This window comes from Amycolatopsis sp. WAC 01416, assembly GCF_003947485.1.
In the GTDB taxonomy this organism is placed as follows: Bacteria; Actinomycetota; Actinomycetes; order Mycobacteriales; family Pseudonocardiaceae; genus Amycolatopsis.
This window is the reverse complement of the sequence record NZ_QHHX01000013.1, coordinates 1-115,343: the sequence shown is the minus strand read 5'-3', so window position 1 is coordinate 115,343 and position 115,343 is coordinate 1. Positions and strand designations below refer to the sequence as shown.

The window sequence follows — 115,343 nt, the reverse complement described above, 5'->3', positions numbered from 1 at the left end:
GCAAGCGACGATCTCTCCGTCCGTCTCGTGCACGAAGTACGTGCCGTCCTCGAGCAACCGCGGATCGAGGCGTGCGACGTGCTCGGCCGCGCTCGCCGTCTCCCGCTCGTTGTAGAACCGGGGGAACAACTCCAGCACCGAGGCCCGCATCAGCGCCGCGATGGCGGGCGCGTCGGCGAGGGTGGCCGTCCGCTGGGGCGGCGTGTCCGTCGTCATGTCGCGGAAGATAACTAACGACGGCGGCTCCGCCTATCGGATAATCCCGTGGTGATCACCGATGACGGCATTGAGCTGTGGACCTCGGCGACCGGCCGGGGCGAACCGATCCTGTGCTGCCACGGCGGCCCCGGCCTGTGGGACATGTTCGGCACACTCGATCTCGGTCCGCGATTCCGGCTGATCCGCTGGGATCAGCGCGGCGCCGGGCGCTCGGAGCCGCGTGGCCCGTACACACTCGAACGGATGGTCGCCGACGTCGACGCCGTCCGCGAGTGGCACGGCCTCGACCGGGTCCCGGTGCTCGGTCATTCATGGGGCGCGCATCTCGGTCTCCTCTACGCGCTCGCGCATCCGGAGCGGGTGAGCGCGCTCGTTTACGTGTCGGGCGTCGGCCTCGGCCACGAATGGCACGCGGAGTTCCAGCGGGTGGCGGGAAAAGCGCCGCCCGGGGAGGGCAGGGAACGCGCGGTGCGGCAATGGACGGCCGATTTCGTGACCGACGGCGAGCGCCATGCCGAAGCGATGGCGACTCCCTGGTTCCCGGTCAACTACGAGGCGAACGCGACGCTGAGCGAGGAGATGCGGACGGTGCCGGAAGCGGAGCTCGTCTCGGCCTGCCGGTCGCTGCGGGTGCCGGCACTGATCGTGGACGGGATGGCGGACAACCGGCCCCGCTGGGCCGTCGACTCGCTGGAAGAGGCCCTGCCGTCGGTGACACGGGTGCGGTTCGAGGGGGTCGGGCACGTGCCGTGGCTGGAGGCGCCGGACGAGTTCCGTTCTGCCGTGCTCGGCTTCCTTGGCGACCGTGGCGGGTCGTGAGTGGCGATTCGGGTTCTGTTGAGGGGTAAGGCAAAGGTGTCGCGGGTGGCGGGGATTCGCTCGCGGCCGTGGGGCACCCAGGTGTCGCGAAAGCCACTTTCGGGACCTTCAACGTTGCGAAAGCCACTTTCGCAACGTTGAAGGTTGCCAAAGTGGCTTTCGCAACCCGCCACCTTTGTCATACCCCTGGTGCAACCCGACCGCCACTCACGATCACGTGAGCGTCAGGCCTTGGTGATCGGCTGCTGCAACTCGGTGACCCACTTGTCCCCGTCGGCCGGGCACTCGAGATAGAACTCCCGTACCGGGCCGCTCGTGCGGTAGCCGTGCGCGTCGACCCACTTCGCCAATGCCTGGTAGCTGGAGAGCACAGTCTCCATCGAGCCACGGTGCAGGATCGTTGCCGCGCTTTCCACTTCGGCGAGGCTTACCGTCGAGAACCCTTCGGTGCCGTCGGTTTCGGCCGAGATGGGGACGGCGGCGTGGATCAGCACGCGTTCGCCGTCTGCGTCGTCCTCGTAGTAGGCGATGAGCGGTCCCGACTGCGTGATCGGGCCGAGCGCTCCGAACAGCTCCTTGTACAATCGCTCGACGGCGGGGCCGATCTCTTCGTTCACGTATCCGCTCGCCGTCCCGGTCAGCTCGGCGACGCGCACCGCGGGAAGGCCTTTGACGACGACGTCTTCGGAAGACATGGTTCCCTCGCTTTCGATCGACCGGAGCCGCGCTTCGATGGCCTTGAGCCGTGCCTCGTCCGCCTCGATGGCCGCTTCGAGTTCGGCGCGGCGCAGCCGCAGCATCCCCCGCAATTCGTCCGCGCCGATCTCCGCGTCGAGGATTTCCTGCACCTTGGTGAGGGTGAAGCCGAGATCCTTGAGCGCGATCACCCGGTTGAGCCGGGTCAGCTGGTCGCCGGTGTAGGACCGGTAGCCGCTGAACGGGTCGACGTGGGCGGGGCGCAGCAGCCCGATGGCGTCGTAGTGACGCAGCATCCGGACAGTCACCCGGCCGTGCTTGGCGAAGTCTCCGATACTGAACATGGCGCCTCCCACCAGAGAGCCTGACACGGTGTCAGAGTCAATCGGTCACCGCACGAGCCGGAAGAACGAGCGCACCTCGTCGGTGAACACGCCGGGTTGTTCGAAGGCCGCGAAGTGGCCTCCGCGATCGAGTTCGTTCCAGTACCGGATGTCGGTGAATCGGCGTTCCGCCCAGCGACGGGACGGGCGCGGGGTCTCGCGCGGGAAGATCGAACAGCCCGTCGGCACGGTGATCGTGTCCACAGTGGACTCCGCGAACCAGCTCGACACCTCGGCGAAACTCTCCCAGTACAGCCGGGCGGACGAAGCGCCGGTGCCGGTGAGCCAGTAGAGCGTGATGTCGTCGAGCATCGCGTCCCGGGTCAGCGCGTTCTCCGGATGGCCGCCGCAGTCCGTCCACGCCTGGAACTTCTCGACGATCCACGCACACAGCGCGACCGGCGAGTCCGCCAGCGCGTAGCCGATCGTCTGCGGCCTCGTCGCCTGCTGGATCGCGTAACCCGAACCGTCCGCCTTGGCCCTTTCGAGATCGGCGAGCGATTTCCGCTCGGACTCGGTCAGGTCGTCGAACGTCGCCGGGTCCGGCGCCGCCAGCGGTGGGTTGAGGTGGATCCCGGCCAGCCGCGCGGGAGCGGTCCGCCCCATGAGCGTGGTGATACTGGTGCCCCAATCGCCGCCTTGCGCGCCGTAACGCTCGTAGCCGAGGCCGTCCATGAGGCGGATCCACGCGTCGGCGATGCGCTGGATCGACCAGCCTGCCCGCGCGGGTTTGTCGCTGAAGCCGTACCCGGGCAAGGAAGGGACGACGACGTGGAAGGCGTCCGCCGCGTCACCGCCGTGGGCGACCGGATCGGTGAGGGGACCGAGTACGTCGAGGAACTCGAAGACCGAACCGGGCCAGCCATGGGTGAGGATCAGCGGCAGCGCCCCGGGATGGGGGGAGCGGGCGTGCAGGTAGTGGATGCCGAGTCCGTCGATCTCGGTCCGGAACTGGGGGACCGCGTTGAGCCGGGACTCGGCGGCACGCCAGTCGTAGTGCTCGGCCCAGTACGAGCACAGTTCGCGCAGGTAGTCGGCGGGAACGCCTTGTGACCAGTCGTCGACGGTCTCGTCGTCGGGCCAGCGGGCACGGCGGAGCCGATCCCGGAGGTATTCGAGATCGGCCTCCGGGATCCGCGCTTGGAACGGCGTGCTGTCCATGTCGGCTGACGCTAACGAGGGGGCCCGACAATTCGTGGACTTCCGGCAGCCCGAGTGCTATAACCAAACTACATACTGTATACAATCTGCCGTGAGCGGGGTGGGACCCATGCCCGATCCTCGAATCCTGCGAGACCACTACGGCCGCCGGTATCGCGTCGGCGAGAGCGACGTGGACCTGATCGGCAGGCCCCGGTCGTGGATGCTGTGGCTGAGCTGGACCGCGATGTTCGCCGCCGGGATCCAGCAATACGGCTTCGGCGTCGTCGCACCGGTTCTGATGGACACCTACGGCTGGACGTTCCCCGAAGTGATCGCCTCCTTCGCGCTCTGGACTGTGTGCCAGGCGTGCGTGGTGTACCCGGTGGCCCGGCTGCGCGAGCGCGGGATGTTCCCGCCCGCGGTCGCCGTGATCGCCGGCGGGGTGCTCTGTGCCACCGGGATGTTCACCTTGGGGCACGCGAACAACCTGACCGCGATGTTCGTCGGCTACTCGGTACTCGGCGGGATCGGGACGGGCGTCGTCTACGCGACCTGCGTCGGCACGGTGATGAACTGGTTCCCCGATCGCGTCCCGGCGCGGGTGGGTGCGGTCAGCGGAGCTTTCGCGTACGGCAGCGTGCTTTTCGTGCTGGGGGCCGGGTTCTGGCTCTCGGAGGGCAATCGCCGCCCGCTCTTGGACGCGGTCGCGGTGGCCGTGCTCATGATGATCGCCGGCACTGCGGTCCTCCTGCGCGATCCGCCGCCCCGCTGGTGGCCGGAACGGCCGGATCCGCGTACGTGGGCGGCCGACAAGGTGCGCAACCGCGGGGTCGCGGTGAACCGGCCCGCCCTGCGCGAGTATCGGCCGGGGGAGGTGCTCCGCTGTCCGACCGCGGTGGCGATGTACCTCATCGTCGTACTGGCCGCCGCGGTCCTGCTCTTCGATGTCGCCTATCTCGCGACTTTCGTGGCCGCGCAAGGAGGCGGTCCGGAACTCGCCGCCGTCGCGCTCGCGGTGCTCGCCGGGGTGACCGGTGCCGGGCGAGTCCTGCTCGGCGGACTGTCCGACCGGCTCGGCAGGCGCCGGATCCTGCGACTGGCGCTGGCCACGGGCGGGATCGCCCAGTTCGTGCTGCTCTACTCGGGCAATCACGCGGTGGGGCTCGTCGTGGGTGCCGCGCTCGCCGGGCTCGGGAATGGGAGTTGCTACTCGCTGCTGGTGTCACTGGTCCGCGACTACTTCGGCGAGGAATCGGCACTGCCGAACTTCGGGGTGCTGTACAGCGCCAAGGCGGTCGGGGCGTTGCTCGGAGTCGGTTTGGCCGCGTTCGTCGTGTCCACGCACGGATATCTCGGAGCGTTCGCGGTGGCGGGCGCGCTCAGCGTTCTCGGGGCGCTGCTCGGCGGACGACTTTCCCAGCCGGGACGGCCGAAGTCATTGTTGCCGGCGGTCCGCTGATGGGCCGGGTGACGAGCAGACGGCGGGTGATCCGCGTCGTCGAAGGCGTGCCGGGTGCCCGCCCGGACACGCTGACCGTCGAAGAGCCGTTGGAGATCCGCGTCGGCGGGAAGCCGTTGACGATCACGATGCGCACCCCCGGGCACGACTTCGACCTCGCCGCCGGATTCCTCGTCGGCGAAGGGGTTTCACGGTCCGCGAAGGACATCCACTCGATCCGTTACTGCGCGGGCGCGACCACCGGCGGCTCCAACACCTACAACGTGCTGGACGTCGTCCTCGCGGAAGGCGTCGCCCCGCCCGATGCCTCCCTGGAACGGAACTTCTACACCACGTCGTCGTGCGGGTTGTGCGGGAAGGCGAGCCTCGACGCCGTGCGGACCACCGCGACCTGGCCGGTGGACGGCGACGATCTGACGATCACACCGTCCACAGTGACCGAACTGCCGGATCGGCTCCGGACGGCGCAGCTGGTCTTCGACCGCACCGGCGGGCTCCACGCGGCCGGGCTGTTCAGCGCCGACGGCGACCTGTTGTGCCTGCGGGAGGACGTCGGCAGGCACAACGCCGTCGACAAGGTGGTCGGCTGGGCGGCGCGTGAGGGGAGAGTGCCGCTGTCCGGAACGGTGCTGATGGTCAGCGGACGGGCGTCGTTCGAACTGGTGCAGAAGGCGGTGATGGCCGGGATCCCGCTGCTGGCCGCGGTTTCCGCGCCGTCGTCGCTGGCGGTGGACCTGGCCGCGGAGATGGGCCTGACCCTGGTGGGGTTCCTGCGGGGCACTTCCATGAACGTCTACACCCGCCCGGACCGCCTCGGCCTGTCCTGACCCGGGTTACGAGACTTCGGCGAGCTTCCCGGTCCGCTCGTCGTACACGAAACCCCGAACCGAGGCGGTGTACAGCAGGAACGGTGACGTCCGCAGCCGCGCGATGCACTGCCTGACGTCCTGCGCCGAGTCGGTGAACGTCTCCGCGGCCCACGGCGGCCGGATTCCCGTGCTCGCCTCGATCTGGCGGGCGAAGTCGGTGTCGGTGAACATTCGCATCCCGCAGTCGTGATGGTGGATGAGCACGATCTCGCGGGTGCCGAGCAGCCGCTGGCTCACCGTCAGCGACCGGATCGCGTCCTCGGTCACCGCGCCGCCGGCGTTCCGGATGACGTGCGCCTCGCCCTCGCGGAGCCCGAGCAGCCGGTACACGCTGATCCGCGCGTCCATGCACGCCACCACCGCGATCCGCCGTCGCGGTCGTCGCGGCGCCGTGCCCATGACCTCCTTGTAGCCGCGCGCGTTCGCCAGCAGTGCGTCGATCTCGCTCACCGGACGAGGACCCCGCCTTCGGCCGAGGCCATCACGAGGCCTGTTCCGGGTTCGAAAGGTCCACGCGAAGTCCTTTCTCGAGGGGCAGAGGAAACCTGCTTGCGGCTCTGGACACCGGAGCGTTCGAAGAGTAACTATATGCCTACCTCATACGGTATGCAATCTACAGTCTGCCGCGACCAGGGCTTCGAGCAGAGGACGGGCGGACGGAGCAGATCCGGAAACGAGCGCACGGATCAGAGAGGTCCGGCGTGCGAGAAAGAGGAGTTGAACGATGGCGCCAACGACCGGCCGGGTGGACCCAGCGGACACCGCGACGAAGGCCACCACCAACGGTTCCGAACCCGCCCCGGACCTGATCTCCGGCGGCCACCTGGTGGCCAAGGCGCTCAAGGCGGAGGGCGTCGACACGATCTTCACGTTGTGCGGCGGGCATATCATCGACATCTACGACGGCTGCGTCGACGAGGGCATCGCGGTCATCGACGTCCGGCACGAGCAGGTCGCGGCGCACGCGGCCGACGGCTACGCGCGGATCACCGGCCGTCCCGGCTGCGCGGTCGTCACTGCGGGACCGGGCACGACGGATGCCGTCACCGGGGTCGCGAACGCGCTACGCGCGGAGAGCCCGATGCTGCTGATCGGCGGGCAAGGAGCGTTGACCCAGCACAAGATGGGCTCACTGCAGGATCTGCCGCACGTCGACATGATGGCGCCGATCACCAAGTTCTCCGCCACCGTCCCGGACACCGCGCGGGTGGCGGACCTGGTCTCGATGGCCTTCCGCGAGTGCTACCACGGCGCGCCCGGACCGTCCTTTTTGGAGATCCCCCGCGACGTCCTCGACGCGAAGGTTCCGGTGGACAAGGCGCGGGTTCCCTCGGCGGGCCGGTACCGGGCGTCCACCCGCAACGCCGGCGACCCGGCCGACATCGAGAAACTCGCGGACCTCCTCGTCCACTCGAAGAAGCCCGCCATCCTGCTGGGCAGCCAGGTGTGGACGACCCGCGCCACCGGGCCGGCGGCCGAACTGGTGCGCGGGCTGAACATCCCGGCGTACATGAACGGTGCGGGCCGCGGCACACTGCCGCCCGGCGACCCGCACCACTTCCAGCTCTCGCGCCGGTACGCGTTCGACAACGCCGACGTGATCGTCATCGTCGGCACCCCGTTCGACTTCCGCATGGGCTACGGCAAACGGCTCTCGCCGGACGCGACCGTCGTGCAGATCGACCTCGACTACCGCACCGTCGGGAAGAACCGGGACGTCGACCTAGGCATCGTCGGCGACGCGGGCCAGGTGCTCGCCGCGGTCGCGGAGGCGGCCACCGGCCGGGTCGACAACGGTGCCGTCGCGCGCAAGGTGTGGCTCGAGGAACTGCAGGACGTCGAGACCAAGGCGAAGCAGAAACGCTTGCCGTTCCAGCATTCCGACGCGAGCCCCATCCACCCGTACCGGCTGGTGCACGAGATCAACGAGTTCCTCACCGAGGATTCGCTCTACATCGGCGACGGCGGCGACATCGTGACCTTCTCCGGTCAGGTCGTCCAGCCGAAGGCGCCGGGGCACTGGATGGACCCCGGCCCGCTCGGCACGCTCGGTGTCGGGATCCCGTTCGTCCTCGCCGCGAAGCACGCGCGGCCGGAGAAAGAGGTCGTCGCGCTCTTCGGCGACGGCGCGTTCAGCCTGACCGGCTGGGACTTCGAGACCCTGGTGCGCTTCAACCTGCCGTTCGTCGGGATCGTCGGCAACAACTCCTCGATGAACCAGATCCGCTACGGCCAAGCGGCGAAGTACGGCCTCGGCCGGGAACGCGTCGGCAACACGCTCGGCGACGTCCCCTACGACGAATTCGCCCGGATGCTCGGCGGGCACGGTGAGGCGGTGCGCGACCCCGCGGACATCGGCCCGGCGCTGCTGCGCGCCCGCGAGTCCGGAAAGCCTTCGCTGATCAACGTTTGGATCGACCCGGACGTCTACGCGCCCGGAACCATGAACCAGACCATGTACAAGTAGCCGGGAGGGATCACCGATGGGAAAGGCACTCGACGGCGTCCGCGTCCTCGACATGACGCATGTCCAATCAGGACCTTCGTCCACGCAGATCCTGGCCTGGCTGGGCGCGGACGTGATCAAACTGGAGACACCCGGCCGCGGCGACATCACCCGCGGCCAGCTCCGGGACCTCCCCGGGGTGGACAGTCTCTACTTCACCATGCTCAACGCCAACAAACGCAGCATCACCCTGAACATGAAGAGCGAGCAGGGCAAACAGGTCTTCGAGCAGCTCGTGTCCAGTGTGGACGTCCTGGTCGAGAACTTCGGACCCGGAGTGGTCGACCGTTTCGGTTATCCCTGGGAACGGCTGGCGGAGCTGAACCCGAAGCTGATCTACGCCTCCATCAAGGGTTTCGGCCCTGGGCGGTACGCGGATTTCAAGGCATACGAGGTCATCGCACAGGCGATGGGCGGTGCGATGAGCACCACCGGTTTCGAGGACGGCCCGCCCACCGCGACCGGCGCGCAGATCGGGGACTCGGGCACCGGGATCCACCTGGTCGCCGCGATCCTGGCCGCGCTGTACCAGCGGACGAACACCGGTCGGGGGCAGCGGGTCCAGGTCGCGATGCAGGACGCCGTGCTGAACCTGTGCCGCGTCAAGCTCCGCGACCAGCAACGCCTGGCGCACGGCTCGCTCGACGAGTACCCGAACGACATCTTCGGCGACGAGGTCCCGCGTTCGGGCAACGCGTCCGGGGGCGGACAACCGGGCTGGGCGGTGAAATGCGCGCCCGGCGGGGCGAACGACTACATCTACGTGATCATCCAGCCGGTCGGCTGGGCGCCGATCACCCGGCTGATCGGGAAGCCCGAACTCGCCGAGGACCCGGACTGGTCCACTCCGGAAGCCAGGCTGTCCAAATTGGACAAGGCCTTCGGGATGATCGAGGAGTGGACCGAGAAGCACACCAAATGGGAGGTGATGGAGGCGCTCAACGCCCACAACATCCCCTGCGGTCCGATCCTGTCCACCAGGGAGCTCGCGGAGGACGCCACACTGGCCGAGCTGGGCTCCGTCGTCGAAGTCGAGCATCCCGAACGAGGTGCCTTCAAAACCGTGGGCTGTCCGCTGAAGCTGTCGGATTCGCCGGTCGAGGTCGAACGCTCGCCCCTGCTCGGTGAGCACAACGCCGAGGTCTTCGGCGAACTCGGCTACGGCGAGGACGACCTGGACCGGCTGCGCGCGGCCGGCGTGATCTGAGGGAGAACTTCATGGCAGACAAAGAGATCGTCGAGAAGATCCTCGAGAAGGTCGCCGCCGAGGGACGGGCTTCGCTCACCGCGCCGGAAGGGCGCCAGGTGTGCGAGGCGTACGGGATCCCCACCCCGGAGGAACGGCTGGCGGCCACCGCCGAGGAAGCCGTCGCGCAGGCGCAGGAGATCGGCCTCCCGGTGGTGCTGAAGATCGTTTCGCCGGACATCCTGCACAAGACCGAGGCCGGCGGCGTACTGGTCGGCCTGACGACCGCGGACGCGGTGGCGGACGGCTTCCGGTCCATCGTCGCCAACGCCAAGGCGTACGACGCCGACGCCGAGATCACCGGTGTCCAGGTGCAGCAGATGCTCAGCCGCGGCCAAGAGGTGATCATCGGCGCCACCACGGACGCCACGTTCGGCAAGATCGTCGCGTTCGGACTCGGCGGCGTGCTGGTCGAGGTGCTCAAGGACGTCACGTTCCGGCTCGCCCCGCTCGACCGTGACCAGGCGTTCTCGATGATCGACGGCATCGCGGCCGCCGAGATCCTGCGCGGGGTCCGCGGTGCGGAGCCGGTGAGCAGGGACGCGCTGGCCGACGTGCTCACCCGCGTCGGCACGCTGGTCACCGATTTTCCGCAACTGGCCGAGGTCGACCTCAACCCGGTGCTGGCCACTCCTGGTGACGCCATCGCCGTCGACGTCCGGATCCTGGTGGATCCCGAAGCGGCGCGCGAGCCAGTGCGGTTCAGCCAGGAGGAGATCCTGGCGTCGATGACCCGGATCATGAAACCGGCTTCGATCGCCGTCATCGGCGCGTCGGCCGAGGCGGGCAAGATCGGCAACTCGGTGATGAAGAACCTCGTCAACGGCGGATTCGCGGGGGAGATCCATCCCATCAACCCCAAGGCCGCCGAGATTCTCGACCGCAAGGCCTATGCGAGCATCTCCGACGTGCCGGGCGACGTCGACGTCGCGGTGTTCGCCATTCCCGCCAAGTTCGTGCCCGCCGCGCTGGAGGAAGTGGGCCGGAAAGGCGTGGCCGGGGCGATCCTGATCCCGTCCGGCTTCGGCGAGACGGGGAACATCGAACTGCAGGACCAGGTCGTCGCGATCGCGCGGAAACACGGCGTCCGGATCCTCGGCCCCAACATCTACGGCTACTACTACACGCCGGAGAATCTGTCGGCGACGTTCTGTACGCCGTACGACGTCAAGGGCGGGGTCGCGCTTTCGTCGCAGAGCGGCGGCATCGGGATGGCCATCCTCGGGTTCAGCCGGTCGGCGAAAATGGGTGTCTCCTCGATCGTCGGGGTCGGCAACAAGGCCGATATCGACGAGGACGATCTGCTCACTTTCTTCGAACAAGATGAAAACACCGAGCTCATCGCGATGCATCTCGAGGATCTCAAAGACGGCCGATCCTTCGCGGAAACGGCGAAACGGGTTTCGGCGCGGAAACCGGTCGTCGTGCTCAAAGCGGGCCGCACCTCCCAAGGCGCGAAAGCGGCGAGCTCGCATACCGGCGCACTCGCCGGCGACGACAAGGTCTACGACGACATCCTCCGCCAGAGCGGGGTCATCCGGGCGCCCGGGCTGAACGATCTGCTCGAGTACGCGCGCGGCATCCCGTTGCTCCCGACGCCCAAGGGCGAGAACGTCGTCATCATCACCGGCGCGGGTGGTTCCGGTGTCCTGCTTTCCGACGCCTGCGTGGACAACGGGCTGAACCTGATGGAGATCCCGCCCGATCTCGACGCGTCGTTCCGGGAATTCATCCCGCCGTTCGGCGCGGCGGGCAATCCGGTGGACATAACCGGCGGCGAACCACCTGCCACCTACCGGAACACGATCGCGCTCGGTTTGGCGGACGAGCGAATCCATGCCTTGATTCTCGGCTATTGGCATACTATCGTCACCCCGCCGATGATCTTCGCGGAACTCGTTTCGGAAGTCGTATCCGAATATCGCGCGAAAGGGATCCACAAGCCCGTCGTCGCCTCGCTGGCAGGCGATGTCGAGGTCGAAGAGGCCAGCAGTTTTCTGTACGAGCACGGCGTCGTGGCCTATCCGTACACGACGGAGAAACCGGTGGCTGTGCTCGGCGCTAAGTATCGCTGGGCCCGCTCAGCGGGACTGCTCGGCTGATTTCCGGCCCAAAACCGACCCAAGGAGAATGACAATGACGTCATCGACCGCGGCTCAACCCCCCGGAGCGTACAAGGAAGTAGTCGATTCGAACGGCCGGATCTATCGCATCGGCGAAACCGATCGAGACATCATGGGCCGTCCACGATGGACGATGGTGATCCTGCCCTGGGTCGCCATGATGGCCATCAGTTCCTCGGAATACGCGTTCACCTCAGCGGAGGAAACGCTGGCGGGCGCGCACGGCTGGCACGGGGCGACCATCTTCTGGTTGCTCGGGGTCTGGGTGTTCTTCCAGGCGATCGTCGCCTTCCCCGCCGGGAAGATGCGGGAGAACGGGACGCTGTCCGCCAAAGCGGCGATGCTGCTGGGCGCGACGGGCACCCTCTTGTCCTATCTGGCCCTCGCCTACGCGCCCAGTGAGATCTGGGCGTACCTGGGCTTCGGGTTCTTCGGCGGTGGCGGGGCCGGTCTGGTCTACGCGACCTGCGTGAACATGGTGGGGAAGTGGTATCCGGAGCGCAGGGGCGGGAAGACCGGGTTCGTCAACGGCGGCTTCGCCTACGGTTCGGTGCCCTTCATCTTCATTTTCACGTCCTATATGGACCTTTCCAACTTTTCGGGCGTCCTGCTCGTGGTCGGCCTCTTCCTGGCGGCGGTCGTCGCGGTCAGCGGTTTCTTCTTCCAGGACCCGCCGAAGAACTGGTGGCCGTCGCAGGTGGACCCGTTGAAGGTGTCCGACGATCCGCGTATCCGCCGTTCCCTGCGGAAGAACCCTCCGGCGGTCCGGCAGTACACGCCGAAGGAGGCGCTCAGGACCGGGATGCTGCCGCTGATGTGGTTCTGCCTGCTGTGCACGGCCGGGGTGAACATCTTCGGTATCGCGATGCAGGTGCCGTTCGGCAACGAGATGGGCTTCGCGGGCGGGATCGTCGCGCTGGCGATGAGCCTGAAAGCGATCATCAACGGCACCGGCCGCGGCGTGATCGGCTGGATCTCCGACCGCTACGGGCGACGGCAGACGTTGTTCATGGTCTGCGTGGTGCTCGGCCTCGCGCAGTTCGCGGTGTACCTGTCCGGCTCGATCGGCAGCATGCCGCTGTTCCTGCTCGCCTCGATGATCTCCGGTTTCGGCGGCGGCGCGATCTTCCCGCTGTTCGCGGCGATGACGGCTGACTTCTACGGCGAGAACAACAACGCCAGCAACTACGGCCTGGTGTACAGCTCGAAGCTGATCTCGGGCCTGGTCGGCTCCGGCGTCGGGGCGATGGTCGTGGTCGCTTGGGGTTACGGCGGCGCGTTCTTCCTCGCGGGCGCGACGAGTCTGTTCGCGGCCGCGCTCAGTCTTCTGCTGCGTCAGCCCGGGCGTTCGCGCACGCGTACTCCGCGGCGTGAGCAGGAGCTGAACCCGGTCGTCCGGTGAGTCGTACCCGGCTGGGCGTGTCGTCCGTCTGATCACACGTGTCGTCCGTGCGATCACGCGTGTCGTCCGCCGGCGACCATCAGAACGACAAAGCCACGGGACAGGTTCGCGGGCACTCTGCGGTAAGTGCTCGACACGCGTGATCAGATGGACGACACGTTCATCGAACGGGTTCCGGCCTAGTCCTCCTTCGGCCGTTCGTGGAAGGCCTGCCGGGTGCGCTCGGTGTGCTGGTTCATGATCTTTTCGGCGGCGACGGCGTCACCGGCGGCGATGGCCTTGATCAGTTCCTCGTGTTCCTGCCAGGCGTCGTGGCTGCGAGGACGGGCGATCGGCGTGTAGTACCAGCGGACCCGGCGATCGACCATGCCGATCATCTCGGCAAGGACGGTGTTGCCGGACAGTTCGGTGATGAACGCGTGGAGCGCGGCGTTGGCCGCGACGAGGCCTTCGGTGTCGTCTGCGGCCAACGCCTCCAGCCCGGTCTTCTGCAGTTCCCACAAGCGCTCGACGTCCTCGTCGCCTGCCCTGTCGGCGGCGAGACGGGCGGAGTGCGCCTCCAGTACGGTGCGCACGCTGAGCAGTTGATCGGCTTCCTCGTCGGTGGGCATGTGCACGAAGGCGCCCTGTGCGGGACGGAGGTCTACCCAGCCTTCGCTCTGCAGACGCTGCAATGCCTCACGGACCGGCTGCCTGCTGACGCCCAGGTACTCGGCGAGGTCCGCCTCGACCAGGTGCTGGCCGGGTTCGAGGGTCCGGTTGATGATCAGCTCCGCGAGCGCGTCGTAGACGACCTGACGCAGGGGAGCCGGCCGCTCGACGCGTTTGGCCGTCGCCGGGTTGAGCGTGCCCTTCGTCCGGCGGCCGGTGGGGCCGCGGTCGGGAAGGGGTGAAACGGGCTGACTCACAGGACCTCCGGATGACTCGTCTGGTCCAGGATACAGGTTTTGGTATGCAAAATCCCGACAATCTCCCCATGATCACGCATTTCGTCCTCTAAGTGCGGTCGTCGCAAGGCGCGATTGGCGTGTCCACGCGAGTTGCGGCTGGGTGCACGCGTAGCCGGGCGCATTTGAAGGACGAAATGCAGGAGGCCTTGGCGCGGAGACCATCTACAGGATACTGTATGCAATCTGGTCCTCGGGTGAGCAGGAGGCACGTCATGAAGGTCGCTGTTCTGGGCGCGGGGGCCATCGGCGCGTACGCCGGGGCCGCGCTGCACCGAGGCGGGGCGGAGGTCCACCTCATCGCGAGACGGGCGCACGGCGACGCGATGCGCGCGCACGGCGTGCGGGTGCTCAGCCCGCGCGGGAACTTCACCGCCCGGCCCCACGTCACCGACGATCCGGCGCAAGTCGGTCCCGTCGACTTCGTCTTCCTCGGCCTGAAGGCGAATTCGTACGCTTCCTGCGGACCGCTGATCGCGCCGTTGCTCGGCGAGGACACCGCGATCGTGGCCGCGCAGAACGGGATCCCGTGGTGGTACTTCCACGGTCTCACCGGACATCGGCTGGAGGACCGTCGTATCGAGACGGTCGATCCCGGTGGCGCGGTGAGCGAGGTCCTCGAACTGCGCCGCGCGATCGGCTGCGTCGTCTACTGCTCGACGGTGATCGAAGAGCCCGGCGTGATCCGGCATCTCGAAGGGACCCGCTTCGCTTTGGGCGAGCCGAAAGGCGGCGTTTCGTCCCGGTGCGCGGCGCTCGCCGACGCGATGATCGCGGGCGGGCTGAAGGCGCCGGTCGAACTCGACCTGCGCGACGAGATCTGGGTCAAGCTCATGGGCAACGTCGCCTTCAACCCGCTCAGCGCGCTGACCAGGGCGACCATGGTCCAGATCTGCGAGCATCCGAATGCCCGCGAGCTCGTCGCCGCGATGATGAACGAGACCCTCGCGATCGCCCGTGCCGCCGGCAGCGACCCGAAGGTGTCGGTCGAGAAACGTATCGACGGTGCCTGGCGCGTCGGCCACCACAAGACGTCGATGCTGCAGGACCTCGAAGCGGGCAAGCCGCTGGAGATCGACGCGATCATCGGCGCCGTCGTCGAGCTCTCGGAGCTGACCGGCGTGCCTGCCCCGGCGCTGCGGCACGTCCACGCCGCGATCGGGCTGCTCGACCAGACCGCGAACGCCGTTCCCGTCGGAGCGCACTGAATCGGAGGGACCCGATGAAGCGCAAGAACACCGAACCGTACATCCGCCTCACTCAGCCACTGGTCCGTGACTCGGGTGAGCTGCGCCCGGCGAGCTGGGAAGAGGCGCTGGAGCGCGCGGCCGCCGGGTTCCGGCGCACGCTCGAAACCAAGGGACCCGAGGCCTTCGGCATGTTCTCCTGTGCCAGGGCGACCAACGAGATGAACTACGTGGCGCAGAAGTTCACGCGCTCGGTGATCGGCACGAACAACGTCGACTCGTGCAACCGCACCTGTCACGCGCCGAGCGTCGCCGGGCTGGCGCGGGTGTTCGACAGCGGCGGCGGGACGTCGTCGTACCAGGAGATCGAGGACGCCGACGTCATCGTCGTCTGGGGTGGCAATCCGCGGGAGGCGCACCCGATCTTCTTCCAGCACGTGCTCAAGGCCGTCCATCGCGGCGCCAAACTGTTCGTCATCGACCCACGCCGGACCAGCACCGCGAGCTGGGCGCACCGGCAGCTTCAGCTGCACGTCGGCACGGACATCCCGCTGGCGCACGCGGTCGCCCGCGAGATCATCCACTCCGGACTGGCCAACACCGGCTTCATCGAACGTGCCACCGAGGGGTTCGCCGAGTTCGCGGCCTCGGTCGAGCCTTGGACACTCGAGGTCGCGGAGGAGGTCACCGGTGTCCCGGCCGAGCTGATCCGCGAACTCGCGCACACCTACGCCCGCGCGGATCGAGGTCAGCTGTCGTGGACGCTCGGGATCACCGAGCACCACAACGGCACGGACAACGTGCTGTCCCTGATCAATCTCGCGCTGCTGGCCGGTCACGTCGGCCGGTACGGGGCCGGGTTGAACCCCTTGCGCGGGCAGAACAACGTCCAGGGTGGCGGGGACATGGGCGCGATCCCGGACCGGCTGCCCGGCTTCCAGAACCTCCTCGACGCGGACGTACGGGCGAAGTTCGACGCGGCGTGGGGCTCGGACATCCCACCGCGCAAGGGGCTCAACCTCACGCAGATGCTCGACGCGATGGAGCGCGGCGAGCTGACCTGCGTCTACATCATCGGGGAGAACCCGGTGCAGTCGGAGGCGGACTGCGAGCACACGATCAAGCGTCTGTCCACTGTGGATCTCCTGGTGGTGCAGGACATCTTCCTCACCAAGACCGCTCAGCTGGCCGACGTCGTGCTGCCGGCTTCGGCGGCCTGGTGCGAATCCGACGGCACCTTCACCAACAGTGAACGCCGGGTGCAGCGCGTCCGCAAGGCACTCGAACCGCCGGAGGGTGCTCGCGACGACATCCAGTTGCTGTGCGAACTGGCCCGGCGGCTGGGCCACGACTGGAACTACCAGGGTGGCGAGGACGTCTGGAACGAGCTCCGGACGCTGTCGCCGATGCACGCCGGCATGAGTTACGCGCGGCTGGAGGAGCTCGGCGGCATCCAGTGGCCCTGCTATCGCGAGGACGAACTCGAACCGACCTTCCTGCACGGGCGCCTCTGGGAGGAGGACCCGGCGAAACGCGGCCGTCCGGCGCCGTTCACCGTGATCGCGCACAGCCCGCCGGTGGATCTGCTCACCGAGGACTTCCCGATCCGGCTGACCACCGGCAGGCGGCTGGATTCCTACAACACCGGTGTCCAGTCCGGCGGGTTCCCCTCGCCGCTGCGTCGTGGGGAGACACTCGACCTGTGCTTGGCCGACGCCGTCGAACTCGGCGTCGTCGAGGACGAGGTCGTGCGGATCTCCTCCCGCCGTGGCGAGATCGAGGCGCCGGTCCGGATCGACGAGGGACTGCGTCCGGGCCTGGCGTTCATGACCTTCCACTTCCCGGACGAGATCGACGTCAACGTCATCACCATCGAGGCGACCTGTCCGGTCGCGGGCACGGCCGAGTACAAGGCCGCCGCGATCCGGGTCGAGAAGCTGCCCGCCACCGTGTGAGGAGTCCGGAATGGACCTGCGCTTCCTGAACGCCGAACCGACGGACGCCGAGCGGGTGGCGGTCGACGCGCTCGGAGCCGGAGGCCGCGATCAGCTGCTTCCCGCGTTGCACGCCGTGAACGACCGGATCGGCTGGATCAGCCAGGGAGCGCTGAACCACATTTGCCGTCGGCTGAACGTCCCTCCGGCCGAGGCATACGGTGTCGCCAGCTTCTACGCACTGTTCTCGCTCAAGGAACGGCCGCCGCGTGTCGTCCACGTGTGCACGGACCTGGCGTGCCGGGTCAACGGCGCGGAAGCGCTGGCCGACGCGCTGACCGGGACCGCAGGCGCCGCGGGGTTCACCTGGCACCGCAGTCCGTGCCTCGGTGTCTGCGAACGCGCCCCCGCGGCGCTGGCCTTCGAGGCGGGCGATCCCGCCGAAGAACGGCTGCTCGCCCCGGCGACCGCGGGTGAGGTCGTTCGCGCCGCGGCCGGTGAGTCCGAAGTGGACGAAGCGCCGGTTTCCGTACCTCAGCAAGGAGAGCCGGAGCTACGGCTGTTGCGCCGAGTAGGCGTCGTCGATCCGGAGAGCTTGGACGCCTATCGAGCGTCCGGTGGCTACGCGGCATTGAGGAACGCGCTTCTGCTCGGACCGGCCGGCGTCATCCGCGAAGTGACCGATTCGGGGCTGATGGGCCGTGGCGGGGCGGCGTTCCCGACCGGCCGGAAGTGGGACGCCACGGCGAGGCAACCGGTGCGAACCCGGTACCTCGTCTGCAACGCTGACGAGAGCGAACCGGGCACGTTCAAGGATCGCGTGCTGATCGAGGGGGACCCGTTCGCGCTCGTCGAGGCGATGACGATCGCCGCTTTCGCCATCGGGGCGCAGAAGGGATACGTCTACCTCCGCGGTGAGTACCCGCGCGCGCTGAAGGTGCTGCGCAACGCCATCGATGTCGCCCGCGAACGAGGGTTCCTTGGCGAGGACATCATGGGGCGTCGAGGTTTCTCGTTCGACATCGAGATCAGGCGGGGAGCGGGCGCGTACATCTGCGGTGAGGAAACGGCGATCTTCAACTCGATCGAAGGCTTCCGCGGCGAGCCGAGGACCAAACCGCCGTTCCCGGTGGAGAAGGGTCTGTTCGGCAAGCCGACGGTGGTGAACAACGTCGAGACCCTGGTCAACGTCCCGCTGATCCTCACCGAGGGCGGCGAGGCCTACCGCCGCATCGGGACCGGGCGCTCGTCCGGGCCGAAGCTGTTCTGCCTGTCCGGCAACGTCCGGCGTCCCGGCGTGTACGAGGTGCCGTTCGGAACGACGCTGGCCGAACTGCTCGACCTGGCCGGGGGAGTGCCGGAGGGCCGGGAACTCCGGGCGATCCTGCTGGGCGGCGCGGCGGGTGGTTTCGTGCGCCCGGACGAGACGGGCTTGCCGTTGACCATGGAAGACGCCCGCGCGGCAGGCACCACCCTCGGTTCGGGTGTCGTGCTGATGCTGGACGATCAGGCCGACCTCGGCGGCTTCCTGCTGCGGATCGCGGCGTTCTTCCGGGACGAGTCGTGCGGGCAGTGTGTGCCGTGCCGGATCGGGACCGTGCGGCAGGAAGAGACGCTGCACCGGATCGTCGGCGGTCGCGGCCTGAGTACCGGCGGGGACGATCTCGTGCTCCTGCGCGAAGTCGGCCAGGTGATGCGGGATTCGTCCATCTGCGGACTGGGCCAGACCGCCTGGAACGCCATCGAGTCGGCGATCGACCGGCTGGGCGCCTTGGAGGATCGGTCATGACCATCGTCGAAATAGGACTTCCGCGACGGCTCGTCGAGTTCACTGTGGACGGTGAGGCCGTCTGTGTTCCCGAAGGATCGACGATTCTTGACGCCTGTGCCGCGGTGGGCAAGAACGTCCCGGCGCTCTGTTACGGCGACACCCTCGAACCGGCGAACGCCTGCCGGGTCTGCATGGTGGAGGTCGAGGGTTCGCGCACACTCGTGCCGTCGTGCTCCCGCAAGGCGGAACCGGGCATGGTGGTGCGGACCGAGACCGATCGGACGCGGCTCAGCCGCAAGGTGGTGCTCGAACTCCTCGCTTCGGCGACGGATCTGTCCACCACACCCGACGTCGCGGGCTGGATGGCCGAAAGCGGTGCGGAGCCCGAGCGTTTCGGGCCGCCCGCACCGCCTGCGGACGACCGAGACGAGCGGCGCCCGGGAGAACACGAGATCCCGGACGGGATGACGGCGGCGACGGTGCGCCAACCGATCAAAGTGGACAACGAGCTCTACGTCCGCGACTACGGGAAATGCATTCAGTGCTACAAGTGCGTCGACGCGTGCGGGGAGCAGTGGCAGAACACCTTCGCGATCACCATGGCGGGGAGGGGCTTCGATGCGCGGATCTCGACGGAGTTCGCGAACCCGCTGCCGGACAGTGCGTGTGTCTACTGTGGAAACTGTATCGAGGTCTGCCCGACCGGTGCGCTGAGCTTCAAACGCGAGCACGACAAACGCGAGGACGGCACCTGGGACGAGTCCCGGCAGACCGCGACGACCACCGTCTGCACCTTCTGCGGCGTCGGCTGCAACCTCACCCTGCATGTCCAGGACAACGAGATCGTCAAGGTCACCTCTCCGCACGAGAGTTCGGTGACCCACGGCAACCTCTGCATCAAGGGCCGCTTCGGCTGGCAACACGTCCAGAACCGCTGAAGGGTACCTACTGGATTGTGGCCTTCCCCAAGTACGTGAAGGCCCCCTTCACTGCGCTAGGCGCAAGGAAGGACCCCTTCACGTACTTCAACCGACCAAGGCGCCAGAAAGCGTTGGTCGGCGTGGTCGTGAGTGTCGTTTCGGGTTCTTGAGGGGTAGGGCAAGCGTGGCGTATGGGTCGCGGCGCTCTCCGGTCCATGAAGGCCTCCTTGCCTACTCTGAGGGTAGTGAAGGGGCCCTTCAGTGCCCGCCGGTGTGGTCCCTGGTGACAGTGGGACGGCTGTGACGCCAGGCGTCGCGAAAGTGGCTTTCGCGACACGCCACCTTTGCCTTACCCCTCGATAGAACCCGAAACGCCACTCACGACCGCCCGCGCCGGATGGCCACTGGAGTCCCCCTTGTGCTCCCTGCCGCCCGTTGACCGAGGACAGGTCAGCGGGCTATTCTCGATATACGAAAGAAAGTTTCCGCATAGCGAAATTGCAGAGGTTTCGATGGCTGATCTTGCCGGTTCGCGTCATGCGCTGCCGTACGTGCTGAACCTGTCGCTGGTCTTCGCCGAGTTGCCGCTGCTCGACCGTGCGGAGGCGGCGCGCGCGGCGGGCTTCACCGCGGTCGAGTACTGGTGGCCCTTCGAGACGGCGGTGCCGGACGCCGCCGAGGTCGACGCGTTCGTGGCGTCGGTCGAGCGAGCGGGCGTCGTGGTGACCGGGCTGAACTTCTTCCCGGGCGACATGGCGGGCGGTGATCGCGGCCTGGTCACCTGGACCGGGCGCGAAGACGAGTTCGCGCACAGTGTCGCGTCCGCGATCGATCTCGGTGAGCGGCTCGGCTGCCGCCGGTTCAACGCGCTCTACGGCAACCGGATCGACGGCGCGGACCCGGCCGGGCAGGACAAGCTCGGCCTGTCGAATCTGGCGCTCGCGTCGGACGCGGCCGCGCGGATCGACGCGGAAATCGTCCTGGAGCCGTTGTCGGGCGCGGAAAAGTATCCACTGAAGACCGCGGACGACGTGCTGAAGGTGCTCGACGAACTCGGGCGGGACAACGTGAAGCTGCTGGCCGACCTGTACCACCTGGCGGTCAACGGTGACGACCTCGACACGGTCACGACCGTCCACACCGGACGGATCGGCCATGTGCAGATCGCCGATGCCCCAGGGCGGCACCAGCCGGGGACCGGAACGCTGGACATCGAGGGATACCTGGAAAAGCTGCAGACGGCGGGCTACCGCGGGCAGGTCGGCGTGGAGTACAAACCCGACGGGCCGAGCGCGGATTCGCTGTCGTGGCTGCCTTTCGAACGAAGGGGACTGGCATGACCAAGCTGGGATTCATCGGCCTGGGGATCATGGGCGGGCCGATGGCGGGACATCTCGTCGCCGCCGGGCACGAGGTGAGTGGATTCGACACGAACGCCGACGCGCTCGCGAGGCTGGAAGCCGCGGGCGGCCGGGCCGCGAACGGGGTGACGGACGCCGTGTCCGGCGCGGAAGTCGTCATCACCATGCTGCCGAACCATCCGCAGGTCGAGGCTGTCGCGCTGGCGGCGGGAGGGGTGCTGGAATCGGCGAAGCCGGGCACCTTGCTGATCGACATGAGCACGATCCGGCCGGAGACCTCCATCGAGGTGGCCGAGCAGGCGGGCGAACGGGAGATCCGCGTGCTGGACGCACCCGTTTCCGGCGGCCAGGCCGGTGCCGAACAGGCGGCACTGTCCATTATGGTCGGTGGCGACGAAGCGGACTTCGCCGCCGCGCTCCCGATCCTGGAGTCGGTCGGCAAGACGATCGTCCATGTCGGACCGCACGGCGCAGGCCAGGTCGTCAAGGCGGCGAACCAGCTTGTGGTCGGCGGGACGTACGGACTGATCGCCGAAGCCATCGTGCTGCTCGAGGCCTCGGGTGTGGACGCCGGCGTCGGGCTGGACGTCCTCGCGGGCGGCCTGGCGGGCAGCCGGATCCTCGAACTCAAGCGGAAGTCGATGGTGGCGCGGGAATTCGCGCCGGGCTTCCGGATCGACCTGCACCACAAGGACATGGGCATCGCGCTCGCCGCCGCCAGGCAGGCCGAGGTCGCGTTGCCGCTCACCGGGCTGGTCGCCCAGCTCGTCGCCGCCGGACGGGCGATGGGTCACGGCTCGCTCGATCACTCCGCCCTGCTCAAGGTCGTCGAAACGCTGTCCGGCGCGGAAAACAAGGAGTGACGCATGCCAAGAATCCCCGCCATGCAGGCCGTCGTCGACGTCCTGGTCAGTGAAGGCGTCGATACCGCGTTCGGTTGCCCCGGCGCCGCGATCCTCCCGCTGTACCACGCGATGCAGGACAGCGGCATCGAGCATCTGATCGTGCGCCACGAAGAGGGCGCGACCCATATGGCCGACGGCTGGGCGCGGACCACCGGCAACGTCGGCGTCGCGATCGGCACTTCGGGCCCGGCCGGGACGAACATGATCACCGGGCTCTACACCGCGCAGGCCGACTCGATCCCGATCCTGTGCATCACCGGGCAGGCCGACTCGCGGAAGCTGCACACCGAGGCGTTCCAGGCCGTCGATATCGTCGAGATCGCCAAACCGGTGACGAAGTGGGCCGTTCAGGTCAAGGAAGCGGCTCAGCTGCCGTGGGTGTTCCGCGAGGCGTTCCGGATCGCGCGGTCCGGCCGTCCCGGGCCGGTGCTGATCGACCTGCCGATCGACATCCAGCGGCAGGAGATCGAATGGGACTCGAGCATCGATTCGCCGCTGCCGGTCACGAAGGCGACACCGTCACCGGCCAGGGTCGAGCGAGCGCTGGACCTCCTGCTGGCCGCCGAACGGCCGCTGATCCTCGCGGGCGGCGGCGTGCTGGTCGGCGACGCGAGCGACCGGCTGCGGACCGCGGCCGAACTGCTCGGCGTCCCGGTCGGCGTGACGTTGATGGGCAAGGGGACCTTCCCCGAGGACCACGAACTGTTCGCCGGCATGGCGGGCATCCAGACCTCGCAGCGGTGGGCGAACGCGGCCTTCCTCGAAGCGGACCTGGTGCTGGCGCTGGGAGCGCGGTTCGGCGACCGGCACACCGGTGACCTCGACGTGTACCGGGGCGACCGGAAGTTCATCCACGTCGACATCGAGCCGACGCAGCTGGGCAAGGTGTTCGGGCCGGACCTCGGCATCGTGTCGGATACGGGTGCTTTCCTGGACGCGCTGATCGAGGCGGCGTCGAAACGTGCTCCGGCGCGGGATCGGGCGTGGCCGCGACGGATCGGCGAACTCAAGGAGAGCCTGCCGCGCCGTGAGGACTTCGAGGACACGCCGATCAAGGCGCCCCGGGTGTTCAAGGAGATCAACGAGTTCTACGGCGAGGACGCCTACTTCGTCACCGCGATCGGGCTGTACCAGATCTGGTCCGGTCAGTTCCAGCGCGCGCACAAGCCGCGGCACTACCAGGTGTGCGGCCAGGCCGGTCCGCTCGGCTGGGAGATCCCGGCGGCGATCGGGGTCAAGAAGGCGAAACCGGAGGCGGAGGTCGTCGGCGTCGTCGGGGACTACTCGTTCCAGTTCCTCGTGGAGGAGCTGGCGGTGGCCGCGCAGTACGACGTCGGGTTCGTGCTGATCATGCTGAACAACGAGTATCTCGGGCTCATCCGGCAGGCCGAGACCGGCTACGAGATGAACTTCGAGGTCGACATCCACTACGACAAGATCGGCACGGACAACGTGAAGGTCATGGAGGCCTACGGCTGCTCCGGCACCCGCGTCACCGAGCCGGGCGAGATCCGGACGTCGCTGGAGTGGGCGCGCAAGGAGGCCGAGCGGACGTCGCGGCCGGTGCTGGTGGAGATCATGATCGAACGCGAAGGGAACGCCGCGATGGGCAAGGCGCTCGACAGCGTCGTCGAGTTCGAGCCGATCGCGGGCTGAACGACGGTGTCCCGGCACGCCTGAAGCTGCCGGGACACCGTCTCGCGATCAGGCCTTGCCCTGATCATTGCTCAGCCACTTCTCCGGCCGGACGCGGACCAGCACGGAGTTGTCGCTGAGCGCGCCGTCGACGTACTTCGTGCCCTCTTCGCCGGGCAGGTAGCGCTGCGCGATCTTCAGCGCCTGCTCCCTGGTCGGCGGCGTGTCGTTCGCGATGACCGGACCCTCGGCCGTCACGTACTTGTACGGCAGCGTCTCCGACTGGGCGACCAGGCTGAGCCTGCCCGCCTTCTTGATCGTCTTGTCCTTGACCGAACCGCCGTCCATCCAGATGAGGAGTTCCCCGCCGGGCTCGTAGTCGTACCAGACCGGTACGGCCAGCGGCGCCCGTCCTTCCCGCTCCACGGCCAAGACCCCGATGTGGACCTCGCTCAGGAAGGCTTCCCGTTCCTCGGCGGTCATGACGAAAGACGACATCCGTGTCTCGCTTCTCTCGGTTGATGATCTACGAGAAGCGACAACGCGTGCGGGCGTCAGGACATTCCGGGCACCCCGCCCCTGCAATTCGTCACCTACTTGCGTCCTGGCAAGTAGGTGACGAATTGCGGATGGGTCACGGGGCCGGGGAAGTGGTGGTGCTGGTCGGGCTCGTCTCGCCGGTGTCGCCGGCCGGGGTCGAGGAGGGCGGCGGAGTGGTCGTGGTGCTGGACGGCGGAGGCGTCGAGGACGGGGGCGTCGAAGACGGAGGGGTGCTCGAAGGCGGTGTCGACGAGGGAGGCGTCGACGAAGGCGGCGTGCTGCTCGGCTTCGAGGGCGAACTGCTGCTCGGCGGCGTGGTGCTGCTCGGCGGCAGTGACGTGCCGGGCAGCGGGGTCGGCGGCGTGGTCGTACCGGGCGCGGGAGTGCCGGGCAGGGTCGGCACCGGGACCTGGCCGCCCGGCGTACCGGCGGCGACGTCCTGGGAATCGGGGGCGCCGACGGGGACCTGGCTGTCCGGCATCGTCGCGACGCCACCGCGGTAGGCCACCGCCCAGCGGATCACGGTGTCCACATAGGACAGTGAGTGGTTGTAGCGGTACACGGCCACGCGCTGGGTCTGCTCGGACGTCAGGTCGACGCCGCCGGAGCAGAGGTAGCGGCCCGAGCCCAGCGTCGCGTCGTAGATGTTGTTCGGGTTGGACTCGCCGTCGCCGTTGCCGTCGGAGGCGTAGCCCTTCCACGTCGACGGGATGAACTGCGTCGGCCCGACGGCGCGGTCCCACACCGCGTCACCGTCGTACTTGCCACCGTCGGTGTCGGGGATCGCGGCGAAGGGTCCGGCGCCGTTGAGCTGCGGGCCTCGAATGGGTTCGAGGGTGTCGCCCTTGGCGTCGACGTAGCCGCCGCGCGCGTGGTTCGATTCGATGCGGCCGATGCTGGCGATCAGCGCCCAGTCGATGTGGCAGCCGGGCAGTTCCTTCGCGAGGATGTCGGCCGCGTTCTTGTACGCCTTCATCATGCTGGCGGGGATGCCGAGCGCTCCCGACGGCGCGAACGAGCCGCCGACGTTGCCGGTGCCGCCGGGGACGATCAGCGGATCCGGGTTGGGCGGCTCGGGGAGGCTGCCGTCGACGGCGATCTCCGGGACCGTGCCCGCCGGCGGCTGCCAGGCCGCGGCCTGGTTCTGCGGTGCCGACGGTTTCGTCGCGGCGATCGGGGTGTCGGGACCGGCCGACGCGGTGACCGCGGGCAGGACGGCGAGTGCGCCACCGGCGAGCGCGAAGGCCGTCCGGTGCCGGGCGGACAACCTGTCCGTCTGTCGAGGGCGGTGCTTCGGCATGTTCTCTCCCGCTAGGTCGACTCCGGGCAAAACTATCCGATACAACCGAATTTCGGGGACGACGCAACGAAAAACCCGCGAACCTGTCGAGTTTTCGTCCGCCCGGCACAAGACCTTCGTAGTGAAGTTGTCAATTTCACGCTGAGTTCACCGAAACGTCAGCAGAATCATCGGTCGCTTCGAGGGCGTAGTCTGAACCGCGTGCAAAGAAGCCTTTGCACAATCTCCTTTGCACGGCTACCTTGGTGTCATGACCGGTCCGCCGCCCCCCGAAGAGATCGCCGACGCCGCCGTGCTGAAGGCGGTGATGCACCCGTTGCGCCGCCGCATCATGGAGGCGTTGGGCCGCGGGCCCGCGACGGCGACGAAGCTGGCCAAGGAACTGGGGGAGAGTTCGGGCGCGACCAGCTATCACCTGCGGGAACTGGCGAAGTACGACTTCGTCGAGGAGGCGCCGGAACTCGCGCACGGCAAGGAGCGCTGGTGGCGTGCCCGGCAACGTGACATCCGCTGGCCCCGGCACAGCGAACAGAACGACGAGATGCGCGCGGTGTTCGACGAGGCGCAGCGCGCCGCGTTCACCGAGGACCTCGAGCAGATGGCGCGTTTCCTCGATCGTCGCGGTGAGCTGGGCGAATGGGGTGACGCGCTGGTGTTCTCGCGCGGCGCGGTCCACGTGAACCTCGAAGAGCTCAAGCAGTTCTGGGAGGAGTACCTGGACCTGCTGCGCCGCTATTGGCGGCCGGAACCGGGCCCTGGCGCGCGGAAGGTGTTCGTGCGCTGGACGGCGTTCCCGGATCCCGACGGGGAGGTGCAGGAAGGGAAGTGAAAACCGGTGGGAGAGCGGCCACTCGACCACCGGTAACGCGTCACCACGCCGGACGGCGTGTCTTCACGAACGACTCCACATGCGAAGGGGGAGCAGCATGCTGCTCTGGAAAAGAATCGCGGCCGTCGGCGCCGCGGCGAGTCTGCTCGCGGCGGGGACCGCGACGGCCGCGCAACCGCCGGACGGGGTATCCCGGGCGGACGCCACCATCCGCTACACCGAGTACGGCATTCCGCATATCGTCGCGAACGACTGGGCGAACCTGGGCTTCGGACAGGGGTACGCCGCGGCCAAGGACAACCTCTGCGCGATCGCGGACGTCGCGATCACCACACGGGCGGAGCGTTCCCGCTGGCTCGGCCCGGACGCGCCGCCGACGAGCGGGGTGAGCCAGGCGAGTTCGAACCTCGCGAGCGACCTGTACTTCCAAGGTCTGAACGAAAGCGGCGTGCTCGAGCGGCTGCTGTCGGAGCCCGCGCCCCGAGGGCCGTACCGCGAGGTCCGCGAGCTGATCCGCGGTTACGCCGAGGGGGTCAACAAGTACCTGCGCACCGGCGAGATCACCGACCCGGCCTGCCGGGGTGCCGGCTGGCTGAAGCCGGTCACCGAACTGGACGTGTACCGGCACAGCCACGCGGTCGGCATGATCTTCGGACAGGGCGGGGTCGCGGATTCGATCACCGCGTCGCTGCCTGGTGCACCGCCGACGGGCGCCGGTACCGAGCAGATGCTCGGGGAGACCGGGATCGGCAGCAATGCGATCGCGATCGGCTCGGCCGCGTCGGCGAACGGCCGCGGTGTCTCGCTGGCCAACCCGCATCTGCCATGGCAGCTGAGCGGGACCAGGCTGTGGCAGTCGCAGCTGAGCCTGCCGGGCAAACTCAACGTCAGCGGCGCCGGAATCCCCGGTATCCCGATGATGTGGCTGGGACACAACGAAACCGCCGCCTGGAGCGGCACGGCCACCGACACGACCCGCACGTACACGCTGTTCGAACTGAAGCTCGTACCCGGATCGCCGACGACCTACCTGGTCGACGGGAAACCCGAGAAGATGCGGCGCGCCGACGTGAGTGTCCTGTCCCGTAAGACGGACGGGACCTTGGAGCGCGTCGTACGTCCACAGTGGACGACGAGGTACGGTCCGGTGACGAGCCGGCTCGGGCAGCGGGAACTGCCGTGGACGGCGTCGAACGCTTTCGCGATCGCGGACGCCAACGCGGGGAACCTCGGCATGACGAACTCGATGTTCGCGATCGCCCGCGGCCGGACGGCGGGGGAGATGATCGGCGCGGTCCGCGAGACGCAAGGGCTGCCGTGGATGAACATCCTCGCCACCGACGATCGCGGCCGGGTGGAGTACAGCCAGATCCACGGTGTCCCGCACGTCACCGATGAGAAGGCGGCGCGCTGCAACACCCCGCTGGGCAAGGAACTGTTCGACGCCGACGGTGTCGCGGTGCTCGACGGCTCCAGGACGGCCTGCGCGTGGGGCCGCGACCGTGACGCGCTGAGGCCGGGCGTCTTCGGACCGTCCAGCCTGCCGCACCTGAGCCGCGCCGACTACCTGGCGAACTCGAACGACAGTTACTGGCTGTTCAACCCCGCCGAGCCGAAGACCGGCTTCCCCAGGATCGTGGGACCGGTTCGCAACGAACAGAACATGCGGACGCGGGGCGGCTTCGTCGAGATCGCCGATCAGCTGAAGAAAGGCGGCTTCACGGGGCAGGCGATGCGGGACCTGATGTTCTCGCACCGGGATCACGCCGCCGAACTCGTGCGGGCCGACGTCGTCGCGATGTGCGCCGCGATGCCGGGAACGGACGCCGCGTGCGCCGCGCTGGCGGGCTGGGACGGTCGTTCCGACGCGGACAGCCGGGGCGCGCTGCTGTTCGACCGGTTCTGGTCCACTGTGGATCGTCTGGGGCCGTCGATCTGGAAGGTCCCGTTCGACGTCAAGGATCCGGTCCACACGCCGAACACCCTCGACACGGCGAACGCCGCGATCCGCAAAGCACTCACCGACGCCGTCGCGGAACTGAACGCGGCGAAGATCCCGCTCGACGCGCGGTATGGCGACAACCACTACGTCGTCCGCGAAGGCCGGAAGATCCCGCTGGGCGGCGGAACCGCCGGACGTGGCGTGTACGACTCCCTCGGCGGGCCATGGGATCCGGCCCGCGGGTACACCGAGTTCACGCACGGCGGGACGTACCTGCACGTCGTGGCGTTCAACGGCACCGGTTGCCCGGACACGACGACGCTGCTGACCTACTCGCAGTCCGCGAACCCGAAGTCCGCGCACCACAGCGACCAGACGGAGCTGTACTCGCGCAAGCAGTGGGTCACCGAACGGTACTGCGAGAAGGACATTCTCGCGTCGCCGTCGCTCGACGTGGTCCGGGTGAGCAGGCGATGATCGGCGCGCTGCTCGCGGCCGCCGTCGTGGTGGTCTCCTCACCGGTGCCCGCCGCCGCTCCGGACGACGACGTCACGTTCACCAGTCACGGCGTCACCTTGCACGGGACGGTGGTCGCTCCGGAGGGCGAAGGCCCGGCGCCGGGCATCGTCATGGTGCACGGCTCCGGCGAACACGACCGGGACGACTACCGCACCGAGGCGGAAGCCTTCGCCAAGGCGGGGATCGCGACCCTGATCTACGACAAGCGGACCGAAGGTTACTCGCTGTTCGAGAGGGACTACTCGGTCCTCGCCGACGACGCGCTCGCCGCGGTGCAGGCGCTGCGCTCGCGCCCGGGCGTGGATCCCGCCCGTGTCGGGGTGTGGGGTTTGAGCGAGGGTGGCTGGGTCGCACCGTTGGCGGCGTCGAAGTCGAAGGACGTCGCTTTCGCGGTCACTGTCGGTGCCAACGGGGTTTCGCCCGATCGTCAGCAGTCATGGGCCTTCGAGACCTATCTGCGGCGCGGCGGGGTCACCGGCTCGATGGTGGACATGGTGGCGTCGACGAACATGCGGACCCTCGCGGGCGCCGGGGTGTTCCCCGAGGCCGGATACGACCCGGTGCCGGTGCTCGAGAAGGTGCGGCAGCCGGTCCTCGGCCTGTGGGGCGAACTGGATCGGCTCACCCCGCCCGGCGAGGCCGTCCGGATCTTCCGGGAGACGCTGGAACGGGCGGGGAACCGGCAGTACACGCTGAAGGTGTTCCCGCACGCCCAGCACGGGCTCCGGCGGACCACGGACGGTTTCGACAAGCTCGACGGTTTCGCCCCCGGCTACCTCGACCTCGTCGGGGCCTGGGTGAACGGAGTGAGGAACGAGCCGTCCGCCGATCCGCCGCCACCGCAGGCGAGCCAGAGTGTCGCGCTGGCACCGCTCGCCTGGTACGAGGCGCCGTGGTTGCAGATCGCGGTGTGGGCACTGGCGTTGCTGGCGTTCGCCGCGTACCCGGTGACGGCGTTGGTCCGTCGTCGCAAGGAAGTTCCGCTCGTCAGGCCCGCACGCTGGCTGGCGTCGACCGGCTTGCTCGCCACGGCGGGTTTCCTCGCCTACTACATCGCGCTGACGACGGGCGCCGCGATGGCGCCCGGTCCGGTCCTTTTCGGACGGACGTTGCCCTGGCTCGTCTTGCAGCTGGCCGCGATCGGTGTCGTCATCGCCGGTGTGGTGACGGCGGTTTCGTGGTGGCGGAAGAAGGAACGCGGGGGAGTCCGGGTCGGCCTGCTGGTGGCCGGAGCGGTGCTGTTCGTCCCGTGGGCGGTCCACTGGGGACTGCTGGTGCCGTGAGACGAAAACGGCCGTGATCGCCGCGGTTCCGGCGGAAGTACATGATGGCCCCCTTCCTGAACCTAGGCGCAAGGAAGGGGGCCATCATGTGCCGGAGGAGGTCCTTCACGCGCGGTCTCCCGGCGTGGGCGGTCGCGAAAGTGGCTTTCGCAGCCTCGCCTCGGAACTGGCCGAGAGCCTGGGTGCCGGGCGGCCACCCGGCACCCAGGCGAACGGAAGCCGCGTCACCACGCCCGAGGGCGTGTCTTCACGAACGGACCTCCGGGTCAGAAGATACTCAGGACTTCGGGGTGACGGCGAACCGGCGCAGCTCCAGTGCCGGGTTCTTGGCGCGTACCTCGGAGATCCGGTCGGCGGAGAGTTCCCCGGTCGCGGTTCCCGTGCGCTCGCCGAGCGAGGCGAGGACGACGCCCATCGGGTCGACGATCATGCTGTGCCCCGAGCCGGTGGGTGCGGCCTGTCCCGCCGCGACGAGGTAGATCGTGTTTTCGATCGCCCGCGCCCGGACCAGCGTGGTCCAGTGGTCCTCCTTGAGCGGGCCGGGCATCCACTCCGCGGGCAGCAGCACCGCGTCCGCGGCGGCGTCGACCAGACGGCGGGTGACTTCCGGGAACCTCAGGTCGTAGCACGTCTGGAGGCCGAACGTGATCCCGTCGACCTCGAACGTCTCCGGTGCTTCGATGTCACCGGGCCGGACGAGTTCCGATTCGCGGAAGCCGAAGGCGTCGTACAGATGGATCTTGCGGTAGAGCGCGGCGATCGCTCCGTCGGGACCGGCCGCGACCAGCGTGTTCGAGATCCGCTCGCCATCGGGGAGTGCTTCGTTGATACCCGCGACGACGGTGATCTGCCGGTCTTTCGCGAGACCGCGCAGCTCGGTGACGAACGGTCCGTCGAGTTCTTCGGCCGAGGTCACGAATTCGCGGCTCATCGTCGGTACGGTGAACAGCGAGTACTCGGGCAGCACGATCACCCGCGCGCCGCGGTCGGCCGCTTCGCCGACGAGGGAGGAGACGCGCGCGAGGTTGGCTTCTTTGTCGTTGCCGGGCGCGAACTGCGCCACCGCGACGTGCACCATGGGACCCCTTCCAATAAGTGGAACTCTTGTATACATGATGGATACTTGACTGGTCCAGGTGTAGGCTCAGTCGCGGAAAGTAACGGCATAGAGGGGAAACGAGATGACTGTGACCGCCGAAGGGGGCGGCCCGGCGCGCGAGCGGGTCTACACGTGGCTGCGCGACGGAATCATCTCGGGCGAGTTGGAAGGCGGCCGTTTCCTCGACGAAATGTGGGTTTCCGGTGTCGTCGGCGTGTCAAGGACGCCGGTGCGCGAGGCGTTCCACCGGCTGGCGGCCGAGCGGTTCATCAGTCTCCTGCCGCGCAAGGGCGCTCAGGTGCGCACGGTCACCGCCAGGGAACTGGAAGAGGTCTACCAGAGCAGGCGGCTGATCGAAGGGCACGCCATCGCGGCACTCTGCGCGAACCGGGCGGGCGCTCCCGCCGAACTGCCCGAACTCATCGAAGCGATGGCGAGCGCCGGTGCCGAACGCGACTGGTTCGCCGTTTCGGGATTCGACCGCCGATTTCACCGAGCCATCGTGAACGCGGCGGGCAACACCGTCCTGACCGAGCTCTACGACACCCTGCGTTCGCGGCAGCAGCGGGTCACGGTCCGCGCGCTGGAGGCACGCCCGGAACGGCTGGCGGTGATCAACGAGGAACACCGGGCGCTGGTCGCCGCTCTGGACGACCACGACATTAAAGAGGCGTCACGGTTGCTGGAGGAGCATTTGCGGCCGGTCTCCGAAGTGATGTCGGTGCTGCCTCAGGAAGGTTGACCCGGCTGATCATGCGTCGCGCAGTGGATCCCGCCGCCTTGTCTCGCCGCGGACGTCCGCGAACTCGGCGAGCGCCGGCTTTCTGGTTCGATGGAGCTGGACAGGGCGCGGGGTCTCCTGCGGGACGCGGTCGCGCTGGAACTGGACAGGGTGGGGGTCTGATGGGACTCGAGAAGGTCGTCGGCGTCATGCGTGACAACCTCACCGTCCGGCGCGTCTACGGCGAGCCTGTGGAGAACGACGGCGTCGTGATCATCCCGGTCGCGAACGTCGTCGGCGGCGGAGGCGGCGGGCACGGGGCCGAACAGGGCAAGGAAGGCGAGGGCGGCGGTTTCGTACTCGCCGCGCGACCGGTCGGGGCGTATGTGCTCAAAGGCGGTGACGTGCGCTGGGTCCCGGCGGTGGACGTGACCTTCCTCGGCGCGGTGTTCGCCGTCATGGTCGCGACGATCCACCGGGCTCGGCGCCGGTGATACCGGTGAGGATGAGATCGATCCCGGTGAGGAACTGCTCCCGATCGTCGTGCTCACGCACCTCGTCGGCGATCGACCGCAAGAACGGGAATTCGGCGGGATCGAGCTCTCCCCACGCGTTCGCCGCGGCGCGGAGGAATTCCGCGCGGTCCACACCGGGCCCGAGCACCTTGGAGTTCGCGATGTTCTGACCCGCGGCGCCGAAGATGTAGTGCACCAGCGCCGAGGTCGCCGTGAACCAGGTGGCTTCGGGGGAGCCCAGCGCGCTGACCCGCCGCCCGATGCCTTCGAAGATCCGCGGCGTCACCGAGCCCCAAGGGCTGCGCGAGAGCTGGGCGGTGAGTTGCGCGGGCAGCCAAGGATGCCGATCGATCGCGTCGAACAGGCCGAGCGCGATCGCGCGGATCTCCCGCAGGGGTGATCCTGTGGCCTCGATGGTCAGAGCGGCGCCGACGACGGACGCGGTCGCGGCGTCGAGCAGCGCGCCCTTGTTCGGCACATGCCAGTAGATCGCTCCCGGGCCGGTGGAGAGGCGTTCGGTCAGCGTCCGGAAGGTCAGCCCGCGCTCGCCCGCCGCGTCGAGCAGTTCGACGGCGGCCTCGACGATGCGCTCGCGGGACAGTGCCTCCGTGCGTGTCCGTGCCATGCCGTCATCCTGGCAGAGCGCCGTTCCGGATCGAGCGGACGCGGATGCGGTGAGTGTGGCCCGCCAAGGAACCGAGCGCGCTGGTGTGAGCCGTAGGGTGGGGGAGCCGGTATCGCGGGTCCGTGAAGGACTCCTTGAGGGACCCAGGGTCCCGAGGAAACTCGACCTTCACACCTTCCCCAGGTACGTGAACTCCAGTCAGGCGCTCACGTGAGTGGTCGCTGTCGTGGGACATAAGAGCTCGGCGCCGGGCTCACGAACCCCGGGCCGAAATGCCGGCGAAGAAGCGTCATCGGAGGCTCAGTCACCTGATACTTGCCCTGCTCACGACCCCTTACTACCAGTCGAGGTGATGAGGCGCGGGCAGGCGGCTTTCGGGTTAGTTTGCCTGTATGGCGAAAAGCTCGGCGGTGGAGATCGAGGTCGGCGACCGGACGGTGCGCGTCTCCAACCCGGATCGCGTCTACTTCCCGGCGCGGGGCGAGACGAAGCTCGACCTCGTCCGGTACTACCTCGCGGTCGGTGACGGGATCGTACGGGCGCTGCGGGAACGGCCGTGCATGCTGCATCGGTTCCCGTCCGGGGTTTCGGGGGAGAAGGTCCACCAGAAACGGGTCCCGAACGGTGCCCCGGACTGGCTCCAGACCGTCCGCGTCGACTTCCCCTCCGGCAGGCACGCCTACGAACTGTGCGTCACGCATCCCGCCGACGTCATCTGGGCGGTGCAGATGTCGACCGTCGAGTTCCATCCGTGGAATTCCCGCCGCGCCGACACCGAACGCCCGGACGAGTGGCGGATCGACCTCGATCCGATGCCCGACTGCCCGTTCTCGACCGTGCGGAAGGTCGCCCACACCGTCCGCGAGATCCTGGACGAACTCGGCATCACCGGCTGGCCGAAGACCTCCGGCGGACACGGCCTGCACGTCTACGTCCGGATCGAACCGCGGTGGGGTTTCCGGGAGGTCCGGCGGGCGGCGCTCGCCTTCGCGCGCGAGGTCGAGCGCCGGATGCCCGGCGAGGTCACCACCACCTGGTGGCGAAAGGACCGGGACCCGGCGAAGCTGTTCGTGGACTACAACCAGAACGCCAGGGACCACACCATCGCGAGCGCCTACTCGGTCCGCGGCGTGCCCGAAGCCGTCGTCTCGACCCCGATCAGGTGGGACGAGATCGACGACGTCGAGCCGCGCGAGTTCACCATCGCCACCGTGCCCGCGCGCTTCGCCGAACTCGGCGACCTGCACGCGGGCATCGACGACACGGCATACTCGCTCGACACCCTGCTCGAGTGGGCCGACCGCGACGGGCTCGAAGCCGAGGATTAGCGCCCTGAGCCGTTACTCCGCACTCGCGTGATCAGAGGCGTAACTCACGTGATCAGGGGCGTAACTCGCGTGATCAGGCGCGTCACTTGCCGACGTACTCCGCCAGGTGCTCGCCGGTGAGCGTCGAAGCGGCCGCGACGAGATCGGACGGCGTGCCCTCGAAGACGATCTTGCCGCCGTCGTGGCCGGCACCCGGGCCGAGGTCGATGATCCAGTCGGCGTGCGCCATCACCGCCTGGTGGTGCTCGATCACGATCACCGATTTGCCCGCGTCGACGAGCCGGTCGAGCAGGCTGAGCAGGTTCTCGACGTCGGCGAGGTGCAGGCCGGTGGTCGGCTCGTCGAGGACGTAGACGCCGCCCTTGTCGCCCATATGCGTCGCGAGCTTCAGCCGCTGCCGTTCACCGCCGGAGAGCGTGGTGAGCGGCTGGCCGAGGCTGAGGTAGCCGAGTCCGACGTCGTCGAGCCTGCTGAGGATCGCGTGTGCGGCAGGGATCCGCCCTTCGCCCTCGCCGAAGAACTTCACGGCCTCGGACACCGGCATTTCGAGTGCCTCGCTGATGTTCTTGCCGCCGAAGGTGTACTCCAGCACCGACGCCTGGAACCGCTTGCCCTCGCACTCCTCGCAAGTGGTCGCGGTACCGGCCATGATGCCGAGGTCGGTGTAGATGACGCCCGCGCCGTTGCAGGTCGGGCAGGCGCCCTCGGAGTTGGCGCTGAACAGCGCCGGCTTCACGCCGTTGGCCTTGGCGAAGGCCTTGCGGATCGGTTCCAGCAGGCCGGTGTAGGTGGCCGGGTTGCTCCGCCGCGAGCCGCGGATCGGCGTCTGGTCGACCGAGACCACGCCTTCGGCGGCGGGGATCGAGCCGTGGATCAGCGAACTCTTGCCGGAGCCCGCGACACCGGTGACGACACAGAGGACGCCGAGCGGCACGTCGACGTCCACGTTCCGGAGGTTGTGCCGGTCGGCGCCGCGGATCTCCAGTTTGCCGGTGGGTTTGCGAACGCTGTCCTTGAGCGCAGCCCGGTCGTCGAGGTGCCTTCCGGTGATGGTGTCGCTGGCGCGCAGGCCGTCGACGGTGCCCTCGAAGCAGATCGTCCCGCCCGCGGTGCCCGCGCCGGGGCCGAGGTCGACGACGTGGTCGGCGATGGCGATCGTCTCCGGCTTGTGCTCGACGACCAGCACCGTGTTTCCCTTGTCGCGCAGCTGCTGGAGCAGGTTGTTCATCCGCTGGATGTCGTGCGGGTGCAGCCCGATGGTGGGTTCGTCGAAGACGTAGGTGACGTCGGTGAGCGACGATCCGAGGTGCCGGATCATCTTCGTGCGCTGCGCCTCACCACCCGAAAGCGTGCCGGACGGCCGGTCGAGGGAGAGGTAGCCGAGACCGATGTCGACGAAGGAGTCGAGGGTGTGCTGAAGCTTCTCCAGCAGCGGCGCGACCGACGGTTCCTTGAGCCCGCGGACCCAGTCGGCGAGGTCGCTGATCTGCATCTTGCAGGCGTCGGCGATGTTGATCCGCTTGATCTTCGAAGACCGCGCGAGCTCGCTGAGACGGCTCCCGTCGCATTCTGGGCAGACGGCGAACGTGACCGCCCGGTCCACGAACGTGCGGATATGCGGCTGCATCGCCTCGCGGTCCTTGGCCAGGAACGACTTCTGGATCGTGGGGATCAGCCCCGAGTAGGTCAGGTTGATGCCCTCGATCTTGAGCTTGACCGGCTCCTTGTAGAGCAGATCGTCCAGCTGCCTCTTGGTGTACTTCTTGATCGGCTTGTCCGGGTCGAAGAAGCCGCAGCCGCGGAGGATACGGCCGTACCAGCCGTCCATGGAGAACCCGGGGATCGTCAGCGCGTTCTCGTTGAGGGATTTGGTGTCGTCGTACAGGGCGGTGAGGTCGATGTCGTTGACCTTGCCCCGGCCCTCGCAGCGGGCGCACATCCCGCCGGTGATGCTGAACTCGCGGCGTTCCTTCGTGGTCCGTCCGGCCTTCTCGACGGTCACGGCGCCCGCGCCGGAGATCGAGGCGACGTTGAAGGAGAACGCCTGCGGCGAGCCGATATGCGGTTTGCCGATCCGGCTGAAGAGGATGCGCAGCATCGCGTAGGCGTCGGTGGCGGTGCCGACCGTGGAGCGGGGGTCGGAGCCCATCCGCTGCTGGTCGACGATGATCGCGGTGGTCAGGCCGTCGAGCACGTCGACCTCGGGCCTGGCCAGCGTCGGCATGAAGCCCTGCACGAAGGTGCTGTACGTCTCGTTGATCAGCCGCTGCGACTCGGCCGCGATCGTGTCGAAGACCAGTGAGCTCTTGCCGGACCCGGAGACACCGGTGAACACCGTCAGTCGTCGCTTCGGCAGCTCGACGGCGACGTTCTTGAGGTTGTTCTCGTTCGCGCCGAGTACACGGATCAGGTCGTGGCTGTCGGCGGGGTGTTCCTCGGGCGGCTGCGGCTTGGTGGTCTTGCGCATCGTCTCTCCATCCTCGTGTGGGCCGCGTGTACGTTCCGTCAGCCTCACCGGGCTCGATCTAACCAGCTTCGAGCCGTTCGTCCTCACTGGTGATCACGCTAGGTGAACGCGGCCCGCCGCCGCTTCTCGATTCCTGATCGGTCTCCACCGCCTGTTCAGACGCTCCAGCCCTCGCTCTTGGTCGCCTTCAGGTAGTCCTCGACCGGCGGGCCGACCGGCCTGCCCTCGTACTGCGTCGAGAGCACCACCGACGACCGGATCTCGCCGTGTTTGCCCAGCCGTTCGAAGAGACCTTCGAGATGTTCGAGCGACACGGCCCGCACCTTCAGCATGGTGCAGCGGTCGCCGCTGAGCCGGTGCAGTTCGACCACCTCGGGGTAGTCGTCGGATTTGCTGGTGCGCAGCAGGCAGCTGCCGAGCGAGCAGCGCATTTCGACGAACGCCTGGAGGTCGTACCCGGCACGGCGCGCGTCGACCTGGGCGCGGTACCCGGTGATGACACCCGCCTCCTCCAGCCGCCGGACCCGTTCGGCGACCGCCGGGGCGGAGAGGTTCACGCGGCGGCCCAGTTCCTTGAACGAGAGCCGCCCGTCGCTCTGGAGCGTTTCGACGAGCCGCCAGTCGAGGTCGTCCAGTGCTCTTTCCGATCGTAAGGTCATCGCGCCCGGATTCCTTTCATGATGCGCCTTGCACCCCCGCGAGGCCTTCGACAGCCTATTCGCCGAGGCGCCCGGAATCCCTAGATTCGAATCATGAAACCGATGTTCGCGCTCTTCATGGGCGTCGCCTGTCTCAGCACCGCGGTCGTCGGCCTGTCCACCACGGCGGCGTTGATCGTGGTCGAGCACGCCGGTGCCGCCTGGAGCGGGTTGCCGAACGCGGTGCTGGTGCTCGGTTCCGCCGCGGGTTCGCTGTCTTCGGGGTCCCTGGCCGCTCGCTACGGCAGGCGCTTCGTCCTGGTGCTGATGTACGGGTCCGCGGTGGCGGGAGCGCTGATCTCGTTCGCCGGCGTGCTCGGCGGATCCGTGCTCGCGCTGGTGGCCGGGATGCCCTTGATCGGCTTCGGCAACAGCGGGGCCCAGCTCTCGCGGTACACGGCCGCGGATCTGTCGCCCGAGCATCGCAAGGGGTTCGCACTGTCCACAATGGTCTGGGCGGGGACCGTCGGCGCGGTGGCGGGGCCCGCCTTGATCGCGCCGGCCGCGGCGAAGGCCGAAGCCGCCGAACTGCCCGCGCTGTCCGGTCCGATCGCGGCCGGGGCGCTGGTCGTGGCCATCGCGGTGCTGGCCGTCGCCACCCTGCCGCGCGGCCTCGCCGCCCCGGAGGAGGGCGTGCCGAGGCGGGAGCGGATGTCCGTGCGGAATCCGGTGATCCTCGGGCCGCTCGTGGCGATGGTCGGCGCGCAGCTGGCCATGGTGGCGGTGATGACGATGACCCCGGTCCAGCTGCACCAGCACGGTCAGGGGCTCGACGTCGTCGGCTGGGTGCTGAGCGCCCATCTGGTCGGGATGTTCGCGTTGGCACCGTTGTCCGGCTGGATCGCCGACCGGTGGGGCGGCCGCACGGCCATCTTCGGCGGGATCGGCACGCTCACCGTCGCGGCGGTCACCGCGATCGGCGCCCCCGATTCGCATCACGTGGGAATCCCGTTCGCGATGTTCCTGCTGGGCTACGGCTGGAACCTGGTGTTCGTCGGCGGCAGCAGCATGCTCAGCCGCGATCTCCCGCCCGCGCAGCGGACGAGGGCGCAGGGCACGGTCGACGCCTTCGTCTGGGGGACGTCCGCGGCGGCGAGTCTGCTCGCCGGGCAGCTGTTCGGCCTGGGCGGATACGTTCTGGTCGCCGTCGCGGGCGGCCTGTGCGCGCTCGCCCCGCTCGCGGTGATCGGCCGCCGGGCGACCGCGCCGGAACCCGTTGAAAAAGCCGAACTCAGCTGATCTGCGAAACCCGGGGCCTGCCGTCATACTGCTTCACTCCGACACGAACGAACCCGTGATGACGCAGATCACGTGGGTGACCGATTCGGAGGGTCCTAGGGTGAAAGCAGACAAGGTGCGGGAGATCGGGGGTGCACGATGAGCGAGTTCGCGGTGAATCTGCGGGACCGGGTACGGCAGGCGAGGGAAGACGTCCAGATCGCCAAGCAGGCCTCGGACGAGGACAGGGCTTCGGCCGTCGGTGCCGACCTGGCCAACCTGGAGCGACTGGCCGCCGAGCACGGGGTGGAACTGCCTGAGCAGACCTCGGGTGACATCCGGGCGTGACCCCGGGTTCCGTACCGGTGATCGGCCTTTGACACCCTGGGGCGTGTGACCGAAAGCCTGAACCGGATCCGTGCCTTCCTGGCAGATCGCGAGCCGCCGACACCGTGCCTGGTGGTGGACACCGACCTGGTCGCGGAGCGGGCGGCCGCGGTCTCGGCGGCCTTCCCGGACGCGCTGATCCGGTACGCGGTCAAGGCGAATCCCACGCCAGGGGTCCTGGACGCGGTGCTGTCGGCCGGTGCGGGATTCGACGTGGCCGGGACGGCGGAGATCGAGCTGTGCCTGTCCCGTGGTGCGCGAGCGGCGGACCTGGCCTACGGCAACACGATCAAGAAGCCGGCGGACGTCGCCTTCGCGTACGAACGCGGAGTCCGTGAATTCACCACGGACTCCGCCGGCGATCTGGCGAATCTGGCCGAGCACGCGCCCGGTTCGCTGGTCTCGGTCCGTTTGCTGACCGGCGGCCCGGATTCGGTGACGCCGTTCGGCCACAAGTTCGGCTGTGAACCGGAGGTGGCCGCCACCCTGCTCCGCCAGGCCGTGGAAGCCGGGCTGCGGCCGGGAATCGCGTTCCACGTGGGTTCGCAGCAGCCGGATCCGGCTGCATGGGAGATCGGGATCGCGACCGCGGCCAAGGTCGCCGCCGACGCCGGCGTCGGCTTGGAGCGGCTCAATATCGGCGGCGGGTTCGCCACCGAGCACCGGGAACCCGTGCCGTCGCTGACGGACTACGCGGGCGTGATCCACGCCGCCCTCGAAGCGCATCTGCCGGAGCCGGAGCTGCTGCTGGAGCCGGGCCGCGTGATCGTCGCCGACGCCGGGCTCATCAGGACCGAAGTCGTGCTGGTGACCACCCGGGCCGCCGCCGACGAACGCCGCTGGGTCTACCTCGACGTCGGCAGGTACAACGGAATGGCAGAGTGTGAGAACGAAGCTGTCGCGTATCGGCTGGAGCCCGTCGGCGTTAAGGGTCCGGAAGGGCCGGTGGTCCTCGCGGGGCCGACCTGCGATGGTGACGATGTGCTGTACCAGCGGACGCCGTGCGCGCTGCCGAGGTCGTTGAAGGCGGGTGACCGGTTGGACATCCCGGGCACCGGGGCGTACACCGCCAGCTACTCGTCCGTCGCCTTCAACGGAATCGAGCCGTTGCGCACCTATTGTGTGGGGAGGTTCGCCGATGCCGGGTGAAGTACCACTCGTCGGCCGGTTCGCCGGCCGCCACGTACTCGCGGAGTTCGAGGGGATCGAGCCGTCGCTGCTCGACGATGCCTCGCTCCTGAAGAAGACCCTCGCCGAGGCGGTGACCGAGGCAGGGGCGACGGTCTGCGAAGTCGTGTCGCATTCCTTCGCCCCGCAAGGGGTCACCGTGCTCGCGCTGCTGGCCGAATCGCACGCCTCCGTGCACACCTACCCGGAGATCGGTTCGGTGTTCGTGGACGTGTTCACCTGCGGGGACCGGGCGGATCCGGAACGCGCGGTCGCGCTGCTGGCGAAGCTGCTCGGCGCCGGCACCGTCCGGATGTCCACTGTGGAACGAGGAGAGAACTGATGGCACAACGAGTGATCGTCGAGCCGATGGGCGCGGGGCTCACCCGGAACTGGGACGTCGACGAGGTCCTGTTCGAAGGCCGTACCGCGTTCCAGAACGTCCTCATCGGACGGACCGCGCAGGGGATCTCCCTCTTCTGCGACGACGAACGGCAGAGCACCGAACTGAGCCAGCTCGTCTACCACGAGGCGCTGATGGTCCCGTCGCTGCTGCTCGCCGAACGCGTCGAGCGGGTGCTGATCATCGGCTCCAGTGAAGGGGTCGCCTCCCAGCTCGCCGTCGCCGCCGGCGCCGAGGTGGTCGATCACGTCGACATCGACGCCGAAGCGGTGCGGGTTTGCGCCGAGCACCTTCCCTACGGTTACACCCTCGACGAGCTCGCCCGTGCCGAGCGCGGGGACGGGACGGTCCGCGTCCACTACCGCGACGGGTGGGAGTTCCTCGCCGAAGCTCAGGAGCGTGGGGACACCTACGACGTCGTCGTGATCGATCTGCCGGACGAGAACGACGATCCGGAGGCGCAGCACAACCGGCTGTACGGTGCCGACTTCCTGGCCCGGTGCACGGCACTGCTCTCCGACGGAGGAGTGGTCGGCTGCCAGGCGGGCTGCCCGACGCTGTGGCGCAATCAGACGCTGATCGCGTCGTGGCGCCGGTTCACCGAGTCGTTCGGGACCGTTCTCTACTACGGTTCGGACGAGCACGAGTGGGCCTTCCTGAGCGGCAGGGCCGACGTGCTCGACGAACCCGGCGCCCTCGTCGCGGAGCGGATCGGCAAGGCGGGGGTCGGGGAGTCCACTATGGACGAAGACGCGCTGAGGGCGAACACGGTGCCGCCGTTCTCCCTGCGGCGTCACTGAGACCTCTCGCCGGGACGTAAGGCGAACGAAGTGACGGGCGACCGCTGGTAGGGCCGTTGGTCACCGGAACCGGGGACTTGTCCGCCGCGATGCGCGACCGTGCGGCCCTAGGGTGCGAGGGCGTCATCGGAAAGGCTTCACGCACAGGAAAGGGTGCGGTGAGGTCATGGCGCGTTTGGGAAGCCTTCTCGGGAAGAGCCGGTCGGTGCGGCCGAGCCTGCTTCCGTTGCTGGACTTGAGGTCCGCGGCGTTGACGTTGCGGTCCGGGCACGGGCTGGCCCCGACGGGGTCGGGCAGTGTCTGCTTCGTCGCGGAAGGCCGTCCGGGGCCGGGGACGGACGCGGAGATCGTCGCCGGTCTCGCCGGGGACACCGTCCGCCGCAACGTGGTCATCCACGACGCGCACGGACGGACGATCGTGCGCTGCTGGCGGGAGAACGGCGATCTCGGCTGGCTGCTCGACGACCTCGCCGACGTCAACGAGAGCCTGGCCCAGGCCGGGTTCGCGTCCTGGTTGCTGCATACGACGGTCGACTTCGCCGAGTTGCGGGACATGCGGCATCCGAGGCTGACCATGGTCTACCGCCGCGAGCGCGGCACCTTCTACCCGTACGCCCCGCGTGGGACCCGCGGCCGGGACAGGGCGACGGAACTGAAGATCCGCTCGTCGCTGACCCGGATCGTGCCGATGGAGCCGGACATCGGCCGGTGGCACCCGGTGTGACGGGTGCCGGTCAGCCGGGCGCGCCGCCGAGCCAGCCGCGCAGTCGTTGGACGCGCCGGTCCCGTGGGTTCCACCGGGACCGCTTGACGAAGGCCGCGCCGTCGAAATGCCGGATGGCGGTCAGGACCTCGTCGAGCAGAGAGGCGTGCGTCTCGGTTTTCGCCACGACTCTCGGCGCCCGCTCGCACTCGGCGGCGATCGATGCCCGGCGGGCGATGGCGTGCGTGCCGGGACGGCGGCGGGTTTCGCAGATCCTCGTGGTCACGTCCCGGTCCCCTCTCCATCGCCCCCGATCCGGTGGGCGTCACCTTTGACGATGAGGCACCGGGTGCCGTTCCGGTCACCGCCGAAGGTCGTGCCATCGAAGGCACAAAGACCTCTCTCGGTCGCCGGGCGGGTACGGCGGGTCACGGGTCGGCTTCGAAACGCCGAGTGGGCCGGAGACGGTGGGAGAATGCCCCGCCGGCGTCTCGCCTCCATTTCCGGGAATCGGCGAGATCACGATCGACGGAGAAGGTGTATGCCGAACCCGACGTTCCCGCAGCCCGAGTCCCCGGCCGCGACCCCGATCCGGGTGCTGCTCGTCGAGGACCACAAGATGGTGGCCGAAGCGCTGGGCGCGGCCTTCGAGGAATTTCCGGAGATCCACCTGGTGGCGTCGGTGGAGTCACTGGCGGGCGGGATGATCGCGGCGGAGAAGCACCTGCCCGACATCGTCCTGCTCGATCGGCGGCTGCCGGACGGCGACGGGATCGAAGCGATCGCCCGATTCCGCGCGATCTCGCCGTCGAGCAGGGTGCTCGTGCTGACCGGTGACGCGAACAGTGCCATCGTCGCCAGGATCCTGGAGGTCGGCGGGGCCGGGCTGTTGCTGAAATCCGGTCTCCTCGACGAATTGGTCGCGGCGATCCGGACCGTCGCGGCGGGCGACATGGTCATCGACCCGGAACTGCTCGGCGGCGCCTTGGCCATGCTGGCCGGGAGTTCCGGCAGGCTCGGGCCGTTGCTGACCCTGCGGGAGCGACAGGTGCTCTGCCTGATCGCGGAAGGCGCGGGAACCGATCGGATCGCCGAGGAGCTGCGGCTGGCCCGGAATACCGTGCGGAATCACGTGCAGCGGATCCTGGTGAAGACCGGCACCCATTCGAAACTCGAAGCGGTGGCCCATGCCCGCAAGAATGGCCTCCTCGAACGGCCGTAGCGGGGAGAGGTATCCGGGTGTCAAGCTGCACTATGGCCATGCTGCCATCGAAACGGACACCTGATCACCGCGGCGCTGTGCTGTTCGAGTTGTTCATGCACAGCGTCATCGACTACGCCATTTACCTGCTGGATGTCGACGGTCGCGTGATCAGCTGGAATCCGGGGGCGGAGCGGATCAAGGGGTATTCGGAGGACGAGATCCTCGGCCGCCATTTCTCCGTTTTCTACCCTGAGGACGACGTCGTCGCCGGTAAACCCACCTCGGAGCTGCTGATCGCCACTGAGCTGGGGAGTCACGAGGACGAAGGCTGGCGCGTCCGCCGCGGTGGTGAACGGTTCTGGGCCAACACCGTGATCACCGCGTTGCGGGATGAAGAGGGCCGCCTCGTCGGTTTCGGCAAAGTGACCCGCGATCTCACCGAACAACGGAAATCGCAGGAGGAGAAAGCCGAGCGGCGACAAGCGTTCGCGCATTTGGTTCGGGCGCAAGAAACCGAACGCCGTCGTATCGCGTGGGATGTTCACGACGATTCCATCCAGTCGATGATCGCGGTGAGCATGCGGTTGCAGATGCTCGCCGCGCAACGGCGGGATTCCGCATTGATGCAACTCGACGAAGCGATCCAAGGGGCGATCCGGCGGTTGCGGATCCTCGTCGCCCAATTGCGCCCGCCCGCGCTCAACGACGACGACCTGGTCGCATCCGTCCGCGACTATCTCGACGAGGTCGTCGCCGGCTGGGGGCTCGACCGCACGCTGCGGCACGATCTGCAGGTCCAGCCGCCGCCCGACCTCGTCGTCACGGTCTTCCGGATCCTTCAGGAGGCGTTGGTGAACGTGCGGAAACACGCGAACGCCACCTCCGTCGTGGTTTCGCTGACGGGACAGGACGGCGGTCTGCTGGCCAAGGTCGTCGACAACGGCGAGGGGATGAAGCCGGACTTCGAGAGTGCCCATGAGGTCTTGTCGGGCGAGCACATCGGAATGGCGTCGATGCGTGAACGTGCGGAAGCGGCGGAAGGATGGTTCCGGATTTCCAGCAGGCCCGGCGAAGGGACGTCGGTGGTCTTCTGGATTCCGCTGGGCCCTGCCGGGCCCGTGCGGGAATGACGGTCGCCCCTGGATCCGCGGGGAGTCGGAACGAAGGAGGCATCTCGATGTCGGAACCGGTGGCCAAGCGCGGGCCGAGAGACGCGGCGCGGGTGGGCGGGGCAATCGACGACGAGGGTCTGCAGCGGTTGCTGGAGGGGCTGAAAGCCGTTCGCGACGGTGATTTCAGCACCAGGCTGCCGCAGGTGGACGACGTCCTGATGAACGAGATGGCGGTCGTCTTCAACGGGATGGTCGACCAGCTGGCGCTGTTCACCTCCGAGGTCACCCGGGTCGCCCGCGAGGTGGGGACCGACGGGAAGCTCGGCGGGCAGGCGGCGGTGCCCTCGGTCTCGGGGACCTGGAAGGACCTCACCGATTCGGTGAACGCGATGGCAGGCAACCTCACCGGTCAGGTCCGCGACATCGCCGAGGTCGCGACCGCGGTGGCGAAAGGTGATCTGTCCCAGAAGATCACCGTCGACGTCAAGGGCGAGATGCTCGAGCTGAAGAACACGATCAACACGATGGTGGATCAGTTGTCGTCGTTCGCCGATGAGGTCACGCGGGTCGCGCGCGAGGTCGGCAGCGAGGGACGGCTTGGCGGGCAGGCGGAAGTCCCCGGTGTGGCGGGGACGTGGCGGGATCTGACGACGTCGGTGAACTTCATGGCGGGCAACCTGACCGATCAGGTGCGCTCGATCGCCGAGGTCACCACGGCGGTGGCGAAGGGTGATTTGTCGCAGAAGATCACGGTGGACGCGCGGGGCGAGATCCTGGAGTTGAAGAACACGATCAACACGATGGTGGATCAGTTGTCGTCGTTCGCCGATGAGGTCACGCGGGTGGCCCGCGAGGTCGGTACCGAAGGCGCGCTCGGCGGGCAGGCCCAGGTGCCCGGCGTGGCCGGGACGTGGCGGGATCTGACGACGTCGGTCAACTTCATGGCGGGCAACCTCACCGCGCAGGTGCGCTCCATCGCCCAGGTGGCCACAGCGGTGGCGAAGGGTGACTTGTCGCAGAAGATCACGGTGGACGCGCGGGGCGAGATCCTGGAGCTGAAGAACACGATCAACACGATGGTGGATCAGCTGTCGTCGTTCGCCGATGAAGTCACGCGCGTGGCCCGCGAGGTGGGCACGGAAGGACGGCTGGGTGGTCAGGCGGACGTCAAGGGTGTGTCGGGGACGTGGAAGGGCCTGACCGAGTCGGTCAACGTCATGGCGGACAACCTGACCGATCAGGTGCGCTCCATCGCCGAGGTCACCACCGCGGTCGCGAAGGGCGACCTGTCGCAGAAGATCCGTGTCGACGCGCGCGGCGAGATCCTGGAACTCAAGGACACCATCAACACGATGGTCGGCCAGTTGTCGTCGTTCGCCGACGAGGTCACCCGGGTCGCCCGCGAGGTGGGCACCGAGGGACGGCTGGGTGGTCAGGCGGACGTCAAGGGTGTGTCGGGGACGTGGAAGGGCCTGACCGAGTCGGTCAACGTCATGGCGGACAACCTGACCGATCAGGTGCGCTCCATCGCCCAGGTCGCGACCGCTGTCGCCAGGGGCGACCTGTCCCAGAAGATCACCGTCGAGGCCAAGGGCGAGGTCGCCGCGCTCGCGCAGACGATCAACACGATGGTCGACACACTGTCCGCCTTCGCGGACGAGGTCACCCGCGTGGCGCGGGAGGTCGGCACCGAGGGCATCCTCGGCGGGCAGGCCAGGGTGCCGAACGTCGCCGGTACGTGGAAGGACCTCACCGACAACGTCAACTCGATGGCGAACAACCTCACCGGACAGGTCCGCAACATCGCCCAGGTGACCACCGCGGTCGCGCGGGGCGACCTCTCCCGCAAGATCGACGTCGACGCGCGCGGCGAGATCCTGGAGCTCAAGACCACCATCAACACGATGGTCGACCAGCTTTCCGCGTTCGCCGCGGAGGTCACGCGGGTCGCCCGCGAAGTCGGCAGTGAAGGACGGCTCGGTGGCCAGGCGGAGGTCGAAGGTGTTTCGGGCACCTGGAAGCGGCTGACGGAGAATGTCAACGAGCTGGCCGGGAACCTGACCCGCCAGGTCCGGGCGATCGCCGAGGTCACCAGCGCGGTGGCCACCGGCGACCTCACCCGGTCCATCTCCGTCGAGGCGCAAGGCGAGGTCGCGGAGCTGAAGGACAACATCAACGCGATGGTCCAGTCGTTGCGCGAGACCACGCGGGCCAACGAGGAGCAGGACTGGCTCAACACCAACCTCGCCCGGATCTCGGGCCTGATGCAGGGCCACCGGGATCTGCGGGTGGTGGCCACGTTGATCATGAACGAGCTGACCCCGTTGGTCGGCGCGCAGCACGGGACGTTGTTCCTCACCGAGACCGGCGAGAACGGCACCCGGCTGCGGCTGATCACCAGCTACGGGCACAGCGAGGACCCGGACACGCCGTCGGGTTTCGCGATGGGGCAGTCGCTGATCGGGCAGGCCGCGCAGACCAAGAAACCGATCGTGGTCGACCGGACACCGCCGGGTTTCGTGAAGATCTCGTCGAGTCTCGGCTCCGCCCCGCCGGTCACCCTGATCGTGCTGCCGATCGTCTTCGAGGACCAGGTGCTCGGCGTCATCGAACTCGCGTCGTTCGGCGAGTTCACCGCCGTCCGCAAGGATTTCCTCGAACAGCTGATGGAGACCATCGGCGTCAACGTCAACACGATCATCGCCAACGCGCGGACCGATTCCCTGCTGGAGGAATCCCAGCGGCTCGCACAGGAACTGCAGGCCCGCTCGGAGGAACTCCAGGCGCAGCAGGCGAAACTCCAGGTGTCGAACGCGGAACTGGAGGAGAAGGCCGAACTGCTCGCCAGGCAGAACCGCGACATCGAGGTGAAGAACTTCGAGATCGAGCAGGCACGCCAGGAGATCGAGGAACGCGCGCAGCAGCTCGCGCTGGCGTCGAAGTACAAGTCGGAGTTCCTGGCCAACATGTCGCACGAACTCCGGACGCCGTTGACCAGCCTCCTGATCCTCGCCGGGGTCCTGTCGCAGAACTCGACCCAGAACCTGACACCGAAACAGGTCGAGTTCGCCAAGGTCATCCAGTCCGCGGGCACCGATCTGCTGCAGTTGATCAACGACATCCTCGACCTGTCGAAGGTCGAGGCGGGAAAGATGGACATCCACCACGAGCCGTTCCCGCTGCGCCAGCTGCTCGACTACGTCGGCACGACGTTCCGTCCGCTGACGGCGGAGAAGGGGCTCGACTTCCAGGTCACCGTGGAACCGAACGTGCCGGAGCTGCTGTTCACCGACGAGCAGCGACTGCGGCAGGTGCTGCGGAACCTGCTGTCGAACGCGGTCAAGTTCACCGAAGACGGCCGCGTCGAACTGCGGGTCAAACTGGTCGACACGATCGTTTCGCCGTCAGGCCCGCTCCCGCACGAATCGCTGGTGGCCTTCAGCGTCATCGACACCGGGATCGGGATCGCCGAGGAAAACCTCGAATCGATCTTCGGTGCCTTCCAGCAGGCCGACGGCACCACCAGCCGCAAGTACGGCGGCACCGGGCTCGGCCTGTCGATCAGCCGTGAGGTCGCCTACCTGCTCGGCGGCGAGATCCGGGCGGACAGCGCGCTGGGAACGGGCAGCACGTTCACCCTCTACCTGCCGGTGGCGAGGTTCGCCATGGCCCCCGGTTCCGAAGACTTCACAGGGGCCACAGTGGACACCGATGGCGCGGAACAACGCGTACTGGTGGTGGAGACCGAGCAGAACAGCCTGCTGACCCTGCTCGCCCGCGGCGTCGCGGCCGACGTCGCGGACAGCCACGGTTCGGTCCAGGTGAAGGCGGTGTCCGATCCGGCGGAAGCGTTCGAGGAGCTGAAGCGCGACAGCTACCGCTGCGTCGTGCTCGACACCAGCATCCCCGGGACGAGCGCGTTGACGTTCCTCAAACGGCTCGCCGATGGCCCGGATCCGGTCGAAGTCCCCGTGCTGGCGTACGCGACCCGCAAGCTCAGTGCCGCGCAGGAACGGTTGCTGCACGGGCACGCGCGGGTGCATCCGGTCGAGCTGCTGCCGTCGCTGGACATGCTGCGGGAGCGCATCATGCTGCACATCTCGGCGAGTGAGCTCGAAGGCATCCTGCCGTTGATGCACCAGCCCGAGGTGAGCCCGGAGGAGACGGCTCAGACCACCGAACCGCCCGCCGGACCACCTCGGCTACGGGGGCGCAAGGTCCTGCTCGTCGACGACGACGCCCGCAACGTGTTCGCGATCTCCGGGATGCTCGAACTGCACGGTCTCTCGGTGGTCCACGCGCCCAACGGCCGCAAGGGCATCGAGGAACTGCTGGCCGACGACGGCATCGACCTGATCCTGATGGACGTGATGATGCCGGAGATGGACGGCCACGCGACGACGGCCGCGATCCGCGAGATGCCGAGGTTCGCCGGCCTGCCGATCATCACGGTGACCGCGAAGGCGATGGAAGGGGACCGCGAGAAGAGTCTCGCCGCCGGGGCGAGCGACTACGTCACCAAACCCGTGAACGCGGAGGAACTGCTGACCTGTATGGAACGCTGGCTCGCGGACTGAGCTGCGCTCAAGCCGTGTCGGCGCTGTTCGCGCAGAGGCGGCGGATGGCCGCGACGATCTCGGTGTTGGGGCTGCCCTTCACGAGGTACTCGGTGACGCCCGCGGAGGCCATCTGGGCGATGGACCGGGTGTCGCTGTGCGCGGAGAACGCCATCAGCCGGGTGCGGGGCACCCTCCGCCGGATCTCCCGCGCCATCCACGCGCCGCCGCCACCGGGGATCCGGACGTCCAGCACGGCGACCTCCGGGGTCAGCAGTTCCGCGAGCGCGACCGCTTCACCGGCGTCCAGCGCGATGCCGACCACCTCGATGTCCGGTTCGGATTCCAGGAGCGCGCGCAACGCGTCGCCGATCACCGGGTTGTCGTCCGCGACGAGCACCCGAAGTCTGGGGGGCGGCGTTCGGTTCATCACGCGGTCCGTGCCCGCGCGGTCTGCGGCGCCGGTGGTGGTCGCGGGCCCCCCGCCGAACTTGGCGTGACTCAGCAAGAGACTCGGCGATCGCCTTCGCTCAGCTGGTCGACGAGTGTCCTGGCGACGTCGTGGATCTTCATGTTGTTGTTACGGCAGAACGAGCGAAGCATTTCGAACGCCGCATCGATGTCGATCTGGTAACGCTCGGCGAGGATTCCCTTCGCCTGTTCGATGGGAAGCCGGTGATCCAGCGCGTACTGGAGTTGCTCGGCGCGGGCCCGGTAGAAGCGGATGCGGTCGCGCATGGCCACGACGTCGTCGGTCGGGTCGGGAGAGCCGGCCGACGTGGCCGTCGAAAGCATGGTCTCGGACATGAAGTGATCGTCGCAGCGGCGTGACCGCCCCGGGAAGAACAGAACGTCCTGACTCGAATGATGCAAATGAACCTGGTCCGGACGGCGGCGGCCACCCGAACGGGCGCCGAACAAGTCCCTTTGGCCTGTCGCAGTGACCGGCCGTGCGCCGTACGCTCTCATCCGAGGAGGAAAACCGTGGAGGTCGGAATGCTCCGGGTGTTTCTGGTCGACGATCACGAGGTGGTCCGCCGAGGCGTCGCGGACATGCTCGAGGAGGACACGGGCCTGTGCGTTGTCGGCCAGGCCGCCACGTTTTCCCAGGCGTTGGCGAGGATCCCGGCGTTGCGACCGGATGTCGCGGTACTCGACGTGCGGCTGCCGGACGGCAACGGCGTCGAACTCGCGCGGGAACTGCGCTCCAAGATGCCCGAACTGAAATGCCTGATGCTCACCTCCTACACCGACGAGCAGGCGATGCTGGACGCGATCATGGCGGGCGCGAGCGGTTACGTCATCAAGGATATCCGGGGGATGGATCTGGTGGCGGCGGTCAAGGAGGTCGGCCTCGGCCGGTCGTTGCTGGACACGCGGGCCGCCGCGACGCTGATGGCGAAGTTCCGCGACGACGCCGCCAAGAAGGGCCCGCTCGCCGGGCTTTCCGATCAGGAGCGCACGCTGCTGGAACTGATCGGCGAGGGACTGACCAACCGGCAGATCGCCGAGCGGATGTTCCTCGCGGAAAAGACCGTGAAGAACTACGTGTCGCGGTTGCTGACGAAACTGGGGATGCAGCGGCGCACCCAGGCGGCCGTGCTGGCCACCGAACTGCGGCGGCAGTGACGGCGCGCCTCAAGCGGAGATGAGCGTGTCGAGTACGACATCCTCCAGCGGGCGGCGCGGCGTCCACGGCAACGGTGAGCCGTAGCCGACGCGCAGCAGCACCTGGGGCCACACGCCACAGCCGAGAAGGCGCCGGAGTTCGGCACGGGCCTCGCGGACCATGGTCGGCGGGGAGATGAACGACGCGTCGAGTCCGGCGCCGGTCGCGGTGAGCAGAACCCGTTGCAGTGCTTGACCGGCCTGGAGCCGGTCGATCCGTTCGTCGGTCAGCGACCCGATCATCACCACGAGCGGAGCAGGCCGCATGCCGCCATTCGCTTCGCCGAATTCGTCGAGGATCCAGCTTTCGTCGGCGGGAGCGCCTTCGGTCGCGTAGGACGGCACTCCGTCGCGAGTGCCCGCGGCCAGTCCGGTCCAGCGGCCGAGTTCGGCGAGGAAGGCGGGGTCGGCGAGCTGTGCCCGGCGGGCGCGTTCGGTGAGGTCACGCAGGCGACGGCACTGTTCGGCGTCGAGGCGCGACATCCACGCGTGCTCGAGTTCGGTGGCGTGCCGGAGTACGGCGAGCGTGGATTCCGGGGTGGCACGGGACAGGAACGGTCGCCGGTTGGTCCGGCGGCGCGGGATCGCTTGGGCGAGCCGCGAGACCTTCAGATCCGGCGTGCGTTCGGCGAGCGGGCGGACGACGGCCAGCAGATCGGGATCGGTGCGGCTCGGCACGAGGGTCGTCGCCGGGTGGAAACCCGAGGCGTGGATCGCCGTCCTGAGGGTGAACAGGGCGGCGCCGCAGGAGAGGACGAGTTCACGGCCGTCCGGATCCGTGACCGGGAGGATCCGGCGCGGATCGGCGTGGAGTTCGATCCCGGTGCCGGTGCAGCGGAAGAGCCACGGCTGGGTGTTGTGCGTCGACGGCGCCAGAGTGGCCGACCGGAGCACGGAATTCACCTGTTCGGAGTTCAAGCGCCCGACCCCGGTGACTTGTATGGTCATGGTTTCTCCCGCCGCCGTGCCACGGGTAATACGGTTGTCTCGATGAGACGGTCCCCGTCCGCGGTGCGGGGCCGAAAGAGGAGAAAGTCACCACGGCCGCGACTCGTCCCGATCTTCGGAGGCGCAGCAGGATGTCGGCTCATGACCGGCTGGGCGGAAGCGACGACCGGGTCACTGGCGCGCTTTCCCAGCTGCGGGTCCGTGAAGTGCTGGGGGACCTTCAAGAGCGCATCGAACGGCTCATCGGCACGCGCGACAAGATGGACGGCCTGCTCGAAGCGGTGCTCGCGGTCGCTTCGGGGCTGGAGCTGGACACGACGCTGCGCCGGATCGTGCGGGCGGCGATCGATCTCGGTGAAGCCACCTATGGCGCGCTCGGGGTGATCGCGGACGACGGTTCGCTCTCCGAATTCGTCTATCTCGGTATCGACGGTCGGACGGAGCAACAGATCGGGCATCTCCCGAAAGGGCACGGGCTGCTGGGTTTCGTCATCGATGAGGCGAAACCGGTGCGGCTGGCCGACATTTCGCGGCATCCCGCTTCGGTCGGGTTCCCGCCGCGCCATCCGCCGATGCGGTCGTTCCTCGGCGTGCCGATCCGGGTGCGCGACGAGGTGTTCGGGAATCTGTACCTCACCGAAAAACGCGGGGAGGGGTTCACCGACGACGACGAGGTGGTCGTCCAGGCGCTCGCCGCGGCGGCGGGCATCGCGATCGAGAACGCCCACCTCTACGAGCGGGCGCGGATCCGCCAGCAATGGCAGGCCGCCACCAGCGAGGTGACCACGGAACTGCTCGGCGGCACCGACCCCGTCGACGCGCTCAACCTGATCGCCGGGCGGGCACTGGAACTGACCGGTTCCGACCTGACTCTGCTGGCACTACCCGGTTCCGGCGGGCTCGACGTCGGCAAGGACGAGGCCGACGAACTCACCATCGCGGTGTGCGCGGGCGCGCGGGCCGCGGAACTGACCGGGGCGCGGATCAGCGTCGCCGACTCGGTGCCGGGGGCGGTCTACCGCGACCGGACCCCGCGCAGCGTCCCGGAACTGGCACTCGGTCCCGAGGGCGAGTTCGGCCTCGGCCCGACGCTCGTGGTGCCGCTCCGGGCGCGAGAACGCACGTCCGGAGTGCTGATGGCGGTGCGGAATCCGGGCGCGGTCCCGTTCGAGCTCGCCCAATTGCCGGTGGTGGCCTCGTTCGCCGACCAGGCCGCGCTCGCGCTCCAGCTGGCGGCGCGGCAGCGCACGGCGAGGGAACTCGACGTGCTCGCCGACCGGGACCGGATCGCCAGGGAACTGCACGACCACGTGATCCAGCGGCTGTTCGCGGTCGGTCTCGCCATGCAGAGCACGCACCGCCGGGCGGACACCCCGGAACTGCGGCGGCGGATCGGTGAGAGCATCGACCAGATGCACGAGATCGTGCACGAGATCCGTACGGCGATCTTCGACCTCCACGGCGGCGAGGCGGGGCAGCAGGGAGTGCGGCTGCGGCACCGCCTCTACGACTCGATCGCCGAACTCACCGACGAAACCCCGATCCACCCGACGGTCAGCCTGTCCGGGCCGCTCGACTCGATTCCCCTCCCGTTCGCCGAACACGTCGAGGCGGTGGTGCGGGAGACGGTCGGCAACGTCGTCCGGCACGCGCGGGCGAGCGGAGTTTCGGTGAGCGTCACCGTGAAGGACGACGTCCTGCGGATCGTGGTCACCGACGACGGCACCGGGACCGCCGGTGAGCCAGGTGGACTGCGCGACCGTGCGGAGAAGGCGGGCGGGGCGTTCCAGGCGGAGACCCGCGACGAGGGCGGCACCAGGGTCGAGTGGTCCGCCCCCTTGCGCTGACCCGAGTCAGTTCGACGACTGCGCGGTGAGGATCCCGTCGACTTCGATCGAGCGGGCGACGTCGGAGGCGACGGTCTCGAGCAGTTCCGCGGTGAGGTCCGAAAGTGCCCGCGTCACCGCGAGATAGGCGCCGATCCGGGAGGCCGAACTGTTTCTCAGCCCGGCCTCCGCGAGTCCGACACCGACGAACTCGCCACCGTCTTCGAGCCGGAGCAACGCCTCCGCGCGCACTCGATACGGCTCGTGCTGCAGGGACACGTCGATCGTCCAGTTGTCCGTCATCGTCGGCTCCGTTCCGGTCATCGAGGCTCTCACCACCGCCGTTCGTGGCACAGGGCCCCAAGTCCTCGCTCTCCGGGAATCGGGGGCGAAAGTCCTCGGAATTCGTGACCGGCGGCCGCTGCGGTCGCCGGGTACCCCGGCCGAAGGTGGACCAATCCCCAGTTTCCCTCGGAGACCACCATGACGATCCCGTTACCCACACCCGTCGATCAGGCGGTGGCGGCCGCCGTCCGCGCGCCGTCCCCGCTCAACACCCAGCCGTGGCGGTTCGTCGTCGACCAGGACCGGATCGAGGTGCGGCTCGACCGCTCCAGGGTGCTCCGGATCGCCGACCCGGACGCCCGTGAGGCACGGCTTTCGTGCGGCGCGGCGATGTTCAACCTGATCGTTTCGTTGCGGTCCAACGGCAAGACCCTCTCGGTCCGGGTCGTACCGGAACCGGGGGAGCCGGATCTGCTCGCCGAACTCGTGATCGGCGACGACCGGTTTTCCTCACCGGAGGAGCGAAAACTCGCCGAAGCCGTCTTCCGTCGTCACACGAACCGCCGTCCGTTCCTGGACCGGCCGGTTCCCGTCTGGGCACGGACGACGTTGCGCGCGTCCGCGCTGGTGGAAGGCGGGCTGCTGGAACTGTTCGGCCGGGGCGACCGGGCGAACGCGGTCGCGCGCGTGCTGCACCGGGCCGAGGCCGCGCAGGCGCGCAACGGCGTGTTCCAGGCGGAGGTCGCGCTGTGGACCCGGCGGGCGGCCAACGCCCCGGACGGTGTCCCGGCACCGGCCGGACCACCGTCGCCGCACGGCATTCCCGCGCAGGAGTCGTTCTTCGCCGCCGAACCCGAAGGCGGCGAGCCGGTGCTCGGCGCGGTCCTTACCGCGGGCGGCGGCCCCGCCGCGGACCTGCGGGCCGGAATGGTGCTGCAGCGGGTGCTGCTGACCGCGACGGCGGCCGGCCTCGCGACGTCGTTCGTCGGCAGGCCGTTCGAAACCCCGGAGACCCGGGTCGCGATGGACCGGGTCTTCGCCGACCTCGGCCGTCCTCACACGGTACTGCGCTTCGGATACGGCCGCCCGGTGCCGATGACGGGACGCCGTGAGGTCGGCGAAGTGCTGCTCCGGCGGACGGAGGCGCCCCTCTGATCCAGGGTCATCTCGTCGACACCCACGTTTCCGATCACCGCCACCCGGCCGTCATCCGCAGCGGGTTCGGTCTCCGTATGAAGATCATGCGGAAATCCTTGGTGGCGCTGGCCATCGCGGGCCTTTCGGTGGCGGCGTCCGCGCCGGCGGTGGCGGACGCGGGTGGGCGCGATCGCGGTTCGATCGTCATCACCGAGCAGGCGTCCAAACGGATCCTGGTGGTGCCCGCCGACCGGACGTCCTGGCAGAACCGGAAGCCGAGCTGGGCGTGGGCACCGAACGCCGCCAACGGGCTGGCGGACCTCGCGGGCTCGTGGAGCAACCCGAGCGACGCGAAACTCGCCGAACGCAACGGCGAGAAGTACCTGCTGACGTCGGCGTCGGGTGGTTTCGCGGCGGTCGTGCCGTATCCGGCCGGCGACCGGGCGTACTGGGCGGCGAACGTCGGCGGGCCGGCCAACCCGCACAGCATCGAACTGCTGCCGGACGGGAACGTCGCGGTGGCGGCCAGCACCGGTGGCTGGGTGCGGGTCTACACCGCTTCCCAGGGGCAGCGCTCGACGACCTACGCCGAGTATCGGCTGGTGGGGGCACACGGCGTGGTCTGGGACGCCGGCCGGAACGTGTTGTGGGCCTTGGGCACCGACGCGCTCGTCGCGTTGAGCGTCGGCGGGCCCCCCGCGGCGCCGGTGCTCACCGAGCAGCGGTCCGTGCCGGTGCCGAGCAAGGGCGGGCACGACCTCCAGCCGATCCCGCATCGGCCGGATCTGCTGTGGGTGACCACGGAAGCGGGCGTGTACCAGTTCTCGAAGACGAGCGGCGGGTTCACCCAGCGCTACGCGGGCGCGCGCGAGATCGACCGGCCGCATGTGAAGAGTGTGTCGACGAACCCCCGGACCGGGCAGATCCTGACGGCCTCGGTGCAGGACGGCCACCTGTGCACGTGGTGCACGGACACCGTCCGGCTGGCCTTTCCACGCGCCGAGCTGGCGCTGCACGGCGCGTGGATCTACAAGGCCCGCTGGTGGATCGGTTGAGCTGAACTTCCGTGTCGGTACCGGCCGTTCGGGGGGCTGCCCGGCCGGTACCGACACACCAGAGAAGAGGGACCCTCGTCGCGAGAATGACGGCTGGCCGCGTCTTTCACCTGACCGAGTGAATCGTCCGGTTCAGCGCGCGGTGCTGACCCATTCGGGGTATCGGCCTCACCCGAGGAAGGTCAGTAGCTCGTCGGTGACAGCCCGCGGTTGCTCCTCCGCGACGAAGTGCCCGGAACCGGCGATCTTCCGCACCCGGACGTCGGCCGCCTTCGACGGCAGCACCGCGGCGAGGTAGTCGTAGTTGAACTCCGAGCCCAGCCCCAGCATCGGGGCGGCGATCTTCGTGTAGGCCTTCTGGTCCTCGATGTCCTGGCCGAACGTCTGGTACCAGCCGTTCCCCGCGCGGATCGCGTCCGGGCGGTCGTACGCGGCGGCGTAGATCGCCCGATCCCGAGCCGCGATCGAGGCCGGATCGGCCGCCAGATGGTCGAACATCCAGTCGACGAGGAAGCGGGACCGGCCGGCCAACAGCTGTTCGGGTAGCGCCGCGACCTGGTTGAAGGCGAACCACCAGACGTTCACCGGTTGCCCTGGCGGGGCCAGCATCGGGAGCTGGTACAGGCTTTCGTCGGGATGCGAGACGTCCATGAGCGTGACGGTCTTCGTCGCTTCGGGGTGGTTGGCGGCGAAGGCGAACGCGACCATGGCGCCGATGTCGTGTCCGGCGATATGCGCCTGCCGATGGCCCAGTGTGCGCAGGAGGCCGAAGATGTCGCGTGCCATCGTCTTCTTGTCGTACCCGCCTCGGGGCTTGCCCGAGCCGCCCATGCCCCGCAGGTCGACGGCGATCACGCGGTACCGCTTCGCCAGCTCCGGCATGATCGCGCGGTACTGCCACCACGTCTCCGGCCAGCCCGGCAGCAGGATCAGCGGCTCGCCCCGGCCACCGGCGACGTAGTGCAACCGGACCCCGTCGACCTGGGCGTATTCGCTGCGGAACCCGCCGGGGAGGGACCGGGCGAGTGCCGCGTCGCTCGGGGCGCCGGACTGGCCTGCCTCGGCGACGCCACCCGAGGCCACGAGCGCGGCCGCGGCCCCCGCGCCGAGGGTGAGCATGGACCGGCGGTTGAGGAAGGAACGGCTGTCTTCGGTCATGTCCCGATCGTGGCCGGACCGAGGCGCCGACCGTGAGCGGTGTTTTCGCCAACCGGGGTCGGTTTTGAGACAGCCCTGTCAGGACAGGACGGGTTCGGGCACGCCCAGCCTGGTCCCGAACGTCTCCCGGTAGGACACCGGCGTGACCCCGACCTGTCGCCGGAAATGCGGGCGAAGCGCGGCGGACGAGGAGAACCCGCAGTACCTGGCGATCTCGTCGACCGGGAGATCGGTGGACTCGAGCAACTGCTGCGCGCGGATGACGCGCTGGTGGGTGAGCCAAGTGCCGGGCGCGGCACCGGTGATCTCACGGAACCGGCGATCGTAGTTGCGCCTGCTCATATGCGCCCGCCTGGCGAGTTCGTCGACCGGGAGCGCCGTGTCCAGCCTGGTCAGCGCCCAGGCCATCGTCTCCGACACCGGGTCGCCCTCGTCGAGCTCCGGCATCGGCGACTCGATGTACTGAGCCTGCCCGCCAGGCCGGTGCGGCGGGACGACCATGCCCTTCGCCAGCCGGTTCGCCACCTCCGCGCCGCACCACGAGCGGATCAGGTGCAGGCCGAGGTCCATCCCCGCCGCGCCACCGCCCGCGGTCAGGATGTCGCCGTCGTCGATGTAGAGCACCGATTCGTCGAGGAGGACGGCCGGGAACCGGGCCGCGAGCAGCGGCGCCATCGCCCAGTGCGTGGTCGCGGGGCGCCCGTCGAGCAGCCCGGCCGCGGCCAGTACGAAGGCGCCGCTGCACAATCCGGCCACCCGGGCGCCCCGGTCGTGTGCCGCGCGGAGCGCCTCCAGCGCGGCTGCCGGCGGATCCTCCATCGGCGACCGCCAGTTCGGGACCAGCACCAGGTCCGCGTCCCGGACCGCGCCGAGGTCTTCGGGGACCGGCACGGTCAAGCCGCCGCCTCGCAGCGCGGTCTCCGGTTCGCCGCCGACGACCTTGAGTTCGAGGTCGGGCAGCTCCCCGAAGGCCGAAGCCATCTCGAACACGCCGAACGCGAACGACATCGCGCCGAGCGACGCCCCGTTGAAGACCACCACGGCCAGCCGTCTCATGGGCCGATCCTAGAGACTTTCGAGCTAGAGCCAACCCGTGTCTCAGACACGCACTCGCCATGCGCGTGTCGTCCATCCAGACACGTGAGCCGGCCGTCTGATCACACGTGCCGTCCACTCGATCACGCGAAACCGCCAGTTCGGTCCAGCTGGTCGTGAGTGGCCGGGGCTACCGCCGCCGTCCTGTGTCAGGGGAGTAGACCGGCTCGCCGTGCGTGCGTGACGGCTTGCAACCGCGAAGTCGCGTCGAGTTTGCGCATCGCGTCCCGTAGGTAGCTCTTGACGGTTTCCGCGGTCAGGCCCAGCCGCTGCGCGATCTCGCCGTTGGTCAGACCGAGCGCTACGAGTGCGACGGTGTCCAGCTCCCGCGGTGCCAGGCGCACCGCCGGGGGAGCGGCACCGGCGAGGTTGCCGCAGACCGCGTCGAGACGGTCGCGGAGAGTGCTGTCGGTGATCTGGCTGGAGAGTGCTCGGAGTTCGCCGTAGACCTCGCGCAGCCGTTCGCGAGGCGCAGCCTCCTCGTGGTGCTCGGCCAGCGGCTTCGCCTCGGCGAGCCGCCTCTCGATCTCGTCCTCGACGGCCAGGGTCTGTTCGAGGTCGCGCGCGGAGTGCAGGGCGGCGGTGATCGTCCGGTCGGAAAGGACGGCCTCGTCACGCAGGCCGCCGTAGAGCACGGCGCGGACGCGGCGGCGCACCACGACCGGGATCGCGACCACCGAGTGGATGCCCTCGTCGCGGACCGGCTCGTCGTAGTCGTGACTGATCGTGGTGGCGCTGTGATAGCCGTTGGCGACGACCGGCCGGGTCAGTGCGAGTGCCTTGCCGCCGAGCCCGCAGCCCGCGCGGACGGACAGGCCGTTCAGCGCGGTGCCGCGGTTGCCGAGGAACGCGGTCAGCCGCATCCGGGGTGAGGTGCCGGCGATCCCGGCGAAGCCGACGGGCAGGCCGGTGTCGCGGCGCAGGTCCGAGACCGCGCCGAGGAGCTGGGCATCGTCGACCGGCATCGGCTCACCCTCCTCGGTGATCCCCCTCGATCGGGGGTGGTGGACGGATCGGGCCCGCCCGCACGATTCCCGGAACTGTACGCCTTCGCCAACGTCCCGGGAGAAACGATGACCGAAGCTCACGTCCGGCGGTTGCTCGATGTCTACGGCGACGAGCGGGCGAGCGCCGCCGCCCTGCTGTGCGACCGGCATCCGGCGGATGCGGTCGCGTTCACCGTGGTCGAACCCGATCTGACCGGCCACGACCTCACCTACGGCGAGCTCCGCGAGCGGTCGGAACGGTTCGCCGGGGCACTGCTCAACCTCGGTGTCGAGCCTGGAGACCGCGTCGCGACCTTGATGGGCAAGTCGGCGGAACTGGTCGTGGCGCTGCTCGCGATCTGGCGGCTGGGCGCGGTGCACGTTCCGCTGTTCACCGCTTTCGCGCCGCCCGCGATCGCGCTGCGCATCACCGGCAACGGCACGAAGGTCGTCATCGCCGACTCCGGTCAGCGCTCGAAACTGTCGCCGTCCGCGGAGCTGCCCGCCGACCCCGAGCGCCGGATCGTGGTCGTCGGCGCCGGTGACGACGGCGATCTGTCGTTCCATGAACTGACCGCCGATGCCGCCCCGCTACCGGACGCCGCGGTGACCGGCGGGGACGGGGTCCTGGTCGAGCTGTTCACCTCCGGGACCACGGGAACCCCCAAAGCCGTCCCGATTCCCCTCCGCGCGCTCGCGGGTTTCCAGGCGTACCAGGACTTCGCGCTCGACGTCCGCGCCGACGACGTCTTCTGGAACGCCGCCGATCCGGGCTGGGCCTACGGTCTGTACTACGCGATCATGACGCCGATGGCGACCGGCAGGCGGAGCCTGTTGCTGCACGCGGGTTTCTCGGCCGAGCTGACGTGGGCGGTGCTGGCGAAGTTCGGTGTCACCAACTTCGCCGCCGCGCCGACGGTGTACCGCGCGCTTCGCAACGCGGACGCGCCGGTGCCGGAAGGACTCCGCCTCCGGCACTGTTCGTCGGCGGGTGAACCGTTGACCCCGGACGTCCTGGAGTGGGCGTCGTCGAAGCTGGGCGTCGGAGTCCATGACCACTATGGACAGACGGAACTCGGCATGGTGGTTGGCAACGCCTGGCATCCGGATCTGCGCGCCGAGGTCCGTCCGGGCTCGATGGGCCGGGTGCTACCTGGCTTCGCCGTCGAGGTGCTCCGCGAGGACGCCGACGTGATCGCGGAGCCGGGGGAGCGCGGCCGGGTCGCACTGGATCTTCCCGCGAGCCCGCTCCTGTGGTTCCGGGGCTACCGCGACGCGCCCGAGCGCACCGCGGCCCGGTTCAGCCCCGACGGCCGCTGGTACTACACCGGCGACGTCGCCGCCAAGGACGCCGACGGTTACCTGACCTTCGCTTCGCGGGACGACGACGTCATCCTGATGGCGGGCTACCGGATCGGCCCGTTCGACGTGGAAAGCGTGCTGCAGCAGCATTCCGCCGTGGCCGAGTCCGCCGTCGTCGGCGTCCCGGACGCGCTGCGGGGCGAGGTGATCGTCGCGTACGTGGTGGTCCGGGACGGTGTCTCCGCCGACGCCGCGCTGGCGACCGAGCTACAGCAACTGGTGAAGACCAGGTTCGCCGCCCACGCCTATCCGCGTGAGGTGCACTTCGTTCCGGAGCTGCCCAAGACGCCAAGCGGGAAGATCCAGCGGTTCCTCTTGCGGAAACGGCACTCAGGCGCGCAACCCGTCTGACGGAACGCGGAAGTCCACAAAGGACGTTACTGGTCGACCGGCCAGGTCTCGTCTCGCAGCAGCCGCTTGAGTACCTTCCCGGTCGCGTTCCGGGGCAGCTCCTCCACGAAGTACACGTCCCGCGGCACGGCGAAGCGCGCCAACCGGCGGTGGATGTACGCGCGGACGTCTTCCGCGCTCATCCGGGCGCCGCGTTTCGGGACGATGTACGCCGCGAACCGTTGCCCGAACTCGCGATCCGGCACGCCGATCACGGCCGCTTCGTGGACGCCGGGCAGCGCGACTATCGCCTCCTCGACCGGGCGAGGCGACACGTTCTCCCCACCGGACACGATCATCTCGTCCGCCCGGCCGGTGACGAAAAGGCGGCCGGAGGCGTCCTGGTAGCCGACGTCGCCGGTCGCCATCAGTTCTTCCGCGCGCGGCACGCTGGCGCCGTCGGTGTAGCCGTCGAAGAGCATGTCGTTGCCGACGAAGATCTGTCCCTCCCAGCCCGGCGGGACACGGTTGTGGTCGTCGTCGAGGATGGCGACGCGGGTGCCGGGCGGGCAGCGGCCCGCCGTGGTCGGCGCGGCGCGGAGGTCTTCGGGTGTGGCGATGCTGGCCCAAGAAACCTCTGTGGAGCCGTAGAAGTTGTAGAGCACGTCGCCGAAGGTGTCCATGAACTCGGTGACGATCGTGCCCGGCAGCGCGGATCCGCTGCTGGCCACGATCCGCAGCGACGAGAGGTCGTAGCGGCTGCGGATCCGTTCGGGCAGGTCGAGGATGCGCTGCAACATGATGGGAACGGCGAACAGCACACCGCAGCGATGTTCGGCGATGGTCCTCAGTATCTCTTCGGCGTCGAACCGGCGGATCAGCGAAAGCGAAGCGCGGACCGCCATTCCGATCTGCATCCCGGCGAGCCCCCAGCTGTGGAACAGCGGTGCGGCCACCACGAAGCGGTCTCCGGAGTGGAGCGGGATCCGGTCCAGCATGGCGGCCGACGTCGCGAGTCCTTTGGGCGTCGGACGGCGTGCGCTTTTAGGGGTTCCCGTGGTGCCCGACGTGAGGACGACGAGCCTGCCGATCCGGTCCACCGGTTTGAGTTTGGTGGCGGGCACCCCGGCGATCAGCTGGTCGATCGTCGGATAGCCGTTCTCGGTCTCCGGCCAGGTGGACAGCCGCAGGAAATCGCCGGGGATGTCGGCGATGATCCGCGAGAACTCGTCGTCGGCGAGGACCGCGACCGGTTCGTGCAGGCCGATGACGTCCGCGACCGCGCCGGCGGAAAGGCCGGTGTTGAGCAGGATCGCGTCCGCGCCGAGTTTGCTGCACGCGATCAGCGACTCGACCATCGCGGCGTGGTTGCGGCACAGCAAGGCGATCCGGTCGCGGGAGCGGACCCCGCGCGCGGCCAGCGCGTTCGCGAGCTGGTTGCTGCGGTCTGCCGTCTGCTTGAACGTCCGGACGTTGCGTTCGTCCTGCAGCGCGACTTCTTCGGGTACACGGGCGGCGTTGGCGGTGTAGCCGCCGGCGATGGTGGCGCCCCACTGCGACAGCGAGGTGAGCTGCCGGGCGATCTTGTCCGGCCGCGCGGCCGCGAGCACTCCGGCCTTGATCAGTGTGCTGGCCGTGTGCAGCGTGGTGGCCTTGGTGTGCGCCGGTTCCTCTTGGGGCGACGCCGCCCGGCCGGAAAGGTGCAGATCGATCCGCCGGGTCACCGCGCGGACGGTGCGCTTGAACGACGCGGCGGACACGAGCTGCGAATGTGGCGCCGGAAGCATCAGCTGCGCGATGAGTTCGGTGCCGCCTTCGGCAGTCTGCCTCAGCTCGACCGAGACCCAGTTGCCGTCGTTCTCGACGCCGCACCAGACGACGTGCTCGCCCGGCCGCCAGACCCGGGCCTCGATGTCACCGGCGACGAGCGTGCCCTGCCGCGGTTCCAGCCGGACGAGGCATTTCGGGCCGCGCCCGCGTTCGGCGGGCCGCTGGATCTCGCACCAGCTGATCTCCGCGACGAACCTCGAGTAGGACTCGGGATCGCCGATCACTTCCCAAACCTGGCCGGGGGAATGCCCGAGAATCGAGCTCGCCTGGACCACATCGTCTCGCATGCGATTCGCCTCACCACGCGCGTTCGGGTGTTGACCGGGCCGCTGCCGGCGCCTCCTTCGTCTTCGAGTTCGGCGAACCTACCAGCAATCGGCCGAACGCAATACTCCGAACGACCGCGATTTGCCGTCCGGCCAAGGGAGCCACCTCGGGAAGGGTATGTGCCGCGGCGGCGTGAAGCCGTCCGCCGTCGGTGTTGATCGCGACGTCCGATTCACGCCAGCCTCCGGCGCGTGAGGCGGCGAAGCTGACGGACGTGACAGTTACTACGTCGGCGGCCGAGGCCGCACACACCCGTATCGAGCCCGGAATCCTGTACTTCGGCACCCCGGTGGTGCTCCTGTCGACGGTCGACCAGGCGGGTGCTCCGAACCTGGCTCCGATGTCGTCGGCGTTCTGGCTCGGGTGGCGGGGCATGCTCGGACTGGGCGCGAAATCGAAGACGGCGCAGAATCTCATGCGCAACCGTGAATGTGTTCTGAATCTCCCTTCCGACGCGCTGGCGGGCGCCGTCGACAGGTTGGCGTTGACCACCGGCTCGGATCCCGTCCCGGCCCGCAAGCGCGAGCGCGGATACCGGTACGAAGCGGACAAGTTCGCCCGCGCCGGGCTCACCCCGGTCGCCTCGGAGACGGTCCGGCCGCCGCGCGTCGCGGAATGCCCGGTGACGATGGAGGCCGTCGTCGAGGCCTTCCATCCTCTCGCCGAGGACGATCCGAAACAACGCGGCGGCGTCCTCGTGTTCGAGGTCCGCGTGCAGCGCGTCCACGTCCACGACGACGTACGGATGCCGGGCACCGAAGATCGGATCGACCCGGACCGCTGGCGGCCGCTGATCATGAGCTTCCAGAAGCTCTACGGACTCGGCCCGCAGGTCCACCCGTCGACGCTCGCCGAAATCCCCGAGCGGCTCTACCGGGGACCCGATATCGAGCGGTCGCGGGATCAGTCGTCGCGGGCGAACGAGAACCGGTTCACCAACGGCAACCAGCGCTGATAGGACACGGCCAGGTCCGGCCACGAACCGCCGGCCAGGCCGCGTTCGAGCTTCGGCCGCAGTTCGTGGTCGTTCATGGACCGCACGATTTCGAGTGCGCTGTCTTCGGGACCCGTTCCGTCGAGGTTCGCGAACCACGAGACGGCCTCCGGATGCCCGACGTGCATCGCGAGCAGGACCAGCACCGCGCGGAACGGTGCCTCACGGTCGCCGTCGGAGAGGAACTCCGCCAGGTCTTCCCCGGCGAACCGTGCCCGCAGCAGGCGGTACAGGTTCAGGAGCCGTTTCGCGGCGCGCGGGGACCGGACGAGCGGCGCCAACGTCGGCAGGAAGTCCAGTTCCGCCGTCGAGATCACCAGTCGAGGAGGTCGTAAGTCTATTGTGGACTGTTCGGACGACGGTCGCGGTGCTTCCGCGCGAGGAGGGGAATCGGCCGCGACCGGAGAGCGATCACCGGTGGCCTGATCCGGTCCGGCGGGCGTGGGCGACGGCGAGACATCCTGGACCTCGGTGTCGGCGAGCCCGCGCACGAGCCCCGCGAACGCTGGATCGTCCATGGGGGACAACGTGAACGGCACTTGGAAGATCTTCTCGAGGTAGTTTTCGGCGAAGGTTTCCGGATCGTCGCCGAGCATCTCCTCGTAATGCTGCTCCACGGCCTTCTTGAGCCAGCGGGAGTCGACACCGACCACGACGACGAACACCGGCAGCGCCAGCAGGAGATGAATGGCTTCGAGGACCTGGACGACGACCTTGGGCGGGCAGCGGTCGAGGTCGTCGATGTAGAGCACGGTCCGTTCGATCTTCCCCGAACCGTGGGGTACCTCGGCGAGCATGGTCGCGAACGTCTCGAGATCCTTGCGCAGCAACGAAACCACGCCAAGGTGTTCGACGTAGTCCGAGACCCGGGACTCCGCGAACGACACCAGGTCCAGCCCGGGCGCGAGTTCGGTGACGGCCTTTTCAAGCCTGTCGGACTCGGCGTCCAGTTCGGCAAGGCGCCGCTCGGTCTCTTCGTCCTCTTCGGACGGACCGCCGAGTTTACCGAGCGCCTGGTGGATCCGGTCCGCGCTGGCGCGCATCCGCAGGACGACGGTCAGCGCGGAACTCACCACCGTGAGCCCGCCGAGCACGCCGGACACCTGCGACCGGCCGACGAGCAACGTGACCACCAGTACCGTCACCAGTCCGCCGATCAGGACCAGCAGCGGCACCGGATCCTGCCGCAGCCGTCGCCAGAATTCGGCGACGTCCGACCGCAGTCCGCCGGTTTCCTGCGCCAGCCGTTCGAGATCCTCGGCGGTCGGCCGGTCGACGCCGATCCTGGACGCGATCCACGCCTTGTCCGCCTCGGTGAGGCTGTCGAACACCGCGCGGACGTACTCGCGTGGCTTCCGTCGCCTTCGCTTCGCTTGTTTCTGCTGGGCCGTCAGGGTTCTGCGTTCGAGACGGACCGCGCTGAGCCTGCCGAGAAGCGTCTTCTCGGTCTTGCGGCGTTCCGCGAGCAGATCGGCCTGGCGTTGCAGATCGTTCTCGGCGCCACTCGCGGCGAGGTTGTCGAAGATGTGCGTGGCGAGACTGGCGAGGAGGTTCGCCTCGCTGTAGTGCCAGGCGTTGAAGCTGATCTGACGGACACTCGAACAGTAGGACGACACGGACTTCCCGTGCGTCCCCGCCTCGGTTTCCGCCGTCCGCGCGGAATCGGCGAGCTCGCGGACACGCGATTGCATCTGGCGCATGAAGAAGCTCTTGCCCGAGCCCCAGCTGCCGAACAGGCCGATCGACAGGGGAGGGGTGATCATCCGGGAGACCACCAGGTCGGCGAGCATGCGGACGTCGGTGCCGATGCCGAGGCGGTCGACGCCGTCGTCGGTGTCGGGCCGGTAGTCGGCGACGTGGGCGGCGAAGGGGTCCGGGACCGGGTTTTCGACCGGTCTCGATGGCTGTTCTTCGCCGGACAGGCGGGCGAGCTCGCCGGCTCGGCGAAGAGGTGCCGCCGCGGGGAACATCTGATCCGCGACGAGGCGCTCTCCGCTGGACAGGTTCGCGGCGAGTCTCACGACCGAGGGACGAAGAGGATCGAGGGCCTCACGCAGCCCCGGGTCGTCGTACCGGTCTTCCCGGACGACTCCCAGTGCTCGGCGCGCGGTGTTCCGGCCGAGCCAGGCGGCCAAGGCGCGAGAGACAAGGCCGAAGTTCTCGTCGAGCTCGCGATCCAACCAGACGACGGCGGTGGCCGGACCCCGTCGTTGGGCGAGTTCGATGCTCTGCGGTTTGACGATCAGTTCGTAGTCGGGGAACAACGCCAGCAACGCTTCGTAGGCCGTCCGTCGCGCTCCCGAATTGTGCTCGTAGACGATTACGGTGAACGGCGCGGCGGACAGTGCGGCGCGGACGTTCCGATCGGCGTCCCGCGGCAGATACGGGCGCAGGTCCCCGCCGATGGGCGAGTTCATCAGCAGGGTCGACGGATCGACGTCGCGCACCGGCACCATTCGCGGTCCCCTCCCAAGGCCGAACGGGAGGGCAGTCTAGAGGGTGGCCGCTCAGCTGTGGGTGAAACCCCGCCTCCGCTCGGTCATCGATCGCTACCTTCGATCTCATGACTGGGGAGCGGCTCGACGGCAGGTACGCGAAGGTCTGGGCGGCGAGTACGACGTCGGCGTTGGGCAGCGGTCTCGCGACGGTGGCGGCGCCGTTGCTGATCGCCTCCCGCACCGGCGAACCGCTCGTCGTCTCGGGCGGGTTCGCGATGGCGTGGCTGCCTTGGCTGCTTTTCTCCCTGCCGGGCGGGGTGCTGGTCGACCGGGTGGACCGGCGGAAGCTGATGATCACCCTCGACTGGATCCGTGTCCCCGCGGTCGCGCTGCTCGCGGTCGCCATCACGACCGGCAACGTCAGCATCGCCTTGCTGTACGCCGTTCTCTTCGTGATCAACTCGGGCGAGGTCGTGTTCCGGACGGCGAGTCAGGCGATGCTGCCCTCGATCGTCCCGAAAGCGTTGCTGGAGCGGGCGAACGGGCGGCTCTACGCCGGGACGACCTTGACCCACGGCATGCTTTCCGGCCCGCTGAGCGGATTCCTGTTCGGTGCCGCGGCGAGCATCCCGTTCTACGTCAACGCCGGCACGTACGCGGTCAGCGCCCTGCTGCTCGGCCTGATCGCGGGCGCCTACCGGCCGCGGCCCGGCGGCGATCCCGGCGAGCCGGTCGCGCGGCGCTCGATCCGGTCGGAGGTGGCCGAGGGATTCCGCTGGCTCGCGGGACAGCGCCTGCTGCGGACCATGGTCGGGCTGATCGGCCTGCTGAACCTGACACTCGTCGCGGCCACTTCAGTACTGGTGCTACTGGCGAAGGAGCGCCTGGAGCTGGGTTCCGTCGGATACGGCCTGCTCTTCACCTGCATGGCCGTCGGCGGGCTGCTCGGCTCGATCACGGGTGACCGGCTGATCGCCTGGTGCACGCCGACCTGGACGTTGCGGATCGGGCTGCTGATCGAGGCCGGGACCCATCTGGTCCTGGCGACGAGCACGAGCGCGCCGGTGGCCGGGGTGACGTTGTTCCTGTTCGGGGTGCACGGCGCGCTCTGGGGGATCGTCGCCAGTTCGCTGCGTCAGCGGCTCACCCCGCCGGAGATGCTCGGCCGGGTCGGCAGCACGAGCCTGTTCATCGTCGCGGGAGGCAACTGCGTCGGCGCGCTGCTCGGCGGCGCGGTGGCGTCGAAGTTCGGGCTGACGACGCCGTACTGGGCCGGGTTCGTGGTGGCGGTGATCGTATCCGCGCTCACCTGGCGCGTGTTCGACCGCAAGGTCGTTTCCGCGGCCTACGCGCAAGAGCCTGCTGTCAGCCGTTGATCCTGGTGAGCGCGAAGAACTCCTGGCGCGAACGGGCGTCTTCGCGCAGCGTGCCGAGCAGAGTGGAGGTGACGGTGCTCGAACCGACGGCCTGCACACCGCGCAGGGTCATGCACGAGTGTTCGGCCTCGATCACCACGCCGACGCCACGCGGCTCGAGTTGCTCGTCGAGCCAGTCGGCGACCTGTTTCGTGAGTCGTTCCTGAACCTGTGGGCGGCAGGCGAAATGCTCGACGATCCTCGCCAGTTTCGACAGGCCGAGAATCCGGTCGCCCGGCAGGTAGCCGACGTGCGCGACCCCGACGAACGGCAGCAGATGGTGCTCGCAGACGGATCGGACGGGGATCCCCCTGGCGAGGACGAGTTCGTCGTAGTTCTCGTCGTTGGGGAAGGTCGTGAGGTCGAACGGCCGCGGGGTGAACAGCTCGGCGTACGCGCGCGCCATCCGGCCCGGGGTGCCGCGGAGGCTCTCGGAGTCCAGGGAGATACCCAGCGCGGTGAGGAGATCGGCGGCCGCGGCCTCGGCGGCCACCAGGTCCGGTCCCGGCCCGGTTTCGTGGACGACGCGCAAGGCGGGAGTGGACATTAGGCCTCCTAGGCTGACCGCGATCCCCAGTGTATTTAACTAAGACTTTTGGGTGTTTTGCCACCCGTCGGCTCATCGTACATGGTAGATCCGCAGTGCAGGATGTTCCGCCGGTTGAGATAGGCGATATCGTGGTGTACGTGACAGTGCCAGACCCGGACGGCCTCGATGCCCCGGCCATCGCCGCGGTGGCGGCACTCGACGACGACCTCCGCCGCGGGATGTACGCCTACGCCCGGCGCGCGCGGCGTCCCGTCACGCGGGACGAGGCGGCGGCCGCGGTCGGCATCTCCCGCAAGCTCGCCGCCTTCCATCTCGACAAGCTCGTGGCGGCGGGCCTGCTCAGATTCGGCTTCGCGGCGGGCCCGATGGTGAAGGTGGGGCGCAGGCCCAAGGTCTACGAACCCGTCGACGAGACCATCCAGGTGCAGCTTCCCGCCCGGCGTCACGAGATCCTTGCCGGCATCCTCGCCGAGGCCGTGCTCGCCGAAGGGTCCGGTGAGACCGCGCGGGATGCCGTGCGACGGGTCGCGGGGGAGCGCGGTTTCGCGGCGGGCGAGGAGGAACGCGCGCGGACCCGGCCCGGCAGGCTCGGCGTGGAACGCGCGCTCACCGTGGCCGAAGGGATGCTCCGCCGCTACGGCTTCGAGCCGAGCCGGGACAGCACGACCTGCGTCCGGCTGCGGAACTGCCCGTTCCACCCGCTGGCCGCGGAGGCACCGGACCTCGTTTGCGGGATCAACCAGGCCTTCCTCGCCGGTTTCCTGAACGGCGTGCGCGCCGGGAACGTGGAAGCGGCCCTCGTTCCCGGCGCGGCCGAGTGCTGTGTGGAACTACGGCAGGCCCGGTAGACCGATCAGGCGGCGCCGGCGATCTGCCGGGTGGCGACGTTGAGCCGGTTCCAGGTGTTGATGGCGGCGATGGAGAGGACGAGGCTCGAAAGCTGGGTTTCGTCGTAGTGACGAGCCGCCTCGTTCCACACCTCGTCGTCGACCGGGTCGGCCCGGTCCGCGATGCGGGTGAGGGCCTCGGCCAGCGCGAGCGCCGCACGTTCGGCGTCGGTGAAGTAGGCCGTGTCGCGCCACGCGGCCACGGTGAAGATCCGCTCATCGGACTCGCCCGCCTTGCGCAGTTCCTTCGTGTGCATCTCCACGCATCCGCTGCATCCGTTGATCTGGCTCGCGCGGACGTGCATGAGGTAGTGCGTGGTCTTCGGGACGCCGGTGTCGCCGGTCGACTCCGCCAGCGCGATCAAGGCCTTCAGGGTGGCGGGATTCGCCAGTGCGGGGTTGGGGATCCGGGTGTCCATGATGTTCTCCTCCAGGGTTTCCGTCTTGCTTTCACCGCATTGACGGATGCCCGGAGGCAGATGTGACCGCGGTGGCTGAGTCTTAAGTGGTCGCGGCCACCGACGCCCGGTCGCGGAGTGAGACGTTCAGCTTGAAGCCCTCCGGTTTCAGGGTCAGCAGTTCCTGCACCTTCAACCGGTAGGACGGGTCGCCGCGCAGGTCGTACCGGCTCAGCAGCATGCCGAGGACCAGCGTCGCCTCGTGCAGGGCGAACTGCCGTCCGATACAGGCCCGCTCGCCGGTCCCGAACGGCTTGTAGACATGCGCCGGACGGGCCCGGTTACGTTCCGGGGAGAAGCGGTCCGGATCGAACGACTCGGGATCGTCTCCCCAGACGGGATCGCGGTGCAGCGACGGGATGAGGACCAGCGCCCACTGTCCCTTCCGCATCGGATACTCGCCGCCGACGACGGTGTCCACCTGTGCTTGGCGGGCGAACGCGGGCGCCGTCGGCCAGAGCCGCAACGCCTCGTCGAGCACCCGCCGGACGTAGCGGAGCTTGGCGACCTCTTCGTAGGAGGGATCGGGGTTCTCACCCCAGACCTTGTCCACTTCGGACTGGGCGCGGGCGAGGACGTCCGGGTTTCTGGCGAGGTAGTACAGCGCGAACGACAGCGCGCCCGACGTGGTTTCGTGCCCGGCGACGAGGAAGGTGATGATCTGGTGCCGGATGTTGTCCTCGTCGAGCGCGGCGCCGGTGCTCGGCTGCGTGGTGTTCAGCATGAGCCCGAGCAGGTCGTCGGTGCTCGTGTCGCCCCGGCGCGCCTCGATGACCTCGGCGACGACGGAATGGAGGAACGCGAGGTCGGCTTCGTTGCGCCGGTTCGCCTTGCGGCTGAGAAGCGGACCGATGACCGGCGGCTGGAGCGCCATCCGCTGCGCATGCCGCAGCGTGCGGACCATCGCGGCGACGAACGGGTGTGGTTCCGCTCGTTCGAACGACGAGAAGCTGTAGCCGAATCCCGTCCGGCCGATGGTCTCCAGCGTCAGCTTGGTCATGTCGTCCGCGACGTCGACCTCGCCGCCCGTGTCCCACGCGTCCAGCAGTTCGCGGGTGATCGCCAGCATCGCCGGGTGGTAGCGCTGCATGGCGTTGCGGCTGAAGGCGGGCGCGAGGATCTCGTGCGCGCGCCGCCAGTTCGGCTCTTCGTTGTGCGCGGTGAACAGCCCGTCACCGCCGAGAGGGCGCAGGTTCGAGATCGCGGGCGTGACGTGTTTCGCGAACCGCTTTTCGTCGGAGAGGTCGGCGACCATTCCGGCGCCATGGACGAACACGATGCCGCGGCCGAACACCTTGCGCTCGAAGACGGGGCCCAGCTCGGCGGCGTGCCGCATCGAATCCTGGACCGGCGTCTTCGGCGAAACGCCGAGCACGTCACCGATCAGCGGGATCCGACGCGGGGGATGGGGGAGAGCGGTGGCCATCGAGCCCCTCCAGGGTGAGCGCTGTTGAATCGACATCCAATAGCGAGCGTGGCCTGCTACTGAACCCGTGTCAAGTAGCTACGATGCCCTGATGGCGCCGAGTACTTCCGGGAAGCCCCGCAGCAGGCTGAGCACCGCCGAGCGGCGGGAACAGCTGCTGCGGATCGGCGCCCGCCTGTTCGCGGAGCGGCCGTACGACGACGTGTGGATCGAGCAGGTCGCGGACATCGCCGAGGTGTCCCGAGGGCTCCTCTATCACTACTTCCCGACGAAACGGGACTTCGTCACCGAGGTCATCAGGGCCGAGGGCGAACGGCTGCTCAAGATGACCGAGTCCGACCGCACGCTGCCGTTCGAGGAGCAGTTGACGGCCGGGCTCGACGCGTACCTCCGCTACGTCGAAGCCAACGAGGACGGCTACCGGGCACTGCACTCGGGCACGTCCATCGCCGTCGACGGCGTCCGTGAGGTCCTGGACAACAACTTCGCCGAACAAGGGCGCCGGATCCTCGATGTCCTGTGCTCGGACGGCGAGCCGCCGGAGACCCTGCGGGTGCTCGTCCGCGGCTGGCTGGCCTTCGTCGTCGCGGTCTGCCTCGACTGGCTCAAGTACCGGCGGCTGACCCGGGACCAGACGCGGGATCTGTGCGCGAAGGCGCTGCTCGACATCGTCGACCTGCCAACATGACCTCGGCGCGTTCCTCGATCAGCTTCATCCGCGCGAGCCGTTCGCCGTCGTGGTTGTGCGCCGCGGATCTGGTGACCTGCCCGGCCCACTTCCGGTAGAACATGCCGCAGGTCGCGATGAAGTAGCCGTCGGAGCACGCGTTGGCGGCCAGGATCAGCCCGGTGTCCTCCGACGCGGGCAGCGCCATCCACCCGCCCAGCTCCAGCAGCAGGTCGCGACGGATGCACAACGTCCCGGCCACCACCGAAGACACGTAGCCGTTGCGCTGCCAGTACCGGAGGATCGCGCCGCGTTCGATCGGCCCCTCGTCGGGATCGCTGTCGACGCCCGCCGTCGTCCCGTCCGTGAGGAGGTCGAGCACCCGGCAGGTCGTCCAGCCGATCGCCGGATCCTCGAGCGCCGCGATGTCGCGCGCGAGCGCGCCCGGCGCCAGGACGTCGTCCGCGTCGAGTGCCTTGATCAGCTCCCCGGACGCGCGGGACAAGGCCATCATCCGCGCGACCCCGGGACCGCCCCGGCGACCCGAGCCGGGCAGCACTCGCTCGTCGGCGGGAAGGACGCCGTCGAGCAGACCGGTCTCGCCGTCCTCCTGCACCAGCCATTCCCAGGTCCAGCCCGGCGGGAGTTCCTGCGCGGCGAGGGATTCGTACGCCTCGGTCAGGTACGGCAGACTCGGTGGGTGGACCGGGGTGAGGACGCTGATGACCGGCATGCTCACTCCGGGCGGCGAGCGGTGATCAGGAGGTGCTCCTCCGGCGGTGTCCCCGGCTCGTCCGCCGTGAAGATCTCCGAGTGGGTGGCGGTGACCTCCAGCCCGGCCGCTTCGACCCGCCGTACGAGGTCGTCCGGCGCGAAACTGGTCTCGAGGAAGGTGCGGCCGAAGAACTCCGCCGGCACGTTCTCGGCATCCCTCGGCACGGTGACCAGCGCGAAAAGCCCACCCGGCACCAGCCAGCGCGCGATGTCGGCGAGCACGGCTTCGGTGTCCTCGCGGGGCATCTGCAGGAACGGGAAGAAGGCGCAGACCGCCTCCCACGACCCGGGCGGCGAGGTCCACTCGCGCACGTCGGCGTGGACGAAGGTGGCGGCGGGGACCTGCTCACGCGCGAGATCGATCATCACCCGAGACACGTCGAGCCCGGTTACCCGATGTCCGGCCGAGGAGAGATCCTCGGCCACCGGCTTGCCGGTCCCGCTGCCGATGTCGAGCACCCTCGACGACGGCGGCAGCGCCTTCAGCAGGTGCCGTACCGCCCTGTCGACCGCCGGTGCCCGCCCGAAGACGTCCTCGTAGGCGGAACCGATGGCGTCGAACAGCTCCGCCGCCGTGACCGGTCGGTCCATTTCGCAGCTCCCCGGATCGAGTGGATCTCCCTCGGGCGAATCTACCGTTCAGGAAGGCCGTCGTCCGCGTCCTCTGAGGACGATGGGCGGGTCCGCCTGTTTAGACTGGACGCGCCGAAGTTCCTGGGGTTTGGGGTCAAAATGAGTGTGCCGAGTGACGAGTTCCACCGGATGCTGGAGGCGCTCGCCGACGTCGAGCGGTCCGACGCGAGGGAGTGGGAGTCGTTCAGCGTGCGCGGGAAGCGCTTCGGGTACTACTGGCCGCGGACCCAGACCGTCGGCCTCAAGCAGACGCTCTCGGAACAGGAAGCCCTCGTGGCCGAGCGGCCCGACGTCTTCGAGGTCCAGTTCACGGCCGGGGGATTCGGCTGGGTCGTGGTCCATCTCGACGGCATCGAAGCCGACGAGCTGACCGAATTGGTCTACGAGGCATGGCGGCTGTCCGCTCCCGAGGAACTGGTCGCACTGGTGCCGCCGCCCTGCTGAGCGTTACTGCTTTTGTGTGTTGACGCGCGTCACTGTTCCGCCGGGAACGTTTTACGGGGCAATGCGTTGTAGAGAGTGTCGGTACGGATGGTGCCCCCGGGCCTCACCCTTCGCCTTCACGGAATACCGGTTCGGCCGGAGCCGTGTCGTGCCACTCGCCGAGAGGCGGCCCACCGTATCGGCCTTTGCTCCCGCTTCCGCTCGCAGGTAACCCCCAGGCCTTCGCTGAGCGGGAGCGGGTCTTTTGTTGTTTGTCGGGTGGTTTCCCGCTTTCGGGTGTTGATGCGGGTCACAATGGTCGGGGCTTGGTGCGGGGAACATTTCGGGTGGTGGTGCGTTGTAGAGAGTGTCGGTACGGATGGTGCCCCCGGGCCTCACCCTTCGCCTTCACGGAATACCGGTTCGGCCGGAGCCGTGTCGTGCCACTCGCCGAGAGGCGGCCCACCGTATCGGCCACAAACTCCCGCTTCCGCTCGCAGGAACCCCCAGCCTTCGCTGAGCGGAAGCGGGACCTTTTCTTTTGTCCGCGGGTATTTGTCGTGACCGGCGACGGTGCCCGAGTTGTGCCTGTGGTAATCGGGGCGTTCGGCTTCGAATTCGGCTTTGCGGCGGGCCAGTCGGCTTGCACGTCGGCGATGGACAGTTCTATGACGGCGCAGCCGCTGAGCGAACAGGCCCGTGGAGCGCTCGCGTCGACGAGGGAGATTCCGCCGATCTGGTCGCCGTTGTCGATGTCAGGTCCAGAGCACAGGGTGGGAAGAGGTCGACCGCGTCGTGTTCGTGGGTGAGGCAGGTAGTGGCGTGAAGGCTCCCTTCGCCGCGTCTGGTGCGGCGATTGGGCCCCTTGTCGGTCACGACCCACCAGGCCCACCCACGACTCCCGGCTCCGACCAAGCCACCGTTGCTTTACCGTCAATAACGCTGATGCGGCGAGGCTTCCAGTCCGATGTGGAAGGCCCTTGTCCGTCGTCGCTTGCGGCCGCCAGCCGGGCATCAAGGACCGGCAGCCGCGTTACGACGAGATCAGCCGAAGGCGGCCGTGCCCCTACCGGCAGCCCCTCGATGCCACGAAACCCCGTGATATCGGATCATGGGTCGAGAGTCGGTCTGCCCATCTTGCCTTCAAGAAGGCCCTCGACCAGTGGGCATGGCGAGGGGCCCGTCGCCGGTGTGGCTGGCGGGCGGGCTCCTCGGGTCAGACGTGGTGGAGGGTGTTGCGCCGGGGATTTCGGAGCGGATCTCGGTATTGGGGCGGGATGAACTCCGGTAACCCATCGGCCGCCATTCGGACTTCCCAATCACCGTGGTGGATCAGCCGGTGGTGGAATCCGCACAGCAACACCAGATTCCGGAGATCCGTCGGGCCTCCGTCTGCCCAGTGATGAATGTGGTGGGCGTGGCAGTTCTTGGGCCGCCGATGACACCCGGGGAACGCGCATCCGCCGTCCCGGATGTTCAACGCGCGCCGCTGGCCGGGGGTGACGAACCGTCGCAGCCGTCCCACATCGAGGGGTTCCCCGGCGGCACTCATGACGACCGGGAGCATGAGGCAGTCGCAGGCGGCGAGGCGTGCTTCGCGGGCGGTCATGGTCCCGACGAAGTCGAGGCAGGCGGTGCCGAGGCCGGTTTTGAGTGCGTCGAGTCCGATGGTGACGTGCAGCAGGGTGCGGTAGCCGCTGGTTCCGGGCTGGTCGGGGCAGGCGATCGCGAGGTCGAGGATGTCGACCCAGGCGTCTCCCATGCGTTCGCATTTCATCCGCAGGTCGGCTTGGCCGAACTCGTCCACCGGCCGCGGCGCCGCATACGCCTCCAGCGCAGCCGCGGTGCGAGCACCCGTCTCATCATCGAGAAGACCAGTCAGCTTCCAGAACCCGTCCTTGCGGCGCTCCAGCGTGATCTCCCGGCGCGGCTCAGTAGGTTCGGGATCTTTTGGTTCGTTGCCGTCGGGGTCGAGCCAGGCGAGCAGGTTCGTTTCGGCGTCGATGAGTTGGCGGGGTCCGGCGTCGCGGGCGAGGTTGGCGAGGATCTTCTCCGCGCTCGCCCGATCCTCAGTCGAGGTGTCGGCGGGGAGCTTTTTCAAGATTTCCAGGATCTGGTCGATCCGCTCATCCCCGACCAGCCCCTCGGCGGCCACGGCGGCGGTGGCGGGCGCGACAGCAGGAACTTCGGTGCCGTCCAGAGCGCGGGTCGGGTTCAACGCGATCGCGCGATTCACCACCGCGCGCGCCTCACCGACCGACAACCCCGCTATATCAGCGAACCAGTTCGCCGTGCGGCCATAGCCATACAAGTCTTTGACGCCACGAGATTCGATCTCTGCCAGGAATTGCCCCAGTCCGGTGGTGGCCATCCTGATCACCTGCAAAGACTGCTGCACGCCATGGGCAAGCTCCAGCTTGCCGGCACGCCACAGTTCTTGCGGCAATTCGGGAAGGAAGGTCTCGGGCACCCCTCAAGAATACCGCAAAACAATCGAACAGGCGTTCGTAATTTTAAGCAACAATGAGCGAGCACGTTTACCACTGACGGGTGATTTGAGTGAGGTCTCTTATCCGGTGAGTCAAGCCGAGGAGTTGGCTTGTGCGTTGTGGGATCCGGAACGCGTCCGACTGCTCGGCCGAAGTGGGGCTGGTCGGCATTCTGACCTCGACAGAGCGAATCGCTACGGTCGCCTTCTTGGGCCGCCGTCGACCGCGCGACGTGCCGCGTGGGAAGAACCTTCCCGCCGGCGTCTCCAAGGGTCTGGGGTAGCGCGTTCACCGACTGCCGTGCCACGAACGCGCCCCGTGAGCTCGGAGCCCGACAAGTCCAGTCGGCAACTCGAGACAGGAGTAGCGGGTCACGCTCGTTCCGAGTGGTCACAGTGCCTCCTCTGTGGCGGTGGGCAGAAGGCCGACCCCGCCCTGACTCATGTCAGCACCCTGACATACAGTCGCCTATGTCAAAAGGCTGACATGAACAGAAGGAGCATCACCTTGCCCGCCACCGGCCCGGACTTCATTTCCCTGCAAGCGCGTGACCTCGCCGCTTCGCAGGCGTTCTACGAGCAGTACCTCGGCCTCGTCCGCTCACCGGCCGGACCTCCGCACGCCGTCGTGTTCGAGACGAAGCCGATCGCGTTCGCGCTCCGCGACATCGTTCCCGGCACCGACCTCGCATCGGTCGCGCAGCCCGGTATCGGTGCCGCGATCTGGCTCCACGCCACCGACGTCCAGGCCATTCACGACGCGCTCGTCGCCGACGGGCACACCATCGTTTCCGCGCCGATCGACGGCCCCTTCGGCCGGACGTTCACCTTCGCCGACCCCGATGGCTACCAGATCACCCTCCACGACCGTGGCTGAGGCGAGCATCCTGGTTTTCGGGGCTACCGGGGCACTTGGCCGCCACGTCCTGGACGAGCTGGTCGCCCGGGGTCTCGGCCCCGAGACGATCACGGCGGCCGGTCGGAATCGGGTTCGCCTCGGGGAACTTGATTCCGCCGGGTTCAGCACTGCGGGCATCGATCTGCCGGATTCGGCAGGTGTCGCGGAACTGGTCGCCAGGCATTCCGACATCGTGTTGATCTCGGGCGGCGACCCGGATCGCCTCGACCAGCACAAGTCGGTCATCGAGGCGGCGAAGAGCGCGAATGTCCGGCACGTCTACTACACCAGCGGAGTTCGAGCCGACGACGACCGGTTCGAGATCAACGCGGACCACAGGGCGACAGAGGTCGCTCTCATCGATTCCGGCGTGACGTACACGATCCTGCGGAACACCTGGTATGTCGAGAACTACATTCAGGCGTTGGCGGGCCCCCGCTTCACCGGCGTTTTCGCCGCGGCGGCCGGTGAAGCCGTTGTCGCGGCAGCCGGCCGGAAGGATCTGGCCGAGGCCTTGGCCGTCGTGGTCACCACGGACGGGCACGACGATGTCACGTACAGCCTTTCGGGCGACACGAACTTCACTTACGCCGACATCGCCGGAGCGATGTCGGTCGTACTGGGGCGAGAGGTCGCTTACCGGCCTGTCACTCCCGAAGAATTGCGGTCGGCGCTCGTCGATTCGGGGATGGACGGCGGACCGGCCCGCTTCTTGGTGAGTCTCGATGAAACCATCGGCGCCGGGGTTTTCGCCCGGGTCGGTGACGACCTTTCCCGGCTCATCGGCAGGCCGACGACCGGCCTTGTCGAGGGACTGACGGCGGAGTGAGCCAGGGGTCGCGAGTGCCGCCACTCACGACCCCCACCGAACTGAAGCCTCAAGACTCCACAAGCGTCCCGCCGGTCAACCGCACCCGCCGGTCCACCTTGATCTCGGTCAGGAACCGCTCATCGTGGCTCACGACCACGAAAGCCCCCTGATACGCACCCAGCGCGCTCTCCAACTGCCCGACGCTGACCAGGTCGAGATTGTTCGTCGGCTCGTCCAGCAGCAGCAGTTGAGGCGCGGGTTCGGCGAACAGGACGCAGGCCAGAGTGGCTCGCAGGCGTTCGCCTCCGGAGAGCACGCCGACGGGGAGTCGGGTTCGCGCGCCTCGGAACAGGAAGCGGGCGAGCAAGGTCATCCGTTGCGACTCGGGGAGGCCGGGGGCGAACGTCGCGAAGTTCTCGGCGATGGTCCGGTCGAGGTCCAGAAGGTCCAGCCGCTGGGAGAGATACGCGATCCGGCCCTCGGCTCGTTTCACCACGCCGCCATCGGGCGAAAGGTCTCCGTTGAGCACCCGCAGGAGCGTCGACTTGCCGGTGCCGTTCCCGCCGGTCAGCGCGATCCGTTCGGGGCCGCGGATCGTCAGGTCGACTCCGTCGCCCGCGAAGACGTTCCGGTCGCCGTAGCGGACCTGGATGCGCTCGCCGTGGAACATCGTGCGGCCGGCGGGGACGTTGGTGCCCGGTAGGATGAGCGCGATCTTCTGGTCGTCGCGCAGGGAGCGTTCGGCCTCGTCGAGGCGGTTCTTCGCGTCGTTGACCCGGGCGGCGTGCGTTTCGTTCGCCTTTCCGGCGGATTCCTGGGCATTGCGTTTCATGGTGCCGGCGAAGATCTTCGGCAGGCCCGCGCTGCCGAGGTTGCGTGCCGCGTTTCCCGCGCGGCGCGAGGCGCGTTCGCGGGCTTGCTGCAGCTCCCGTTTCTCGCGTTTGACCTCTTGTTCGGCACTGCGGACGTTGCGTTCGGCGACCTCCTGCTCGGCCTTGACCGCCGCTTCGTACTGGGTGAAGTTCCCGCCGTGGTAACGGAGATCGCCGCGGTCGAGTTCGGCGATGCGGTCCATCCGGTCGAGCAGTTCCCGGTCGTGGCTCACCAGCAGCAGACAACCGGACCAGTCTTCGAGCACCCCGTAGAGCTTGCGACGGGCGTCGAGGTCGAGGTTGTTGGTCGGTTCGTCCAGCAGCAGGATGTCCGGCCGTTTCAGCAGCTGCGCGGCCAGGCCGAGGGAGATGATCTGCCCGCCGCTCAACGTGCGCAGGCTCCGGTCCAGCCCGAGGCCGTCGAGGCCGAGCCGGTCGAGTTGGGCGCGGGTGCGTTCTTCGATGTCCCAGTCGTTCCCGATGGTGGTGAAGTGCTCTTCGCTCGCGTCGCCGGACTCGATGGCGCTGACGGCCGCGAGTTGGGGAGCGATCCCGAGTACCTCGGCCACGTTCAGGTCGGCGGTGAGAGGCAGCGACTGCGGCAGATAACCGAGGATCCCCTGCGTGGAGACGGTTCCGGAGACCGGCCGCAGCTCGCCGGCGATCAACTTGAGGAGCGTGCTCTTGCCCGCCCCGTTGGGCGCGACGAGGCCGGTGCGGCCACCGGGCACGGTGAACGACAGGTCGTCGAAGACCGGCGTGTCGTCCGGCCAGGCGAAGGAGAGGGCGGACACGACGACGAAGGCGTCTGACATGGAAATGACCTCGTGAAAGACAGCGGGCGCCTTGAAGCAGCACCGCGGTGGACGTGGCGTGAGGGGACGACGAATCGGCCACGTCGGCGTCAGCGCCGGTGGCCTGGCAACTCCGGCTCACCCGGAGATGTCGTCTTCACCTGCCACGTCTGGTCTCCATGCTCGTTGATCAGGTCCGTATCTACGATAACAAGACCTGCCGGAGTGTGGCCACCGCAATCCCCCGGCGCGGCGTCGGCGAGCCGCGAATCACGGTGCTCATTTGTTTATTCGCCACGATTCCCGGTGATCGGTAATCGTGTGGCCGGAATCATATTCATTGAGGGGTGCGGGCGGGGACTTCTAATGTTCTCGATGGCCATCACCCGATTCCTTGACCCGAGAGGTTTTTCGATGACGTCGAATGGCAGAACCCGAAGACGAATCGCGACCACGGTAACCGCACTGGGGGCGTTCGCCCTGGTCGCTCCGCCGGCGCACGCCGCCGAAACCGCTGTTCCCTGCGACTCCGCCGCGTTGGTCCAAGCGATCGCCGAAGCCAGCGCCACCCCCGAACCGGACACGCTGTCCCTGGCGGCGAAGTGCGTCTACACGCTCACGTCGGCCGCCGATGTCTACTGGAAATCCGGACTGCCTTCCATCCAGGGAAAGCTCACCGTCAACGGTAATCACGCCACCATCGAACGTGCCAAGGACGCGCCCCGATTCCGGATCATCTTCAATTGGGGCGATCTGACCCTCAACGAAGTCACGATCGCGGGCGGTCAGGCTCCGGACGGTGTCGGTGCCGGTTCCGCTGGCGTCGGGAATCCGGGCGAGTCCGGCGGCGGTATCAAGAACTGGGGTCCGCTGACCATCACCGACAGCGTCATCAGCGGCAACGCCGCAGGCTCGGGTGCTCCCGGTGCTACCGCCACCGCCACCACGAGTGCCGGTAGCGGCGGCTACGGAGGCTCCGGCGGTGGGATCTCTTCCTACGGTTCTCCGCAGGTCACGTTGACGATCACCCGCACCTCGATCACCGGTAACGCCTCCGGCTCCGGTGGCCAGGGTGGAAACGGTGTGGCCGCCAAGCCGGGTGGCCAAGGCGGTTCCGCCGGCTTCGGCGCCGGTGTCGACGTGCTCGCCGGCACCGTCCTGCGGCTCGCCGACAGCGTCGTCACCGGCAACGGTGCCGGGAGCGGCGGCAAGGGCGGCTCGGGAGGCGCGAACGGCGGTGGAGCCGGACACGGCGGCAGTGGCGGCACGGCCGGCGGCGTGATGATGTCGACCAGCGGAGGTGTGCTGCTGAATCCGGTCATCACCCGCACCACCATCACCGGCAACCAGGCGGGACGCGGCGGCGATGCCGGCGTCGCGGGGCAGGGCGGGTACTCCGGGGTGTCCGGTTACGGAGGTCGCGGCGGCGGAGTCGTCGTGTTCGACGACAGTCTCACACTCGACGCGGCGACGGTCAGCGACAACGCCGCGGGTGAGCCCGGGAGCGGTTCTTACCCTTCCCCGGCTTCCGGGGGCGGCATCCACACGATCAACGCACACGTCGCACTCGTGAACGGGGCCGTGTTGAGCGGTAACCGGCCCGACAACTGCACCTACACCGCGGACGTCCCTGGCTGCGTGAACGGATTCCGGGCCGTCGAGGCCACTGGTCAGGACTGGCGGACCGCCGCGGAACGCGACGCGGTCTCGGCCGCGCGCTCTCGCGCGTAGAGGTCAGGAAAGGGTCGTTCCGGACGGAAACGTCCTGAACGACCCTTTCCTGACACTCGCCCTCAGCTCAGCCCGTTGAGGCTGATCGCCCGCGCGTACCAGAGCGCGCTTCGCTTCGGCGTCCGTCGCTGCGTCGCGTAGTCGACGTGTACGAGGCCGAACCGCTTGGCGTACCCCTCGGCCCATTCGAAGTTGTCGAGCAACGACCAGTAGAAGTACCCGCGCAGGTCGACGCCCGCCTCGATCGCCTCGTACGCGGCGCGCAGATGCGAGTCGAGGAAGGCGATCCGATCGGTGTCCGCGATGTCGCCGCCGATGAGGGCGTCCGGATAGGAAGCGCCGTTCTCGGTGATGTACAACGGGATCGGCCGATACTCGCGATGGACCTGAAGCAGGCATTCGGTCAGCCGCGAAGGCTGGACCTCCCAGCCCGAGTCGGTGCGCGGCGCCGTCTCGTCGGGGACGAAATGGACGTCGGGGGCGCCGAGCCAGCCGGTGTCCGCCGGTTCACTGCCGGGCCGGGGCGTTCCCGCCACCTGGTAGCCGCGGTAGTAGTTGATGCCCAGCCAATCGATCGGGGCGGCGATGGTCGCGAGATCGCCGTCCCGCAAGAGCTCCTCGATGCCGAGCGGTGCCAGGTCGGTCAGCAGATCCGCCGGGTACGAGCCGCGAAGCACCGGGTCGAGGAACAGCCGGTTCTGCAGGCCGTCGATCCGGCGCGCGGCTTCGACGTCCACAGTGGACGAAGGATCGACGGCCGACACCGGGTACAGGTTCAGCGTGATCCCCGACGCCGCCGCCGGGGCGTGCCGCCGCAGGACGTCCATCGCGAGCCCGTGCCCGAGCAGCAGATGGTGCGTGGCGGCGACGGCGGCGCGGGGTTCCTGCCTGCCTGGTGCGTGGATCCCGCGCGCGTAGCCCAGCATCGCGGCACACCACGGCTCGTTGAGGGTGGACCAGTGCGCCACTCGGTCGCCCAAGCGCGCTACGACCGTTTCGGCGTACTCGGCGAACCGGAAGGCGGTCTCGCGTGAGGCCCAGCCGCCCTCGTCCTCCAGGGCCTGGGGGAGATCCCAGTGATACAGCGTCGCCCAGGGCGCGACCCCGGCTTCGAGGAGCTTGTCGATGAGCCGGTCGTAGAACGCGAGCCCGCGGAGGTTCGGTGCGCCGCCGTCGGGCCGGATCCGCGGCCACGACAGGGAGAACCGGTAGGCGCCGAGCCCGAGCCGTCGCATCAGGTTGACGTCTTCGGCGTAGCGGTGGTAGTGATCGGCGCCCGGTTCGCCGGTGTCGCCGCCGACGACGGCGCCGGGGCGGCGGGCGAAGACGTCCCAGATCGAGTCGGTCCGGCCGTCGGCGGCCGTGGCCCCTTCGACCTGGTAGGCCGCGGTGGCGGCGCCCCACACGAATCCGGGCGGGAACAGCAGCGCGGTCTTCGCCCGGACACTGTCGGGATGTGCGGACATGGTCACCCTTTCACGGCACCTTGCATGATCCCGGCCACGATCTGGCGGCCGAGGAGGAGGAAGACGATGAGGATCGGGATGGTGGCCAGGGTGGTCCCGGCCAGCACCAGCGAATAGTCGACGTAGTAGCCGCTCTGCAGCTTCTCCAGCGCCAGCTGGACGGTGGGGTTTCCGGCGTCCAGCACGACGAGCGGCCAGAGGAAGTCGTTCCACGAGGTCATGAACGTGAACATCGCCAGGATCGCCGCCGCCGGGCGGACCGCGGGCAGGCAGACGTTCCAGAAGATCCGGATCATGCTGCATCCGTCGACCCGCGCCGCTTCGATCAGTTCGTACGGCACGGCGTCCACTGTGTACTGACGCATCCAGAAGACGCCGAACGCGGTCACCAGGTTGGGCACGATCACCGCTTGCAGCCCGCCCGCCCAGCCGAACTCCGACATCGCCATGAACAGCGGGATGATGCCGAGCTGCGTCGGCACGGCGAGCGTGATGACGATGAACACGAACAACCCGTTCCGGCCGCGGAACCGCAGTTTGGCGAAGGCGAACCCGGCCAGCGCCGAGAACAGCACCGTGGTGAGGGTGACGGTGCCGGACACGATCAGGCTGTTCGCGAGCGCCTTCCAGAACGGCACCGTGTCGAACACTCTGGCCGCGTTGGCGAAGAAGTTCCCGCCGGGCAGGAAGGGCGGGACCCGCTCGGTGAGCATCCCGCTGTCCCGGCTCGCCACCAGGAACGACCAGTAGAACGGGAAGAGCGAGCCCAGCACGAAGATCGCGAGCACGACGTAGGTCGCCCGGCGCGGTTTGCCGAGCGCCGAGACACTCCGCTTGAGTCCGCTGTGGATGGTGGTCACTTCTTTTTCACCGCCGGGGTCCTGGCGAGCCTGCCGGTGAGGAAGAAGTTCACCAGCGCGATCAGCACGATGATCACGAACAGCACCCACGCGATCGCCGAGGCATAGCCGAGTTCGTAGTTCTCGAAGGCCGTTTGGTACAGGTACAGCGTCACGGTCTGGAACTGGTTGGACGAGCCGCCGTTGTTCGATCCCGGCAAGGCGTCGAACAGTTTGGGCTCGGTGAAGATCTGGAGTCCGCCGATCGTCGAGGTGATGGTGACGAAGATCAGCGTCGGCTTCAGCAGGGGCAGCGTGATGCTGAAGAACCGGCGTGCGGCTCCGGCGCCGTCGATGAGGGCGGCCTCGTGCAGTTCCTTCGGGATGGCCTGCATCGCCGCCAGCACGATCAGCGCGTTGTACCCGGTCCAGCGCCAGTTCACCATGATCGCGATCGCGACATGGCTGCTGAACCGGCCAGCCTGCCAGTCGACCGGGTCCAGGCCGATGGTCTGCAACAGGCCGTTGACCAGCCCGTACTTCGGTCCGAACAGGTTCGCGAAGATGATCCCCAGCGCCACCAGGCTGGCGGCGTAGGGGAGAAGGACGCCGACGCGCCAGCCGGTCGCCCCGCGGAGCCTGGCGCTCAGCAGCGCCGCCAGGAGCACCGCGATGATCAGCTGCGGAACGCTGGAGAGCAGGAAGATGCTGACGGTGTTCTCGAGCGCGTTCCAGAACTGCGTGTCGGCGAACAGTTCCTTGAAGTTCTCCAGCCCGATGAAAACGGGATTGTCGTCGCCCGCCTCCCAGCTGAACAGCGACACGTACGCCGTGTAGAGCAGCGGGAACAGCCCGACGATCCCGAACACGATGAAGAACGGGGCGATGTAGAGGTACGGCGAGACCTTGACGTCCCACCGGCTCAGCCGATGGCGAAGGGTGGGCCGGGGTGACGTGCGCACCCCGGCCTTCCTCCCCTCCGGCGCGATCTTGTCGACGATGGTCATCGGTCAGCGCGTGATCTTCTTCGCGGCGTCGAGCAGTTGCGTCCAGCCCTCGTCCGCGGACTTGCCCTGTTCGACGGCCTGCAGTGCGGGGCTCGACGCGTTCTCCTGGATCTGGCCGTCACCGGGGCCCTTGTACTGCGGCTTGGCTACCTTCTTGGCCTGCTCGGCGAACAACTGGCCGATCTTGGCGCCACCGAAGTAGGCGTCGGTCTCGTTCAGCAGTGCCGGGTCCTCCAGCGCCTTGACCTGGCTGGGGAAGGTGCCCTTCGCCTGGAACGCCTTGATCTGCTGCTCGGGCGCGGTCAGCCAGGCGGCGAGTTCGGCCGCCTCCTTCGGGTGCTTCGACTGCGTGGGCACGGTCAGATACGAACCGCCCCAGTTCCCGCCGCCGCCGGGGAAGGCCGCGGTGACCGCCCACTTGCCGGCGTTCTCCGGGCCGGAGTGCTCCTCGATCACGCCGAGCATCCACGCGGGGCACACCTTCGTGGCGAAGGCGCCCTGTTTGAACCCCGAGTTCCACTCGTTGCTGAACGCGGTCAGCTTGGCCGACTGTCCTTTCGCGACGGCGCCGGTCACCTTGGTCCAGGCGTCCTTGATGCCCTGGTTGGATTCCACCGCGAGCTTGTCGTCGTTGCCGATGTAGCCATTGGGGAGCTGGTTGACCATGGCGTTGAAGTTCTGCGCGGCCGAGTCGAACCACGCCTTCCCGCCGGCCTTGGCGACGTACTGGTCGCCCGCGGCGAAGTAGCTGTCCCAGGTGGCGAACAGGGGTTTGACCGCTTCGGGGTCGGACGGCAGGCCCGCCGCCTCGAGCATGTCCTTGCGGTAGCACATCGCCAGCGGGCCGATGTCCGTGCCGTAGCCGATGACCTTGCCGTCCTTGGTCTTCGCCGCGTCGTACTTCCAGCCGAGCCAGCGGTCGGGGGAGGCCTCCGCCGGGCCGATCTTGGGCAGGTCGTTGAACTTCGAGCCCTTGTCGAGGACGTTCGACAGATGCCCTTCCTCGACGGCGGTGACGTCGGCGAGGCCGGAACCCGCCGCCAGTTTCGTGATCAGGTCCTGGTGGTACGGCCCGCCCTGGCCGGTCTTGCGGTGGGTGATCTTGATGTTCGGGTGCAGTCGTTCGTACTCGGGAATGAGCGCCTCGTAGCCGAACTCGGTGAACGTCGCCAGCGACAGCTCGACCTTCGCGTTCGGGTCCGACGCCGCGGGCGCCGCGCCGTCGTCACCGCCGCACGCCGCCAGTCCGAACGCCGTCATCGTGATACCCAGTGTCAGCACCAGGCCCTGGTGGATTCTTCTCACGTCTCTGTTACCCCTTGCCGGTGGGTGGGAACGCCGTCGCGTCTTGACCAGAAAATGGGAGCGCTCCCAGGATGCGCCGAGTTTGTCGGCAAGGTCCAGTCATGTCAAGGGCTTGTAATGAGAGCGTTTCCATCAGGGGAGCGCTCTCAGCGTTCCGGCCGTCGGAGATTAAGCTGTGGGTGTCCGGATGACGCTGAAGGGTGAAGGTGACGCGGGTGGGGCCTCGACCAGGGGAAGACGGCAGGCCGACGCTGGAAGACGTCGCCGCGTCCGCCGGGGTCAGCCGGTCGACGGCGTCCCGGGCGCTGAACGACGACGGCTACGTCAGCGCGCGCTCCCGCGAGCGGGTGCAGGCCGCGGCCCGCGAACTCGGCTACTCCCCGAACCAGGCGGCCAGATCCCTGGTGACCAGGCGGACCGGCGCGGTCGCGGTCGTGCTGTCGGAGCCGGAGGCGCGGCTGCTCGACGACCCGTACCGCACCGCGGTCATGCGCGCGGGCTACCGCGAACTCGCCGACATCGGCTGCCAGATGGTCTTGATCTTCAGTGACACCCGCGAGGACCTCGACCGCACGGTCCGGTTCCTCGACGGTGGGCACGTCGACGGCGTGCTGGTGTTCGCGCCACACCGCACCGACCCGTTGCCCAAGGCATTGCGGCAGTTGAGGATCCCGGTGGTGTACGGCGGGCAGGCGGCCGGGCTCAAACGCGGTGTCCACGTCGTCGACTTCGACAACGAGGGCGGCGCGAAGCTGGCTGTCGCGCATCTGGTCGAGGCCGGCCACCGCCGGATCGCCACGATCGCCGGTCCGCAGGACCAGAGCGCGGCGATCGACCGGCTCTCCGGCTGGCGCAAGACCCTGCTCGACGCCGGCCTCGACCCGGGGGACCTGGTCGAGGAGGGCGACTTCACCCTCACCGGTGGCGCGAAGGCGATGTCGAATCTGCTCGCGCGGCGCCCCGACCTCGACGCCGTCTTCGTGGCCAGCGACATGATGGCCCTCGGCGCGCTCCGCACCCTGCATTCCGCCGGACGGCGGATCCCCTCCGACGTCGCCGTCGTCAGCTTCGACGACAACGCGACCTTGGCGCCGGAGATGGACCCGCCGCTGACCTCGGTGCATCAGGACCCGCGCGAGCAGGTCCACGCGATGGTCGAGACCCTGCTGGCGCTGATGGACGACCGCGAGCTCAAGCCCCGGCAGCGGATACTGCCGGTGTCGCTCACTCGTCGCGCTTCGAGCTGAGCCCGCGTCATACCGGGGCGATACCTTCGAGCGTCGGTACGACCGGGGCGATCCTGCCGTCGCGGGTGAAGGTCAGCTTGTCGATGGTGGTTTCCCGATGCGTGCCGTCCCCGCCGGGGATGGCGAAGCGGTGATAGGCGATGTACCACTCGTCCTTGCCCGGCACCCGCACCATCGACGAGTGCCCGGTGCCCTTGATGCCCAGTTTGGTGTCCTTGGCGAGGATCAGCCCGCGGTCGGTGAACGGGCCGGTGGGGCCGCTCGCGGTGGCGTAGGCGACGCGGTAGTCCTCGCTGCGGGTGTCGTCGATCGACCAGCTCAGGTAGTAGGTGCCGTTCCGCTCCACCATGAAGAGCCCTTCGCGGAAACCGCCGAGCCCCGTGATCCGCTGGATCGCGGCGGGGTCGAAGGACACCATGTCGTCGTTCAAGGGCACGACATACGCTTCCCCGTTGCCCCAGTAGAGGTACGGCTTCCCCGAGCGATCGATGAAGACGGCCGGGTCGATCGCCTGGCCGCCGCCGGGGTTCTTCGCGATCAGGGGCTTGCCGGAGTCGACGAAAGGACCGGTCGGTGAGTCGCCGACCGCGACACCGATCTTGGCGTCGGCGCAGAAGTAGAAGTAGTACTTGCCGTTCCGTTCGGCCATCGTGGGCGCCCACGCGTTCTTGTCCGCCCAGTTGACGCCGGGACCGAGGTCGAGCGCGACGCCGTGGTCCGTCCAGTCGACGAGGTTCTTCGACGACCACGTCGAGAAGGTCGTGCCGCCCCAGCCAGGGAAGCCGTCAGTGGTGGGATACAGGTAGTAGGTGTCGCCGATCGCGACGATGTTCGGATCCGCGTTCAGCCCGGGGAGCACCGGGGTCCGGAACTCGCGGGCTTCGACGGTCCAGACCCGGACCTGCCCGCCCGGTGCGACGACGGTGTACTTCTTGGGGCGGCGAAGGTCGACCGGACGCCCGTCGCCGGGTTTGAGAGTCGCGCCCGGGGCAAGGCCGAACTTCGGGTTGAGCGCGCGCAGGTCGGTGCCGGGACGGACGGGGAGCACGACCGTGCCCGCGCCCGGGTCGATGACGGCCGGCGCCTTGAGGGCATCGAGGGAGACCGAGCGGATCAGCGTGCTGTTCGATGGCAGCCCGGCGACTTCGGTACCGGAGAGCGCGCGGTTGTAGAGCCGGACGTCCTTCATCTTGCCCTTGAACGTCTTGTCGGCCGAGTAGACCGACCGGCCGAGGTAGTTGGCCGCGGTGACCCCGCCGCCGAGGTCGGCCGGTCTGATGGTGACCTTGTCGTCGCGTGCCACTTCGACCCCGTCCAGATACAGAACGGCACTACCGCCGCCGACGGTGAGCGTGACGTTCTTCCACACCCCGCGGGGCAGGCCGCCGCTCGAGGCGGCTCCCTGTTCGGTGGTCCAGTCGCCGGTCGCGATCGCGCCCCGGAATCCGCCCGTCTCGGTCCCGCCGGTACCGAAGAGGTAGCCGTCTCCGGCGCCCGAGGGCCCGGTGTTGCCGAAACCGTAGAGGAAGTACGGCGTCTGCTGGCCGGGATCGACGAGGACGTCGGCGGACACAGTGGCCGCGGGCGCACCGTTCAGCAGGTTGTTCGGCAGTTGCACGTGACCGTTGACCCCGCCGAACTCCAGCGCGCCACCTGCCCACTTCACGTCACCGGCCAGTGCGCCGTCGTAACCGTGGCCGGAGCGGTCGGCGGCGGTCGAGCCGGTCTTGCCGTCGAGGGGCCAGTGCGCCACCAAGCCGTTCTTGTCCGCTTTGGCAGGGATGGGCGCTGCGGTCAGCCGGTCGAGTTCGGCCTGGGTGACCGGCAGGACGGTGCCGTGCCGGGGTGACGCGGGCAGCTTCGCCCCGGGCGACATGGTCCACTTCCCGGACGCGAGATCGGTCGTCTCGAACGGGACGTAGCCGCGGCCGCCGTACTCGTCGATGAACAGGTACCACTTGTTCTCGGTGTTGGACTTGAAGCCGGTCGGGCCCTCGCCGCGGGACAACCCCGGATCGCCCTTGCCGATGCACTCGGCGACGAAGTCGTAGGACGGGTCGAGCAGATCGGTCGACTTCTCCGCGGTGATGTACTTGCTGCACGGCGACGACGAGGTGGGATCGCGTTCGTCCTTGGTGAACCGGTAGTAGGTGCCCTTGTCCTGGATGACCGTCGAGTCGATCACGGAGTAACCCGGGTCGATCCACACCTTCGGCTTGCTGAAACCGACGAAGTCGCGCGTCGTGGCGTAGAGCATCCGGTTGTAGCTGGTGCCGGTGTGCGCCGGATCGTTTTCGGCGTACAGCTTCGAAGCCCAGTAGACGACGTAGGTTCCACGCTTGGCGTCCCAGAACGCTTCGGGCGCCCAGGTGTTGCCCGCGGTCGGCGGCGAGACCTCGACACTGCGCTGCCGGGACCAGGTGACCAGATCGGTGGACTCCCAGACCATGATCGAGCGGCTGCCCGTACGCTGCGCGGCGTCCCAGCCCCGGCCGTTGTGGATCTTGAGGTCGGTCGCGAGCAGGTAGAACTTGTCGCCGTCGGGGGAGCGGAGGATGAACGGATCGCGGACGCCGAGTTCGCCGAGGCTGGACCTGAGCGCCGGCCTGCCGTTGTTGAGCTCGGTCCAGTCCAGCGGATCGTTGCCCTTGCTGGCCGCGGTGTAGATCTGTTCGCCGTCCGGTGTGCCTTCGCCGGTGAAATAGAAGAAGCTGTAGCCCGCGAGGGCTTGCTGCGCCGGTTTCGGGGGAACCGTGGCGGTGAACCGCCGGGTCGCCGTGTCCCGTCCGCTCGTGACGGCCGCCGTGAGCGTGACCCTTTTCGTGGGTTGGCCGTCGGCTGGGCGAGTGACCTCTCCGGTCGGGGTGATGACGGCGGGATCCGAGGACTGCCAACGGATCGTGGTGCCGCCGGGTCCGGTGCCCGGAAGGGTGAGGTTGCCCCGGACGTCGTCGAGACCGGGGACGGCAAGGGTGTCCGCCGTGTCGCGCGCTCCGTTCGGGTCCACTGTGGACGCCGCCGTGGCCGGCGCGGTGGCTGTCGTGGTGAGCAATGCGACGGAAGTGAGAAGGACGCCGATTCGGCGTGGACGCAAGGGGATCATCGTTGAGTGCTCCCTTGACGGGGAATGTTAACGTTAACATCGAATTGTGCACGCTGACCGTAGAACGGCGGGCTCCGCGCGGTCAAGGGAGGTGTCGGTGCGGGTGGTCGTGAGTGGCGATTCGGGTTAGAACCCGAATCGCCACTCACGACCACCTGGCCCACCGTGTTTCCGTCGGCTCGGGTCGCGTGGTTCGCGGCCAGGTGCCCGTGACCCGACTGTGACTCGGCGAGACCTTGACCCTGTTCGTGTTATCGCTAACACTTGCGGCACTCGTCACCCGGCGAGGAGCGGCGACAGGAGACAGGCGATGGCACGCGAAAGCAGCGAGGGCGGCAACTCGGCCGTTTCCTCCGTGGGCAAGCAGGCCAGCCTCACCGATGTCGCCGCGCTCGCGGGTGTTTCGCATATGACGGTCTCGCGGGTCATCAACGGCACCGGGCCGGTGCGCGCCGAGACGCGCGTCCGGGTCAACGCCGCCATCGAGCGATTGGACTACCGGCCGAACTCGGTGGCCCGCGCGCTGGTCACCGGCCGGTCGGGCACGCTCGGCGTGGTCGCGTTGGAGGCCAACCTCTACGGCCCGGCCAGCACGCTGAGCGGGATCGAGCACGCCGCCCGCGAGGCGGGTTACGCGACGACCATAACGAGCATCAGCCGTCCCGGCCGGTCGTCCATCACCGACGCGGTGGAGCGGCTGCGGCGCCAGGCCGTCGAAGGCATCGTCGTGATCGCCCCGCACGTCACCGCCGGGCGTGCGCTGGAGGCCGCGCCCAATGACGTCCCGCTCGTCGCGGTCGGCGGCGGGAAGGAGGCGCCGGTGCCGGTGATCTCGGTGGACCAGTACGACGGCGCCCGCCGCGCGACCGAGCATCTGCTGGGCCTCGGGCACGAGACGGTCTGGCACGTGGCCGGGCCCGAAGACTGGCTGGAGGCGCTCGACCGTGAGCGCGGCTGGCGGGAAACCCTGCAGCGGCACGGCGCGCGGATCCCGCCGGTGGTGCGGGGCGACTGGAGCGCGCGGTCCGGGTATGCGGCGGGGCGGTCCCTCGTCGGCGAAAAGGGACTGGACGCGGTTTTCGTGGCCAACGACCAGATGGCCCTCGGCTTTCTTCGCGCCTGCACCGAGGCCGGCGTGAACGTACCGGGGGAGATGCGCATCGTCGGTTTCGACGACGTGCCCGAGGCGGCGTACTACACGCCGCCGCTGACGACGGTGCGCCAGGACTTCGTCGAAGTCGGCAGGCGCACGTTCGACCTTCTTCGTCGCCGGATGAACGGTGGCGAAGAACAAGCCCGTGACCTGGTGGTTCCCGAGTTGATCGTGCGGGAGAGCACCGGAATTTCGTGAAGCCGGAGCTGCCCTCGTTGGGCTTCCCGGTGGAGTGTTAACGCTAACTCAATTGATCAGTGCGGATCTAGGAGTAGATGTGGCGAGAAAATCGTGGACGGCGATAGTGGCGGCCGGACTGTTCGCGCTCACCGCGTGCGGTGGTGGCGGCGGAGCGGGTGGCGGCGGGGCCATCACCCTCGGTTTCGCGCAGGTCGGCGCGGAAAGCGGCTGGCGGACGGCGAACACCAAGTCGATCCAGGAGTCCGCGAAGACGGCCGGGATCGAGCTGAAGTTCTCCGACGCACAGCAGAAGCAGGAGAACCAGATCGCCGCGATCCGGTCCTACATCCAGCAGAAGGTCAAGGTGATCGCCTTCTCGCCGGTCGTGGAGTCCGGCTGGGACACCGTGCTCAAGGAGGCGAAGACGGCGAACATCCCGGTGATCCTGACCGACCGGGCCGTCGACTCGCCGGACAAGACGCTGTACAAGACCTTCCTCGGCTCGGACTTCGTCGCCGAAGGCAAGAAGGCCGGCGAGTGGCTGGCCAAGGAGTTCGGCTCGGCGACGGGCGACGTCAGCATCGTGGAACTGCAGGGCACCACCGGTTCCGCGCCGGCGAACGACCGCAAGAAGGGCTTCGCCGACGTCATCGCGTCGAACCCGAAGTTCAAGGTCGTCGCGTCGCAGACCGGTGAGTTCACCAGGGCCAAGGGCAAGGAGGTCATGGAGGCCTTCCTGAAGTCCCAGCCCAAGATCGACGTGCTGTACGCGCACAACGACGACATGGCCCTCGGCGCCATCGAAGCGATCGAGGCGGCAGGGAAGGTGCCCGGCAAGGACATCAAGATCGTCTCGGTCGACGGCGTCCGTGACGCCCTGCAGGCACTGGCCGACGGCAAGATCAACCACGTCGTCGAATGCAACCCGCTGCTCGGCCCGCAGCTGATGGACCTGGTGAAGAAGGTCGCCGCCGGTGAGCAGGTGCCCCCGCGCATCGAGACCACCGAGACCGAATTCGACCAGGCTGCCGCGAAGGCCGCGCTGCCGCAACGTCAGTACTGATCCCGATCCCGCGTCCCCCCGAGAACAAGGTCAGCGATGACAGAACCCCCTGCGATTCTGCGGATGAGTCACATCCGGAAGGAATTCCCCGGCGTGGTCGCCCTCGACGACGTCTCCTTCCGGATGTTCCCCGGCGAGGTGCACGCCCTCATGGGTGAGAACGGCGCCGGCAAGTCCACCCTGATCAAGGTGCTCACCGGCGTTCACGGGGTGGACGCGGGCACGATCGAACTCGACGGTTCCCCGGTCGCGTTCAGCGGTCCCGGAGAGGCACAGCGCTCCGGCGTGAGCACCGTCTACCAGGAAGTGAACCTCTGCCCGAACCTGTCGGTGGCGGAGAACATCTGCCTCGGCAAGGAGCCGCGACGGCGCGGCCGTATCGACTGGCGCGAGACGCGCCGCCGGGCGGCCGCGCTGCTGGCCAGGCTGGACGTCGAAGTGGACGTTTCGGCGGAGCTGGGCGGCTGTTCCATCGCGGTGCAGCAACTGGTCGCGATCGCCAGGGCGCTCGACGTCGACGCGCGGGTGCTCGTCCTCGACGAACCGACGTCCAGTTTGGACGCCGGCGAGGTCGAGCAGCTGCTGAACGTGGTGCGATCGCTGCGGGAGCAGGGGATGGCGATCCTGTTCGTCTCCCATTTCATCGAGCAGGTCTTCGCCGTCGCGGACCGGATGACGGTGCTGCGCAACGGGAAGCTGATCGGGGAATACCGCACCGAGGACATCACCCCGGTCGACCTGGTGACCAGGATGATCGGCAAGGAACTCGAGGCCCTCGAAGACATCGAGGACGCGGGGCACAGCCGTTCCGACCTGGCCGGGGCGCCGGTGTTCCTCGAAGCGGAGGACGTCGGCCGCAAGGGCGGCGTCGCGCCGTTCTCGCTCGACATCCGGGCGGGCGAGGTCGTCGGCTTGGCCGGGCTGCTCGGCTCCGGTCGCACCGAACTGGCCAGGCTGCTGTTCGGCGCCGATCACGCGGACGGCGGGTCGGTGCGGATCAACGGTGAGCCGGTGTCGCTGAAGAGTCCGCGGGCCGGTCTCGACCACCGCATCGCGTTCTGTTCGGAGAACCGCAAGACGGAGGGCCTCGTCGAGGAACTCACCGTGCGCGAGAACATCGTGCTCGCGTTGCAGGCCTCGCGGGGCTGGGCGCGGCCGATCCCGCGGCGGCGGCAGGACGAGATCGCCGAGCGCTACGTCAAAATGCTCGACATCCGGCCCGCCAACGCGGAAGCGAAGGTCGGCGACCTGAGCGGCGGCAACCAGCAAAAGGTGCTGCTCGCGCGGTGGCTGATCACCGAACCCCGGCTGCTGATCCTCGACGAGCCGACACGCGGTATCGACATCGGCGCCAAGACGGAGATCCAGCGGCTGGTCGCCCGGCTCTCGAGCGAGGGGATGGCCGTCGTGTTCATCTCCGCGGAACTCGAGGAGGTGCTGCGGTTGAGCCACCGGGTCCTCGTGCTGCGCGACCGCGCGGTGGTCGCCGTACTGGACAACGAAGCGCTGACCGCGGACCGCGTCATGGCGACGATGGCCGAAGGAGTCGCACGATGACCAAACATCGCTTGTTCTGGCCTGTCGCCGCGCTGCTGGCGCTGCTGCTCGGCGACCTCATCGCCCATCCGGCGTTCTTCGCGATCGAACTCCGCGACGGGCACCTTTACGGGAACCTGATCGACATCCTCAAGAACGGTGCCCCGCTGATCCTCATCGCGATCGGCATGACCTTGGTGGTGGCGACGCGGGGGATCGACCTCTCGGTCGGCGCGGTGGTCGCGATCAGCGGCGCGCTCGCCTGCCTGCACATCAGCGGACTCGGCGACCAGAACAGCCTCGGCGGGACGCTGGCCGCGGTCGGGATGGCGCTGGGGCTCGCCCTCGCTCTCGGCGTGTGGAACGGCTGGCTGGTGGCGGTCCTCGGCATCCAGCCGATCATCGCGACGCTGATCCTGATGGTCGCGGGCCGCGGCATCGCCCAGCTGATCACCGGCGGCCAGATCATCACCGTCAATTCGCATCCCTACGAATGGATCGGCAGCGGGTTCACCTTCGGCCTGCCCAGCGCGATCCTCATCGCGCTGGCCGTGTTCGCCATCGCCGCGGTGCTGGTCCGCCGGTCGGCGCTGGGGCTGCTGGTCGAGTCGGTGGGCGGCAACCCGGAGGCGGGCAGGCTCGCCGGGCTCCGATCGTCCCGGCTGATCTGGCTCACCTACGTCTTCTGCGCGCTCTGCGCCGGGATCGCCGGGCTGATGATCAGCGCGAACGTGCACAGCGCCGACGGCAACAACGCCGGGCAGTTCATCGAACTGGACGCAATCCTCGCCGTCGTCATCGGCGGGACGCTGTTGACCGGTGGCCGGTTCTCGCTCACCGGTTCGGTGATCGGCGCGCTGCTCATCCAGACCTTGACGACGACCGTGTACGCGCTCGGCATCGCGCCGCAGGCGATCATGCTGTTCAAGGCCGTGGTCGTGCTGGCGGTCTGCCTGCTGCAGTCGCCGGTGTTCCGCAAGAAGCTCGCCAGACGGCGGAAAGCGGCGCCGCCGCCTGCCGCCGTCCTGCCGGAGAAGGTGGAGGCCGGGGTATGACGACACTCGACCGCATCAAGGGCTATCGGCCGCGGCAACGACATCTGCCGATCCTGGCGACGATGGCGATGCTCGTCGGCGCGTACATCTACGGCGCGTCGAGCTACACGGCGTTCGGTTCCGGGCAGGTCGTGCTCGACCTGTTCATCAACAACGCCTTCCTGCTGGTCGTCGCCGTCGGCATGACGTTCGTGATCCTCACCGGCGGTATCGATCTGTCGGTGGGTTCGGTCGTGGCGCTGTCCACTGTGGTCTCCGCCGACCTCCTGCAGAACCAGGGCTGGCCGGTCTTCGCGGTGATCCCCGCGGTGCTCGCGATCGGCGCGGCGCTGGGCTTCGGGATGGGCGTGCTGATCCAGGTCTTCGAGATCCAGCCGTTCATCGCCACCCTGATCGGGATGTTCTTCGCCAGGGGGCTCTGCTACACGATCAGCACCCAGGCGTACTCGATCGACGACCCGACGGTCGCGAGCCTCGCGCAGACGCAGATCCCGCTCGGTGCGGAGCTGCACATCTCGATCGGCGTGGTCGTCGCGCTGGTCGTGGTCGCCGTCGCCGCGTATGTCCTTTACGGAACGCGGTTCGGCCGGACGGTTTACGCGATCGGCGGGAATCCGAAGTCGGCACTGCTGATGGGCCTGAACGTCGGCCGCACGCGGATCTCGGTCTACACGCTCAGCGGGTTCTGCTCGGCGCTCGGCGGCCTGCTCCTGGTGCTGTACAAGTCTTCCGGCGATCCGCTGAACGGCGTCGGGCTGGAACTGACCGCGATCGCGGCCGTCGTCATCGGGGGCACGTTGCTCACCGGCGGCTCCGGCTACGTCCTCGGAACGGTGCTCGGGATCATGGTGCTGGGCATCATCCAGACCCTCATCACCTTCGACGGCACGCTGAACTCCTGGTGGACCTCGATCATCACCGGTGCGCTGCTGTTCGCCTTCATCGTCCTGCAACGCCTCGTCGGCAGACGAGCCACGTGACTCGCGTGATCAAGGGCGTAACTCGCGTGATTGGAGCCGGATCAGCTGGAGACACGTGAGTTACGGCTCCAGACACGCGAGTTACGGCTTCAATCACGCGTGAGCGTGGTTTTCGACCAGAAATGTGAACGCTAACAATGCGGGAGAAGAAGTGAGTACAGGGGAGCCGCTGGTCGTCGGCGTCGACTTCGGGACGCTGTCCGGCCGGGCCGTCGTGGTCCGCGTCCGTGACGGCGCGGAGCTGGGCAGCGCGGTTTCGGAGTACCGCCACGGCGTGATCGACCGGATCCTGCCGCGGACCGGGCACGGTCTGCCGCCGGACTGGGCACTGCAGGTGCCGTCGGACTACATCGACGTCCTCCGCACCGCCGTGCCGGAAGCCCTCCGCGCCGCCGGCGCGGATCCCGCCGACGTGATCGGTATCGGCACCGACTTCACCGCTTGCACGATGGTGCCGACCACGGCCGACGGCACGCCGCTGTGTGAACTGCCCGAGTTCGCCGGGAATCCGCACGCCTACGTGAAGCTGTGGCGGCACCATTCCGCGCAGCCGCAGGCGGACCGGATCAACGCGCTGGCACGGAAGCGCGGCGAGTCCTGGCTCCCGCGCTACGGCGGGTTGATCTCCTCGGAGTGGGAGTTCGCCAAGGCGCTGGAGGTCTTCGAAGAGGCGCCCGAGGTCTACGACCGGATGCGGCACTGGGTCGAACTCGCCGACTGGATCGTCTGGCAGCTCACCGGGACCTACGTCCGCAACGCGTGCACCGCCGGATACAAGGGCATTCTCCAGGACGGCCACTACCCGAGCGCTGAGTTCCTGGAAGAGCTCGCGCCCGGCTTCGGGTCCTTCGTGGACCACAAGCTCGTCCATCCGCTGGCCGCTCTCGGCGCCAAGGCGGGAAGCCTGAGCGCCCAGGCGGCGGAATGGACCGGGTTGCCGGAAGGGATCGCGGTCGCCGTCGGCAACGTCGACGCGCATGTCACCGCGCCCGCCGTCCAGGCCGTGGAGCCGGGGCAGATGGTCGCGATCATGGGCACCTCCACCTGTCACGTGATGAACGGCGCCGAACTGCGCGAGGTGCCGGGGATGTGCGGCGTCGTCGACGGCGGGATCGTCGACGGGCAGTGGGGTTACGAGGCCGGGCAGAGCGGGGTCGGCGACATCTTCGCGTGGTTCGTCGAACACGGCGTGCCAGCATCCTATGTGGACGACGCCAGGGAAGCGGGGATCTCTGTCCACGAGCTGCTCACCCGGCTCGCCGCGACACAGGAGATCGGCGAGCACGGGCTGGTCGCGCTCGACTGGCACAGCGGGAACCGGTCGGTGCTGGTCGACCACGAACTGTCCGGCGTCGTCGTCGGGCAGACGCTCGCGACGCGGGCCGAGGACACCTATCGCGCGCTGCTGGAGGCGACCGCTTTCGGCACCAGGACCATCATCGAGACGTTCGACCGCGCCGGGGTGCCGGTCACCGAACTGATCGTCGCCGGAGGCCTGGTCAGGAACCCGCTGCTGATGCAGATCTACGCCGACGTCACGAATCTGCCGCTTTCGGTGGCCGGTTCGGCGCAGAGCCCCGCGCTGGGCTCGGCGATCCACGCCGCCGTCGCCGCCGGAGCGCATCCGGACGTGCCTGCCGCCGCGCTCGCGATGGGCTCGGTCCGCCGCGCGGTCCACCGGCCGATCGCCGAAAACGTGAAGGCCTACGACGACCTCTACGCCGAGTACGCCGCGCTGCACGACTACTTCGGCCGCGGGACCAACGACGTCATGCACCGGCTCGCCGCCCGCCGCCGTGCCGCCAGGAAAGGACAGCACCGATGAGCCTCGCCGTGGAGATCACGGACACCTTCGAAGAGCTGCGGGACACCGTCGCCCGGTTACACAGCGAGCTGACCCGCTACGAGCTGGTCATCTGGACCGCGGGCAACGTGTCGGCGCGCGTCCCCGGGCACGACCTGATGGTGATCAAACCGTCCGGGGTGTCCTACGGCGACCTGACCGCCGACACCATGGTCGTCACCGACCTGTACGGCGAAGTCGTCCACGGCGATCTGGCGCCGTCTTCGGACACGGCCGCGCACGCCTACGTCTACCGGCACATGCCCGAGGTCGGCGGAGTCGTCCACACGCATTCGACGTACGCCACCGCGTGGGCGGCGCGCGGGGAACCGATCCCTTGCGTGCTCACGATGATCGCCGACGAGTTCGGCGGGGAGATCCCGGTCGGGCCGTTCGCGCTGATCGGCGACGACTCGATCGGCCGGGGCATCGTCGAGACCCTGCGGTCCAGCCGGTCGCCCGCGGTGCTGATGCGCAACCACGGCCCGTTCACCGTCGGCCGCACCGCACGGGACGCGGTCAAGGCCGCGGTGATGGTCGAAGACGTCGCGAAGACCGTCCACATCGCTTCCGCGCTGGGAACGCCGGAACCACTGTCCGAACAGGACGTGGACCGGCTCTATGCGCGCTACCAGAACGTCTACGGTCAGCAGGGAGAGAAGTGAGCACACAGCGGAAGACCGAGGTCTGGTTCCTCACCGGGAGCCAGGCGCTGTACGGCGAGGAAACCCTCGAACAGGTCGCGGGTCAGTCGTTGCAGATCCAGCGGATGCTGGCCGACACCGGCCGGATCTCGGCCGGGATCGTCGCGAAGCCGGTGCTGACCGAGCCGTCGGCGATCCGGCGCGTGATGCTCGAGGCGAACGCGGACGACGCCTGTGTCGGCGTGATCGCGTGGATGCACACGTTCTCGCCGGCGAAGATGTGGATCACCGGCCTCGACGCGCTGCGGAAACCCTTGCTGCATCTGCACACCCAGCTCAACGAGGCACTGCCGTGGCAGTCCATCGACATGGACTTCATGAACCTGAACCAGGCCGCGCACGGCGATCGCGAGTTCGGCTACATCCAGACCCGGCTCGGTGTGCCGCGCAAGACCATCGCCGGGCACGCGGCGGATCCGTCGGTCGCCGACCGGATCGACGCCTGGATCCGGGCGTCGGTCGGCCGCCAGACGATCGGCTCGCTCAAACTCGCCCGGTTCGGCGACAACATGCGCGACGTCGCGGTCACCGACGGGGACAAGGTCGAGGCGGAGCTGAAGTTCGGCGTCTCGGTGAACACCTACGGCGTCAACGAACTCGTCGCGCTGGTCGACGCGGTGCCCGACGCCGAGGTCGACACGCTCGTCGAGGAGTACGCCGACTCGTACGCGCTCGCTCCGGAGCTGACCAAGGCGGGCGAGCGGCACGAGTCGCTGCGCTACGCGGCCCGGATCGAGCAGGGGCTTCGCACGTTCCTGACGAACGGCGGTTTCGGCGCGTTCACCACGAACTTCGAGGATCTCGGCGGCCTGCGCCAGCTCCCGGGTCTCGCGGTGCAACGCCTGATGGCCGACGGCTACGGCTTCGGCGGCGAGGGGGACTGGAAGACGTCCGCGCTGCTGACCGCGGTGAAGGCGATGGGCCGCGACTCCGAGCGCGGGACGTCGTTCATGGAGGATTACACCTACCACTTCGGTCCCGGTGAACCGAAGATCCTCGGCGCGCACATGCTCGAGGTCTGCCCGAGCATCGCCGCCGCCAAGCCTTCATGCGAGATCCACCCGCTCGGGATCGGCGGCCGCGAGGATCCCGTCCGGCTGGTGTTCGACGCCGCCGCCGGTGACGCCGTCGTGATCGGCCTCGCCGACCTCGGCGACCGGTTTCGCCTGGTGGCCAACGAAGTCGAGGTCGTCGCGCCGGACGAGCCGCTGCCGAATCTGCCGGTCGCGCGCGCGGTGTGGAAGCCGTCGCCGTCGCTGGCGACGTCCGCCGAGGCCTGGATCACCGCGGGCGGACCGCACCACACGGTGCTCACGCAGGCCGTCGGCGCCGAATCGATCCGGGATTTCGCCACCATGCTCGACGTCGAGCTGCTGGTGATCGACCAGGCGACGACACCCGCTTCGATCGCCGACCGGATGCGCTGGAACCAGGCCTATTACCGGCTCGCACAAGGATTCTGATCGGTCCCCACCGGAGAGAAGGAACAATGAAGTTCACGAAACTGGCCACAGTGGCCGTGGCGGTCGGCCTCGGTGCCGCGCTCACGGCCTGCGGTTCGAGTGAGAAGTCCGTCGATCAGCAGGCGGCCGCGAGCGGTGCCGCCGGCGGCCTCGTCGGCGTCACCATGCCGACCAAATCGTCGGAGCGCTGGATCCATGACGGCGACAACATCAAGGCGGCGCTGGAGAAGCTCGGCTACCAGGTCGACCTGCAGTACGCAGAGGACGACATCCCCACCCAGGTGAACCAGATCGAGAACCAGATCACCAAGGGCGCGAAGCTGCTCGTGATCGCCTCGATCGACGGCACCGCGATCACCACCCAGCTGCAGGAGGCCGCGGACAAGAAGATCCCGGTCATCGCCTACGACCGGCTGATCCGCAACACCCCCAACGTCGATTACTACGCGACCTTCGACAACTTCAAGGTCGGTGTGCAGCAGGCGACGTCGCTGCTCACCGGGCTCAAGGTGCTCAAGGAGGACGGTTCGCCCGGTGAGGGCAAGGGACCGTTCAACGTCGAACTCTTCGCCGGTTCGCCGGACGACAACAACGCGACGTTCTTCTTCAACGGTGCCATGTCGGTGCTGAAGCCCTACCTCGACAACGGGACGCTGGTCGTCAAGAGCGGCCAGACCGCGTTCAACGTCGCGGCGATCCTGCGCTGGCAGGCGGCGACCGCGCAGCGGCGGATGGAAGACCTGCTGACCAAGACCTACAGCTCCGGCGACAAGGTGCAGGGCGTGCTCTCGCCGTACGACGGCCTCTCCATCGGCATCCTGTCGGCGCTGAAGAGCAACGGCTACGGCACCCCGGGCCAGCCGTATCCCGTGGTCACCGGCCAGGACGCCGAGGTCGCGTCGGTGAAGTCCATCATCGCCGGCGAGCAGTACTCGACGATCTTCAAGGACACCCGCAAACTCGCCGAGACCACGGTCAAGATGGCCGACGCGGTGCTCAAGGGCGGCAAGGCCGAGACGAACAACACGACGGACTACAACAACGGCCAGAAGGTCGTCCCGGCGTTCCTGCTGGAGTCGGTGATCCTCAACAAGGGGAACTACCAGAAGGAACTCATCGACTCGGGCTACTACAAAGCGGAACAGCTGAGGTAGCGACGTGACCGACGAAATCCTTCGGATGCGGGGGATCACCAAGACCTTCCCCGGCGTCAAGGCGCTGCAGGACGTGAACCTGTCGGTGCGCAGGGGAGAGATCCACGCGATCTGCGGCGAGAACGGCGCGGGCAAGTCCACGCTGATGAAGGTGCTCTCGGGTGTCTACGCGCACGGCTCGTACGACGGCGAGATCGTCTTCGACGGCGAGCCGTGCGCGTTCTCCGCGATCCGCGACAGCGAACGCCGCGGCATCGTGATCATCCACCAGGAACTCGCGCTGTGCCAGCAACTGTCCATCGCGGAGAACATCTTCCTCGGCAACGAGAAGGCGCGCGGCGGGCTGATCGACTGGAACAGGACCAACCAACAGGCCGGCGAACTGCTGCGGCGCGTCGGCCTGCGGGAGAACCCGGTGACGCCGGTGCTCGACATCGGTGTCGGCAAACAGCAGCTCGTCGAGATCGCCAAGGCACTGTCCAAAGAGGTCAAACTGTTGATCCTCGACGAGCCGACGGCGGCGCTGAACGACGACGATTCGGCTCATCTGCTCGAACTGCTGCGCGGCCTGCGCGACGACGGCGTCACCTGCGTCCTGATCTCGCACAAGCTCAACGAGATCGCCGCGATCGCCGACTCGATCACCATCCTGCGCGACGGCAGGACGATCGAAACACTGGACGCGGCCGCGGTCACCGAGGACCGGATCATCGCCGGGATGGTCGGCCGGAAACTGGAGAACCGGTTCCCGCCGAGGGAACCGCGGATCGGTGACGAGGTCCTCCGGATCGAGGACTGGACCGTGCACAGTCCGACGCAGCACGGCCGCGTCGTCGTGGACGGCGCGAGCCTGACGTTGCGCCGCGGCGAGATCGTCGGGTTGGCCGGACTGATGGGCGCCGGGCGGACCGAACTCGCGATGAGCGTGTTCGGCCGTTCGTACGGCAAGGACATCTCCGGACGGCTGGTCAAGGACGGCAAGGAGATCGAGGTGCGCACGGTCGGCGACGCCGTCGCCAACGGGATCGCGTACGCCACCGAGGACCGCAAACGCTACGGACTCAACCTCATCGAGGACATCCAGCGCAACATCTCGGGCGCCGCGCTGGGCAAACTCGCCCGGCGCGGCTGGGTGGACGAGAACGAAGAACACCGGGTCGCCGAAGAATTCCGCAAGAGCATGAACATCAAGGCACCGGACGTGCGCAGCGTGACCGGCACGCTCTCCGGCGGAAACCAGCAGAAGGTCGTGCTGTCCAAATGGATCCTCACCGATCCGGACGTGCTGATCCTCGACGAGCCAACCCGCGGCATCGACGTCGGCGCGAAGTACGAGATCTACACGATCATCAACCGGCTCGCCGACGAGGGGAAGGCCGTCCTGGTCATCTCGTCCGAGCTGCCGGAACTACTCGGTCTGTGCGACCGGATCTACACGTTGTCGGCGGGCCGGATCACCGGCGAGGTCGGCCGGGCCGAGGCCACCCAAGAGGTCCTCATGCGGGCGATGACCAGGGAACAGGAGTAAGACATGAGCACCGCCTCCGCTGACACCGCCACCGGTGTCCCGGAACAGCAGGGAGCCGCGCCGGCCAGGGCACCGCGCCGGATCTCGTTCAACCCGCGCGAGAGCGGCATCTACGTCGCGTTCGCGCTGATCGTCGTGTTGTTCTCGATCCTCACCGGCGGCGCGCTGCTGGAACCGCAGAACATCTCGAACCTGATCGTGCAGAACTCGTACGTGCTGATCCTCGCGATCGGCATGATCCTGATCATCATCGCCGGGCACATCGACCTGTCGGTGGGGTCCGTGGTGGCGCTGACCGGCGCGATCTCGGCCGTGCTGATGGTGAACATGGGCATGGCGTGGCCGCTCGCGCTCCTCATCACCCTGGCGGTCGGCGCGGTGATCGGGGCGTGGCAAGGGTATTGGGTCGCTTACTTCGGCATCCCGGCGTTCATCGTGACGCTGGCCGGGATGCTGATCTTCCGCGCCCTTACCCTGACCGTGCTCGGGAACCAGGGGATCGGGCCGTTCCCGGACGAGGTGCGGACGCTGGCGAACGGGTTCACCGGCGGCTATCTCGGCAACATCGGGCTCGGCCCGCTCGGCGGCGCCGACGTGGTCAGCCTGCTGGTGGACGTCCTCGCCATCGGCGGCGCTGTCGTCTCGCGATGGCGCAAGCGCACGGCCCGGCTGAACTACCTGCAAGAAGTCGACCCGCTGCCGATGTTCCTGCTGAAGATCGCCGCGGCGGCCGCCGTCGTGCTGTTCGTGGTGGTGCAGCTGGCGCGGTACAAGAACCTGCCGTGGGTGCTGATCCTGCTGTCGGTGCTGGTGATCGGGTATTCGCTGGTGACGACGCGGGCCGTGTTCGGCCGCCACATCTACGCCATCGGCGGGAACCTCCAGGCCGCGACCCTGTCCGGCGTGAAGGTCAAGGCCGTGACGTTCTGGATCTTCGTCAACATGGGCGTGCTCTCCGCGCTGGCCGGGATCATCGTGGCCGGACGGCTCAACCAGGCCGGTCCGACCGCGGGCAACATGTTCGAACTCGACGCGATCGCCGCGGCGTTCATCGGCGGCGCCGCGGTGCAGGGTGGCGTCGGCAAGGTGGTCGGCGCGATCACCGGCGGCTTGATCATGGGCGTGATCAACAACGGCATGTCCCTCATCGGCGCGCCGACCGAGAGCGTGAACCTGGTCAAGGGGTTCGTGCTGCTCGTCGCCGTCGCCTATGACATCTGGACCAAACGGCGGGCCCGGACCGCCGCCTGACGGTCGTGAGTGGCGATTCGGGTTCTAACCCGAATCGCCACTCACGACCCGCTTGACCCACCCCCCACCCGCAGTTCCCCTCGCAACCGTCGCGAAAGGAAGTGCTGTGCGCAGCAGGTCGATCCGGATCAGTGTGCTGTCCCTGACCATCGCCGCCAGTGTCCTCGTGCCCGTTCAGACCGCTTCGGGCCAGACACCGACGACCGACTACAGCCTCGCCGTGGACGCGGCGGGACGCGGTGCCACGATCGACCGTTCGATGTACGGCGTCTTCTTCGAGGACATCAACCGCGCCGCCGACGGCGGGTTGTACGCGGAGCTCGTGCAGAACCGCTCCTTCGAGTACGACAAGGCCGACAACGCGTCGTACACGCCGTTGACGTCTTGGGCACCCACGTCGATCGACGGGGGAACCGGCACGGCGACGGTGGCCGACGACGACCGGCGGCTCAACGAACGGAACCGCCGCTATCTCAAGCTCGACCTCGCCGGTGGCGAGTACGGCGTCGCGAATTCCGGCTACAACTCGGGGATCCGGGTCGAGAAGGGCAAGCAGTACGACTTCTCGGTGTTCGCCCGGACCGATCGGGCGGCGGGGACGCCGCTCACGGTGGCCGTCACCGATCCGGCGGGCAAGGCGCTCGCCGATCCGCTGCGGGTGCAGGTCCGCGGCGACGGCTGGGTGAAGTACACCGGCAGTGTCCGGGCACGGGAGTCGAGTGCGCTGGGCAGGCTCGCGCTGACCGCGTCCGGCGGCGGGACCCTGCGGCTGGACATGGTGTCGCTGTTCCCGCGCGACACCTACAAGAACCGGCCGAACGGCATGCGGGCCGACCTCGCGGAGAAGATCGCCGCGCTCAAACCCGGTTTCGTACGCTTCCCCGGCGGCTGCCTGGTCAACACCGGCAGCCACCAGGGTTACGAGGCGCCGAACTGGGAACGAAAGCGTTCGTACCAGTGGAAGGACACCATCGGGCCGGTCGAGCAGCGGGCCACGAACGCGAACTTCTGGGGCTACAACCAGTCCTACGGCATCGGCTACTACGAGTACTTCCAATTCTCCGAGGACATCGGCGCGATGCCGCTGCCGGTGGTACCGGCGCTGGTCACCGGCTGCGGGCAGAACAAGGCGACCGACGACCCGGCGTTGCTGCGGCGGCACATCCAGGACACCCTCGACCTGATCGAGTTCGCCAACGGCCCGGTCACCTCGGCCTGGGGTAAGAAGCGGGCCGAGATGGGGCATCCGGCGCCGTTCAACCTGACGCATGTCGGCGTCGGCAACGAGGAGAACCTGCCCGACGAGTACTTCGCCCGCTTCACCGAGTTCCGGAAGGCGATCGCGGCGAAATACCCGGGGATCACGGTGATCGGCAACTCGGGACCGGACGACACCGGCGCGACGTTCGACCGGCTGTGGGACCTGAACCGGAACGCGAAGGTCTCGGTGGTCGACGAGCATTACTACAACAGTCCGCAGTGGTTCCTCCAGAACAACCAGCGCTACGACACCTACGATCGCAACGGTCCCAAGGTCTTTCTCGGCGAATACGCGTCGCTGGACAACAAGTTCGGCAACGCGCTGGCCGAAGCCGCGTACATGACCGGGCTGGAGCGGAACGCCGACGTCGTCAAGCTCGCGTCGTACGCGCCGCTGCTGGCGAACACCGACTACGTGCAGTGGAAACCGGACATGATCTGGTTCGACAACCAGCGCTCGTGGGGTTCGGCCAGTTACGAGACACAGAAGCTGTTCATGACCAACGTCGGCGACCACCTGGTCCCGAGCAGGGCGTCGGCCACGCCTGCCACCGTCGCGCCGATCTCGGGCGCGATCGGGCTGTCGACCTGGGCGACGAGCGCGGCCTACGACGACGTCAAGGTCACGTCGGCCGACGGTGCGCAGCTGTTCTCGGACGACTTCTCCGGCGACGATTCACGCTGGTCGAAGGTGGCCGGACGGGGTTCCTGGGCGGTGTCGAACGGGGTCTACCTCCAGTCCGACCAGGCCGCGGAGAACACCCTCGTGACCACGGGCGATCCGTCCTGGAGCAACTACGACTTCTCGGTGAAGGCGACGAAGACCGGCGGCAGGGAGGGCTTCCTGGTCGCGTTCGGGGTCAAGGACACCGGTAACAACTACTGGTGGAACCTCGGCGGCTGGAACAACACCGTTTCCGCCGTCGAGAAGACCGAAGGCGGCGGCAAGCAGACCCTGCTCCAGAACGACACCAAGATCGAGACCGGCAAGCAGTACGACCTGCGGGTCGAGGTCCGCGGCCGACAGGTGACGCTGTTCCTCGACGGGCAGAAGTGGGGTTCGTTCACCGACGACAAGGTCGCCGAACCGTTCCGCCAGGTCGTCACCCGCGACGTCAAGACCGGCGAACTGGTGGTCAAGGTCGTCAACGCCCAGACCTCGGCAGCCCGCACCCGGGTCGATCTCGGCACCCGCGTCCAGCCGGGTTCGACCGCCCGCGTGACGACGTTGCAGGGCTCACCGGACGACGTCAACACCGCTTTCGCCACGCCGATCGCGCCACGCGAGTCGCGGTTCTCCGGCGTGTCGAACAGCTTCACCTACACCTTCCCACCGAATTCCGTGACCTTCCTGCGGTTCCCGGCCCGAGTGAGGGGATGACCATGACGATCGACCGTCGTGACCTGTTCAGAGCGGGTGGCGGCTTGCTGGCCGCCACCGCGGTCGGCAGCCTGGCGCCGGGTACGGCCCAGGCCGCCGAGGCCGCTCCCGCGTCGTTGACCACCCGGAATCCACTGGTCGAACAGCGCGCCGACCCGTTCATCACCCGGCCGGTGAACGGGATGTACTACCTGACCGGTTCCGTGCCGGAGTACGACCGGATCGTCGTGCGCGGCGCCGCCACGATCGACGGCCTGGCCACCGCCAGGGAGACGACGATCTGGCGACGGCCGTCGTCCGGGAAGATGGGCGGCCACATCTGGGCGCCGGAACTGCACCGCATCGACGGGCGCTGGTACGTCTACTTCGCCGCGGGTGACTCGGACGACGTGTTCCGCATCCGGACGTACGTGCTGGAGTCCACTTCGGACGATCCACGGGCGGGTACCTGGGTGCTGCGCGGGCAGATGGTGACCAAGTGGGACACCTTCACGCTCGACTCGACGACGTTCGAGCATCGCGGCAAACGGTACTTCGCCTGGGCGCAGAGCGAACCCGGGATCGCGACCAACAGCAACGTGTACCTCGCCGAGATGGCCTCACCGCTGGCGATCAAGGGTGATCCCGTCCGGCTCGCGGTGCCCACGCTGCCGTGGGAGATCCAGGGATTCAAGGTCAACGAGGGGCCGGCGGTGATCGTCCGCAACGGGCGGGTGTTCATGACCTACTCGGCGAGCGCCACCGACGCCCGCTACTGCATGGGGCTGCTCACCGCCGACGAACGTTCGGACCTGCTCGACCCGCGGTCCTGGACGAAGTCGCCGCAGCCGGTGTTCACCACGAACGAGGCGACCCGGCAGTACGGACCGGGGCACAACTCGTTCACCGTCGCCGAGGACGGGTCCGACGTGCTCGTCTACCACGCCCGCGACTACCGCGACATCACCGGCGACCCGCTGTACGACCCGAACCGGCACACGAGGGTCCAACGGCTGTACTGGAACGACGACGGGACACCGAGTTTCGGCGTCCCGGTCGGCAAAGGCGGACCTTGCGTCCGGCTGTCCCCTTTGGACGATCCGGCGTTGTACGTGCGGCACTACGAGTACCGGCTGACGGCGGATGGCAACGTCCGTGAACTCGCCGACTCGCAGTTCCGGATCGTCCCGGGGTTCCGGGGAGCGGGAACCGTCGCACTGCAATCGGTGAACTTCCCGGACCGTTACGTCCGGGTGGTCGACGCCTCGACCGTACGGATCGATCCGTACGACGAGAGCGACGCCTACGGCCGGGCGGCGAGTTTCACCCAGGTGCCGGGCCTTGCCGACCGGCTGGCGGTGTCGTTCCGCCTGCCGGGTGAATCCGCCACCTATTTGGCCCACGACAAGGGAAGGATCTTGGTCTTCCGTCCCGGTACCGCGGTGCGGGATCGTCAACGGGTCAGCTTCCGGCTCAGCTGAACTCACTGGGAGGTTGAACGCAGTGCTGCGAACACGCCCCATCGTCCTGGTCCTGGCGATGCTCGCCGGGACCCTGGTCGCGGCCGGATCACCGGCCGCGGCAGGCGGACCACCCGCCGACGTCCAGTCCTACCTCGACGATCCACGGAAGGTCGCCGAAGGCCAGGAGCCACCGCACGCCTACCTACGCCCGTACGCGGACGTCTCCGCCGCGGCTCGCCGCGAGGAACGCAGTCCCTACACCCAGTCGCTCGACGGCAAGTGGCGGATCGCGATGGCCGACAATCCGTCTCAGGTCCCGGCGGGATTCCACGAGGACGGCTACGACGCGTCGCGCTGGCGCGAAGTATCCGTTCCGCACACCTGGCAGACGGACGGTCTGGACCACCCGATCTTCCGCAACATCGCCACCGAGATCCAGCCCGACGACCCGCCGCGCGTCCCGCGTGACGTCAACCCGACCGGCGCCTACGTCCGCGACTTCACCCTGCCCGCGGACTGGACGGAACGCGAGACCTTCCTGCGCTTCGAGGGTGTCACGTCGGCGTACTTCGTCTGGGTCAACGGGACGTACATCGGCTACGACCAGGGCGGCTACACGCCGGCGGAGTTCGACATCTCCTCCGCGCTGCGCCCGGGCCCGAACCGGCTCGCCGTGCAGGTGCACCGCTGGAGCGCGGGCGCCTATCTGGAGGACGTCGACCAGTGGCGGTACTCGGGCATCTTCCGCTCTGTGACCCTGCACTCGGCGCCGGGGACGTTCATCCAGGACGTGGGACTGACGACCGACCTCGATGCCACCTACACCGACGCCACCCTCAAGGCCGCGGTCGAGGTCGCCACCAAACCCGGCGGGACCACGGGCAAGCACCGTGTCGGGCTGAGCCTGCGCGACGCCGCGGGCAAGGAGGCCGGGTCCGCGAGCGGGGAGGTCGAGGCGGGTGGCAAGACCGCGCTGAACCTGTTCGTTCGTAACCCCGCGAAGTGGACCGACGAGACGCCGAACCTGTACACGGCCGTCCTCACGTTGACCGCGCCCGACGGCCGCGTCACGCACATCACGAGCGAGACGGTCGGGTTCCGGGAGATCGAGATCCGCGACAAACAGTTGCTGGTCAACGGGAAACGGGTGCTGTTCAAGGGCGTCAACCGCGCCGAGACCGACCCCGATCACGGCAGGCACGTGCCCCGGCGCGCGCAGGAGCGCGACGTCGCGCTGATGAAGCAGCTCAACGTCAACGCGGTCCGCACCTCGCACTACCCGTCGGACCCTTACTTCTACGAACTGGCCGACCGGCACGGGCTCTGGATCGACGACGAGATCGACATCGAGACCCACAACCACGAGAACTGCGCTCAATACTGCCAGGCGAACGACCCGGCTTGGCGGGACGCGTTCTTCGACCGGATGATCGGCATGGTCGAACGGGACAAGAACCATCCGAGCGTCTTCCTGTGGGACACCGGTAACGAGGCCGGCCTCGGCGCGCATCACTTCGCGCTGGCGGAATGGCTGGACGCGAACGAGCCGACCCGGCCGATCTACCACCAGTCGAACAGCCCGGACGGGGACGCGCCGTTCGCGGACGTGTGGGGGCCGCGGTATCCGTCTCCGGAGAAGTTCGCCGAACAGGCGAAGAACACCACCAAACCGCTGATCTTCGGCGAGTACGCCCACGCCATGGGCAACAGTCTCGGCAACTTCCGGGAGTTCTGGGACACGATCCGGGCGAATCCGCAGACCCAGGGCGGGTTCATCTGGGACTGGGCGGAGCAGAACATCCGGCAGCGGATCCGGATCACGCCCGATTCGTCGGGCAACGACATCTCGGCGCACCTCAGCGGCAAACCGGAGCTGGTCGACGGTCATCGCGGCAAGGCACTGGCGCTGTCCGGACTGGACGATTTCGTCGAGGTCTACCGCGACCGGAAGCTCGACATCACCGGTAAGGCGCTGACCCTCGATGCCTGGGTGAAGCCGGGCAAATGGACCGGTGATTTCCGCATCCTCGGCAAGGGCGATCACCAGTACGCGCTCAAGATGAAGACGCAGGACACGCTGGAGTTCTTCATCCACAGCGGAACGTGGCAGGCGGTGCAGGCCAAGGTGCCCGCCGATTTCTACGGCAACTGGCACCGGGTGAGCGGTACCTACGACGGCACGGCCCTGCGGCTCTATCTCGACGGCAAGGAGGTCGGCAGCAAACCGTTCACCGGCGCGATCGACCCGTCTTCGGCGGAGGTCAACGTCGGCCGCGACTTCGAGACGTCCTGGAACGACCCGTCGAACATCGGCTGGATGGGCCGCGGCGCCGTCGACGACGTCCGTATCTACGACAAGCCACTGTCCGCCGCCGAGCTGTCCGGTGCCGCACCGGCCGGCGGTGCCGTCCTGGCGCTGGACTTCGACAGCGTCACGGACCAGGGGAGCCACCTGTCCTATGGCTCCAGTCTGTCCGGTGTGGACGGTCTGATCGGCACGGATCGTTCGGCGCAGCCGGAGACCGCGCAGATGGCTTGGGCGCATCAGCCGCTCCGGTTCGCCTACTCCGGTGGCACGGTGTCGGTGACCAACGAACGGCAGTTCAAGGGCACCGACGAGCTGAACCTGCGGTGGCGGATCCAGGAAGGCTCCCGGATCGTCGCCCGCGGCGAACAGCCGTTGCGGGTCGGCGCCGGGACGACCGGGCGAGTCGCCGTTCCCGCGCCGCCGAATCCCGCGGATCGCGAGCGCTTCCTCACCGTCGAGGCGGTGACCACCCAGGGCGAGCCCATGCTCGCGCGGGGACATGTCCTGGCGCACGACCAGTTCTCCTTGGGCGGTAAACGGATTCCGGGCCTGGACCGGACGCCGCTCGACGGGAAGGCCGTCGGAGTCGTCGAGGACGCGGGTTCGGTGACGGCGTCGGCGGCGGGGGTCACGTACAAGGTGGACAAGGCGAGCGGTGCGCTGACGTCCATCCGGCATCAGGGCAAGGAACTGCTGACCGCCGGGCCGAAACTCGACGCGTGGCGGGCACCCATCAGCAACGAGACCTTCGCGTGGGGCAGGGCCGAGGGCGAGGACTGGCGCAAAGCCGGCCTTGACCGGTTGAAGACCACGGTCACGGGAGTGCGGGTCGAGAAGGACGGCTCGCGAAGCGTGCGGGTGATCGTCGACAGCCGGGTCGCGGCGCCGGACGTCGCCGGGGCGTGGTTCGACCAGACGATGACCTACACCGTCGACCGGACCGGGACGCTGAGCCTCGGCAACCGCGTCGTGCCGCAGGGGAGCGTGCGCACTCTGCCGTATCTGCCCCGGATCGGCGTCGCACTGGCGGTGCCGGACCGGTATGACCGGTTCGCCTGGTATGGGCGGAAAGCCGAGAGTTACGTCGACCGCAAGGACGGGACGCCGATCGGCGTGCAGTCGAGCACGGTGGACCAGCAGTACGTCGAGTACCACCGGCCGCAGGACCACGGCAACCACACCGACAGCCGATGGGCGCTGCTCACCGACGGCCGGACCGGTGGCCTGCTGGTCGGGGGAGCGAACGACGTCAGCGTGACACCGTACGACGACCTCGACCGGGCGGCGTATCCGTTCCAGTTGCAGCGCAACAAGGGCTGGTTCACGCTGCACGCGAGCCACGCGGTGACCGGGGTCGGGGACACGCCCAACCCGGTGCGGGAACGCAGCCAGGTTCAGCCCGACAGCACGTACGAGTACACGCTGTCGCTCCGGCCGTTGACCTCGCAGGAAGCGCGAGCGGGACTGCCGGCGGGCGGCTGACCGACCGGGCGGGATCCCTTCACGGCGCGGTGAAGGGATCCCGCGCGGCGAAGAACCGGCCTGTCTTTGGTCCGTGCTGCTTCGTCCGGGTGATGTCGGCACGAGGCACGGTTCGAGACCGTCCGCTCTCGCTAGTCTCGATCTTCGACTGCGAGGGAGATTGAATTCATGGCGGAATGGGCCGATCTGGTCGCGTTCGTACGGCACGAATATCGGGTAGTGAAGGACGAAACGGACGAAATACGCATCCGGTTGTCCTACGGCGACGACGACTACGAAGAGCGGGCCCAGACCGTGGTCATCGCGCGGGAGGTCTTCGACCGCCGCGAGGACTGGGTACAGATCGCGACGCCGTTCGCGCGCGTCGACCAGGTCGACCTCGCTACCGTGCTGACGGAGATCGGCAACACGATCGTCGTCGGCGGACTGGTGGTGATGGGAGAGCACCTGGTGTTGCGTCATTCCCTGCCGTTGGTGAACCTCGACATCAACGAGTTCACCGACCCGCTCGAACTCGTCGCGGGTTCGGCGGAGCTGCTGGAGCAGCAGTTCACCGGACGCGACGACTACTGAGCCGCGTGACCTCCTCGAACGAGGTCACGCGCTCGCATTCCTCTTCCGTGAGCTTGTTGATCGCTGCCCGGTACGCCTGCGCTTGAGGCGTACCGGGCAGCTCGCCGCCGAGGAGAAGCGGAAGACCGAGTTCGAAACCGCAGCGGGCCCGCGCACCGTAGCGGTGCCGGGTGCGGGCGACCGCGGTGGCGACGCGGAGCCCGTGGTCGGTGCCCGGCGGCGTGGCGGGCCGGTCGGTCTCGACGGCCGCGAACCGGAAGCCGTTGGCCTGGTCGCATCTCCCGCAGCCGGTGGGCCCCGCGCCGAGCGCGTTGCCGCAGTCTGCGCAGGCCAGCCTGTCGAGGGCGGCGTCGACGACTCGCCATTCGAACGCGGAAGTGTCGGCGACGACCAATTCGGCGAGGTCGGTTTCCTCTTTCGTCCCGGCGGTCACCTCGTACTCCGCCAGGAACGACCGCCACCGGTCCTCGATGCTCGCTTCGACCTCGGCCAAAGCTTCGGCGGGGGCACCGCCGCGCGGAAGTGCGGTCATGGCAAAACCGTAACCGCGATAGTCATTAAGGTGTGCGCTATGGGTCCGTCGAGATGGGGTGGGCTCGCGGCGCTGCTCGCGGGGTTCTTCGTGCTCCTGCTGGACACGACCATCGTCGCGGTGGCGAGCCCGAGCATTCAAGCCGAGCTGGGCGGGGACGTCGCCGCGTTGTTCTGGGTGACGGCGGGCTACCTGCTCGCGTTTTCTGTTCCGCTGCTGGTCGCCGGCAGGCTAGGAGATCTCTTCGATCCGAAGCGTGTCTACCTTTTCGGCATGGGAGGCTTCGGCGTCGCCTCGGCACTGTGCGGGCTCGCGCCGTCGATCGAATGGCTCATCGCGTTCCGGATCCTGCAAGGCCTGGCGGCGGCCGCGATGTCACCGCAACCACTCACGTTGATCCGACGGCTCTTCGCCGAAGAGGAGAGAGGGCGCGCGTTCGGTATCTGGGGTTCGGTGGCGGCGGCCGCCACCTTGCTCGGCCCCATTCTGGGCGGACTGCTGACGGCGAGCCTGGATTGGCGCTGGATCTTCTGGGTCAACGTGCCGCTCTGCGTCATCGCCGTGGTCATGGGCATCCGCCTGATTCCGGGAAGCTCCGGGAACGCCACACGCTTCGACCTGCTCGGCGCCGCGTTGAGCACGGCCGGTCTCAGCCTTCTCGTGTGGGCCTTGTTGTCCTGGAGCATACTTTCATTGCCCGCGACCGCCCTTGCCGTCGCGTTGCTCGTCGGTTTCTGGTTCCGAGAACGCGGGCAAGGCGCGGACGCCCTCGCGCCCTTGCGGCTCTATCGCTCGTCCGGGTATTCGTCTGCGAGCCTCGCGATGGCGTCGCTCGGCGCGACGGTCCTCGCGATGGCATTGCCCACCATGCTCTACATCCAAGAGGTGCGCGGTTTCGGCCCGATGGAAGCCGCGATGGTCCTCGCGCCGGACGCCGTCGTCGCGATCCTGTTGTCACCACCGGCGGGCCGCTGGGTCGACCAGGTGGGCGGGCGACGGCCTGCGATACTCGGCATGAGCCTGCTGGCGGTGAGTCTGCTGCTCATCGGGCTGGTAGTGGTGTTGAGCCTGAATCCGTGGTGGATCTCGGTGGGCGCCGCGCTTCTGGGTGCTGCCAACGCTCTGGCGTGGTCACCGCTGTCCGCCATCGCGATGGCGTCCGTCGAACCCGATGCCGCGGGCGGCGCCTCGGGACTGTTCAACACGGTTCGGCAGGTCGGTGCGGTGGCCGGGGTGGCGGTGACCGGCGCGATCCTGGCGGGCCTTGACGCGCGGCCCGTGTTGGCTTTCGGTGTGGTGTTCGGGTTTGTGGGTCTCGTCGCTGCTGGTGGTGTTGCGGCCGCGCTTAGGCTTCCGGAGCGCTCGCCTTCGCAATTAGTCGGCTAATTGCTTTTCGGGCGATTACACAGGCGCAGTCTCGTTTCTCGGCACTATCACCCGTCAGTGGTAAATGCGCTGGCTCATTGTTGCTTAAAATTACGAACGCCTGTTCGATTGGTTTGGGGTATTCTTGTGGGGTGTCCGAGACCTTCCTTCCCGAGTTGCCGCAGGAACTGTGGCGCGCCGGCAAGCTGGAGCTTGCCCACGGCGTGCAGCAGTCGTTGCAGGTGATCAGGATGGCCACCGCCGGACTGGGGCAATTCCTGGCGGAGATCGAGTCTCGTGGCGTCAAAGACTTATACGGCTATGGCCGCACGGCCAACTGGTTCGCCGATATAGCAGGATTATCGGTCGGTGAGGCGCGTGCGGTAGTAAACCGGGCCATCGCCCTGAACCCCACGCGTGCTCTGGACGGCACCGAAGTTCCTGCTGTCGCGCCCGCCACCGCCGCTGTCGCCGCCGAGGGTTTGGTCGGGGACGAGCGGATCGATCAGATTCTGGAGATCTTGAAGAAGCTCCCGGCCGAGACCTCTGCTGAGGATCGGGCGAGTGCGGAGAAGATCCTCGCCACCCTCGCCCGCGACGCCGGACCGCGGCAGCTCGCCGACGCCGAGACGAACCTCCTGGCGTGGCTGGATCCCGATGGGAACGAGCCGAAGGATCCCGAACCCGCCCAGCCGCGCCGGGAAATCACCTTGGAGCGCCGCAAAGACGGTTACTGGAAGCTGACTGGTCTTCTCGATGATGAGACGGGTGCTCGCACGGCGGCGGCTTTGGAGGCGTATGCGGCGCCGCGGCCGGTGGGCGAGTTCGGTCAAGCCGACCTGCGGATGAAATGCGAACGCATGGGAGACGCCTGGGTCGACATCCTCGACCTTGCGATCGCCTGTCCGGACCAGCC

94 protein-coding genes (1 of these 94 running past the window's edge) are annotated in these 115,343 nt (G+C 68.2%); 60 read left to right on the top strand and 34 right to left on the bottom strand.

Annotation, left to right across the window (positions count from 1 at the left end):
- A protein-coding gene (locus tag DL990_RS36920; protein WP_125801470.1) for a GNAT family N-acetyltransferase crosses the window boundary here: on the bottom strand, nt 1-216 show its start. It extends 351 nt beyond the left edge of the window; the window shows 216 of its 567 coding nt (coding positions 1-216); the start codon lies at nt 214-216; its stop codon lies beyond the left edge, outside the window.
- A 51-nt stretch (nt 217-267) separates the two neighbouring features.
- Between DL990_RS36920 and DL990_RS36915 the strand changes: the two genes are divergently transcribed.
- Nucleotides 268-1,038: an alpha/beta fold hydrolase gene (locus tag DL990_RS36915; protein WP_125781903.1), complete on the top strand. Its 771-nt coding sequence runs from the start codon at nt 268-270 to the stop codon at nt 1,036-1,038.
- Nucleotides 1,039-1,262: 224 nt separating this feature from the next.
- Here the strand turns inward: DL990_RS36915 and DL990_RS36910 are convergent, their stop codons facing one another.
- Both DL990_RS36910 and DL990_RS36905 read right to left on the bottom strand, forming a co-directional pair.
- On the bottom strand, nt 1,263-2,078 hold the full coding sequence (locus DL990_RS36910; RefSeq protein ID WP_125801469.1) for a MerR family transcriptional regulator: 816 nt from the start codon (nt 2,076-2,078) through the stop codon (nt 1,263-1,265).
- Nucleotides 2,079-2,123: 45 nt separating this feature from the next.
- On the bottom strand, nt 2,124-3,278 hold the full coding sequence (locus DL990_RS36905) for an epoxide hydrolase family protein (protein ID WP_125801468.1): 1,155 nt from the start codon (nt 3,276-3,278) through the stop codon (nt 2,124-2,126).
- 109 nt (nt 3,279-3,387) lie between these two features.
- Between DL990_RS36905 and DL990_RS36900 the strand changes: the two genes are divergently transcribed.
- Together DL990_RS36900 and fdhD are read left to right on the top strand one after the other, a co-directional pair.
- Nucleotides 3,388-4,719, top strand: coding sequence for an OFA family MFS transporter (locus tag DL990_RS36900; RefSeq protein WP_125781898.1), 1,332 nt, complete (start codon nt 3,388-3,390; stop codon nt 4,717-4,719).
- Complete coding sequence (gene fdhD / locus DL990_RS36895) at nt 4,719-5,546, top strand: formate dehydrogenase accessory sulfurtransferase FdhD (RefSeq protein ID WP_125801467.1); 828 nt, start codon at nt 4,719-4,721, stop codon at nt 5,544-5,546. The genes DL990_RS36900 and fdhD overlap by 1 nt, the downstream gene beginning before the upstream one ends.
- Nucleotides 5,547-5,552: 6 nt before the next feature.
- Here fdhD and DL990_RS36890 read toward each other — a convergent pair whose 3' ends face one another.
- On the bottom strand, nt 5,553-6,038 hold the full coding sequence (locus tag DL990_RS36890; RefSeq protein ID WP_370305716.1) for a beta-class carbonic anhydrase: 486 nt from the start codon (nt 6,036-6,038) through the stop codon (nt 5,553-5,555).
- Between the two features lie 274 nt (nt 6,039-6,312).
- Here DL990_RS36890 and DL990_RS36885 point away from each other — a divergent pair, with 274 nt between their 5' ends.
- From DL990_RS36885 to DL990_RS36870, 4 genes are read left to right on the top strand one after another with little or no spacing between them, the layout of a single operon-like run.
- A complete protein-coding gene (locus tag DL990_RS36885) occupies nt 6,313-8,055 on the top strand; it encodes a thiamine pyrophosphate-binding protein (RefSeq protein ID WP_199746751.1) in 1,743 nt (580 codons plus the stop codon).
- A 16-nt stretch (nt 8,056-8,071) separates the two neighbouring features.
- Nucleotides 8,072-9,301, top strand: a complete 1,230-nt coding sequence (frc, locus tag DL990_RS36880; protein ID WP_125781894.1) for a formyl-CoA transferase — start codon at nt 8,072-8,074, stop codon at nt 9,299-9,301.
- Between the two features lie 11 nt (nt 9,302-9,312).
- On the top strand, nt 9,313-11,442 hold the full coding sequence (locus DL990_RS36875; RefSeq protein ID WP_125781892.1) for an acetate--CoA ligase family protein: 2,130 nt from the start codon (nt 9,313-9,315) through the stop codon (nt 11,440-11,442).
- 34 nt (nt 11,443-11,476) lie between these two features.
- A complete protein-coding gene (locus DL990_RS36870) occupies nt 11,477-12,865 on the top strand; it encodes an OFA family MFS transporter (RefSeq protein WP_125781890.1) in 1,389 nt (462 codons plus the stop codon).
- A gap of 179 nt (nt 12,866-13,044) precedes the next feature.
- Here the strand turns inward: DL990_RS36870 and DL990_RS36865 are convergent, their stop codons facing one another.
- On the bottom strand, nt 13,045-13,773 hold the full coding sequence (locus DL990_RS36865; protein WP_125781888.1) for a GntR family transcriptional regulator: 729 nt from the start codon (nt 13,771-13,773) through the stop codon (nt 13,045-13,047).
- 254 nt (nt 13,774-14,027) lie between these two features.
- Between DL990_RS36865 and DL990_RS36860 the strand changes: the two genes are divergently transcribed.
- The 7 genes from DL990_RS36860 to gcl all read left to right on the top strand — a co-directional run bounded on the left by DL990_RS36860 (nt 14,028) and on the right by gcl (nt 23,546).
- Nucleotides 14,028-15,020, top strand: a complete 993-nt coding sequence (locus DL990_RS36860; protein WP_125801466.1) for a 2-dehydropantoate 2-reductase — start codon at nt 14,028-14,030, stop codon at nt 15,018-15,020.
- A 14-nt stretch (nt 15,021-15,034) separates the two neighbouring features.
- A complete protein-coding gene (locus DL990_RS36855; protein WP_125801465.1) occupies nt 15,035-16,954 on the top strand; it encodes a molybdopterin oxidoreductase family protein in 1,920 nt (639 codons plus the stop codon).
- A gap of 10 nt (nt 16,955-16,964) precedes the next feature.
- Entirely contained in the window at nt 16,965-18,722 is a 1,758-nt protein-coding gene (locus DL990_RS36850) for an NAD(P)H-dependent oxidoreductase subunit E (protein WP_125801464.1), read from the top strand.
- A complete protein-coding gene (locus DL990_RS36845) occupies nt 18,719-19,642 on the top strand; it encodes a 2Fe-2S iron-sulfur cluster-binding protein (RefSeq protein WP_125801463.1) in 924 nt (307 codons plus the stop codon). The genes DL990_RS36850 and DL990_RS36845 overlap by 4 nt, the downstream gene beginning before the upstream one ends.
- A 494-nt stretch (nt 19,643-20,136) precedes the next feature.
- On the top strand, nt 20,137-20,964 hold the full coding sequence (locus tag DL990_RS36840; protein WP_125801462.1) for a hydroxypyruvate isomerase family protein: 828 nt from the start codon (nt 20,137-20,139) through the stop codon (nt 20,962-20,964).
- A complete protein-coding gene (locus tag DL990_RS36835) occupies nt 20,961-21,848 on the top strand; it encodes a 2-hydroxy-3-oxopropionate reductase (protein WP_125781876.1) in 888 nt (295 codons plus the stop codon). The genes DL990_RS36840 and DL990_RS36835 overlap by 4 nt, the downstream gene beginning before the upstream one ends.
- 3 nt (nt 21,849-21,851) lie before the next feature.
- Nucleotides 21,852-23,546 (top strand): glyoxylate carboligase, encoded by a 1,695-nt coding sequence (gene gcl / locus DL990_RS36830; protein WP_125801461.1) that lies wholly within the window; start codon nt 21,852-21,854, stop codon nt 23,544-23,546.
- A gap of 48 nt (nt 23,547-23,594) precedes the next feature.
- Here the strand turns inward: gcl and DL990_RS36825 are convergent, their stop codons facing one another.
- Both DL990_RS36825 and DL990_RS36820 read right to left on the bottom strand, forming a co-directional pair.
- Nucleotides 23,595-24,023: a pyridoxamine 5'-phosphate oxidase family protein gene (locus tag DL990_RS36825; protein ID WP_125781872.1), complete on the bottom strand. Its 429-nt coding sequence runs from the start codon at nt 24,021-24,023 to the stop codon at nt 23,595-23,597.
- 136 nt (nt 24,024-24,159) lie between these two features.
- Nucleotides 24,160-25,365 (bottom strand): lytic transglycosylase domain-containing protein, encoded by a 1,206-nt coding sequence (locus DL990_RS36820; RefSeq protein ID WP_125801460.1) that lies wholly within the window; start codon nt 25,363-25,365, stop codon nt 24,160-24,162.
- Between the two features lie 250 nt (nt 25,366-25,615).
- Here DL990_RS36820 and DL990_RS36815 point away from each other — a divergent pair, with 250 nt between their 5' ends.
- From DL990_RS36815 to DL990_RS36805, 3 genes are all read left to right on the top strand, one after another.
- Nucleotides 25,616-26,194 carry a helix-turn-helix transcriptional regulator gene (locus DL990_RS36815; protein WP_125781868.1) on the top strand — a complete coding sequence of 193 codons (579 nt, stop codon included), beginning with the start codon at nt 25,616-25,618 and terminating at the stop codon, nt 26,192-26,194.
- Between the two features lie 97 nt (nt 26,195-26,291).
- Nucleotides 26,292-28,613, top strand: a complete 2,322-nt coding sequence (locus DL990_RS36810; RefSeq protein ID WP_125801459.1) for a penicillin acylase family protein — start codon at nt 26,292-26,294, stop codon at nt 28,611-28,613.
- The gene (locus DL990_RS36805) at nt 28,610-29,938 is read left to right on the top strand and encodes a S9 family peptidase (protein WP_125801458.1); all 1,329 of its coding nucleotides are present in this window, start codon (nt 28,610-28,612) and stop codon (nt 29,936-29,938) included. The genes DL990_RS36810 and DL990_RS36805 overlap by 4 nt, the downstream gene beginning before the upstream one ends.
- Nucleotides 29,939-30,215: 277 nt before the next feature.
- Here the strand turns inward: DL990_RS36805 and DL990_RS36800 are convergent, their stop codons facing one another.
- Nucleotides 30,216-31,016 carry a carbon-nitrogen hydrolase family protein gene (locus tag DL990_RS36800; protein ID WP_125801457.1) on the bottom strand — a complete coding sequence of 267 codons (801 nt, stop codon included), beginning with the start codon at nt 31,014-31,016 and terminating at the stop codon, nt 30,216-30,218.
- Between the two features lie 103 nt (nt 31,017-31,119).
- Between DL990_RS36800 and DL990_RS36795 the strand changes: the two genes are divergently transcribed.
- Nucleotides 31,120-31,779, top strand: a complete 660-nt coding sequence (locus tag DL990_RS36795; protein WP_199746750.1) for a GntR family transcriptional regulator — start codon at nt 31,120-31,122, stop codon at nt 31,777-31,779.
- Between the two features lie 161 nt (nt 31,780-31,940).
- Entirely contained in the window at nt 31,941-32,252 is a 312-nt protein-coding gene (locus tag DL990_RS36785; RefSeq protein WP_125801456.1) for a sporulation protein, read from the top strand.
- On the opposite strand, the gene DL990_RS36780 is transcribed toward DL990_RS36785, so the two are convergent.
- Entirely contained in the window at nt 32,215-32,898 is a 684-nt protein-coding gene (locus DL990_RS36780) for a TetR/AcrR family transcriptional regulator (protein ID WP_125781858.1), read from the bottom strand. The two genes, DL990_RS36785 and DL990_RS36780, sit on opposite strands and share 38 nt — an antisense overlap.
- Nucleotides 32,899-33,290: 392 nt before the next feature.
- Between DL990_RS36780 and ligD the strand changes: the two genes are divergently transcribed.
- Nucleotides 33,291-34,226, top strand: a complete 936-nt coding sequence (gene ligD, locus DL990_RS36775) for a non-homologous end-joining DNA ligase (protein ID WP_125781856.1) — start codon at nt 33,291-33,293, stop codon at nt 34,224-34,226.
- A gap of 82 nt (nt 34,227-34,308) precedes the next feature.
- On the opposite strand, the gene DL990_RS36770 is transcribed toward ligD, so the two are convergent.
- Nucleotides 34,309-36,693 carry an excinuclease ABC subunit UvrA gene (locus DL990_RS36770; protein ID WP_125801455.1) on the bottom strand — a complete coding sequence of 795 codons (2,385 nt, stop codon included), beginning with the start codon at nt 36,691-36,693 and terminating at the stop codon, nt 34,309-34,311.
- A gap of 155 nt (nt 36,694-36,848) precedes the next feature.
- Nucleotides 36,849-37,352, bottom strand: a complete 504-nt coding sequence (locus DL990_RS36765) for an Lrp/AsnC family transcriptional regulator (protein WP_125781852.1) — start codon at nt 37,350-37,352, stop codon at nt 36,849-36,851.
- Nucleotides 37,353-37,445: 93 nt separating this feature from the next.
- Here DL990_RS36765 and DL990_RS36760 point away from each other — a divergent pair, with 93 nt between their 5' ends.
- The 6 genes from DL990_RS36760 (at nt 37,446) to DL990_RS36735 (ending at nt 42,090) form a co-directional block, all read left to right on the top strand.
- A complete protein-coding gene (locus DL990_RS36760) occupies nt 37,446-38,630 on the top strand; it encodes an MFS transporter (protein ID WP_125781850.1) in 1,185 nt (394 codons plus the stop codon).
- A gap of 138 nt (nt 38,631-38,768) precedes the next feature.
- Nucleotides 38,769-38,957 (top strand): hypothetical protein, encoded by a 189-nt coding sequence (locus DL990_RS36755; RefSeq protein ID WP_125781848.1) that lies wholly within the window; start codon nt 38,769-38,771, stop codon nt 38,955-38,957.
- A gap of 45 nt (nt 38,958-39,002) precedes the next feature.
- Nucleotides 39,003-40,145: a type III PLP-dependent enzyme gene (locus DL990_RS36750; RefSeq protein WP_125801454.1), complete on the top strand. Its 1,143-nt coding sequence runs from the start codon at nt 39,003-39,005 to the stop codon at nt 40,143-40,145.
- A complete protein-coding gene (gene speD, locus DL990_RS36745) occupies nt 40,135-40,506 on the top strand; it encodes an adenosylmethionine decarboxylase (protein WP_125801453.1) in 372 nt (123 codons plus the stop codon). The genes DL990_RS36750 and speD overlap by 11 nt, the downstream gene beginning before the upstream one ends.
- Entirely contained in the window at nt 40,506-41,366 is an 861-nt protein-coding gene (locus DL990_RS36740) for a spermidine synthase (RefSeq protein WP_125801452.1), read from the top strand. The genes speD and DL990_RS36740 overlap by 1 nt, the downstream gene beginning before the upstream one ends.
- A 166-nt stretch (nt 41,367-41,532) precedes the next feature.
- The gene (locus DL990_RS36735; protein WP_233598688.1) at nt 41,533-42,090 is read left to right on the top strand and encodes a hypothetical protein; all 558 of its coding nucleotides are present in this window, start codon (nt 41,533-41,535) and stop codon (nt 42,088-42,090) included.
- Between the two features lie 10 nt (nt 42,091-42,100).
- On the opposite strand, the gene DL990_RS36730 is transcribed toward DL990_RS36735, so the two are convergent.
- Nucleotides 42,101-42,355, bottom strand: coding sequence for a hypothetical protein (locus DL990_RS36730; protein WP_125781840.1), 255 nt, complete (start codon nt 42,353-42,355; stop codon nt 42,101-42,103).
- A 255-nt stretch (nt 42,356-42,610) separates the two neighbouring features.
- Here DL990_RS36730 and DL990_RS36725 point away from each other — a divergent pair, with 255 nt between their 5' ends.
- The 3 genes from DL990_RS36725 to DL990_RS36715 are packed head-to-tail and all read left to right on the top strand — an operon-like array spanning nt 42,611 to nt 48,962.
- Nucleotides 42,611-43,291, top strand: coding sequence for a response regulator transcription factor (locus tag DL990_RS36725; protein ID WP_125781838.1), 681 nt, complete (start codon nt 42,611-42,613; stop codon nt 43,289-43,291).
- Between the two features lie 32 nt (nt 43,292-43,323).
- Nucleotides 43,324-44,403 (top strand): PAS domain S-box protein, encoded by a 1,080-nt coding sequence (locus tag DL990_RS36720; RefSeq protein WP_370305729.1) that lies wholly within the window; start codon nt 43,324-43,326, stop codon nt 44,401-44,403.
- A gap of 47 nt (nt 44,404-44,450) precedes the next feature.
- Entirely contained in the window at nt 44,451-48,962 is a 4,512-nt protein-coding gene (locus tag DL990_RS36715) for a HAMP domain-containing protein (RefSeq protein ID WP_125801451.1), read from the top strand.
- 7 nt (nt 48,963-48,969) lie between these two features.
- On the opposite strand, the gene DL990_RS36710 is transcribed toward DL990_RS36715, so the two are convergent.
- Together DL990_RS36710 and DL990_RS36705 are read right to left on the bottom strand one after the other, a co-directional pair.
- On the bottom strand, nt 48,970-49,371 hold the full coding sequence (locus tag DL990_RS36710; protein WP_233598724.1) for a response regulator transcription factor: 402 nt from the start codon (nt 49,369-49,371) through the stop codon (nt 48,970-48,972).
- Between the two features lie 71 nt (nt 49,372-49,442).
- Complete coding sequence (locus DL990_RS36705; RefSeq protein WP_125782706.1) at nt 49,443-49,748, bottom strand: ANTAR domain-containing protein; 306 nt, start codon at nt 49,746-49,748, stop codon at nt 49,443-49,445.
- 189 nt (nt 49,749-49,937) lie between these two features.
- Here DL990_RS36705 and DL990_RS36700 point away from each other — a divergent pair, with 189 nt between their 5' ends.
- Nucleotides 49,938-50,570, top strand: coding sequence for a response regulator transcription factor (locus tag DL990_RS36700; protein WP_199746749.1), 633 nt, complete (start codon nt 49,938-49,940; stop codon nt 50,568-50,570).
- Between the two features lie 9 nt (nt 50,571-50,579).
- Here DL990_RS36700 and DL990_RS36695 read toward each other — a convergent pair whose 3' ends face one another.
- The gene (locus DL990_RS36695; RefSeq protein ID WP_125801450.1) at nt 50,580-51,557 is read right to left on the bottom strand and encodes a nitroreductase family protein; all 978 of its coding nucleotides are present in this window, start codon (nt 51,555-51,557) and stop codon (nt 50,580-50,582) included.
- A gap of 131 nt (nt 51,558-51,688) precedes the next feature.
- On the opposite strand from DL990_RS36695, the gene DL990_RS36690 reads away from it, so the two are divergent.
- Nucleotides 51,689-53,404 carry a GAF domain-containing sensor histidine kinase gene (locus DL990_RS36690; RefSeq protein ID WP_125801449.1) on the top strand — a complete coding sequence of 572 codons (1,716 nt, stop codon included), beginning with the start codon at nt 51,689-51,691 and terminating at the stop codon, nt 53,402-53,404.
- Between the two features lie 6 nt (nt 53,405-53,410).
- Here DL990_RS36690 and DL990_RS36685 read toward each other — a convergent pair whose 3' ends face one another.
- Complete coding sequence (locus tag DL990_RS36685) at nt 53,411-53,707, bottom strand: dsRBD fold-containing protein (protein ID WP_125801448.1); 297 nt, start codon at nt 53,705-53,707, stop codon at nt 53,411-53,413.
- A gap of 159 nt (nt 53,708-53,866) precedes the next feature.
- On the opposite strand from DL990_RS36685, the gene DL990_RS36680 reads away from it, so the two are divergent.
- Nucleotides 53,867-54,823, top strand: coding sequence for a hypothetical protein (locus DL990_RS36680; protein ID WP_125782716.1), 957 nt, complete (start codon nt 53,867-53,869; stop codon nt 54,821-54,823).
- A 77-nt stretch (nt 54,824-54,900) separates the two neighbouring features.
- Nucleotides 54,901-55,860 carry a DUF6528 family protein gene (locus tag DL990_RS36675; protein ID WP_125782718.1) on the top strand — a complete coding sequence of 320 codons (960 nt, stop codon included), beginning with the start codon at nt 54,901-54,903 and terminating at the stop codon, nt 55,858-55,860.
- A gap of 168 nt (nt 55,861-56,028) precedes the next feature.
- Here DL990_RS36675 and DL990_RS36670 read toward each other — a convergent pair whose 3' ends face one another.
- From DL990_RS36670 to DL990_RS36660, 3 genes are all read right to left on the bottom strand, one after another.
- Nucleotides 56,029-57,018: an alpha/beta fold hydrolase gene (locus DL990_RS36670; protein WP_125782720.1), complete on the bottom strand. Its 990-nt coding sequence runs from the start codon at nt 57,016-57,018 to the stop codon at nt 56,029-56,031.
- Nucleotides 57,019-57,096: 78 nt separating this feature from the next.
- Complete coding sequence (locus DL990_RS36665) at nt 57,097-58,074, bottom strand: GlxA family transcriptional regulator (RefSeq protein WP_125801447.1); 978 nt, start codon at nt 58,072-58,074, stop codon at nt 57,097-57,099.
- A gap of 188 nt (nt 58,075-58,262) precedes the next feature.
- Entirely contained in the window at nt 58,263-59,078 is an 816-nt protein-coding gene (locus DL990_RS36660) for a helix-turn-helix transcriptional regulator (protein ID WP_125801446.1), read from the bottom strand.
- A gap of 108 nt (nt 59,079-59,186) precedes the next feature.
- Between DL990_RS36660 and DL990_RS36655 the strand changes: the two genes are divergently transcribed.
- Nucleotides 59,187-60,812 (top strand): AMP-binding protein, encoded by a 1,626-nt coding sequence (locus tag DL990_RS36655; protein ID WP_125801445.1) that lies wholly within the window; start codon nt 59,187-59,189, stop codon nt 60,810-60,812.
- 26 nt (nt 60,813-60,838) lie between these two features.
- On the opposite strand, the gene DL990_RS36650 is transcribed toward DL990_RS36655, so the two are convergent.
- Complete coding sequence (locus tag DL990_RS36650; protein ID WP_125801444.1) at nt 60,839-62,908, bottom strand: AMP-binding protein; 2,070 nt, start codon at nt 62,906-62,908, stop codon at nt 60,839-60,841.
- 254 nt (nt 62,909-63,162) lie between these two features.
- On the opposite strand from DL990_RS36650, the gene DL990_RS36645 reads away from it, so the two are divergent.
- On the top strand, nt 63,163-63,903 hold the full coding sequence (locus DL990_RS36645; protein WP_199746748.1) for a flavin reductase family protein: 741 nt from the start codon (nt 63,163-63,165) through the stop codon (nt 63,901-63,903).
- Here DL990_RS36645 and DL990_RS36640 read toward each other — a convergent pair.
- Nucleotides 63,852-66,398 carry a P-loop NTPase fold protein gene (locus tag DL990_RS36640; RefSeq protein ID WP_125801443.1) on the bottom strand — a complete coding sequence of 849 codons (2,547 nt, stop codon included), beginning with the start codon at nt 66,396-66,398 and terminating at the stop codon, nt 63,852-63,854. The genes DL990_RS36645 and DL990_RS36640 overlap by 52 nt on opposite strands.
- Before the next feature lie 107 nt (nt 66,399-66,505).
- Between DL990_RS36640 and DL990_RS36635 the strand changes: the two genes are divergently transcribed.
- The gene (locus DL990_RS36635; RefSeq protein WP_125801442.1) at nt 66,506-67,756 is read left to right on the top strand and encodes an MFS transporter; all 1,251 of its coding nucleotides are present in this window, start codon (nt 66,506-66,508) and stop codon (nt 67,754-67,756) included.
- Here the strand turns inward: DL990_RS36635 and folE are convergent.
- Entirely contained in the window at nt 67,746-68,342 is a 597-nt protein-coding gene (folE, locus tag DL990_RS36630; protein WP_125782734.1) for a GTP cyclohydrolase I FolE, read from the bottom strand. The genes DL990_RS36635 and folE overlap by 11 nt on opposite strands.
- Before the next feature lie 134 nt (nt 68,343-68,476).
- On the opposite strand from folE, the gene DL990_RS36625 reads away from it, so the two are divergent.
- The gene (locus DL990_RS36625) at nt 68,477-69,193 is read left to right on the top strand and encodes a metalloregulator ArsR/SmtB family transcription factor (protein WP_125801510.1); all 717 of its coding nucleotides are present in this window, start codon (nt 68,477-68,479) and stop codon (nt 69,191-69,193) included.
- 5 nt (nt 69,194-69,198) lie between these two features.
- Here the strand turns inward: DL990_RS36625 and DL990_RS36620 are convergent, their stop codons facing one another.
- Together DL990_RS36620 and DL990_RS36615 are read right to left on the bottom strand one after the other, a co-directional pair.
- Nucleotides 69,199-69,651, bottom strand: coding sequence for a carboxymuconolactone decarboxylase family protein (locus DL990_RS36620; protein WP_125801441.1), 453 nt, complete (start codon nt 69,649-69,651; stop codon nt 69,199-69,201).
- An 82-nt stretch (nt 69,652-69,733) separates the two neighbouring features.
- A complete protein-coding gene (locus DL990_RS36615) occupies nt 69,734-71,116 on the bottom strand; it encodes a cytochrome P450 (protein ID WP_199746747.1) in 1,383 nt (460 codons plus the stop codon).
- 91 nt (nt 71,117-71,207) lie between these two features.
- Here DL990_RS36615 and DL990_RS36610 point away from each other — a divergent pair, with 91 nt between their 5' ends.
- The gene (locus DL990_RS36610) at nt 71,208-71,804 is read left to right on the top strand and encodes a TetR/AcrR family transcriptional regulator (protein ID WP_125801439.1); all 597 of its coding nucleotides are present in this window, start codon (nt 71,208-71,210) and stop codon (nt 71,802-71,804) included.
- Here DL990_RS36610 and DL990_RS36605 read toward each other — a convergent pair.
- Nucleotides 71,722-72,516 carry a glycosyltransferase gene (locus DL990_RS36605; protein ID WP_125801438.1) on the bottom strand — a complete coding sequence of 265 codons (795 nt, stop codon included), beginning with the start codon at nt 72,514-72,516 and terminating at the stop codon, nt 71,722-71,724. The genes DL990_RS36610 and DL990_RS36605 overlap by 83 nt on opposite strands.
- A gap of 2 nt (nt 72,517-72,518) precedes the next feature.
- Nucleotides 72,519-73,148: a class I SAM-dependent methyltransferase gene (locus DL990_RS36600; RefSeq protein ID WP_125782744.1), complete on the bottom strand. Its 630-nt coding sequence runs from the start codon at nt 73,146-73,148 to the stop codon at nt 72,519-72,521.
- A 141-nt stretch (nt 73,149-73,289) separates the two neighbouring features.
- Between DL990_RS36600 and DL990_RS36595 the strand changes: the two genes are divergently transcribed.
- Nucleotides 73,290-73,634: an MmcQ/YjbR family DNA-binding protein gene (locus DL990_RS36595; protein ID WP_125782746.1), complete on the top strand. Its 345-nt coding sequence runs from the start codon at nt 73,290-73,292 to the stop codon at nt 73,632-73,634.
- A 1,195-nt stretch (nt 73,635-74,829) separates the two neighbouring features.
- On the opposite strand, the gene DL990_RS36590 is transcribed toward DL990_RS36595, so the two are convergent.
- Entirely contained in the window at nt 74,830-76,083 is a 1,254-nt protein-coding gene (locus DL990_RS36590; protein ID WP_125801437.1) for an HNH endonuclease signature motif containing protein, read from the bottom strand.
- Between the two features lie 526 nt (nt 76,084-76,609).
- Here DL990_RS36590 and DL990_RS36580 point away from each other — a divergent pair.
- Together DL990_RS36580 and DL990_RS36575 are read left to right on the top strand one after the other, a co-directional pair.
- Nucleotides 76,610-76,978 carry a VOC family protein gene (locus DL990_RS36580; protein WP_125782750.1) on the top strand — a complete coding sequence of 123 codons (369 nt, stop codon included), beginning with the start codon at nt 76,610-76,612 and terminating at the stop codon, nt 76,976-76,978.
- Nucleotides 76,971-77,828 (top strand): NAD(P)H-binding protein, encoded by an 858-nt coding sequence (locus DL990_RS36575; RefSeq protein ID WP_158632690.1) that lies wholly within the window; start codon nt 76,971-76,973, stop codon nt 77,826-77,828. Before DL990_RS36580 ends, DL990_RS36575 begins: the two co-directional genes overlap by 8 nt.
- Before the next feature lie 49 nt (nt 77,829-77,877).
- Here DL990_RS36575 and abc-f read toward each other — a convergent pair whose 3' ends face one another.
- Nucleotides 77,878-79,497 carry a ribosomal protection-like ABC-F family protein gene (gene abc-f, locus DL990_RS36570; RefSeq protein WP_125801435.1) on the bottom strand — a complete coding sequence of 540 codons (1,620 nt, stop codon included), beginning with the start codon at nt 79,495-79,497 and terminating at the stop codon, nt 77,878-77,880.
- A 393-nt stretch (nt 79,498-79,890) separates the two neighbouring features.
- On the opposite strand from abc-f, the gene DL990_RS36565 reads away from it, so the two are divergent.
- On the top strand, nt 79,891-81,207 hold the full coding sequence (locus DL990_RS36565; protein ID WP_233620687.1) for a hypothetical protein: 1,317 nt from the start codon (nt 79,891-79,893) through the stop codon (nt 81,205-81,207).
- A 62-nt stretch (nt 81,208-81,269) separates the two neighbouring features.
- On the opposite strand, the gene DL990_RS36560 is transcribed toward DL990_RS36565, so the two are convergent.
- From DL990_RS36560 to DL990_RS36545, 4 genes are read right to left on the bottom strand one after another with little or no spacing between them, the layout of a single operon-like run.
- Nucleotides 81,270-82,679 carry a GH1 family beta-glucosidase gene (locus DL990_RS36560; protein ID WP_370305890.1) on the bottom strand — a complete coding sequence of 470 codons (1,410 nt, stop codon included), beginning with the start codon at nt 82,677-82,679 and terminating at the stop codon, nt 81,270-81,272.
- Nucleotides 82,676-83,533 carry a carbohydrate ABC transporter permease gene (locus DL990_RS36555; protein WP_125782756.1) on the bottom strand — a complete coding sequence of 286 codons (858 nt, stop codon included), beginning with the start codon at nt 83,531-83,533 and terminating at the stop codon, nt 82,676-82,678. The genes DL990_RS36560 and DL990_RS36555 overlap by 4 nt, the downstream gene beginning before the upstream one ends.
- Nucleotides 83,530-84,519 carry a carbohydrate ABC transporter permease gene (locus tag DL990_RS36550; protein WP_125782758.1) on the bottom strand — a complete coding sequence of 330 codons (990 nt, stop codon included), beginning with the start codon at nt 84,517-84,519 and terminating at the stop codon, nt 83,530-83,532. Before DL990_RS36550 ends, DL990_RS36555 begins: the two co-directional genes overlap by 4 nt.
- A 3-nt stretch (nt 84,520-84,522) precedes the next feature.
- On the bottom strand, nt 84,523-85,824 hold the full coding sequence (locus tag DL990_RS36545) for an extracellular solute-binding protein (protein WP_125782760.1): 1,302 nt from the start codon (nt 85,822-85,824) through the stop codon (nt 84,523-84,525).
- A 200-nt stretch (nt 85,825-86,024) separates the two neighbouring features.
- Here DL990_RS36545 and DL990_RS36540 point away from each other — a divergent pair, with 200 nt between their 5' ends.
- Nucleotides 86,025-87,071, top strand: coding sequence for a LacI family DNA-binding transcriptional regulator (locus DL990_RS36540; protein WP_199746746.1), 1,047 nt, complete (start codon nt 86,025-86,027; stop codon nt 87,069-87,071).
- 7 nt (nt 87,072-87,078) lie between these two features.
- On the opposite strand, the gene DL990_RS36535 is transcribed toward DL990_RS36540, so the two are convergent.
- On the bottom strand, nt 87,079-90,174 hold the full coding sequence (locus DL990_RS36535) for a family 43 glycosylhydrolase (RefSeq protein ID WP_125801434.1): 3,096 nt from the start codon (nt 90,172-90,174) through the stop codon (nt 87,079-87,081).
- A gap of 310 nt (nt 90,175-90,484) precedes the next feature.
- On the opposite strand from DL990_RS36535, the gene DL990_RS36530 reads away from it, so the two are divergent.
- The 15 genes from DL990_RS36530 to DL990_RS36460 all read left to right on the top strand — a co-directional run bounded on the left by DL990_RS36530 (nt 90,485) and on the right by DL990_RS36460 (nt 112,530).
- Nucleotides 90,485-91,525 (top strand): LacI family DNA-binding transcriptional regulator, encoded by a 1,041-nt coding sequence (locus DL990_RS36530; protein ID WP_125782764.1) that lies wholly within the window; start codon nt 90,485-90,487, stop codon nt 91,523-91,525.
- 79 nt (nt 91,526-91,604) lie between these two features.
- Nucleotides 91,605-92,570, top strand: a complete 966-nt coding sequence (locus DL990_RS36525) for an ABC transporter substrate-binding protein (protein WP_199746745.1) — start codon at nt 91,605-91,607, stop codon at nt 92,568-92,570.
- 63 nt (nt 92,571-92,633) lie between these two features.
- Complete coding sequence (locus DL990_RS36520; protein ID WP_233620678.1) at nt 92,634-94,127, top strand: sugar ABC transporter ATP-binding protein; 1,494 nt, start codon at nt 92,634-92,636, stop codon at nt 94,125-94,127.
- Nucleotides 94,124-95,161, top strand: coding sequence for an ABC transporter permease (locus DL990_RS36515; RefSeq protein WP_125782768.1), 1,038 nt, complete (start codon nt 94,124-94,126; stop codon nt 95,159-95,161). Before DL990_RS36520 ends, DL990_RS36515 begins: the two co-directional genes overlap by 4 nt.
- Complete coding sequence (yjfF, locus tag DL990_RS36510) at nt 95,158-96,141, top strand: galactofuranose ABC transporter, permease protein YjfF (RefSeq protein WP_125782770.1); 984 nt, start codon at nt 95,158-95,160, stop codon at nt 96,139-96,141. The genes DL990_RS36515 and yjfF overlap by 4 nt, the downstream gene beginning before the upstream one ends.
- A gap of 151 nt (nt 96,142-96,292) precedes the next feature.
- On the top strand, nt 96,293-97,966 hold the full coding sequence (gene araB / locus DL990_RS36505; RefSeq protein ID WP_125801432.1) for a ribulokinase: 1,674 nt from the start codon (nt 96,293-96,295) through the stop codon (nt 97,964-97,966).
- Entirely contained in the window at nt 97,963-98,649 is a 687-nt protein-coding gene (locus DL990_RS36500) for an L-ribulose-5-phosphate 4-epimerase (RefSeq protein ID WP_125782774.1), read from the top strand. The genes araB and DL990_RS36500 overlap by 4 nt, the downstream gene beginning before the upstream one ends.
- Nucleotides 98,646-100,151 (top strand): L-arabinose isomerase, encoded by a 1,506-nt coding sequence (araA, locus tag DL990_RS36495; protein WP_125782776.1) that lies wholly within the window; start codon nt 98,646-98,648, stop codon nt 100,149-100,151. The genes DL990_RS36500 and araA overlap by 4 nt, the downstream gene beginning before the upstream one ends.
- Nucleotides 100,152-100,177: 26 nt before the next feature.
- Nucleotides 100,178-101,305, top strand: coding sequence for a multiple monosaccharide ABC transporter substrate-binding protein (chvE, locus tag DL990_RS36490; protein ID WP_125782777.1), 1,128 nt, complete (start codon nt 100,178-100,180; stop codon nt 101,303-101,305).
- A 4-nt stretch (nt 101,306-101,309) separates the two neighbouring features.
- Complete coding sequence (gene mmsA, locus DL990_RS36485) at nt 101,310-102,833, top strand: multiple monosaccharide ABC transporter ATP-binding protein (RefSeq protein ID WP_199746744.1); 1,524 nt, start codon at nt 101,310-101,312, stop codon at nt 102,831-102,833.
- 3 nt (nt 102,834-102,836) lie between these two features.
- A complete protein-coding gene (gene mmsB, locus DL990_RS36480) occupies nt 102,837-104,084 on the top strand; it encodes a multiple monosaccharide ABC transporter permease (RefSeq protein WP_199746743.1) in 1,248 nt (415 codons plus the stop codon).
- A gap of 106 nt (nt 104,085-104,190) precedes the next feature.
- Entirely contained in the window at nt 104,191-106,725 is a 2,535-nt protein-coding gene (locus DL990_RS36475; protein WP_125801431.1) for an alpha-L-arabinofuranosidase C-terminal domain-containing protein, read from the top strand.
- Nucleotides 106,726-106,727: 2 nt separating this feature from the next.
- Nucleotides 106,728-108,185, top strand: coding sequence for a family 43 glycosylhydrolase (locus tag DL990_RS36470; protein WP_233620677.1), 1,458 nt, complete (start codon nt 106,728-106,730; stop codon nt 108,183-108,185).
- Between the two features lie 22 nt (nt 108,186-108,207).
- On the top strand, nt 108,208-111,957 hold the full coding sequence (locus DL990_RS36465) for a glycoside hydrolase family 2 TIM barrel-domain containing protein (protein WP_125801429.1): 3,750 nt from the start codon (nt 108,208-108,210) through the stop codon (nt 111,955-111,957).
- Nucleotides 111,958-112,125: 168 nt separating this feature from the next.
- Nucleotides 112,126-112,530 (top strand): hypothetical protein, encoded by a 405-nt coding sequence (locus DL990_RS36460; RefSeq protein ID WP_125685073.1) that lies wholly within the window; start codon nt 112,126-112,128, stop codon nt 112,528-112,530.
- Here DL990_RS36460 and DL990_RS36455 read toward each other — a convergent pair.
- Nucleotides 112,508-113,062: a hypothetical protein gene (locus DL990_RS36455; protein ID WP_125801428.1), complete on the bottom strand. Its 555-nt coding sequence runs from the start codon at nt 113,060-113,062 to the stop codon at nt 112,508-112,510. The two genes, DL990_RS36460 and DL990_RS36455, sit on opposite strands and share 23 nt — an antisense overlap.
- A 39-nt stretch (nt 113,063-113,101) precedes the next feature.
- Here DL990_RS36455 and DL990_RS36450 point away from each other — a divergent pair, with 39 nt between their 5' ends.
- Together DL990_RS36450 and DL990_RS36445 are read left to right on the top strand one after the other, a co-directional pair.
- Entirely contained in the window at nt 113,102-114,448 is a 1,347-nt protein-coding gene (locus tag DL990_RS36450; RefSeq protein WP_125801427.1) for an MFS transporter, read from the top strand.
- A 131-nt stretch (nt 114,449-114,579) separates the two neighbouring features.
- Nucleotides 114,580-115,343: DUF222 domain-containing protein (locus tag DL990_RS36445; protein ID WP_125801426.1), on the top strand; the 764-nt coding region annotated here is incomplete at its 3' end.

Excerpts from the sequence above, each read along its gene's own strand:
- DL990_RS36910 (WP_125801469.1), bottom strand. The coding sequence starts at position 2,078 with ATGTTCAGTATCGGAGACTTCGCCAAGCACGGCCGGGTGACTGTCCGG.
- DL990_RS36905 (WP_125801468.1), bottom strand. The coding sequence starts at position 3,278 with ATGGACAGCACGCCGTTCCAAGCGCGGATCCCGGAGGCCGATCTCGAA.
- DL990_RS36900 (WP_125781898.1), top strand. The coding sequence starts at position 3,388 with ATGCCCGATCCTCGAATCCTGCGAGACCACTACGGCCGCCGGTATCGC.
- fdhD (WP_125801467.1), top strand. The coding sequence starts at position 4,719 with ATGGGCCGGGTGACGAGCAGACGGCGGGTGATCCGCGTCGTCGAAGGC.
- DL990_RS36885 (WP_199746751.1), top strand. The coding sequence starts at position 6,313 with ATGGCGCCAACGACCGGCCGGGTGGACCCAGCGGACACCGCGACGAAG.
- frc (WP_125781894.1), top strand. The coding sequence starts at position 8,072 with ATGGGAAAGGCACTCGACGGCGTCCGCGTCCTCGACATGACGCATGTC.
- DL990_RS36875 (WP_125781892.1), top strand. The coding sequence starts at position 9,313 with ATGGCAGACAAAGAGATCGTCGAGAAGATCCTCGAGAAGGTCGCCGCC.
- DL990_RS36870 (WP_125781890.1), top strand. The coding sequence starts at position 11,477 with ATGACGTCATCGACCGCGGCTCAACCCCCCGGAGCGTACAAGGAAGTA.
- DL990_RS36860 (WP_125801466.1), top strand. The coding sequence starts at position 14,028 with ATGAAGGTCGCTGTTCTGGGCGCGGGGGCCATCGGCGCGTACGCCGGG.
- DL990_RS36855 (WP_125801465.1), top strand. The coding sequence starts at position 15,035 with ATGAAGCGCAAGAACACCGAACCGTACATCCGCCTCACTCAGCCACTG.
- DL990_RS36850 (WP_125801464.1), top strand. The coding sequence starts at position 16,965 with ATGGACCTGCGCTTCCTGAACGCCGAACCGACGGACGCCGAGCGGGTG.
- DL990_RS36845 (WP_125801463.1), top strand. The coding sequence starts at position 18,719 with ATGACCATCGTCGAAATAGGACTTCCGCGACGGCTCGTCGAGTTCACT.
- DL990_RS36840 (WP_125801462.1), top strand. The coding sequence starts at position 20,137 with ATGGCTGATCTTGCCGGTTCGCGTCATGCGCTGCCGTACGTGCTGAAC.
- DL990_RS36835 (WP_125781876.1), top strand. The coding sequence starts at position 20,961 with ATGACCAAGCTGGGATTCATCGGCCTGGGGATCATGGGCGGGCCGATG.
- gcl (WP_125801461.1), top strand. The coding sequence starts at position 21,852 with ATGCCAAGAATCCCCGCCATGCAGGCCGTCGTCGACGTCCTGGTCAGT.
- DL990_RS36825 (WP_125781872.1), bottom strand. The coding sequence starts at position 24,023 with ATGTCGTCTTTCGTCATGACCGCCGAGGAACGGGAAGCCTTCCTGAGC.
- DL990_RS36820 (WP_125801460.1), bottom strand. The coding sequence starts at position 25,365 with ATGCCGAAGCACCGCCCTCGACAGACGGACAGGTTGTCCGCCCGGCAC.
- DL990_RS36815 (WP_125781868.1), top strand. The coding sequence starts at position 25,616 with ATGACCGGTCCGCCGCCCCCCGAAGAGATCGCCGACGCCGCCGTGCTG.
- DL990_RS36810 (WP_125801459.1), top strand. The coding sequence starts at position 26,292 with ATGCTGCTCTGGAAAAGAATCGCGGCCGTCGGCGCCGCGGCGAGTCTG.
- DL990_RS36805 (WP_125801458.1), top strand. The coding sequence starts at position 28,610 with ATGATCGGCGCGCTGCTCGCGGCCGCCGTCGTGGTGGTCTCCTCACCG.
- DL990_RS36800 (WP_125801457.1), bottom strand. The coding sequence starts at position 31,016 with ATGGTGCACGTCGCGGTGGCGCAGTTCGCGCCCGGCAACGACAAAGAA.
- DL990_RS36795 (WP_199746750.1), top strand. The coding sequence starts at position 31,120 with ATGACTGTGACCGCCGAAGGGGGCGGCCCGGCGCGCGAGCGGGTCTAC.
- DL990_RS36785 (WP_125801456.1), top strand. The coding sequence starts at position 31,941 with ATGGGACTCGAGAAGGTCGTCGGCGTCATGCGTGACAACCTCACCGTC.
- DL990_RS36780 (WP_125781858.1), bottom strand. The coding sequence starts at position 32,898 with ATGGCACGGACACGCACGGAGGCACTGTCCCGCGAGCGCATCGTCGAG.
- ligD (WP_125781856.1), top strand. The coding sequence starts at position 33,291 with ATGGCGAAAAGCTCGGCGGTGGAGATCGAGGTCGGCGACCGGACGGTG.
- DL990_RS36770 (WP_125801455.1), bottom strand. The coding sequence starts at position 36,693 with ATGCGCAAGACCACCAAGCCGCAGCCGCCCGAGGAACACCCCGCCGAC.
- DL990_RS36765 (WP_125781852.1), bottom strand. The coding sequence starts at position 37,352 with ATGACCTTACGATCGGAAAGAGCACTGGACGACCTCGACTGGCGGCTC.
- DL990_RS36760 (WP_125781850.1), top strand. The coding sequence starts at position 37,446 with ATGAAACCGATGTTCGCGCTCTTCATGGGCGTCGCCTGTCTCAGCACC.
- DL990_RS36755 (WP_125781848.1), top strand. The coding sequence starts at position 38,769 with ATGAGCGAGTTCGCGGTGAATCTGCGGGACCGGGTACGGCAGGCGAGG.
- speD (WP_125801453.1), top strand. The coding sequence starts at position 40,135 with ATGCCGGGTGAAGTACCACTCGTCGGCCGGTTCGCCGGCCGCCACGTA.
- DL990_RS36740 (WP_125801452.1), top strand. The coding sequence starts at position 40,506 with ATGGCACAACGAGTGATCGTCGAGCCGATGGGCGCGGGGCTCACCCGG.
- DL990_RS36735 (WP_233598688.1), top strand. The coding sequence starts at position 41,533 with ATGGCGCGTTTGGGAAGCCTTCTCGGGAAGAGCCGGTCGGTGCGGCCG.
- DL990_RS36725 (WP_125781838.1), top strand. The coding sequence starts at position 42,611 with ATGCCGAACCCGACGTTCCCGCAGCCCGAGTCCCCGGCCGCGACCCCG.
- DL990_RS36720 (WP_370305729.1), top strand. The coding sequence starts at position 43,324 with ATGGCCATGCTGCCATCGAAACGGACACCTGATCACCGCGGCGCTGTG.
- DL990_RS36715 (WP_125801451.1), top strand. The coding sequence starts at position 44,451 with ATGTCGGAACCGGTGGCCAAGCGCGGGCCGAGAGACGCGGCGCGGGTG.
- DL990_RS36710 (WP_233598724.1), bottom strand. The coding sequence starts at position 49,371 with ATGAACCGAACGCCGCCCCCCAGACTTCGGGTGCTCGTCGCGGACGAC.
- DL990_RS36705 (WP_125782706.1), bottom strand. The coding sequence starts at position 49,748 with ATGTCCGAGACCATGCTTTCGACGGCCACGTCGGCCGGCTCTCCCGAC.
- DL990_RS36700 (WP_199746749.1), top strand. The coding sequence starts at position 49,938 with ATGCTCCGGGTGTTTCTGGTCGACGATCACGAGGTGGTCCGCCGAGGC.
- DL990_RS36695 (WP_125801450.1), bottom strand. The coding sequence starts at position 51,557 with ATGACCATACAAGTCACCGGGGTCGGGCGCTTGAACTCCGAACAGGTG.
- DL990_RS36690 (WP_125801449.1), top strand. The coding sequence starts at position 51,689 with ATGTCGGCTCATGACCGGCTGGGCGGAAGCGACGACCGGGTCACTGGC.
- DL990_RS36685 (WP_125801448.1), bottom strand. The coding sequence starts at position 53,707 with ATGACCGGAACGGAGCCGACGATGACGGACAACTGGACGATCGACGTG.
- DL990_RS36680 (WP_125782716.1), top strand. The coding sequence starts at position 53,867 with ATGACGATCCCGTTACCCACACCCGTCGATCAGGCGGTGGCGGCCGCC.
- DL990_RS36675 (WP_125782718.1), top strand. The coding sequence starts at position 54,901 with ATGAAGATCATGCGGAAATCCTTGGTGGCGCTGGCCATCGCGGGCCTT.
- DL990_RS36670 (WP_125782720.1), bottom strand. The coding sequence starts at position 57,018 with ATGACCGAAGACAGCCGTTCCTTCCTCAACCGCCGGTCCATGCTCACC.
- DL990_RS36665 (WP_125801447.1), bottom strand. The coding sequence starts at position 58,074 with ATGAGACGGCTGGCCGTGGTGGTCTTCAACGGGGCGTCGCTCGGCGCG.
- DL990_RS36660 (WP_125801446.1), bottom strand. The coding sequence starts at position 59,078 with ATGCCGGTCGACGATGCCCAGCTCCTCGGCGCGGTCTCGGACCTGCGC.
- DL990_RS36655 (WP_125801445.1), top strand. The coding sequence starts at position 59,187 with ATGACCGAAGCTCACGTCCGGCGGTTGCTCGATGTCTACGGCGACGAG.
- DL990_RS36650 (WP_125801444.1), bottom strand. The coding sequence starts at position 62,908 with ATGCGAGACGATGTGGTCCAGGCGAGCTCGATTCTCGGGCATTCCCCC.
- DL990_RS36640 (WP_125801443.1), bottom strand. The coding sequence starts at position 66,398 with ATGGTGCCGGTGCGCGACGTCGATCCGTCGACCCTGCTGATGAACTCG.
- DL990_RS36635 (WP_125801442.1), top strand. The coding sequence starts at position 66,506 with ATGACTGGGGAGCGGCTCGACGGCAGGTACGCGAAGGTCTGGGCGGCG.
- folE (WP_125782734.1), bottom strand. The coding sequence starts at position 68,342 with ATGTCCACTCCCGCCTTGCGCGTCGTCCACGAAACCGGGCCGGGACCG.
- DL990_RS36620 (WP_125801441.1), bottom strand. The coding sequence starts at position 69,651 with ATGGACACCCGGATCCCCAACCCCGCACTGGCGAATCCCGCCACCCTG.
- DL990_RS36615 (WP_199746747.1), bottom strand. The coding sequence starts at position 71,116 with ATGGCCACCGCTCTCCCCCATCCCCCGCGTCGGATCCCGCTGATCGGT.
- DL990_RS36610 (WP_125801439.1), top strand. The coding sequence starts at position 71,208 with ATGGCGCCGAGTACTTCCGGGAAGCCCCGCAGCAGGCTGAGCACCGCC.
- DL990_RS36605 (WP_125801438.1), bottom strand. The coding sequence starts at position 72,516 with ATGCCGGTCATCAGCGTCCTCACCCCGGTCCACCCACCGAGTCTGCCG.
- DL990_RS36600 (WP_125782744.1), bottom strand. The coding sequence starts at position 73,148 with ATGGACCGACCGGTCACGGCGGCGGAGCTGTTCGACGCCATCGGTTCC.
- DL990_RS36595 (WP_125782746.1), top strand. The coding sequence starts at position 73,290 with ATGAGTGTGCCGAGTGACGAGTTCCACCGGATGCTGGAGGCGCTCGCC.
- abc-f (WP_125801435.1), bottom strand. The coding sequence starts at position 79,497 with ATGTCAGACGCCTTCGTCGTCGTGTCCGCCCTCTCCTTCGCCTGGCCG.
- DL990_RS36565 (WP_233620687.1), top strand. The coding sequence starts at position 79,891 with ATGACGTCGAATGGCAGAACCCGAAGACGAATCGCGACCACGGTAACC.
- DL990_RS36550 (WP_125782758.1), bottom strand. The coding sequence starts at position 84,519 with ATGACCATCGTCGACAAGATCGCGCCGGAGGGGAGGAAGGCCGGGGTG.
- DL990_RS36535 (WP_125801434.1), bottom strand. The coding sequence starts at position 90,174 with ATGATCCCCTTGCGTCCACGCCGAATCGGCGTCCTTCTCACTTCCGTC.
- DL990_RS36530 (WP_125782764.1), top strand. The coding sequence starts at position 90,485 with ATGGCACGCGAAAGCAGCGAGGGCGGCAACTCGGCCGTTTCCTCCGTG.
- DL990_RS36520 (WP_233620678.1), top strand. The coding sequence starts at position 92,634 with ATGAGTCACATCCGGAAGGAATTCCCCGGCGTGGTCGCCCTCGACGAC.
- DL990_RS36515 (WP_125782768.1), top strand. The coding sequence starts at position 94,124 with ATGACCAAACATCGCTTGTTCTGGCCTGTCGCCGCGCTGCTGGCGCTG.
- yjfF (WP_125782770.1), top strand. The coding sequence starts at position 95,158 with ATGACGACACTCGACCGCATCAAGGGCTATCGGCCGCGGCAACGACAT.
- DL990_RS36500 (WP_125782774.1), top strand. The coding sequence starts at position 97,963 with ATGAGCCTCGCCGTGGAGATCACGGACACCTTCGAAGAGCTGCGGGAC.
- chvE (WP_125782777.1), top strand. The coding sequence starts at position 100,178 with ATGAAGTTCACGAAACTGGCCACAGTGGCCGTGGCGGTCGGCCTCGGT.
- mmsB (WP_199746743.1), top strand. The coding sequence starts at position 102,837 with ATGAGCACCGCCTCCGCTGACACCGCCACCGGTGTCCCGGAACAGCAG.
- DL990_RS36470 (WP_233620677.1), top strand. The coding sequence starts at position 106,728 with ATGACGATCGACCGTCGTGACCTGTTCAGAGCGGGTGGCGGCTTGCTG.
- DL990_RS36460 (WP_125685073.1), top strand. The coding sequence starts at position 112,126 with ATGGCGGAATGGGCCGATCTGGTCGCGTTCGTACGGCACGAATATCGG.
- DL990_RS36455 (WP_125801428.1), bottom strand. The coding sequence starts at position 113,062 with ATGACCGCACTTCCGCGCGGCGGTGCCCCCGCCGAAGCTTTGGCCGAG.
- DL990_RS36450 (WP_125801427.1), top strand. The coding sequence starts at position 113,102 with ATGGGTCCGTCGAGATGGGGTGGGCTCGCGGCGCTGCTCGCGGGGTTC.